This window comes from Bacillus sp. FJAT-27986, assembly GCF_001685035.1.
Taxonomy (GTDB): domain Bacteria; phylum Bacillota; class Bacilli; order Bacillales; family Pradoshiaceae; genus Pradoshia.
In genome coordinates, this window is the sequence record NZ_MAYV01000018.1 from 173,015 (window position 1) to 256,307 (window position 83,293).

Sequence of the window (83,293 nt, forward strand, 5' to 3'; positions counted from 1 at the left end):
ATAACTGGTCACAGACACCAAGTTACACACTAAAAAGATGAGGACTGGATATAATGTATACTACCTGTTTTACTAAAATAAAAAGCTGAACCATTTGTAGAACTATTCACAAAATGGCTCAGCTTTTTTTATTTTTTATTTTGTTGAATCTCTCTCTTCAATTCTGTACGGCAGAATTACAGAGGATTCATCTACCTCTTCTTTGTTCATAAGCTTTGTCAGCAAGCGCATGGAAACAGCACCAATATCATATAATGGCTGAACAACCGACGTTAGGCGAGGTCGCACCATTAAAGATAATCTCGTGCTATCCGAACTGATTACTTCAAGATCCTCCGGTATGGAGATACCTTTATCTTGTGCTGCATGAATGATACCAAGAGCTGCCTCATCTGAACATACAAAAATAGCTGTCGGTTTATTATCCAATTCCATTAGCTGGTTCAAGGCTTCGATTCCGTCATCATAGGATGCATCTGTTTCTACTAGATATTCTTCATTATAAGGAATATTAGCTGCCTCCAATGCTTTTCGGTATCCCGGCACCATTTTTTTCTCTATAATTGCATTTTGAAAAGATCCTGATACCATGGCAATATTCTTATGTCCACGATCAGCAAAAGATTTAATCGCATCCATCACTGCTTGTTCATAATCAATATTCACAGATGGAATTTGAGCAGAATCTTCAATTGTACCTGCCAATACAACAGGAACCGGTGATTTCTTGAATTCTTCAATATGCTCATCCGTAATATTTGAACTCATAAAGACAAGTCCATCGACTTGTTTGCCAAGCATCGTTTGGATTAGTCGGCTTTCTTTTTCTTCATTTGAATCCGAGTTACTTAAAATAATATTATATTTATACATGGTGGCAATATCTTCAATCCCTCTTGCTAATTCAGCATAGAAGATACTGGAGATATCTGGGATAATAACTCCGACTGTTGTTGTTTTCTTACTTGCTAATCCGCGTGCCACAGCATTCGGTCTGTAGCCAAGTCTTTCAATTACTTCATTTACTTTTTTACGTGTTGCCGGTTTAACGTTTGGATTACCATTGACAACACGTGATACAGTTGCCATGGAAACATTTGCTTCACGAGCTACATCATAAATTGTAATATTCATTTTTTACACCGCCCAAATTTCTCTATTCTAATCCTAATAGTATTCAATTAAGTACCATTTAGTATGTTATTATAATAATACTCTACCCTCTAAATTCGTGCAAATAAACACTTTATCTATTTTCTTACTATTGTATACATAACAAATCCAATTTTCACTAAGACTAACTCAGTACTTCTTTAAAATGATAGCATTTGAATAATAAATTATAAAAATTCCACTGAAAAATTCAGGGACTATTGATTCGTTAATCTATTGGAGAAAAATGAAAAAGAGTTGCCAAATAGCAACTCCATATTTATTAAATTCTGATACCTGTCTGCTTGGTAAATTGATTAATCTCGTTTACAAACGTATCAAATTGGTTTAGATCCATCTGTTGTGCGGAATCGGAAAGAGCAACTGCCGGATCCGGATGAACTTCAGCCATAACCCCATCAGCACCGATTGCCAATGCAGCTTTAGCAGTTGGAATTAGCAGATCTCTTCGGCCAGTCGAATGCGTAACATCCACCATTACCGGTAAATGCGTTTCCTTTTTCAGTATAGGTACAGCTGAAATATCCAATGTATTCCGTGTAGCTTTTTCATACGTACGAATTCCGCGTTCACATAATATGATATTTCCATTTCCCTGCGCCATTATATATTCAGCTGCGTTAATGAACTCTTCAATTGTCGCTGCCAGCCCTCTTTTTAGCAGAACGGGTTTATTGACCGCTCCCGCTGCTTTTAACAACTCAAAGTTCTGCATATTACGAGCACCAATCTGGATCACATCAATATACTTAACCGCAGTCTCAATATCCGCCGGGTTTACAATTTCGCTTATAACAGCCAAATCGAATTCATCAGCAACCCTTTTCAGGATTTTTAATCCTTCTTCACCCAACCCTTGGAAATCATAAGGGGATGTTCTCGGTTTATAAGCTCCGCCTCGAAGTAATTTATATCCTTTATCCTTAACAGCTTTTGCTACAGTCGCTACTTGTTCATAGGATTCTACCGCACATGGGCCAAACACAAAGGACGGTTGTCCATTTCCCACTTTCTCACCCTTCAAATCAATTATAGTATCATCAGGATGCTTTTTACGGGAAACAAGCAATGCTTTACGATGATCATCTTCCTGTAGTTCAAGGCTTGCTTTAAATATTTCCTTGAAAATATGTTCAATGGTTGATTTTTCAAATGGACCATCATTATTTTGGATAAGTGTATTAAGCATTTCTCTTTCTCTAACAGGATCAAAACGATACTGGCTTTGCTTACCTTTTAATTCACCGATTTGTTGTACAACTTTTCCTCGTTCGTTAATAAGCTTTAATAATTGCAAATTCAAATTATCCAGTTGTTCTCTTAATACATCCAGTTCCATATTACTCAATATCACTCATCCTCTCTGTTCTGCATTGCATGTTTTAGCCTGGGTTTCATATATTTTAAAAATTTCTAAATCATTTAGTAAAATATTTTACATTTCAGTATATAATTGAAACTATTATAACGGATTAATTCGGTATTGTCACTATTAAACCTTTATCAATAAACCGCTTTTAAGTGTTAAAGCATAAAAGGAGAGACGAATTCTTGACCAAAAAAATTTTTGCTCTCGATATTGGCACTCGCTCAGTTGTAGGAATCATATTAGAAATACGCCTCGATCAATATGTCGTTACAGACGTCATCATTAGAGAACATACTGAGCGTGCCATGCTGGATGGCCAGATTCATGATGTCGTAGCTGTTTCCAACGTTATACTCGATATTAAGCTTACACTTGAAAAAAAGCACGGTCCTCTTACTAAAGTATGTGTAGCAGCTGCAGGACGTGCTTTGCGTACAGAGATTGGGAGATCATCTATTCCCATATCCGGCAAGCCTCTCCTGTCTGCCGATGACCGCATTCATCTGGAATTAGCTGCTGTACAACAAGCACAGTTTCAGGTAGCTGAAAAAGAAGACATCCAAAGTAATTATCATTATTATTGTGTAGGCTATTCTGTTCTCCATTACTATCTTGATGGCCAGGAAATCGGAAATTTACTTGACCAAAAAGGGGATGAAGCAGAAGCAGAAATTATCGCTACTTTTCTGCCGCGAGTGGTCGTTGAATCACTGTTTGCTGCACTCAAAAGAGTAAATCTTGAGCTAGAAGCACTTACTCTTGAACCAATTGCTGCAATTCATGTCCTTATTCCACCCTCTATGAGAAGGCTCAACGTATGCCTTGTTGACATTGGAGCTGGTACTTCTGATATAGCGATTACAGATGAACGAACCGTTATTGCCTACGGAATGGTCCCTGTTGCTGGAGATGAGATAACAGAGGAAATCAGTGATCAGTATTTACTTGATTTCCCGAATGCGGAAGATACCAAGAGATCCATAAATGAACAGGAGTTTGTCAAAATCAGTGATATTCTTGGTTTCGAATCAGAGATCCCAAAAGAAGAAATGATTACAGCCATCTATCCCGCCATTGAAAAATTAGCAGATTCCATTAGCCGAGAAATTTTGCAACTGAATAATGCTAAGCCTCCGCAAGCCGTTATGCTTATTGGCGGAGGTAGCTTAACACCGCGCTTACCAGATATTTTGGCAAAGAAATTAAATCTGCCTGCCAATAGAGTTGCTATACGCGGAATAGACGCTATCAAAAATTTAGTGATTGAGTCAGATTACATTAAAGGGCCCGAACTCGTTACGCCCATTGGAATAGCCATTTCATCAGATGTTAATCCAATTCATTATGTTTCTGTTGAAGTAAATGGGACCCCAGTTCGTTTATTTGATCTTAAGCAACTGACTATAGGAGATGCCTTGCTTGCAGCAGGACTTCATTTAACAAAGCTATACGGTAAACCTGGAAATGCGAAGATTGTTAGTATTAACGGCAGAAATATTACCATACCAGGTACACACGGGGAGCCTCCGCAAATCAAAAGAAATAATGTGTCTTGCTCTCTTGATTCCCCATTAACCCCTGGAGATCAGCTATGGATAGATAAGGGAAAAGACGGTTCTGAAACATCTGTGATATTAAGAGAATTACTTGATGAACTGCCTATGAGGGAGATTTATATAAACGAAGAGAAATATGAAATTCCTTGTACCCTATTTATGAATGGTTTTCCTGCTGATGGCCACGAAGATATTCATGATGGTGATCGGATTGCTTTTAAAATGCCAGAGACTGTGCAGGATGCACTATTGTTCGCTGGCTTGAATTCTATACTGGACGAACTTGTCCCGTTTAATCTAGTTATCAATGGCCGGCTGGAAAGCTTCGTCTCGTTTTCAGGTGCCATATATGTTAACGGAAAAGGTGTATCTTTTAACCATCGGATAGCCGATCATGATCGCCTCACCTTAGTTCGTAGAAAAGCAATCACAGTCAAAGATTTAATAGGTGTCTATAAGGCTGAAGAGATTAATCAAATATCTGTTACGTTTAATGGTCAACCACTTACGTTGACAAATAACAGCTATACAGTCTATCGAGAAGATAAGTCCTTAAGTGATACAGATATCCTTTTTAACGGGGAGCAACTAAAAATAAACTTTAATAAAGAATCCGCTTTTATATTCCAGGATCTATTTCGGTACATAGAAATAGAACTTCCCAAGAATAATCCGGGCGGCTTTCACCTTATGCGGAATAAACAGGAAGTCACATTTTACAATGAAATCCAAGATGGTGATCAACTTGAAATTGTTTGGTTCAACTCACAGAATTATCCGACCAAAGTAAACCGGTAAGGAATTAAATTCCTTACCGGTTTCTATTTAGATATATTCTTTAAGTGCCTGTTCTAGATTTTGTGCTGTAATTCTTCCATGAGATGTATTCCACACAGCCTCACTATTTTTAAATAATATAGCTTGCGGTGACTCATGTTTAATTCCGGTTAAATCTCGAACATGCTCTGATAGTGGTTTGGCTTCCTGTACAGCTAGATAAGCTGTAGCTATAGCAGGATGCTCAGCGACAAACTGGGAATACTCATCAAAAGCTGCACCACTAATTGGACATGTAAGGCTATGCTTCAGAAGCAGAAAAACATCATGCTCTAAAAGTTGCTGTAATTCCTCTTCGTTAGTAATCTTTTTCATCCATATCCCCCCATTTGTGTTTATTCCAAACCACTTTTATTTTTTATTCGTTGTGTTTTTCGAATTGGTTGCTGAATTATTTTTATTTCCAGTTGAATTAGAAGAATTAGAACCTAAATCAACTTTTATTGTATTATTCGAGCTATTGGACGGTGTTTTACCTGAAGATGTATTTCCGCTGGCTGTAGAATTGAAACCAGTTTTTTCAGAAGCATACGTTTCTTCTTTAGCAGTATTTTTACTGTCTATGTTTTCTTCTCCAACATAAACGTCATCTGGGGAATCAACTACAACATTACTATCCATCTTCTTATCTGTTTGATTTTCCTTTGTATCAGATGATTGACTGTTGCTTTCTTCATTTGTCGTGCTTCCAAACTTTTTCTTAACCGCTTCTGTTAATGGTGCACCTTTTTCTCTTGCGACAGAAATCCATTCTGTTCCTTTTTCTTGAGCTGTTTGTTTTAGAGCAATTCCTTTTTCAGTGGCTGTTTGTTTTAAAGCAGATCCCTTTTCTGTAGCCGTTTGTTTTAAAGCAGAACCCTTTTCAATCAATGGAGTTCCTTTTTCCATTAAAACGCTGCCTTGTTCAGATAAATCATGACGAAGTTCTTTACCGGACTTAGGTGCTAAAAACAGTGCAGTAGCTGCTCCAACAAGCCCGCCTACTATTGCTCCTACTACAAAATCTTTTGTTGACATACCATTATCTTGATTAAAATTATCATTTTTATTATTCATTCTTAAACATCTCCTTTTTTATGGTTGATTAAGATTGAGAACGTTGATATCTGGTTTCTTGTGAAGGTAAAGTAACATCTCTGCCTGCTTCAGATTCGGTATAGATTGCTGTACTCTGTTCAGCTTTATGCTTTTTCCACTTATTCACAAGCTCAATGCATGCATTTCCCCATTGAACTACTTGGGTAATTTTTTCGTCATTTTGACTCGCTGCTAATTGAACTCGGTTTGTAATCTGGTCAATGGTTTGATTCACACGTTGAATCGATCCTCCCACACCTTTAACTGCATCAACAACCGTATTTAGATTCTCAGATTTATGCTGAATATCTTCAGCCAAAGCATTCGTCTTATGTAGCAGCAGTGTTGTCTCGGTTGTTATGCCTTGCATCTGAGTTTCTAGGCCTGTTAATGTGCTAGATACACTCTCCATTGTTGTTTGAAGGGATTTTAATGTTCTTGAAAGATAAATAACAAGAACCAGGAACGCTATGGCAATCAATGCCACGCTTAAATATAAGATAATTTCCATCGTCTTCACTCCATCTCTAAATTATAATTAGTTTTTACCCTTTATCTCCTTATTTAAACTATATAGGAATTTATTCTGATCCACAATGTTCCTTCCACCTTAATATTATTACTAAAGTAAGATACAATTAAATTAAAGTTTAGAGATGAAAGGAGATTTTTTTTATGAGGGATCCAAGAATTCAGCAATTAGCTCATAATCTAATTAACTATTCTGTAAAATTACAAAAAGGTGAAAAAGTACTTATAGAAAATTTCGGTATACAACCAGAATTGGTTAAAGCATTGGTAAGTGAAGCATATGAGGCAGGTGGATATCCATTCGTTTCAACAAAGGATCAAACCATTGAAAGACAGTTACTATTAGGTGCAACTGAAGAACACTATAGATTAATCGCCGAATTTGAATCACAGGTTATGAGTAAAATGGATGCATACATAGGTCTTCGTGCAGGCGATAATATTTCAGAACATTCTGATGTCCCTGCTAATAAAATGAAAATCTATGGACAGACCGTACAAAATAAAGTACATAGAGACATCCGCGTTCCAAAAACGAAATGGGTGGTCCTTCGTTACCCAACCAATTCAATGGCTCAGCTGGCAAAAATGAGTACAGAAGGATTTGAAGATTTTTATTTTAATGTATGTAATCTTGATTATGCCAAAATGTCTGAGGCGATGGACAGCCTAGTCGAGTTAATGAATCAAACGGACAAAGTACGCATTACAGGTCCAGGAACAGATTTACATTTTTCTATTAAAGGCATTCCTGCCATTAAATGTGCAGGGGAGCGTAATATCCCAGATGGTGAAGTGTATACCGCACCTGTACGTGATTCTGTAAATGGCACCATTACGTATAATACCCCATCTCCATATCAGGGATTTACATATGAAAATGTATGTCTAACATTCGAAAACGGAAAAATCGTTAAGGCAACAGCGAATGACACAGAAAGAATCAATAAGGTATTTGATAGTGATGAAGGCGCACGTTATATCGGCGAATTTGCGATAGGGGTTAATCCATATATAACCAATCCAATGCAGGATATTCTATTTGATGAAAAAATTGATGGAAGCTTTCACTTTACACCGGGTCAAAGCTATGATGAGGCGCCAAATGGTAATCACTCCAGCATTCATTGGGATTTGGTTAATATCCAACGTAAAGATTATGGAGGCGGCGAAATATATTTTGATGATCGACTAATTAGAAAAGACGGCAGATTCGTTCTCCCAGAATTAGAGAAATTAAATCCTGAAAATCTAAAATAAATAAAAAACCCTTCAAGAGTACTTACTGATTACTCTCGAAGGGTCTTTATGTGCATTTATTTCGTTATAAAGCTCTCATAGGCTGCTTGCACTTTTTGAATATCTCCAGCACCCATAAATAATAATACACCATTGTGATGATTTTTAAGGATAGACGGATCTTCCTCCTGAATAATTTGAGCACCGTCCACCTTATTACAAAGATCTTTAACTGTTAATTTCCCATTCAACTCTCTTGCTGATCCGAAAATTTCACATAAGTATACTTTATCTGCTTCTTTTAAGCTTTCAGCAAAATCATCCAAAAACTTCTGAGTTCTAGAGAAGGTATGCGGCTGAAATACAGCTACAATCTCCCGATCAGGATACTTTTGTCGAGCTGAATCAATTGTTGCCTTTATCTCTGTTGGATGATGGGCATAATCATCAATTAAGATTTGATGATCAAGTTGTTTTTCAGAGAAACGTCTCTTAACGCCAGTAAATGACATTAGGCGTTCCTTAATGATCTCCACATCAATATCCTCATATTGACAAAGTGCAATAACAGCTAGCGCATTTAAAACTGTATGGCGCCCAAACATTGGAATCGTAAATGTCTCATAATAATTATTTCTTACATGCACATCGAATGTAGTTCCAGCTTCTGAAGTGACAATATTTTTAGCCTGGAAATCATTTTCTTCGTTAAACCCATAAAATATGACCGGTACTTTCGCCTGGATTTTTTGTAGCTGCTCATCATCACCACAGGCAATAATTCCTTTATTTACTTGCAGTGCCATCTCTTGAAAGGCAGAGAACACATCATCAAGATTTGCAAAATAATCCGGATGGTCAAAATCAATATTGGTCATAATGGCATAATCCGGATCGTAGGATAAAAAGTGTCTTCGGTATTCGCAAGCTTCGAATACAAAGTATTTAGAATCTGCTTCTCCCTTACCCGTTCCATCTCCAATTAAAAATGACGTTGGCTCAGCTCCGCTGATTACATGAGACATTAAGCCGGTAGTCGATGTTTTTCCATGCGCGCCTGTAACAGCTATGCTCACGAACTTTTTAAGGAAATCTCCAAGAAATCGTGGATAGCGAATGACTGGCAAACCAAGTTCTAAAGCTTGAACAATCTCATCATGACTATCAGGAAAAGCATTTCCTGCAATGATTGTCATACCTGGTTTAATATTTTCTTTATTAAATGGCAATATTTTTATACCGGCATTTTCAAGTGCGATTTGGGTAAAAAATCTTTTTTCATAATCTGAACCCTGTACCTGATATCCCATATCATTTAGGATTTGGGCTAACGCGCTCATCCCGGATCCTTTTATACCTACGAAGTGATAAACTGTCATAGAATGAACCTCCAACATACGTCAATGCTGTAAAACAGTATATGACGGTCTCTTTTTTTTGCTAATTGCAATTTGCCTGCTATGCCTGTTTAGGCTTTACTAATTGAAACAATATAAGTATTTAAAACCAGTTAGATTACTATTATAACGAGCACATGCAATCAATATCTTCATTGCGTTAAAGATATAACTTGTATGATTATAAACCTATAAATCGATTTCGTACAATTTTTCTAACTGATTTTCTCATAAATATAGTATTACCTTTTCTGAGAAATACTCATAATTAAATTATTATACAAAAATTTTTCCTCTGTTCAAAAAGGGGATTGAGATTCATGTATAGCCTCTAAATCAGATTCAGATATAAGCACATCACGAGGTTTACTTCCTTTTGATTCTGATAAAATACCTTCTTTCTCCAGCATATCAATCAGCCTCGCTGCCCTGTTATAACCAATCCTAAAGCGCCTTTGCAGACTGGATATGGATGCTCCTCCCATCTCAACCGCAAATTCACACACTTCGTAATAGAGTTCATCCTTTTCTTCTATATGTTCACTTGTTTTTACCAATTCATTTGGCTCAAACATAAAGGACGGTTTAGCCTGAGCCATTACATGTTTTACGACATCCTCAATCTCATCATCAGTTACAAAAGTTCCCTGCAGGCGAACTGTTTTAGAAGTTCCATTTTCCAAAAACAGCATATCTCCCCGTCCAAGTAATTTTTCAGCTCCACTTTGGTCCAAAATCGTACGTGAATCTACCTGTGAAGAAACGGAAAAAGCAATTCTTGTAGGAATATTTGCTTTGATTAACCCGGTAATGACATCTACAGATGGTCTTTGTGTTGCCACCAGTAAATGAATCCCGCATGCTCTGGCTTTCTGCGCAATACGGCAGATCGCTTCCTCTACGTCAGCAGGAGACATCATCATTAAATCAGCCAGCTCATCAATCACGATAACTAAATAAGGCAGCTTATGCTCCATTTGCCCGGATGATAGTGCCTTTTCATTATATCTGACAATATCTCTCACTCCTGAATGGGCAAACAACTCATATCTCCGTTCCATCTCTTCTACTGCCCATTTCAGTGCAGCTGTTGCAGCTTTTACATCAGTAATAACCGGTGCTGCCAAATGCGGAATATTGTTATATGGCGCAAGTTCAACCATTTTCGGATCAATTAATAAGAGTCTGACATCAGATGGGTGTGATTTATATAATAAACTGATTAAAACAGAGTTAATAAATACACTTTTTCCAGAACCTGTAGAGCCTGCCACCAAACCATGCGGCATTTTCTTTAAATCTGTTACAATCGGGTTTCCTGAAATGTCCAACCCAACTGCCACTGAAAGCGGTGAGGTATTCTCAGCAAAAACTTTTTCCTCCAAAACCTCACGCAGATAAACAGGACGTGTATTTATATTGGGAATTTCAATTCCAATCATTCGTTTCCCGGGAATCGGTGCTTCTATACGAATATCTTTAGCAGCCAGGCTTAGTTTTAGATCATCATTTAAATTTGTGATTTTACTAACCTTAACACCAGGATCCGGCTGAACCTCAAATCTTGTTACAGAAGGTCCTTGAGAATACGTATGTACTCTAGCCTTAACATTGAATTGTTCAAGTGTATCATCTAGCAATGCTGCTTGTTCTGCAAGCCAATCAGCATCTTCTCTAATGTCCACTCGTGGCTTCAAAATTGAAATATCCGGATATTGATAGGAATCATTCAGTTTTTTTTTAGGTTGCTCCGAAGGCTTTTCCTCTTTGCCGGCAATCGTTTTTTGATTGCGATTTGCTGCAATATGATCTTTATCATTCTTAAGCATTAAAACGTTAAAAGGAATGTGTTTTCTGCGCTCCCTAATGCGCTTTTCTCTTTCTATTTTTCGTCTCTCTTCTTCATCCATAGCATCGCTTGTCACTGTTGCTTCCATTGGACTGTTCGGCTCTGATAAAGAGACTTCTCTATCTATATGGTTCTCCGTATCATCCAGTTGCGCGGATTTCTCCAAACCATTAGTTCGATCGATTGACTGCGTTTCGAACGAAGCTATAGATTCATTCGAAACTGGCTCATTCGTTTGAATGTCCTTGATTGAAAACTCATCCTCAGTTCCGTCAAGCAAAATGATATCCTGCCCATTTTTCTCATTGTGACTGATGTCTATATTTTTCTCATCATTTCCGCTTACCTGATGATTTTCTTCTATATTCATTACAGAATCATGGGTCTGCGTGATTAAATCATGAGCTTGCTGAATTTCATCTCTCTTGTATGGTTGGTCTTCCTCCATATCAGAATCAGCTTCCTCAATATCCTCATATACCTCACTGCCTGAAGGGGAATGGTAGTAATCTTCAACTGGTTCCTCCGGTTGTAATCCAAAGTTGTTCTCCAAATTTTCATCATCAGCTTGTTCGTCAAGATTCTGATGAATCATTGGAATCGACTGAAATTCCTCCTGCTCCATCTGTGAGCCAGAGTGCATGATCAGCGTATCTTCTTCCACGATTCCTTCTTCTTGAGTTATTTCATCTTCGTAATCAGCGTTCAAAATTGCTTCATTCATTTCCTCTATTATCTGATTCTCGCTGACTGGATTCCATGCTATTTCACTTGTGGCTGCAACCTCTGTATCTTCTGCTGAAACAGTATCCGGTAATAGCGGAGCAATCACACTCTCGATATCCTCCGTATGTCTATTTCCATCATTAGTCGAGACTTTTTGCTGTTCCTCTTTTATCTCTTCATCTGAATGCTTGAAATCGGGATTCAGCGGCAGCTCATTCTGTCTTTCCATTTCAAATGATGGTTCTTGATTGACACTCGGTGGATTCACTTTCTTTCCATGCATTAAAGCAAGAACGGAATCTAAGGTCGTTTCAGGTGGTAATTCGTATTCGACTGTTTTTTGATTTTTAGTGCCGGCCTGTCGATTTTGAAATCCATAAATAGGCGAAGGTATTTCTGTTCTTCTAAACGGCTTTTTATTCGGAACAACTTCGTTCTGTTTTGGTTCTGGCTTAGGTATTATTCTTTGATTAGACACTTTCAATTTAGGAACAGCAGCCGGGGATTTCTCAAATCTCCTCACGTGCACTTCCTTCTTCACACCCAACTCATTTTGCTTCTTTTTTTGTTCTTTTAATCTTATTAACTCTTCATCTGAGATTAATGGGAATTTGAAATTATCCTTTGGGTATCTATATTGAATTCTTGCTTCAATTTCAATTTGATTTTCTTTTTGTCTTTTTACTTGTTTAGGTTTTTTTTGAATGTTTTCATGGCTATTACGAGGTTCTACTTCTACTTCCTCTTCTACATCCTCATAGAACCAATCAATGATTTTTTTGAAAAAGCTCATAGCCTTCCTCACACTTTCTATGGTTGTTATAAATTAGTATTACAAGTATCTATTTTATCAAAAAATTTACTCATTTAAGACATATTCCTTGTAAATGGTATCAATTTCCTATTATATTATTGGTCTTCTACCGGTCGATTCTTTGCTAAAATAAAGATTGGCTCCAATTCTCCATTTTCATAAAGGAATGGCAGAGCGGTGACCGGAACATTTCCATTTGTAAAAAAGTGCATATTCATTTGTGCTAAAATGTCATAACCTGCATCATTTTGTATGTCTGCAATGATTAAGACATCCTGATGTGGAATGGCCACTGCCATTGTCCCTTTCATATCTTCCTTCCATGTTTTCATTTGTGAATCAATCAGGACTCTTGAAGCATCGTATCCATCGTTATGATTAATAAAATAAAAGTCATTTCCGCGTACACTGTCTTTTTTAGACTTAATCGGCAATGACCTGACATTAAACATAGCCATTGAACGTATGGAATCTTGATCCCAGCCTTCTTTCCTCATTAGCTCCTCATCAATCAACCTATACGTATTACCCAAATCAAGAGCATAATAAACTCTCGTTTCGGCTGTATGCTCATCTGTAATAAACGGTGTATTTTCACGGGACTCCATTGGGAAGGAAGTCGAACGGATAACAGGGTAAATTAATTTTTCATTTCCCTTCAAAGATTGTTCCGTACCCATTACTTTCGTTGATTCTTTTATATAATAAAGGACTTCATCAATCGCTTTTTGACCAGATTGCTCATACTTCGATACAAGCGGCGCCAATCCAATTGTTATTCCCTTGCCAGTTTCTTCATTTTCAATTCTTAATTCCTCTTTATCACGATTATAATTAAATTTTGAATTTGTATCAGCTAAGCTTTCCATAAGTAAAGATTTCATTTTAGTAGTCGTCATTTTCATAGGGATTCCTCCTTAACATTACTATAGCTTAATTAAACTCATGCTGCTAAATAAAGTGTAACTTTGTTGGTTGGGTTCCTTCATTCCAAAGAGCACCAACGGAGTCAATCGGGTTCATACGGGCGATTATCTCCACTTAATCGTTCTTTTTTCTGCTTTTTTTGAAGTAAGAACGGAATAAAAAAATCCCCCGAATAGGGGGGAGTATAATAGTTTATCATAATGAAGCAATGAAATCTTCAATTTGCTCTTGAGTCTTCCGGTCCTTATTTACATATCGGCCGAGCTCTTTTCCATCTTCAAATGCAATAAAGCTCGGTATTCCAAAGACATCCAGCTTTATGCACAGATCAAGAAATTGATCGCGGTCCACATAGATAAAGGTATACTCTTTATTTGCGGCCTCAATGTCACCTATAAATGGTTCGATGAATCTGCAATCCGGGCACCAATTTGCAGAAAATAAAAGCATCACTTTCCCATTTGACATCAATTCATTATAATGTTCCATACTTTCTAATTTTTTCATATCAAAATCATCCTCTCGAGTAGCCTCTTGTATGAGTTATCATACCCAAATCTACAGAGGATTGCTATTCTAACGTCACATTTTTAGTTTCCTTGCCAAGAATCAATACAGACAGCATCCCAATTATAATGGCAATGCTAAAAAGTAAGAAGATTTTATCAATAGATGTATGAGAAGCCAGTAAGTTTCCGACGGCAAGTGGGCCAAGGATACCTCCTATTCTCCCCACAGCTGCTGCCATTCCTGTGCCAGTCCCTCTTATAATAGTTGGATATTGTTCAGGTGAGTAGGCATAGAGCGCTCCCCAAGCTCCCAGGTTAAAAAAGGAAAGAAAACACCCTGAAATCATTAAGGCTTTTAATGTTTCTGCATTACCGAAGAAATAAGCACTTACAGCTGTTCCAAACAAATATGTAACCAATACAAATTTACGTCCAAATTTCTCTATAAACCAGGCAGCCGTGAAATACCCAGGCAATTGCGCCAAGGTCATCATAACAACATATTGGAAACTTTTTATGAGTGTAAAACCTTTCAAAATCATAACACTGGGAAGCCACAGAAACATCCCGTAATAGGAAAAGACAACACAGAACCACAGAATCCAGAGCATCAAAGTCTTTACCGCATAATCTTTAGTCCATAGTGTCTTAAGCGAATTTACGATTGAGATGGATTTCTTTTCCTTAACCATTTGAAACTTCTCAGAATCAGGTAGATGTATTCTTAAATAAATCGCATAAAAAGCAGGAAGTGCACTGATTAGTAAAGCAATTTGCCAGCCATAAGTTGGAATGACAAAGTATGAAATAAGCGCCGCAATCAGCCAGCCTGCAGCCCAAAAACTTTCAAGCAGCACTACGACTCTGCCTCTTCTCTCTGCAGGCACACTTTCCGACACCAACGTAGAAGCAACTGGCAATTCACCGCCAAGCCCCATTCCAATTAAAAATCTGAAAACCAGAAAAATAGATAAGCTTGTCGTCAAAGCAGAAAATCCGCTTCCTAAGGAAAATAATAATAGCGTAATAATTAATACATTTTTTCGGCCGATACGATCAGCCCAAATCCCAAACACTAAAGCACCTACTGCCATGCCGATAGAGTTCACACTTCCTATCCACCCCATTTGTTCTGAGGTTAAATTCCACTCCTTCTGCAGAGCCGCGATAATAAACGAAAGCATTCCAACATCCATAGCATCGAATAGCCAAGCGACCCCGGCAATCCCCAATAGTTTCCGTTCTTTTACCTTTCCCTTCCCCATTCATTGACCCTCCCCATCACAATCTCAATGAAAACTATTAAAATGAAATCTCTAATTTGTATATTAACTTCTGTCTTGACAGGTGTAAACAACTATTTAAATTATTTTCTAAAGAATAATACTCGTCTAAGTCTCTTTGATTCTACAAGGCTGTTATCTCATAGATTGTTCCTCCTGAATAAATAAGTTAATCACCATTCTGTGATATCGCCAGAATAAAGATAGCTTCTTAACTAAGGGCAGTGTTAATGTTTTATAAAGACATTTATTGTAGAAGGGGAATGTTATGAATAGAAAAATCCGTGTTTTTTTATTTGTTTTCTTCTGTTATTTATTGTGGCTATACTTCGCTATATATGAATCTTCAATTTATAACTGGTGGACAGTAAATGTGATAAAACACGCAACTGATGATACTGTTCAAATAGGTGTCTCATTAGTAAAGGTGTTTGTTGGTACGGTTATATTTACTCTTAGTGGATTTATATTCTATTTATTGTTGAGAAAGAGAAGTTAGTTCTTATTGACTAAGGGGGTTTTAGTTGAATATCCGAGATAGCAAAAACACTGCCTCTGTTTATGGCATTAGCAACAATCTTTACGAAAACATCCAATAGACATTCTCTAATAGGATAAACGGCTATTGAATACAAATAAGCTGGGAGAAAAATAGTTATAATTTATAAAGAAATCCCCTTTATCCTCACCACAAATATCTTCCATTCTGAAAAGGATATACACCGTTCATTGAAGAATTAATATGGAAGTAACTACAACATGCATAAAGATATAATCCTAACAGAATGGTTTTCACCCCATTATTCTGCTTTATTAGAAAGGCGGATTTATTTGTTAAACTCACTAAAATGTATTCAAGAAGTAAAGATAGGAAATACAAAGGTATTAAGAAATCATAAGTGGATACACTTTCTCTACCTTACAAAAGAACAACACGTAAATTTAGAGCAAGTAGAATCTTTAGAGAAATTGCCGCCAAATCCGGTTCTATCCTATGTAGAACGAACCCTTTGGTTATTGAACGAGATGAATCTTCCCATTAATGAAAGGTCAATTATTGAAGATGTCTTGATTTGGTCTGAGGTATCAAAAGGCGGGTTGAAGCACAAACGTAGAGAGTGGGAGAAAAAAGGATTCCAATTGGCCATTCATAATATTGGCTCAGCTCAAATTTATGCTGATGAACAAATGAACCTGCCGTTACACTCCCGCAATTTAGATAGAGAGGAACTTGTTTATCTTCTCATATTAACACATGGGTTAGCCGGTCAATTTATCAGAGGAGAAATCCATTATTCTCAATTCCGTCCCTTAATTTATTGGATTGAGGAACATAAAAACTTAGAATATAACATAGAAAGGATTCTCTATTCCCTAAATCAGTGTGTTATTCAAGCGGTTTCAGATCAGTTGTGGAACAACGTCCATAAGGAAGTAGAAGAAGTACTATCCTGGATAAACAAAGGTGAACAGGCAAAAGAGCTTCCCCTAAAAGAGCGGATGAGAAGATTAAGAAGATCTTCAATCCAGCGCGGGGAAAACTTCGATGATTTATACAATCAGTATTTTGAAAACAAACAATTAGAGAGATACATAGAGTTGTTCTTCAGTAAAATAGATATGTGGTATCTTGAATCTGCTTTACAAGAGTTTTCTTTAGAAGAGTTTTTGAAAATTTTCTTATTGATATTCCAGAAAATTAATCCCCTTACTATACAACAGGTTAGCTTTGAGTCTTTTATGAAGGATATTTACTATGATTACAAGGGGCAAAAAGTAATCAATCTATACAAAAAAAGAATTATCGAGACATTCCTGAATGAGTTTACAATTGATGATTTACTAAAAGGAAAGATGCCTGTAAACGAACACGTTCAAATTCAAATTGAACCCTCAGACTTACTAGGTCAAATTGTAGGGGTTTATTTTAGTTATTCAAGTGCCGGTCAGAAATTAATTGAATTTTGCCAGGAAGCCGAAAAGTCTCCGATCTATGAAAGAGCAATTATCTTACTTTATGACTTTTTTGGTTTCAGGAAAGATGCCTTTGATCGCTTGCAGAATGAAGAAAACTATTTAACCGATATGAATAATGGTCAAGATCATAAAAAGGTCATATCTGATTTTGCTGTAGGGAAGGTAATGCTGGACATTGGAGCCGGCGGCGGTGTGATGCTTGATATCCTATCTGAAAATCACCCAGAAGCAACTGTAATCGGAATTGATATCTCAATTAATGTAGTAGAGGAATTAAACAGGCGAAAATTCAGGGAAAATAAATCATGGCACGTAAAACAGGCAAACGCCTTGGAATTAAAAGACTATTATGAGCCAGGAAGCGTAGATACCATTGTGTTTTCTTCTATCTTACATGAAATGTATTCTTATATTCCGTACAAAGGCAGGAAATTCAATCGAGATGTAGTTATCCAAGCATTGAAAAGTTCTTTTGAAGTATTAAACAAAGGCGGAAGAATCATCATTCGTGACGGAATTATGACTGAGCCTATAGACCAATGGAGACTACTAGAATTTAAAGACCCAAAGGGCATGGACTTCTTTATGAGGTATGTTCATGACTTTAAGGGAAGGACTATCAGGTATGAAAGACTGGAGAGTCTTCTTATCAAACTGCCTGTTAATGATTTAATGGAATTCCTCTATACGTATACTTGGGGAGAAGAGGCTTATCCACATGAGGTACAAGAACAATTTGGGTATTTTACTCCAAGTGAATATGAAGAAGTTATTCATGTATCTTTAGGTAAAGAGGCAAAAATTATAAAGCTTCATCATTATTTACAAAACGGATACGAAGAATTTCTTTTACCTAAAGTAAAAATTATGAATGAAAAAAGAGAGATTGTACCGCTACCGGACAGCACCTGTTTAATTGTAATTGAGAAAACATAAGACAAGAAAAGAGGAGAAATTATCTCTCCTCTTTTTATATGGCTGCTTTCGTAAGGATTTATATGGAAACAACTGCCTCCAGAAAGGAAGTGGCTGTACATCCGTAACTTTTATCCAGGAGCAGCAATCATGCGAAAGCCCGCTGAGTTGTAGAATCACCTTCTTCAATCAAAAGGTGATTTGGCTTTTGACTCTTAGTAGCTATGAGAGATCATATAGTATATTCCCAGCTCTTAATAGCCCTTAGAAAGGATAAAAACAAGCAACTACCCTTATTTGACAAAATTCGGCAGTCCTCAACGTTTTTAGCAGTATTTTTTTATCACCTATGTTATCATACTAGTAAAATCATAGATAAAGGTGAGAAATTACATGAAAAATAGTATTATCTCCCTCGTCGGGTTTATTATTTCGAAGCTCTTCTCTTCCAAAATAAAGAAACATGAAGAAATTCAGCGTCTATCAGAAGATGAAAAATACTAAGACTCCTAAACTCTCCTCATCACGACTTCTTTACTGTTAAATGATACTCATACTGACCAACTAATAATTCAATAATGTGCTCAAACATACGATCTCTTGTTATACGGCCGTTTGAGAATACACCAACAGCTCCTTCTGACTTCCTGATATCCTGTTTCTTTGTATATTCATCCATAACCGGCCCAAGCTCTCTGCCCGAGTATAACTCCTCAGCAATACTTTCCGGTAATTTGATACGTGCACCGCCACTGACAAAGCTTTTGCCTTCTTTCGTGACTAGTGCTCCCCAATTGCATATAAACAATCCATAAGGCGTTTTCACCACTCCGCCTTCAAGACCCAGCCCAAATTCAGCCTGAACTTCCTTCATCGCATTTCTTGCTCTATTTAAAGCACCCTCAATTGTTTCTTCATCCGAGAATGGCTGTTCATTTACCTCAGATGATACATTAACCGGAACAAGCTCAGCTGATAACTCCCGGCCCGCTAATTCTCCAGCCTTAATTTTCGCCGGATTTTTAGTGCCCAAAGCAATTTTAACCATTAATCTGCATCCTTTCTTTAAAAAAGAAGACAGATAGATGCCTCTGCCTTCTCAACTCTTTTATTAACCGTTTTGTTTAATCGTTTCAACGGTTGTTTTATCACAGCTTCTAACTAATTTAACCAATAATTCTTTTGCTGCAGCATAGTCATCAATATGAATAATGGAGGCATGCGTATGGATATACCGTGAACATATACCAATTACGGCACTTGGTATACCGCGATTTGTAATATGTACTTTCCCTGCATCTGTCCCCCCATTTGGAGCAACAAAATATTGATATGGAATATGATTCGATTCCGCAGTATCCAAGATAAATTCTCTCATCCCTTTATGCATGACCATTGTACGGTCATATATTCTAAGTAATGGACCTTTTCCGAGATAACCGAATACAGATTTACTGCCTGACATATCATTTGCAGGACTTGCATCACATGCAAAGAAGATATCAGGATCAATCATCGTCGCCGCTGTACCCGCGCCTCTCGTACCGACTTCTTCCATAACAGTAGCACCGCTGTATAGGATATTAGGCAATGTCTCATTTTGAAGCTCTTCCAGTAGTTCAATCGCCAATCCGCAGCCATACCGATTGTCCCATGCTTTTGCCAGAATTTTTTTAGGATTGGCCATTTGAGTGAATTCACTATATGGGATGATTTGCTGACCTGGTTTCACTCCCATTGCAATTGCATCCTCTTTATCATCAGCACCAATATCAATCAGCATATTACCGATTTCCATAGGTTTGGACCTTTGGGCCTCACTCAGCAAATGTGGCGGAATCGAACTGACAACACCGATAATAGGGCCTGATTCAGTATATACCTGCACTCTTTGTGCCAGCAACACCTGACCCCACCAGCCTCCAAGCGTTTGAAAACGAAGTAACCCCTCAGGAGTAATAGAGGTTACCATAAAACCAACCTCATCCATATGTCCGGCAACCATAATTTTTGGTCCTTGGTCATTTCCGCGTTTCACACCAAAAATACTGCCAAGGCCGTCCTGAATGATTTCATCTGTGTATTTGGATAATTCCTTTTTCATAAACGAACGAACTTCATGTTCAAATCCAGGTGCTCCTGGAATCTCGGTAAGAGTCTTAAATAAATCTAGAGTAGATTGCTTCATATATGTATCCCCTTTACCATGTTATTTTCTATAATCTCTATTCTCATTCTACAGAATCATACTTCCAAATACCACATACATGGAGTTTGTTGGTTAAAAGATGGCACTATTTAAGCTTAAAATGTATAATGAACGGGAATAGATTAACCAAGCAAATGTTAAATAACAGCTATTACCCATTTGATTGGAGGAATATAAGTGAATTGGAAAACATTTATTTCAGGTGTTGCAGCAGGATTTGCAGCAGGTTATGTCGTTAAAGAATTAACAAATCAAAGCAATATTACTTCTCCTGAAAAGATTTTGTCCACTATTAAAAGTACACTTGGACAAGACGGAGAGACCATCAGAGGCTCATGGATTATGATGAAGCCTGAAAAGTATACAAAAAATGAATTGGATTATGATGTATACAAAGGTGGGCTTACAAAGCAAGAAGGCCTTGAATCTACGCAGTATGAATTTATAGCGGATGCAACAACAGGAACAATCATCGATTTTTACGAACAAGTACATTAATTAAAAATGGTAGAAGGAGGAAAATCACTTTTCCCCCTTCTATTTTTTTATTTCATTAGGCGTTTCAATAAGATAGTAGTAATTTTGAAGGAGAATTATATGTTTTCCCTATTTTATGCGCGAAATCAGGAATTATTGAGCGATTTCCCTTTTTTAAGAGCGAAAACAGTGATTATTGAGCGATTTCCCCTTTTTATGAGCGAAAGCAAGGTTTATTGAGCGATTTCCCCTATTTTATGCGCGAAAGCAGAATTTATCGAGCGAATTTCCCCTCTTATGAGCGAAAAAGATATTGATTGAGCGGGAATTTTAGATATTGGATGCCTCATAACCGCAGCATACCACCACATTAAACTAATAGCCCGTAAAAAAAAGCGCCGATAAGTCACCAACAAGTGACCTACCGGACAGCCTTTATTCTGGTCGATTTCGCTCAACTTTTTCGATTATTCCTTTTCCGTCTGCATCCCATTTGATGGCACGGTAAGCATAATCATGATAAAAAGTGAACCATGCTTTATTTTCAATTCCTTGTTTAATCCATTTCTCTTTTGCATGTATGGAATCCATCGGGTAATCATCATAAGCCAGCACCCATAGAGGATTCTGATGGGCATGCGTTGGCATAAGGTCTCCCATATGAATTAATTGTTGATTATTGTCCTCGAGCACGATAATGCTGTGACCGTCACTGTGGCCGCCTGTATGAATCATCCTCAGTCCTTCAGTGATTAATACTTCACCTTCAAATGTTTCGACCTGTGTAACAATTGGCTTCCAATTTTCTTCCCAGTAGGTATTACGGGAACGAATATTGGGATTCTGAAGTTCTTCCCATTCAATTTTCGAGGTATAAATCGTTGCCTCAGGAAATAGGCTGATCAATTCGCCTTCCTGATAACCAGTCAGCCCACAGGCATGATCAAAATGCATATGAGTCATCAGAATTGCATCGATATCCGAATAGGTCATTCCGAGCCTGCTCAAGGATTCCTCGAGCTTGGACTCTTCACTGACACCATAATTTCTAATTTGTTTTTCCGACAGCTTCCCTTTGCCGAGGCCAGCTTCGATTAAATAATTTTTATGATCTGTCTGTACTAAGATGGGGTCCGACCTTAACTCTATTTGGTTCAATTCATTAACAGGATAACGTTTTGACCATAATGGTTTCGGAACCACTCCAAACATGGCTCCACCATCCATATGAGTATCTCCGCCATTCAACCAGGTTAATGTAAACTTACCAAATTGCAAAGTTTCCATAATCTATAAGCCCCTTTTTATAAGTGTGTTGACAGATCAAAAAAACATAGGATTAAAAGGAGACTTCACAACGATAAATTGGATTGCCCTTTGCTGAAAATTTTTGTTCATATTCAGTCATAATATTGCCTTCCATATCACTGTTGTGTAAATCCAAGCTCACTTCATTTAATGTCATCCCATAATGCGAGAAGCTTACAAGTGAGTATTCAAATAATCCTCTGTTATCTGTCTTAAAATGAATTTCGCCATGCTCCGGCAAAATTCCTTTATATAGATCAAGGAATGTCTTATACGTCAATCTTCTCTTTTCATGACGTTTCTTAGGCCATGGATCAGAGAAATTCAGATAAACACGGGAAACTTCTCCCTCTGCAAAAATATTTGGAAGCTCTTCGGCATTCACATTCAGCAACTTCACATTTGGAAGATTAGATTCCAGCAATCGATCAAGTGCTGTAACAATCACACGCTCTGCCAATTCAATACCGATATAATTAATATCCGGATTTTGTGCAGCCATACCATTAATAAATTGTCCTTTACCAGTACCTACTTCTATATGAATCGGATTATTATTCCCAAACACTTCATTCCATGAACCCTTTTTAGTAGTCGGCTCCTGAATGCAATAATAAGGATTGGCCATTAGCTTATCCTTAGCCCATGGTTTATAACGTTGTCTCAAATTTGTGCACCTCCGCTAAAATACGTAAAAAAAGAGTAGCATAACATTTCATAAAATACCATGCTTATTAGTTAAAACATAATAAAAACCGGCATATGCCGGTTAAATATGAATAAATTTGGCTAAACTTTCACAACCTAAAATTGAATATGAAGAGAAGGGTTGTGGATAATTTGCCATTATCACAAAATCATCATTGGATGTTAGTAAAAGATATTTTAAATAATCATCAAGAAGATTGCTGCGGTTCACAATCAGAAGTTGAACAGCTTGAGAGAACTGTTAAATCCCTGATGGTTCAACCCGGTCTTGATGTAAATACAAAAGCTGTACTTGATGAGATTTACCAATACAGCCAAAGCGGTATACATGCCGCCAACCTAGAAAGTCATATAGAAGCACACCAGCAGCAACTCTCTGGCTGGGTTCGAGACATTGATCAATATTCCTGAGCAAATTTTAAATATTCGATATACCGGTTCATTTCATGCAACCGGTTTTTTCGTTTGTGCAAGACTATATTTTGTATAACCTGTGCAAGCACATGCCATTTCATCCTTAACTTAAGGTCTTCAGTGAGCTCTAATCCGTATTTGGATAGCCATTCCTTCCAATGCTCTTGTTTAACATAGGAATATAATAGCATACCGATATCCATAGCCGGATCTGCGATAATTGCACCGTCCCAATCAATCAAATATAGATCACCATTGTCAGAAATAAGGAGATTATTATGATTAATATCACCATGGCATACAACTTGCTGGTCACTGTTGACATCCTGTATATGTCTTTCCATAAATTCAATCGTATTTTGAATACTTGGATGATTTTCTAATTCCTTATCAAGGGAATTTTTTACGGACATTAGGATTTGTGTAGGTGTTTGGGCTGTCTTACCTAGGCGTCGAAGCATGTTTAATAAAGGTTTAGAAAGATGGATTTTCTGAAGCAATTCAGCAACCGCTTCTTCACTCATCTCAGTAGGATGTAATTCTCTACCATTCATCCATTCCTGAGCAGTAATCACGTCTCCATTTTCAAGCCTCTTGGTCCAGATCAGTTTTGGCACTATTCCTTCAGCGGAAAGCACAGCTAAAAAAGGAGACGAATTCCTTTTTAAAAATAGTCTTTGCTCATCATGCCTGGCAATAAACGCTTCACCTGTTGCTCCTCCGGCAGGGGTTATCTCCCACTCTTGCCCTAAATAATCCATGGTATTCACCTTCAATAATCTAATCTATTCTGGCATGGTTGTATGTAAAAATAAAAAAGACAGCCATTGACTGCTTTTTTCCAATAGCCATCTTATTAAATTTTAGTAGGTTAGGGACACATTCGTCAAGTGTTCCTGACTATTATTCCTGAACAAACACATATGTTCGCAAAGGTTCAAGGGTATAATCTCTTATGCTTTTCCTGATTATACGGTCTCCTTGTCCATCAGCACAACTATCACAAAGAATATCCCATTCAGTATCATTTGGCAGAGTGATTGCTGTTTCCTTTTCAGCATGGTGGAAGATTACTAAAATATTTTTCCAGCTTCCATATTCACCGACATTTTCATACATCAGGGCATGACAATTAACATGAATATCGACAATTTTCATATGTCTTTCTATTTCTTCACGTGTTCGAAAACGGAATGCACCATGGCTTTTTCGAATTTGTATCAAGCATTTTAAATAAGATATTGTTTCATCATGTTGCTCTCTTAGATCCCAATTAAGTTCATTTATCCAATCCGGTGAACAATAACTATTTTCGATTCCTTGTTTTGTTCTAAAAAATTCCTGTCCACTATGCAAAAATGGAATACCTTGTGAAAGCAAGACAATACTTGTAGCAAAACGATGACGGCGCTGCCTTAATTCATTTGACTCCAACCCATTAGCCACCTGAAGGCGATCCCATAATGTGTGATTATCATGACATTCCACAAAATTGACTGATTGTACCGATGTCAATGGATATTCGGTACCTGTATTGGTCACAAGCTCAAAGAAATCATGCGGCTCTACTCTTTTACCGGAAATATAGCCGATATCTTTTAAATCAAAATTACTTCCTTTAATCGTATCTCTAAAGCGATCATTAAAGAATCCAATACCCGTTAATTTATGAGCATTTGCAATCGTTGATTTTTGCTCAGCAGGGAGTGCTGTGTGTAAATCCCAGCCTTCTCCGATGAGAATGGCATCCGGTCTTATTTCTCTTACCACACGTTCTATTTCCTTCATCGTATCCAAGTCTAGTAAGCCCATTAAATCAAATCTAAATCCATCAACCTGAAAATACTCCAACCAATATTTAATGGAGGCTATAATGAATTTTCGGACCATAAATCGTTCTGATGCTACATCATTTCCACAGCCGCTGCCATTTGAAGGCATTCCGTTTGAATCATAGCGGAAATAATAGCCAGGTACGATTTTCTCAAAGTTAGACAATTCCTTTTGAAATACATGATTATAAACAACATCCAAAATAACGCCAAGTCCATTTTTATGAAGACTCTTAATCAATTCCTTTAATTCTTCTATTCGATTGAACGGCAGATGCGGATTTGTGCTGTAGACTCCTACTGGAGAATTAAAATGACGCGGATTATAACCCCAATTATACTCCTTACCAATGACTGTTTCATCAACCCCTGAGAAATCATTAACCGGCAAGAGTTCAATATGAGTAACTCCAAGTTCCTTTAAATAACTGATCCCGGTTGAATATCCTTTGTTTGTTTTCGTATTTTCTTCTGTAAACGCCAAGTATTTCCCCTTGGCATCCATGCCGCTGTTGTTATGATGAGAAAAGTCGCGTACATGTGTTTCATAGATAATTGCATCGACATGGCTGTCTAACGTGGGAATTTTATAGGAATGTCTTTCGATTTTTTCGGGATCTATAATAGCGCTGTATTGGCCATTTACAGAAACAGCCTTCGAATATGGGTCGGTTGCTTCTCTCCAAATATAATTGACACGAACCAAATAAGAATAAAAATAACCCTTTAAATCATTATGAATCGTTAATGACCATACTCCTCTTTCCCCCCGCTGCATCGCCACAGTTCCTTTTTCGGCCCCAAAATCATTGATTAGCTTAACCTTTACACTGGTAGCAGTTGGTGCCCATAGCTTAAACACTGTCTTTTCTTTTGTATAGACAGCGCCTAAATCATTTCCATCATAATGATAATGTTCATCAAATTCAGGAGTCCGGATTACTGCACCTGTCCGAAGTCCAAAGGCTATTCCTTTATCATCCTCTATTTGATACTCTTCACCGAGCGGTATTTCAAATGGAGCCGTACATATATATTTAATGTAATGCTCTATTCGAACGACCTCTTCAACCTTTAATACGCCAATTTTTTGACCTTCGAAATAAATCGTAAAGGTCGGGGTTTCGTTATCACGATAATTAAGTGGAATTAAGATGGTAATTTTGTTTAATGCGTCCAAAAAAGCTGAAAACCTATCTGAATACACAATACTCACTCTCCTAAAGCTGCAATATTTACTTTATGATGATGCATATTAACGACTACCTTATCATTGCCAATATAATCGCCATCTGCATGAATAAATGCTGGTTGCCCAGAAGAAAGTTTTATATTCTTCCCTTGTAATTCCTGTACTCCCCTTATTTTGAGATGGCCGCCCCAAACTACTGTGACGAACATAAGTATCAGTTTCCATTTGGAAATATTATGTACGATTATGATATGAAAAAGCCCGTCATCTGGTTTCGAGTTTGGTGAAATCTTTATTCCACCACCAAAATAGGGCTGATTGGATGTCGTAACAAGCCAAACATTTTTATAGTTGAGGTCCCGGCCATCTATAGAAAGAGAAACATCAATTGGTCTATATGTTAACCATTTAATAAAAAAGAAATATAAATAAACAAGCTTTCCAGCGCCTATTTTATTAAAGTAATATTTTGATTTCGACTCATTTACAGCTTTTGTAACTGCTGCATCCAATCCCATACCCAAACTGTTCATAAAATACCCTTGTTTGTCAGTTTTATAGGATCCTAGATCGATTGGTGTCATTTTTTCACTATTTAGACACAATTTTTTAAATGCTTTAGTCGGATTTTTATCAATCTGGTATCCTCTTGAAAAATCATTTCCGGATCCTGCAGGAATATAAGATATCCTGGCTTCTTTATATCCGACAGCACCATTAATGACTTCATGAATCGTCCCGTCTCCACCTACAGCAATAATTAACGAATCACTCTCCTTTTCCAAAATTTCTCTAGTGATTTTACAGGCATGTCCTTCATATTCTGTATACCTATATTGGTAATGGATATTTTCACGTTCTAGGTATTTTTTTACCTTTTTCCAAATTTTTAAGCTTCCCCTATTCTTCGCGGCAGGATTTATAATGAAATTGAACTTCTCCTTGCTCATTAAAGCTTCCCTATAAACCGCTCTCTCTATCAAGCTCCTCCAACTCCTCTTCCAAATCCATTCTAATAGTGTAGGCTGTACTGCAGTAGTCCAATAGAGCCTGACCTGACTTAAGCTGTTGGTTTTTTATAGGAGACTGATTATTACGTATGCCCTCAAACCATCTTGCATAAGAACGCTTGTCGATGATTATCTCTGTATGGATGGCATTTACATCATCGATATATCCATTACGACAAATGATTCCTTTCCTGATTGGCATATCAATCTCCTTGCTTTCTAAGATCCTCTTAATGATTCTTTCCATACGATTTATGGATATATACGGGTTTAACACTTTTTTGTCTGCCCGATTATGATGTTTTCTTGTCCAAAACCTTCCCCTGTCCGCCAAAAATACGGCATCCTCTTCTGCTTCAAGAAAAGTTAAGCACCATATTTCCGTAGGCGTCATAAGCAGAATATCCAATTCTACCGGTGCATTTTTAAACTGAAAGACAGGCTTGTAAAGAATTAAGCAGTTATCAGGAAAGCGTTGCAAAAAATAACGCAGTTTCTGGTCATATACATAATTGGCATTTACTACAGATTTTTCTCTTAAGGTTGAACTCGCCCATTTAAGCTGAAAATTAAAAATCCGATCTAAAAATTGCTGTTTTAAATCGCTCTCTATTCGTGGGGGGAATTTCAAAAACCGTCCCAATTCCTGTTCTCTGTTTGAAACAGTTTGCCCTTCATGAACGTGAAAAGGTTCGCTTTGTTCTCTTTTAGTAAATATCTTCTTAAACGTCTCCGAGAGAGTTCTCTTTTTAATGGGATCATCCTGATTTTGATATATCTCATTGTTTTCTCCGCCAATCAGCCAGTCATTGATATCTCCTTCTTCATAAGCCTGCTTTAGTTTAGTCCACTGCTGTTTTTTTAAGCGGACAAACTGAGAGGAATAATGATAAATATCCTGTTCATAACGGGATACATAATCCTGCAGTTTAATTAATTGTCCCATCCCGTTTCCCCTGCCCTTTTCTAGTCTCTTTAAAATCTATATGGTCATTTTAGATGTGCATAATCATGACCAATAAAGCCTTCATGTTTTAATCAATTCAACCTACCATTACGTTTATGAATATCTTACACCAATGGAAATTTAATGATCGGTTCATATTTAGGAATAGATTGGCTATTGGTTTGATATAGAACGAGATGCTGTACCTGAAATTCTGGTATAGATGGGAGAGAGTCTTCTAGTTGTCTTAGACTGTCTTTTTCCATTGCCTCCATACATCTTCTTGCTATCGTAGCATGCGGTGTAAACGGCTTTGTATCCAACTTAAAGCCGATACTTGTACAAGCATTCCATACGTTCTTCTGCACTTCATATAAGATCGGCTGTTTCCTCACATCTGCCCATAGAATTCTTGGCTGATTCACCATACCAAATGTACCCAATCCTTTAATCGTTAATGGAAATGAAACAAGTTGCTCTGCTCTTGACTTCAATAAATTCACAGCACCATCCAACATACTATGAGAGGCACTGCCAAGGAATGCTAAAGTAATATGATAATCGCTTGGATGAACCCAGCTTTTAAATGCATACATACGTTCTAATTCAGCAGCCCATTGGTGCAATGATTCTTTAATCTCCTTAGGTAATTCAATTGCAAAAAAATAATGATTCTGTCTATTCATCGGCCTATCTCCTTCATATTTTAACATAATGTCCATCCTTCTATTTTAACTATTTAGACGATTTTGAATAAAAATGTTTATTCAAAAAAGAGTTCAGGGTTAGTATTCCCTGAACTCTTTTCCATTTACTTTAATCTTCCGCATTCATTTTCAATTTTAGCAAGGAAGGCTTTCTGAAGCTTTCTTGTTGTAGTATATGGGGCTTTTCCAACCGCTTGTCCGTTGGTTTTTACAACGGGTATAATTTCTAATGTGGTACCAGACAGAAATACCTCATCAGCCGACATTAATTCCCCAGGTGTAAATGGTCTTTCTTCGTAAGGAATTGAAAGCTCCTCACAAAGCATTAAAACCAACTGCCTGGTAATCCCATTTAAAATTAGATTGTTTGCAGGATGAGTAATCAGAATACCATCCTTTATAATCGATACATTCGTATGACTGCCTTCTGTTATCATGCCATCTCTGTTTAAAATCGCTTCCTTACATCCCTGTTTAACCGCCTCTTCAAAGGCTAGGATATTACCGAGAAGGTTCAAGCTTTTAATATCGCAATTAAGCCACCGTTTATCTTCAATAATACAGACTTCAGCACCTGACTCCATCAGTACAACAGGACGTTCAGATTCTCTTGTATAAGCGATAAAGGTCGGTACCACCTCTTTACCTGGAAAAGCATGATTCCGCGGTGAAACCCCCCGTGTAAATTGCAGATAAACAGTACCGGTAGTCAGCTCATTTTTAAGAACCAATTCCTCAATAATCTCCTTAAGGCGTTTCGGACTGTAGGGTATCTCTATGCCGATCTTTTGTGCGCTTGCAAACAGACGCCTGCTATGCCCTTCCCACGCAAATAGCTTTCCATTATAAATCCGTATAACCTCGTAGATACCATCCCCAAATTGATACCCACGATCTTCTATATCGATGGCAATTGTTTCTCTTTTCGAAAGGACGCCATTGTGAACAATATAATCCATTTCCCCCAACTCCCCTTGTGATAGATTATCTTGTTAATTCATAGATAGCTTGTGCATACATAGCTGTTGCTTTTAATAAATCGTCAATCATGATGTATTCGTCTTTTTGATGAGCTACATCTTCCCTCCCCGGAAATAAAGGGCCAAAGGCAACCGCATTTTTCAGCGCACGCGCATACGTCCCGCCGCCAATTGCCAATAGCTCAGGTTCTTCCCCTGTGTGCTCGTGATAAATTTTTTGCAAAGTTTTAACCAATTGGCTATTTGCATCCACATGGTGAGGTCCCAAATGGGTTTTTATAGTCGCAGTAAATTGATGCTTATCAGCGATTTGCTCAATCGTTTTCCATCCATTCTCAAAATCATATGTCACAGGATAACGCATATTGAAGGCAATCTTACCTAATTCGCCATTTCTATATGTAATAATTCCATAATTAATGGTTAAATCACCGGTAATATCATCCGAATAAGCTACACCAAGTTTTCTTCCTCTGGATTCACTGCTCAAATACTGATGGATGAATTCAAAAAATGCACGGTCATCCCCACGTAAAGGCATGGTGAATAGAAAATCCGCCAGCTTAAGACCTGCATTAAGTCCAAGATCAGGCTCCATACCATGGACAGATATCCCTTCCATCGTTAAGATGACCTCATTATCTAACATGGAATATGTACCTTTTAAATTATGATCTTTCAAGTACATTGCAAATTTTTCTTTCCACTCTTTCGCCTCATCGAAATTAAGAGAAATAGTTGCTTTAGCTGCCTCTGGTACCATATTAAAACGCTGGCCCGCTTCAAAGCTTTTCACAACAAAGGATTCAGCCGGTATACTTTTTGATTTCATATCCATTGTGAAATCTGCTATCCCCTTTTCTGCATAGATAATTGGAAAATCAGCATCCGGCACGAACCCTACCGTTGGCATTTCTTCTTTTTCAAAATAATAATCCATACAGCGCCAGTCACTTTCTTCATCCGTACCCAAAATCAATCGAACTCTTTTATTTAAATCGATGCCCATTTCTTTAATGATCTTCATCGCATAATAGGCAGCCATCGTTGGTCCTTTATCGTCGATCGCGCCACGTGCAAATATTTTTCCATCCCGAATATCTGCTGAATAAGGGTCGCTGGTCCAGCCCTCTCCCTCAGGCACTACATCCAAATGTCCAAGTATACCGAGGAGCTCATCTCCGTTTCCCATTTCCAAATGAGCTCCATAGTTATCAACATTTTTAGTGGTAAAACCGTCTTTTTCTCCAAGCTGAAGCATAAAATCAAGCGCTTCCTTTATTCCAGGACCAAAAGGAATATCAGTAGTTGATGCAGATTCATCCAGTGTACTTTTAATTCGAAGTAATTTCTGGGTGTCGGCAATCAAATCATTTTTTCTCATTTCCACTTCTTTTTGCCAATTAAGATCCATAAAAGTGACCCTCATTTCTTTGTCATATCATTTATCGTTATTATATCGAATTTCAGCATGATTAGCATTTTTTGTTGAACCACATGACTGTGCCGTTCATATTTTATAGTGTAATAAATAAAATATATCGTATTGTTGTCATAGTGCCTGTATCGCAAAAATAGATATAGTTAAGTGAATTTTCACTTTATTTTATTGGAAAATATGGATTTAAAATTTAGAGAGGGGTATTATAGTACTAGAAGGACTTGTATTTTGAAGTCCTAAAAAAGGAGTGCTGTATAGGTGATAACTTAGTTAAGTGGGATGGTTAACAGCCTTTATACCTTGCAGGTTGGAATGTTGCCATTGGAAACTATCCATAAGGAGTGGTTTTTTGAAACCTTCAACAAACCGTATGCTTACCAGAATTAAGTCCATTTATATGTTCATCGTCCGCAACGGCACGGTAACAACCCAAGAATTAGTGGATGAATTTGGAATTACTCCACGCACCATTCAGAGGGACTTAAATGTGTTGGCTTATAACGAACTTGTTGTCAGCCCCAGTCGTGGAAAGTGGACCACCACTCAAAAGAAAGTTAAATTAACCTCGTAATGATTTAAACAGTTTTTCCTACAAAAAGAAGACCGCTTTTTAACGGTCTTCTTTTTCCGGAGTACGTGTATTCAATAGGTTGATCTCTTCTTCAGTCATTTCTCTGTACTCTCCTGTTTTCAAGCTCTCATCCAACTCAAGCTCGCCCATCTTAATTCTTTTCAAATACACTACTTTTTTTCCTACAGCTTCAAACATCCGTTTAACCTGATGATATTTTCCTTCTGTTATGATGACTTCTATTTCAGATCTTGGACCACTTGTAAGAATCCTTAATTTTCCCGGTTTCGTTACATATCCATCATCCAATGTAACTCCCTTAGCAAACTGTTCAATATCTTCCTCGGTTACAATCCCCTGAATAACTGCGTAATAGGTTTTAGGAACATGTTTTTTGGGAGCAAGCACCTCATGAGCAAGCTGCCCATCATTTGTAAGAACCAACAGCCCTTCAGTATCCCGATCCAGCCTTCCAACAGGGAATGGTTTTTTACTTGCATCTTCAGGTTCCAATAAATCAAGCACCGTTTTCAGCCTGTCATCTTCTGTGGCAGATATGTATCCGGCCGGTTTATTCATTAACAAATAAATGTATTCCTTATAGTTGACTTGCTCTCCATAAACGGTAATTACATCCTCATCCGGATTGACATGCTTTTTAGCATCGCTTATTTTTACATCATTACAAAGAACTGCCCCTGATTTAAGTAATTGTTTAACCTCTTTCCGGCTTCCATAACCGGAGTTAGCCAATAATTTATCAATTCTCATCCTAAAATCACCCATTTTCCTTTTTTGAATAGACTAATGCTGAATATAAATTGAAGGAGTGTTCTAAATTTATGGATTATCAACAACAACCCTCTAACGAACAAGATGATAGACAATTGCCACAGCCAGCCGGTTTTCCTGGACCAGGAGGCCTATTTCCTGGCTTAGGTGGAGTTAATGCCCGTATAGATCGGCTTGAAAACCGCTTTGAACGTCTGGAGCGCCAATTTGAACGCCTTGATCGACGTGTATCCCGCATTGAACGAGCACTTGGAATGCGATACTAATTATGAGAATGGCCTGCTTTAAATAATAAGCAGGCCTTAAAGTTAAACTTTCACATTTTAATTTGATTAATTCCCTCTCGTGAAACGGCTCAATTTTAGCTTGCGCAATAGTCCATCCGTTCGCTCTCCAAAAATGACATGTAATAGACCACTTTTAATGGATAAGAAAAAGTAGATTAGGACCCCGACTGGAACAGTAATCGCCACCCTGAAAACCGCATCCATCTGACCTTTTGAACCTATCCAGGAAGACAGGACCTGATCCAGACTCCATACAACCAAGGCCATAACCCCAGCAAATATGAGTGATAATAATCCCCTTCTCAGCACAGATTTTATTCGATAACCAGTAAAGTAATAAATTACATATAAATTAATAAGTGTACTGACCGTATATCCAATTGCAGTCGCATAAACTGCCCCATTCGTTTCAAACATTTTTATAAACGGAATATTAAGGCTCAGTTTTATTAATATCCCAGTCAATAAACTAAGGACTGTAAAACGCTGCTGGCTTATTCCCTGCATGATTGCAGCTGTAACAGAAAATAAAGCAAATAGAATAGCAACCGGTGCATAAACTTTCAATACTTCTGACCCTAAATCAAGAAATCCATAAAACGATCCATATACGCTCTCAGATAAAACACTGATTCCTACAACTGCCGGTATCAAAATAAACAGCAAAGTTTGGAACGTTTCTGTTAATTGTTGTTTGTATAGCTTCCAATTCTTTTCAACAAACGATTTCGTTACACTAGGAACAATGGACAACGAAAAGGCTGTAGCAAGTGTCATTGGAATAAGGACAAGCTTTTGAGTCGATACATTTAAAACACCAAAAGCCACATCTGTTGTTGCCTTTTCTCCAATTGATACCATCGCTCTGTTAAAAGTAACCGTATCAACTAACTGGAATAGAGGCATAGCCAAACCAACAAAAATAAATGGTATTGAGGAAACAATGATTTCTTTATAGATCTCTTTAAGAGATATATCTATTTCATTTTTACTTTCGCTCAAAAGTTTATCGAGATGACGTTTCCGCTTTTTCCAATACCATAAGAGAACAAGAAATCCGAAAACCGCTCCAATAAAGGCTGAAAATGTTGCCACACTCATAGCCTGTACGACATCTCCGCCCATTAAATTCAGGACAATATATGCACCGCCCAGCAGGAATATAATTCGTGCTATCTGCTCGATAACCTGGGAAACAGCTGTCGGCCCCATTGACTCATTTCCTTGAAAGAACCCACGCAATATACTTTGCGAAGGTACAAGGATCAGAGCAAAGCTAACAGCCCGTATAACCGATGTAACATCCTCAACGGAAAATTTTTGCGTATCCATCATGGCAGCCAATCCAGGGGCGCTAACATACATAATGAGAAAAGCCGAAATCCCCGTTAACATCATTATTTTTCGGCTTGATTCAAATAGCTTACGCCCAACTGCATATTCACCCATTGCATTATATTTGGCCACAAATTTGGCCACCGCGAGGGGAATCCCTCCCGTTGATATACTGATGAAAATCGTATAGGGGATATACGCAAAGCCGTATAACGCCATTCCTTCTTTGCCGACAATTTGATTAAAAGGAATAACATAAAACAATCCGAGTATTTTCGATAAAACCATACCAACTGTTAGAATAAAAGTGCCTCTAATAAGTTTCGATGACATGTAACAATCCCTTTCACTCTTTCCCTTAACCTGTAAGAAATATATTTTCATGAGTCTTTTTGTTTATTTGTTCACTATTCTGTAGTTTACTCTTTTCTATCCTTTTTGACAATTGAACTTCAATTTGTTTACGACTTTTGCCTTATTCATAAAATCACTTATAATAGAACATATTAGCATGTTTTAGAAAAGAGATGGAATAATGAAATACGATGTAATAATTATAGGCGGAGGCCCCTCCGGTTTAATGGCTGCCATAGCAGCTGCAGAAAACGGCGCTTCCACCTTATTAATAGATAAAGGATCCAAGCTTGGCCGAAAGCTGGCCATTTCAGGCGGAGGCCGATGCAATGTCACAAACCGTCTGCCGATTGATGAGATTATCAAGCATATTCCCGGTAATGGCAAGTTCCTGTACGGTGCATTCTCTGAATTTGATAATGAGGGAATTATTTCTTTCTTTAAGAAACTGGGAGTTGAATTAAAAGAGGAAGATCACGGAAGAATGTTTCCAGTTAATGACAAAGCTCAATCCGTTGTGGATGCAATGATGAATCGTTTGAAGCAATTGGGTACCGATATACGCACAAACTCACCTATAGCTGATGTTTTGTATGATTCAGGGAAAGTAATTGGCGTTCGGACACAAACAGGCGAAACGATCGAAGCTGACTCCGTTGTCATTGCTGTTGGCGGTAAATCCGTTCCTCACACCGGGTCAACCGGTGATGGCTATGCTTGGGCGGAAAAAGCTGGACATACTGTTACAGAGCTATTCCCAACTGAGGTTCCGCTCACGTCAGCTGAAAATTTTATCAAACAGAAAACATTACAGGGTCTTTCACTTCGCGATGTCGCAATCAGCGTAATGAATCCTAAAGGAAAACCATTAATTACCCATTGTATGGATATGATTTTCACACATTTTGGCCTATCAGGTCCAGGTGTCCTGCGATGCAGCCAATTTGTTGTAAAGGCCCTCAAAAAATGGAATCTTAAAGAGGTCGTTGTCCAAATTGACGCGCTCCCTGATTTAAATGAAGAACAGGTATTCCAACAGATTATTAAAATTATTAAATCGGATGACAAAAAAGCTGTCAAAAACAGCTTAAAAGGTTTAGTGCCTGAAAGATATTTATTATTTTTACTGGAGCGTAACCAGATTGACCCTTCTTCCCAGGGGGCAGTCATCGCCCATGAGAAATGGCGTTCTTTAAGCAAAGATATTAAAAAATTCCCTGTCCGTGTTAATGGAACACTTTCTTTAGAGAAAGCATTTGTGACTGGCGGAGGAGTATCGGTTAAAGAAGTTGAACCAAAAACAATGGCCAGTAAATTCATGAATGGCTTATATTTCTGCGGAGAAATTTTGGACATTCACGGATATACGGGCGGCTATAATATCACTTCAGCTTTGGTAACCGGCCGTTTAGCAGGATTAAATGCTGCAGCAAAGAATAATTTCCTGGCATAAGAAAGGATGGTATAAGTGCAGGATATAGCCCAAACGATAAAAAACAATAAGCTGTTTTCGCCGCTTATTTACATGTTGTTTTTCATCTATTTAGCCATCCTTTCCTATCTTTTGTTTTTTGGATACTACAGACAAGAAGACAGGATAGAATCTTATAATCTTGTTCCCTTTAAAACAATCAATATGTATATTACGTTTGCTGATTACTTCAAATTTAAAATATGGTTTTCGAATCTATTCGGTAATATTATCGCTTTTATGCCATTTGGATTTTTTCTGCCAATCGCCTTTAAAAAGCTGAGAAATTTACTGATTATCACATTTCTGTCCTTCTTGTTTTCTTTATTTGTGGAGACGATGCAGCTTACCTTCCATGTCGGTGGATTTGATGTAGATGATATTCTATTAAATACAATCGGAGGTTTCTTTGGCTACATGGTTTTCAAGCTCATGTATAAGCTTTTCAAAAAACCCGTAACCTAATAAGTTCAAACCTAAAAATAAGTGGAGAAACAAGTTTGTTTTCTCCACTTATTTTTACTATATTCAATTGTAATTTTAGCTGTAACGATTGAGTTAGCAAAAATTAAATTCATCAACCTATGGATTATTTCTTAGATGTTCCGCTTCATCTGGGAATAGACTTGTTCCTACGGGTAAATATGAACCAAGAATTAATTTTACCAAAAATGATAACTACTCATTTTTTATAGATAACCATTGCGCTAAAACAATAGATTTGGTCTTCCTCATCCTCTTCACCGAAAGCTGCTATATTATATTTTATATCTACAATGCTGTCCTCATCTATTTTTCCGAGAAAATGATTCATCCCTTTTTCCAGGTCTTTTTCATGTTCATAATCAAACATTTTTACTTGGATCACGGCAAAGACTCCTCCTGTTTTTATATATCTTTGCCAGACTTTTATATTTTTATACTATTCAGAATACCATTTCCCCTTGCCAATGCATCATACCGCCCTCCATTGAGGCTGTCTTATATCCCTTCTCCTGCAGAAAATAAGCCACATTTTCACTTCTTACTCCTGCATGACAGATTAGAATATACTCCTTTTCTTTATCAAGCTCATCAAGCCGATCGGGTATTTCTCCCATTCTCATATGAATAGCACCTGGTACCATGCCATTTATAACTTCATAATCCTCCCGTACATCAATGATGGATAATTCCTCTCCATTTTCAATTCTGATCTGCAGCTCTTCCGGTTGGATAATTTTTATTTCTTCCATCTCCATTTTCCCCCTTTAAAAAAAGCCGTCTTACGTTTTATTAAACGTAAGACGGCCACACTTGTTAGTTTGCAACGATATTTACTAATTTTCCTGGAACAGCAATAACCTTACGGATTGTTTTACCGTCAATTTGCTCTTGGACCTTTCCGTTCTCCATTACGATTTTTTCCATTTCTTCTTTCGTAATGCCGGCCGGTACCTGAAGTTTTGCTCTCATTTTACCGTTTATTTGAATAACAATTTCAATTTCATCATCAACCAATTTGGACTCATCATATGCAGGCCATGAAGTATAGGCAAGTGTTTCATTGTTGCCCAGTCTGCTCCAAAGTTCTTCACTGATATGAGGGCAAATAGGTGACAAGAGCTTCACGAATCCTTCCATATATTGAATTGGAAGGATTTCCGCTTTATACGCTTCATTAATAAACACCATCATTTGAGAAATAGCTGTATTAAAGTGAAGTGCTTCCAAATCTTCTGTTACCTTTTTAACCGTTTGATGATAGATTTTCTCAAGGTGAGTATCATTGGATTCAGTGATCTTATCATTTACTGTACCGTCATCGGTAATAAACAATCTCCAAACACGGTCAAGGAAACGTCTGGAACCATCAAGTCCGTTTGCAGACCAAGCAATGGATGCATCAAGCGGTCCCATGAACATTTCATAGAGACGAAGTGTATCCGCACCATGGCTTTCTACGATATCATCCGGATTTACTACATTTCCTTTGGATTTACTCATTTTTTCGTTATTTTCTCCAAGTATCATTCCTTGGTTAAATAGCTTTTGGAAAGGTTCCTTTGTAGGAACAACACCAATATCATACAAGAATTTGTACCAGAATCTTGCATAAAGCAAGTGAAGTACAGCATGTTCTGCTCCGCCAATATACGTATCTACTGGCATCCAATGCTTAAGCTTTTCAGGATCAGCAATCGCGTTTGGATTTTTCGGATCGATATAGCGCAGGAAGTACCAGCAGCTGCCCGCCCATTGAGGCATTGTGTTTGTCTCGCGTCTTCCTTTACGGCCGTTCTCATCTACTACATTTACCCACTCTTCAATGTTGGCAAGAGGAGATTCACCTGTACCTGATGGTTTAATTTCGGTTGTTTTCGGAAGCATAAGCGGGAGCTCAGATTCAGGTACAGCTGACATAGTACCATCTTCCCAATGAATAATTGGGATAGGCTCTCCCCAGTAACGCTGACGAGAGAAGTTCCAGTCACGCAAGCGATAGGTTACTTTCTTCTCACCAATTCCTTGTTCTTCAAGCCATTCGATCATTTTGCCAATTGCTTCTTCTTTATTCAAGCCATTCAAGAATTCAGAGTTTACATGTTCTCCTTCTCCTGCATAAGCTTCTTTTTCAATATTTCCGCCCGCTACAACCTCACGGATTGGCAAATCAAATTTCTTAGCGAATTCATAGTCACGTTCATCATGAGCCGGAACTGCCATAATTGCACCTGTACCATAGCTCATCAATACATAATCAGCAATCCAGATCGGAATCTCTTCCCCATTTGCCGGGTTGATTGCATATGCTCCTGTGAATACACCTGTTTTCTCTTTAGAAAGCTCTGTTCTCTCAAGATCGCTCTTAGATTGAATTTCCTTTTTATACGCTTCAACTGCTTCTTTTTGCTCTGCTGTTGTAATTTTATCCACAAGCGGATGCTCTGGTGACAGGACAGAATATGTTGCCCCGAACAAGGTGTCAGGACGTGTCGTGAATACCGTGTAGGATTCGTTCGTACCTTTAATCTTAAAAGTTACAGATGCTCCCTCAGAGCGTCCGATCCAGTTACGCTGCATATCCTTAATGCTTTCAGGCCAATCCAATTCATCCAAATCCTCAATCAAACGATCTGCATAAGCCGTAATTTTCAAAATCCATTGGCGCATAGGCTTACGGATAACCGGATGTCCGCCCCGCTCACTTTTCCCATCAATAACTTCTTCGTTAGCCAAAACTGTTCCGAGTGCCGGACACCAGTTAACCGGTATTTCAGCCATATAGGCAAGTCCTTTTTCATATAGCTTTAAGAAAATCCACTGCGTCCATTTATAGTACTCTGGGTCGGTTGTATTGATTTCCCTGTCCCAGTCATAGGAGAACCCAAGTGATTTAATCTGACGTGTGAATGTACCGATATTTTTAGCTGTAAACTCTTCCGGATCATTTCCTGTATCAAGAGCATATTGCTCGGCAGGCAATCCAAATGCATCCCAGCCAATTGGATGAAGGACATTATATCCCTGCATACGTTTCATGCGAGATAGAATATCTGTTGCTGTATATCCTTCAGGATGCCCTACATGAAGGCCGGCTCCTGATGGATAAGGAAACATATCCAAAGCGTAAAATTTACGCTTCCCTACATGATCAGTCGTTTTGAATGTTTTGTGTTCTTCCCAATAAGATTGCCATTTCTTTTCAATCTCTACATGATTGAAACTCATCCTAATTCCTCCTACATGGTTCAAAATTGCTGTGCTTAAAAGCTTAAAACAATAAAAAAAGCCACTCATCCCTAATAAGTAGGGACGAGAGGCTTGTTATTAACTTCCCGCGGTACCACCCTGATTGATGCAGTAAATATGCATCCGGCTCGACTCTTTAACGCAGATGTACGGCAAACCTTACTCTTAGTTCAGGCTTGCAACTCCAGGGTGAGTTCATAATGTGTCCTGTTGACTTGCAGCGACCGTCAACTCTCTAAAAAGAACAACAATTACTACTAATCCCTCTCAAAGTTATTCATATGATTCAAAAAATATATACATTCATTGTATGTAAATCCGCTAAAAAGTTCAAGTCAATTTAGACTGTTTTTTCAATCATTGACAAATATAGCATCGATTATACAGGTTTGATAAAAATTTATGTGTGATTGGCGAGGGAAACTGGGGGCTGGATTAATCTCAATTTTGGCCGGATTAATCCTTTATTTGGCTGGATTATGGGCATATCCGGCTCTATTCCTTTGTCGATTGGCTGGATTCCTCTCATTTTGCTGATCTACTCACTCATCTGGCTGAATTAGTCTTTCATCCGGCTGGATTCTCCGCCGCATTCATTATCCCCATAACTCACTTGTATACAAATAAACCAACAAGCACAGCCATATAGACTGTGCCTGCTGGTTTATTTGTATTGCTTTGGATGAACTGTTGCTTTAGTTTGTTGGCCTCCAGATGCTTCGTTCATCTTTTTAGCCTTCTTTATAATATCTTGATCTTCACCAGCCTCGATATCTTGATTATTAATGCCATTACGAGTCTTTTGTTCCGGATTATTATGTTTAGAACGTTTCCGCATAGTGAATACCCCCTTAGCGCCTGCGTACAACCATTGCATGCTGAATATCCTGAACCTGTATTTTCATACGGTTCAACATATCACGCTGTTGATCATTTGCACTGTGATCCATTGCTTCTAACTCATTAAATGAGTTTTCCAATCTGACCAATGCCTCGGTATATCCTGCTTCATTGTAGTGCTCCTGTTTTGCAGACTCCTTATATTGCTCTTCTGCGAATTCAATTGCATTAGTACATCGTTCCATACACTCACCCATGGATTTTCGTGTAGCCAAAGATACCCTCTCCTTTTTTCATTGGATTGGTTTACAAAAGCTCATCCATTATCCATTATGCCCCTTTGAAATTAAAAAGATTAGTGATTTTTAAAGCTGCTAATAATAGTCAATTGGAAAGTATACATCAGCGTGGTAAAATGGAGTTTATGTTCTTGAAATCTAAACAGGGGGTTTTTGTAATGAAACAGGTTAACCCTTTTCAATATGCAAGTGACGACAAACGTTATCATACATGGAATTATCATCTCCGCAATCAATTTGGTCACAAAGTATTTAAAGTAGCTCTTGATGGTGGATTTGATTGTCCGAATCGTGATGGCACGGTAGCTTTTGGTGGTTGTACATTTTGCAGTGCCGCTGGATCCGGCGATTTTGCCGGCAATCGTGCTGAAGATTTGCAAAAACAATTTGCCGATATAAAAGCAAAAATGCATCAAAAATGGAAGGACGGCAAGTATATGGCCTATTTCCAGGCTTATACAAATACCCATGCACCAGTCGAGGTGTTACGGGAAAAATTCGAAACCGTCATGAACGAGGAAGGTGTAGTCGGATTATCCATTGCCACTCGTCCAGACTGTCTGCCTGATGATGTTGTAGAATATTTAGCTGAATTAAATGAACGTACTTACCTGTGGGTTGAGCTTGGTCTGCAAACTGTTCACGAGAAAACAGCTAATATCATAAACCGTGCACATGATTATCCAACCTATGTAGAGGGCGTAAACAAACTTCGGAAACACGGTATACGCATTTGCAGCCATATTATTAATGGACTGCCGCTTGAAACTCCAGAAATGATGATGGAGACAGCTAAAGAAGTTGCTAAACTGGATGTACAGGGAATTAAAATTCACCTATTGCATCTCTTAAAGGGCACTCCAATGGTAAAACAATACGAAAAAGGAATGCTGGAATTCCTTTCGTTAGATGAATATGTCAATCTTGTCTGTGATCAGTTGGAGATTCTTCCGCCTGAAATGATTGTCCATCGTATTACCGGTGACGGTCCGATTGATTTGATGGTTGGACCAATGTGGAGCGTTAATAAATGGGAAGTATTAAATGCTATCGATGCTGAATTAAAGCGTCGCAATAGTTATCAAGGTAAATTTTATGTGCCAAGTAAGGATGCTGTCATAAATGAAGCTTGATCGTATCCTTCCCTTCGCAAGACTATTGCTTGAAAAAGCAGTTAAACCTGGTGATATAGCCATTGATTGTACGATGGGCAATGGGCATGACACCGTATTTTTAGCAAATTTAACTGGTCCGGATGGACATGTATACAGCTTCGACATTCAGGAATCTGCCTTGCAAAAAACGGAAGAGAGACTGATGACAAATGAGCTTCAGGAGCGGGTAACACTAATTCATGCAGGTCATGAGCGTTTACAGGAATTTATCCCAACTGGCAAATCTGTTACAGGCGCAATCTTTAATTTAGGCTATTTGCCTGGCGGCGATAAAGAAATTATTACAACCGCTCCTACTACGATTCAGGCTGTAACGTCATTACTCAAAATTATGGAGCCTGAAGGCATCATAGTTCTTGTCATCTATCACGGTCATCCCGGCGGAGACATTGAACGTGACGAATTAATCAAATTCGTTACAGAGCTTCCACAGGATACGGCCCATGTGCTGGAATACCGATTTATGAATCAAAAAAACAATCCGCCATTTATTATCGCTATCGAAAAACGTTAAAAAAGTGTGAGCTTATGGATCCTCACACTTTTTATATATAATCATTTAAAGTTCTCAGGGGTAAAAAAGATCTGCGGTGTTCCCGTAATAGGATGAGGGCGACTTACCAAATCTACCTCGTATACAGATGAAAGCAATGTTTCATCATAAAGTAAATCTATTCCACCCTCCGCCACCTTCCTTCCATCCTTAAGCAAAGCACATCTATCTGCATATAAAGCTGCCATGTTTAAATCATGGAGGATGGCGACAATCGTCAGCCCATTTTGAAGCTGGAGCCTCTTTAATAAATTTAACAATTCGATTGTATGCTTTACATCCAGATGATTTGTAGGTTCATCGAGAAACAGGAGCTTTGGCTGCTGGGCCAAAGCCTTTGCTAAAAGGACACGTTGCTTTTCCCCTCCGCTTAATGACGAAAAGTATGTATACTTAAATTTCAGCATGTTTGTCTGAGCAAGACACTCATCAACAATTGCGTAATCCTCACTACGGTAATGATTAAAAAATCCCTTCTCCTGATAAGGATACCTGCCTAATAGTACGATTTCTTCCACCGTAAAATCTATACCCACCATATGTTCCTGACTTAACACGGCAGCAATTTTAGCCAATTCTCCGGTTTTATAGGATGAGGTCCTTTTCCCATTAATGATTGAAGTCCCTTCTTTATATTCCATTTTTCCCAATATACTTTTAATCAATGTCGTCTTACCGCTTCCATTTGGACCAAGAAGAGCAAAAAATTCTCCGCTCTCAACCTTAATAGAAAAGTCCTGAAGCACTTGCTTATTTTTATGATAGCCTGCACTGAGGCTCTCTACGGTTAACATGTCAAATTCCTTCTTTTTATGCGTTCTTTAATCAGTAAGATTGTAAATACAGGTGCACCGATTAAGGCAGTAATGACACCGATTGGTAATTCCTGCGGGTTGATAATCGTACGTGCAATCAAGTCAGCCAATACGAGATATCCACCTCCAATAATCATGGATAATGGCAGTAAGTGGCGATGATCAGCACCAGCAAGAAGGCGAACAAGATGTGGAATAACCAGTCCAACAAAGCCAATAGCTCCTGATACGGCAACTGCTGCACCCGTTAATAGTCCAGCCCCGATAATAATGATTATTTTCTTTCGTTTCACATCGATACCATTATATTGAGCGGATTGATCTCCAAGAGCCATCCCATTTAGTTCACGATAATGATATAAAATTATGGAAGCTCCTATAATAAAAAAGGGAATCAATATACTGACGTGTCCCCAATTTTTCATAGCCACACTGCCCATCAGCCAGTTTAATACCTCCCTCATTTGATCTCCTGAGGATAGCGCAATGATAAGTGAGACCACAGCGCCAATGAATGAATTCATAATTATACCGGCTAAAATAATGGTCTCATTTGCATAGGTAACACTAGCTGCCTTTGTAATACCAAATACAATAAACAAGGTTATAAAACTAAACACGATTGCAACAAGCGGCAATGTGAACTGACCAAAAAGAGCAAATTCGATATTAAAGAATAGAACAATCACTGCCCCAACCGATGCACCGGAAGAAATTCCAATAGTATATGGATCAGCGAGTGGATTTTGCAAAAGCCCCTGAAAGGCAGCACCGGCAAGTGCCAGTGAGGCACCCACAAATAAAGCGATTAATACCCGGGGTAATCGTATATTCCAAATAATCATTTCTATATTTTTTGGACCGGTATAGAAGGATTCCTGGCCGGTCACGTTCTTCAAGAGAATCCCAAGAATATCTTTAAATGACATGTCCACGCTGCCTATAAACAGGCCGAGCAACGCAGCGAGCAGCAAAAACAGGATACTCCCAAAATAAATACCGGTTGTTCTATTTTTATTATTCATAACTTATACTTCAATTCCTCTTTACTCCTGGCGGCGAACCTCGGATTATTCATGCACTTTAAAACAAGATTATAAGCTACAACACATAAAAAATCCTTAGCTCAGGATGGTATTGAGCTAAGGATTCACTTTTTCACGCCTGTGAATACAATAAGCCTACTTTTCCCTCCGAAAAATAAGTACTAAAACTCTAAAAGCAGGTTTCCTGGCTTTTACTAAATCAGACTTGTGATTTAGTAAGTACAGTAGCGGGGGCTGCAACGGATTTGAACCGTTTTCCCTTTTACCCTCGTGTACCGAGGCACTTTTAAAGTGATTTATTAGATTTTATTCTTATTCTAATAGATTGATTGACTAATGGCAAATCCACTATTATTTCAACAGTTCTTTGGCAATTAATCTGAAGGAGTTTTCTTTAGCCTCGTATGAATGGGTGATTGTCACAAGCATAATTTCATCTGTAAAGAAGCGTTCACTCAGCTCTCTAATTTTTTCTCCAATCATTTTAGGAGAACCGATAATCATCTTGCTTCTGTTGTAATCAATCCGAGCTTTCTCAAACTGCGATAATGACATTTCATGAATTTCTTTTGGGTGAGGTGTTCCCTCTCTTATAATTCCCTGTGAAAGAAACAGCATCGATAAATCCAATGAACCAGCCAGATATTCTGCCTCTTCGTCCGATTCCGCACAAACTGTAAATACAGTAACCATACCTGATGGATTCTGTACTAACTCTGTAGGTCGAAATGCTTCATGGTAATGCTTCATATTTTCTTCAGCATATTCACTGTTAATAAACAAAGCAAAATTATAGGGTATACCCTTATGAGCTGCAAGAGCTGCGCTAGATGAACTAGATCCAAGCATCCACAATTCCGGCGGAGATGTAATGGTAGGTGTCGCCGATAACCCATATAGAGGATGCAATTCCGGTATTTGATCATAGAGATACCAGGATAACTCATCTACCTGGTCAGGAAAACGATGCAGTTCCTGTACTCTCCCCTCCTGCAACGCTCGCGTTGCTCTTGGCATCCCTCCAGGAGCCCTGCCGATTCCCAAATCTATTCTTCCTGGAGCTAAACCAGATAATACTCTGAAGTTTTCAGCTACTTTATAAGCACTGTAGTGAGGCAGCATAACACCGCCTGTTCCAACTCTTATTTTATCTGTTTGAGCAGCAATCCATGTTGCCAATATCTCAGGCGAAGATCCTGCCAAGCCTTGACTATCATGATGCTCGCTGACCCAAAATCTTGAGTATCCCCACTCCTCAGCCAATTTTGCCAGTTTGACCGTATTAGCAAGTGCCTGCTCTGAAGGCTCTCCAACAGAGCGCGGTGACTGGTCTAGAATACTTAATTTCACCATTCTGCTCCATCCCCTTAGTATTGAATGCTAGACTCGCCTATTCTTTTTCATTCTCTTAAACGCATGATACAGCTTACTATTCCAATAAAAGAAATACGCTGAACGGCCACCCAGGCTTAACATTTTTTTAGTATATTGCTTAACCGACAACTGGTCTTTCACCTTGGAATCGGCTAGATAAATACCCAATAATCCCTGGTTAATCATGCTGTGGAACTTGCTGTCCGGTATTTTTGTGACATCTAAATTGGCTTTTTCAACAAAATAACAAAGTCTATCAATCAGTTGCTCTTCCGTTTCGTAATAAAAACAGAAATTTAAATCGTCGCCTTGGCGATCCTCCTCCTGATCAATAAAATAGTCCAACATAATATGCAATCCTTGCACATAAGGAAAATAAGATTCATATATGTCTTTCCCCAAATGTTCAGTAAAATTATCACGCACTGCATATGAAACTAAACAAAAGATGCCCAGAGTAGATCCTGCACAAGCACTGAATTCATACCATGACAAACCTTCTGGAAGCTGCTGTTTATTTTCATTGAACCAGGTTTCTAATCTATGTACCCGTTCTTCCCACGTAACATGCTTATGTATTTGTAAATCACAATAAAAGGTGCAAAGCTTTTTCAAAAAAGGCTCGATATGTTGATAATGCACCATATTTGAAAGAACAGATTGACAGGTTTTTACTAACTCGACTAAATACCCGCCATCTTCCTGCTCCTCTCTGAGTTCATAATAATTTCTCGTCAGGGCCTCCGGATTAAGAGCATCCTTCATAGATTGATGCAATAGCGTAAAATCATTAGGATCAAGTGAGGTACTGCGGTCACATAGATTATCAAGATAATCACTGATTGTTTGATACGCAACAATAAATCGAATGACATCATCTTTTTTTTCACCTGCTGCGAGAGCTAATATAGAACCACCCTCGCAATGAAAAGTTTTGTGGGCAATACTGGATAAGGCCTGTGTACGCAGCTCTTCATTAGGGATTTTTTCTGCCTTTGCCTGCCAACTCGCGAGTTCCCGATGAACAACTGGAAATACATTTCTGTATACATTCTTTACTAAGCTGATATCACTAGTGGGTAATTTCATTTGTGTCCCATCTCCTAACCCCTTAAACGATATACCCTATATTGCGCAATCTCGCTTCAATAAAGCTCTTTGCATATAGAAATACATCTTCTCTCTCTGGCTCATTAAATATTTCATGATACAGCTTAGGCCATTCTTTATAATGCTTTTCGGATGCCGGAAAGTAGTTAAACCATTCTCTAACCATAGCCTTGTCCACTATTTTGTCGTCCCCTGCCTGCATAACAAGAACAGGAATATCCGGGAAATCCTCATCAAAATCAAAGGCATCCTTCATAGCTGAAATTAATTCACGATACCATCTGACTGATACACTTGTAATGTAGAGTGAATCGTTCAAATCAAATTCAATAACTTCTGGATTTCTCGTTGCCATTTCAACCGTTAATCCTGAAGGTTTTTTATATGTAGGATAAACAAGATTTAAAACCTTTGACATGGATTCAAGTAATTTTGGAGGATGAATTAATGTTCCAAAGCATGGTGAAGATAGGATAATACCCGCTAAATTATATTCTTTAAGTTGAAGCATGTTAATGATGATGAGTCCTCCCATGCTATGACCCAGCATGAATACAGGCAAACCAAATGTATAAGCCTCGTTCACCCATGAATCAACCTCATCAATATAATCCTCAAATGAATCAATATGCCCTCGATTTGCACGTGAAGTCATTCCCTGACCTGGCAAATCTCCAATAATTACGTGATACCCTTCTGATAGCCATCTTTCAATTAACCATTTATATCTGCCTGAATGCTCCATGGCGCCGTGAACAATCACGATTACACCATAGGCTTTCCCCTCAGCTTCCCACTTTTTCATAGATGAACTCCTCCTGTATGATGTTTAGCTTTATTTTATTTACACTGTACCGCTTTATATGTACACTTTTATTAACTATCTATTTTACAGTAGAAAACGGAGGTTTTGTAATGAAATTATATCAATATATAGATAAAATTCCTTCCATCGATCAAACTGCTTATTTAGCGGATCATGTAGTTATCAGTGGTGATGTCACAATCGGTGAAAATTCAAGTGTTTGGTTTAACACAGTCATTAGAGGTGATGTCGCTCCTGTGATTATCGGTAAAAATGTTAATATTCAAGATAACTCAGTCCTCCATCAAAGTCCCAACAACCCATTAGTACTGGAAGATAATGTAACAATAGGCCATCAAGTCATTCTCCATAGTTGCCATGTGAAGAAAAATGCTTTGATTGGGATGGGCTCCATTATTCTTGACGGAGCTGAAATAGGAGAAGGTGCCTTCATCGGTGCAGGCAGTTTAGTATCTCAAGGTAAAAAAATCCCACCAAACACACTCGCTTTCGGTAGACCTGCTAAAGTAATTCGTGAATTAACAGATGATGATCGTAAAGACATGGAAAGAATAAATAAGGAATACGCAGAAAAAGCACGCTATTATTCAAGTATACAACCTTTAAAAGAGAATAACTAATTATCATTCCTCATTAGGGTATACTCTTTATTGTATACCCATTCCCTTTATTATTTAGCTATAAATGATACACCTTTTTAAAATCAATTTCAGGAGTAGGATTATGAATACTTTCATTTTGATTTTCATGTTATTTAGTATCATTTCAATCATTTTGGTCCTATGGCGTCAATATCAGCCACTATCTATTTTGATTGTTATCTCTTTGATAGGCACTTTCCTGTATACAGGCTGGAAGGTCTATAACTCAAATTACTCCTTTGCTCATCAAATTAATAATATGATTGATAAGTCAGTAAGCTTAACAACTTCTATTACCAAAGATAATCGACCTGCAAAACCTCCTGCCAAAGATAAAGTACTTCTTGATGTGCCGATCGTTAAACAGCAGCCCGAGCTCCCAAGAGGATGTGAAGTAACCAGCCTGGCTATGCTTCTTCAATATTCCGGATTGGATGCTGATAAATTAAAACTTGCCCAGCAAATAAAAAAAAATCCAGCTAAAATAAAAAAAATAAATGGTGAAATCCATTACGGTGATCCTAATGATGGATTTATTGGAGATATGTATTCAACTAATAAACCTGGCCTCGGAGTGTATCATAAGCCTATAAAAAAACTTGCTGAGCATTATATGCCTGGCAAAATAATCGATTTTACCAATGGAGATTTCAACCAAATCAAAAAGTATCTCTCAACCAATCGGCCCGTCTGGGTTATCATAAATACAGCCTATGAAAAACTGGATCCATCCTATTTCCATACTTGGAAAACACCAAATGGGAAAATATCGATTACTTATAAGGAGCATTCTGTCGTAGTGACGGGATATGATCAGCATTATATTTATTTTAACGATCCCTTAACAGGAATTAAAAATAAAAAAGCACCCTCCGCTGATTTTGAAAAAGCGTGGGTGCAAATGGGAAAACAGGCTATAACCTATAAAGATTAATGGATTGGGTCACTTATCATATCCTTTTCAGCTAATGCCTGGAAAGGATATTTTTCTTCGACATAAACAGAGTACCATATCATAAATACCAATACAGTCCATAGTTTACGGCTATTATCCGCTTTACCTGTAACATGATTATTGAACAGATTCATAATGACTTGCTTATCCAGCAAATGATCTGTTTGGCTTTCTTTTATTATTGTAATCGCCCATTCATACATTTCATTTTTTAACCAATGACGGATAGGGACTGGAAAACCAAGTTTCTTACGATTTAATACATGGTCAGGAATGATTCCCTCTGCAGCTTTTCTAAGTATATATTTGGTCGTTCCATGAGCAGTTTTTAAATCAGTTGGAATTCCGGATGCCACCTCAAATACTTTTTTATCAAGGAATGGCACTCGAAGCTCAAGAGAATGTGCCATCGTCATCTTATCAGCTTTTACTAATATATCTCCGCGCAGCCATGTATGAATATCAATATACTGCATTCTGCTCACATCATCATATTCGGGTGTTTCTGCGTAGAACGGATGTGTTATCGTAGTATAATCCAGCTTTGATTTATATAATTTGAATAATTGCCCCTTCTCTTCCTCCATAAACATCTTGGCATTTCCAAGATAGCGTTCTTCAATCGGCGTACAGCCGCGCTCTATAAAACTTTTGCCTTTTACACCTTCAGGCATCATGGCAGCAATTCTTTTTAGCGCTCTTTTCATAAGTACAGGAATTTTATTAAACATGGCTAAGGATTGAGGCTCACGGTAAATATTGTATCCTCCGAATAATTCATCCGCTCCTTCACCTGACAGAACAACCGTTACATGCTTTTGCGCTTCCCTTGCCACGAAATATAAAGGAACACAAGCGGGGTCTGCCAACGGGTCATCCATATGCCACATAATTTTCGGCAGTTCCCTCATATATTCCTGCGGCGATATAATATAGCTGATATTCTCTACCCCAAGCTTGTCAGCTGTTTCTTTAGCTACATCAATTTCACTGAAACCATTCTGTTCAAATCCAACTGAGAATGTTTTAATTCCAGGATGAAATTCTTTAGCTATGGATGCGATGATTGTAGAATCAATTCCACCTGAAAGAAATGAACCAACGGGTACATCACTGCGCATATGCATGCTGATACTGTCATACATCACATCTTGAATTTCTTTAATCCAATCTGGTTCACTGCGCAGAATAGGTTTAAATTCTGCTTTCCAATATTGGCGGATTTCCATAGGTTCTCCAATTTTCTTTGTAAAGCAATGTCCAGGCAATAATTTTTTCACATACTTTGTCATCGTTGCTGGTTCTGGAGTAAATTGGAAGGTAAGATAATGCTGCAGAGACACATGATCCAATTCTTGTTTTTCTATAGCGTGTATAATACTTTTCTTTTCAGAAGCAAAATAGGTCTTATCCCCATCTTCCTTATAAAAAAATGGTTTAATCCCAAATGGATCACGGGCACCAAAAACAGATTTCTCCTGTTTATCCCAAATCACGAACCCAAACATCCCACGAAGCATTTCAACTGCCTTTTCCCCATATAGAACAAATGCCGCCAGGATTACTTCAGTATCTGAATTTGTAGAAAACGCCATGCCTTCCTTTTCCAGCACTACTTTCAATTCCAAGTAGTTGTATATTTCTCCGTTAAAAACAATCCAATAGCGTTCATTTTCATACGTTAAGGGCTGATGTCCACATTCAATATCAATGATGCTTAGTCTTCTGAAACCAAGCTGGATATGTTCATCTATATAATACCCCTCGTCATCTGGCCCTCTATGCGTAATCAAGTCATTCATACTTTTAATTAGTTCTGAATCCTGATTCGCTTGCTGGTGATCATGCATACATCCTACAAATCCACACATTATTATTCACTCACTACCTTTACTTTCGACTGTTTTTCTTTAAAAATATCAAAGGATTAGATTTTAGATATAAGCTAGGGTCCCGACAAAATATGATCCATTATACCCGATATCACAACTTCCTAATATTACCATATTTAGACAAAAAAAGAAAGAGGGGTTATCCCTCTTTCTAGAAATGTTTATGCTGTTTATCTTAGATGTTAGCTTCCGCACGCAGTACTTCCACTTTATCTGTTTTCTCCCAAGGAAGATCTAAATCATTGCGTCCAAAATGTCCGTAAGCTGCTGTTTGTTTATAGATCGGACGTCTTAAATCAAGCATTTTTATGATCCCTGCTGGGCGTAGATCAAAGTTAGCACGTACTAATTCAATTAATTTTTCCTCTTCAATTTTCCCTGTACCGAACGTATCAATAGAAATAGATACTGGTTGCGCTACACCAATCGCGTAAGCCAGCTGAACTTCCGCTTTATCTGCAAGACCTGCTGCTACAATATTTTTAGCTACGTATCTGGCTGCATAGGCAGCAGAACGGTCTACTTTTGTAGCGTCTTTACCAGAGAATGCTCCGCCACCGTGACGTGCGTATCCACCATACGTGTCTACAATGATTTTACGGCCAGTCAAGCCTGCATCCCCTTGTGGACCTCCAATAACAAAACGGCCCGTTGGGTTAATAAAATATTTAGTTTGTTCATCAATAAGGTGAGCAGGAACAACCGGTTTAATTACTTGTTCTTTTAAGTCTTTCTTAATTTGCTCCAGTGTTGTTTCCGCGTCATGCTGAGTAGAGATAACGATTGTATCAATTCTTACCGGATTTTTATTTTCATCATATTCCACTGTGACTTGTGTTTTTCCATCAGGGCGCAAGTATGGAAGAACTTCTTGTTTACGAACCTCAGCCAGCTTTCTAGATAATTGGTGAGCAAGAGAAATAGGAAGAGGCATTAATTCTTCTGTTTCGTTGCAGGCAAAACCGAACATAAGACCCTGATCTCCCGCCCCAATAGCTTCAATCTCTTCATCTGACATCGTGCCTTCTCTTGATTCCAAAGCTTGGTCTACACCTTGGGCGATATCTGCAGATTGTTCATCAATAGAGGTTAAGACAGCGCATGTTTCTGCATCGAAACCATATTTAGCACGTGTATAACCGATCCCTTTGATTGTGTCACGCACAATTTTTGGAATATCCACATAAGTAGAAGTAGTGATTTCTCCCGCTACTAAAACTAATCCAGTGGTAACAGATGTTTCGCAGGCTACCCTCGCATTTGGATCCTTTGCTAAAATTTCATCCAAAATGGAATCAGAAATCTGATCGCAAATTTTATCCGGATGACCTTCTGTTACAGATTCTGATGTAAACAAATGTCTCTTATTAGACATGTATATTTCCTCCTTCAGTTTCCCTGTTTATGGCTACTCATTATCTTTAATTATCTCCTGATTATACGAAAAAAGACCTTTCCCCTTTATAAAGAAAAGAGGAAAGGTCTGAGTCTCAGAAATCTGCCTTTCACTCTCATCGTTCAAGGCATTATAACCTTGCATCAAGTTAGCACCTTTGCGTGATTTCCATTATAAGGAATCAAACTGCAGGTTGCCCCGGCTTCATAGAGCTCGTCTCTCCACCGAGTCTTGATAAGAGTATCCATATCAAATGTATATATTATCTTATCCATCATTTTCTGTCAATAAATAAACAGGAATATATTGTTAAGATAAAACTTTAGCTTCATCCTTTTTCTAAAAGAAATACAGTCAGAACTTAAAATTCGCATTTCAATTATGATATTGATATAATTAATTTACGAATATTCAAATAAATATACTTTATTATTTATCCATCAATATTGACTAATATCCCTATTCTTTCACCAATGAAAACAATAATAATTATTCTTATATACTATATTAAACCATATTTTTGAAAATTAACACAATTAGTATGGATAAATCGATTAAATGTGTTATACTATTTTCCATATAATATGCTTACCAAAATTCTGGAAAAGGATGATACCTTATGAACAGTTTAGGAGTTTCCAATGAATTGAAACAATTACTTACTCATGATAATATTCACATTCAGCTTTCAGTGCCACAATTAGTTGAAAAAGTATTAACCAGAAAAGAGGGCATCCTCACATCTACTGGAGCGATTAAAGCCGAAACAGGTAAATATACCGGCAGATCTCCAAAGGATAAATATATTGTAGAGGAAGCTGCCACTAAAGATAAAATAGCCTGGGGAAGCGTCAATCAAGCAATATCTGAAGACGCATTCTCTAAATTATATGATAAAGTTATCGATTACCTCGAAAAACGAGATGAATTATTTGTATTTAATGGGTTTGCTGGGGCTGCAACAGACTACCGCCTTCCTATACAAGTAATCAATGAATATGCCTGGCACAATTTATTTGTACATCAGCTGTTTATCCGCCCCACTAAAGAAGAGCTTGAAAATCATTCTCCTGAGTTTACCATTATCTCAGCACCAGGTTTTAAAGCAAACCCTCTCGTGGACGGTACACAATCTGAGACGTTTATCATCATTTCTTTTGAGAAAAAAGTCGTCTTAATTGGAGGCACCGAGTATGCAGGTGAAATGAAAAAATCCATTTTCTCAATCATGAATTACCTGTTGCCTGAGAAAAATGTGTTCTCTATGCATTGTTCAGCAAATGTAGGTTTCGAGGGAGATGTAGCTCTTTTCTTTGGCCTATCCGGCACTGGAAAGACTACTTTATCAGCCGATCCAAATCGCCGCCTTATAGGTGATGACGAACATGGCTGGTCTCCTGATGGTGTATTTAATATTGAAGGCGGCTGTTACGCAAAATGCATCAATCTCACACAGGAAAAAGAGCCTCAAATTTTTAATGCCATACGCTTTGGTTCTGTACTAGAGAATGTGGTTGTAGATGAAGATACGAGAATTGCTGACTATGATAATGGAATGTTAACTGAAAATACCCGGGCAGCTTACCCTATCGAAGCCATGCAGAACATCGTCACACCTAGTATAGCGGGCCATCCCAATACAATCATCTTTTTAACTGCTGATGCTTTTGGTGTTCTGCCTCCAATCAGCAAGTTAACCAAAGAACAGGCAATGTATCATTTTCTAAGCGGTTATACGAGTAAATTGGCAGGAACTGAACTCGGAATCACTTCACCACAGGCTACGTTTTCTACCTGCTTCGGTTCACCATTCTTACCATTGCATCCAACTAAATATGCTGAGATGCTTGGCAAAAATATTGAGGAACATCAAGTTCAGGTATATCTGGTTAATACCGGTTGGACTGGAGGAGAGTATGGGACAGGTAGCCGCATGAAGCTTTCTTATACACGATTGATGATTCAAGCTGCATTGGAAGGAGAACTAGCCAATATCGAAACGGTACAAGACAGAATATTTGGCTTAGCGATTCCTTTACACGTACCTGGAGTACCTGATGAAGTTTTACAGCCGCAGAAAACGTGGAAAGATCCAGAAGCCTATTATGAAAAGGCGAATGAGCTTGCACATAAATTCAGAGAAAATTTCAAGGAATTTAAAAATATCAGTTCTGAAATTGAATCTAAAGGTGGACCAATTACCTTTTAAAGAACTAGCGGTGTCTTAGGAAGCCAAAAAGAAATGGCTTTCCTGAGGCACTATTTTATTTGTCTAAATTTAAAAACAAACCCACCGCCCAATGTAATTCTGGATGAAGGTTTGTTTTCTTTAGTTTCTATTCAATTTAGTTACTGGAATTTAAAGAAATCAACTCATATGTAATGGTTGTGCAGTTATTTTCCCATTCCACTTTTTTTATCCGTGCCGTTCCTCTCGATTCTCCATCCAGAGTTTTTCGGATATCAATCGGAATTTCAATTGGATATAGGCGGTATCCTTCTTTTTTTAGGACGAATAGATTTTCCTCAACCCTTTTTTCATTAGCCTTTGTCACTATAAGAGTATTCAATTCCATTGGCATACCCAATTCTCTCACTCCCCTGCTTCATTTATTTATTTCAATGGTATCATTTGAAGCGGCTTCTTTCATCCATTTCGTTAAATCCGTGACGATTTGCCGATTTATTCTAGGAGGTAGATAATGTGTATAGTCCTTAAGGTACCACACATCGACGCTCTTGCCGAGATCCTGCAGTCTGTTTCTTAATAGATTGGCATGTTCAACCGAAACGTTCTTATCCTTCTCGCCATGAATAATTAGAACATTACATGGTATTTTTTCAATTTCATACAAGGGTGTACGGGCTTTATATTCATCCGGCACCTTGTTTGGCGTACCTCCAATGACCCTTTTCAGCATTCTTCTTAAATCAATTCTCTCTATGTAGGTCAGAACCATATCGGAAACTCCCCCCCACGTGACAAGTGAAGCAGCGTCCTGGCAGTATATAGCTGTCCACAAGGCCATAATCCCGCCTCGAGAAAATCCAAAAATATGGACCTTTTTTGGATTAACCTTGGGATGTTGCTTTAAAAGTTCAAAACCTGCAATAGCATCCCAACGATCTTCTCCTGCAAAATCTTCCTCTCCTTCTCCACCCTGGTTGCCACGATAAAAGGGGGCAAAAACAACAAACCCCTGACTTGCGAATTGAATGATACGCCCTGGACGGACCTTCCCAACATTTTTAATGCCTCCGCGTAAATATAAAAATCCGTCCATTATTTCATCATTTTTTTTTGGCTCAGCTAATAGCCCCTTAACCCTTAACCCATTCGATAAATACGTGACAATATATAGATTTATATCCGGATGTGGCGATGGATATCGACTTCTATCTACGATACTACCTAGCGATGATTTTACTTCATCCATAATCCGGGCTCCTTTACAAAGTTCTATAGGCATTCACACAAATATATACCACACATACAATACGATTAACTACACTTTGGCATACATACTGCCTACTAAGGAGGAAATTCCCTTGAAATATTATCTTAAAACCAGCTTCTTCTGTATGCTGTCCATTCTGCTCATCTTTAGTTTATCGGCCTGTAAAGAAAATAAGTCGACTGAAGAATTGACAAAAGTCAAAGTAGCAGAAGTCACACGCTCTATTTTTTATGCACCTGAATATGTCGCCCTGGCCAAAGGATTTTTTAAGGACGAAGGGCTTGATGTAGACCTGCAGACTGCATGGGGCGGTGATAAGACAATGACTGCTCTACTATCAGGCGGAGCTGATATCGTGCTTGTTGGCTCAGAAACTTCTATTTATGTTCATGGACAAAATTCAAGAGATCCTGTTATTAATTTTGCCCAATTAACTCAAACAGATGGAACTTTTCTTGTATCCAGAGAAAAAATAGAGGAATTTAACTGGAACATGCTAAAGGGCAGTACATTTCTCGGACAGAGGAAAGGCGGTATGCCACAAATGGTTGGAGAGTTTGTACTGAAAAAACACAGCATTGATCCTCAAAAGGATTTGAAATTAATTCAAAATATTGATTTTGCCAATGTCGCCAATGCCTTTGCATCAGGAACAGGTGATTATGTACAGCTATTCGAACCTCAGGCAAGTGTTTTTGAAAAAGAAGGAAAAGGACATATTGTCGCTTCCTTTGGAAAAGAATCCGGCCATGTTCCATACACCACCTTCATGGCAAAGGAAAGCTATATGAAGGAAAATGAAGATATCGTTAAACGTTTTACAAAAGCGATTTATAAAGCACAAAAATGGGTTGAAGAAACAGATTCCGCTGAAGTAGCAAAAGCTATTCTCCCATATTTTGAAGATACAGACGTAGAGATTATTGAAATGGCCATTGACCGTTACAAGTCACAGGAGTCCTTTGCCTTAAATCCAATTCTTGATGAGGAAGAATGGTTAAATCTGCAGGATATCATGAAAGAAGCAGGAGAAATCGATTCCTATATCGATCATAAAACACTCGTAAATACAGAAATCGCTGAAGAAGTTTCAAAATAGGAGCTAAGGAGGCAGGGATTATGCCTTTATTGTCGATAGAGAATGTATCTCATCTCTATTTATCTAAATCGCAAACATCAATTGCTTTAGAGAATATATCAATGAGTATTGAGGAGGGAGAATTCATCTCCTTCCTTGGCCCAAGCGGCTGCGGTAAAACAACCCTTCTATCCATTATATCTGGCCTTTTTAAGCCAACCGAAGGAAGTGTTAAGCTATACGGGAAGGATGTCCTCATCCATCGCCAGGATATTGGTTATATGCTGCAGCAGGATTATTTATTTCCCTGGAAGACCATTAAAGAAAATATATTGATAGGATTAAAATTATTAAAGCAGCTCGACCAAAAGCACGAAGAACAAACCATATCACTATTAGAAGAAATCGGCCTGAAGGATGTATTGACTAAATTTCCAAGGGAGCTATCAGGAGGAATGCGCCAACGAGTTGCCCTAGTTAGAACTTTGGCCACTAACCCTACTCTGCTCCTCTTAGATGAACCTTTTTCTGCTTTAGATTTACAAACCAAACTAAAGCTTGAAGATATCGTATCAAGTACATTAAAATCGTTTAAAAAAACGGCTATTTTAGTTACTCACGATATAGGAGAAGCAGTAGCCATGAGTGATCGTGTCTTCCTCCTCTCTCCAAAACCAGGAAAAATTCACAAAGAATTTGATATTCCAAACGAGTTAAAAGGGCTATCCCCATTTAATGCAAGAAATCATCCAGCCTTTTCAGATGTGTTCCAGCTTATATGGAAGGAGATGGAGCAGCTTGACGGATAATAAACTTAAAATTAATACCCTTCACAAGAACTATATCCAACAATTAAAAACCAACCAGCATAAAGTATGGCTGTATCAGGGTGTTATCTTTGTTTTATTTTTTGCTCTTTGGGAAATAGCCAGCCATTTTTACTGGATAGATCCCCTCCTGTTCAGTTCACCTTCCAATGTCGTTGAAATGCTGATTGAAAAAATACAGGATGGCAGTTTGCTCAGCCATCTCGGACTTACCTTGTTCGAAACAGTCATCAGCTTTATTTTAGGCACTCTACTAGGGACACTGCTAGCTGTTGCCTTGTGGTGGTCTCCAATGCTTTCAAAGGTCCTGGATCCCTATTTAGTCATCTTCAATGCTATGCCTAAGGTAGCCCTTGGACCCATTATTATTGTGGCGATGGGCCCTGGATTAATATCCATTATCACCAATGGAATCATTATCTCAGTTATCGTTACGACTATAGTCGTCTACACGAGCTTCAAGGAAATCGATCCCAATTATATAAAGGTAATGGAAACGTTTAATGCTCGCCGCATGCACATCTTCAAGGAAGCTGTCTTGCCGTATTCCTTTCCAGTCATTATATCGACACTAAAGGTTAATGTTGGTTTAGCCTGGGTTGGTGTCATAGTTGGAGAATTTCTTGTTTCTTCACAAGGACTTGGCTATCTAATCATTTATGGATTCCAGGTATTTAATTTCACCCTTGTTTTAATGGCATTACTCGTTATAGCTGTATTTGCAACGATTATGTATAAAATGGTCGAGTTTGTTGAAGCTAAGTTAATCCGCGACCGCTTATCATAAAAATTTTAACCGGCTTATTTTATCCAGACATTTCAAAACAACCTGATCCTTCATAATGAAGCTATATTGGGTGCTCGTTTGAAAATCATGTGGCAGTTCTGACAGTAAAACGGGCCCTTCTGTTTCCAGATAATCTTCTTTCTTCGTAAGGGCAGTAAGCTCGGCATAAAATACTGCTTTAACAAAGGAACCCGCTGGGTCGAGTACTTTATACTCGCCAATTGGAATTAACTGCTTTGCTTCTCCCCCTGTTTCCTCATATACTTCACGTATGGCAGCCTGAACAGGGGTTTCATTGTTTTCCACCTTGCCTCCGGGAAATTCAAGCCCTCTTTTGGAATGGTTGGTAAGAACCCATTTCCCTTTATAGCGGCATATGACGAATACATGACGAGCTTCTTTTTCAAATTGACCTTGTTCATCATGAAAATAGACATTATTTCCATGGATATCCTTAAATATGTCCATCTATCTCTACACTTCTCTCTTAATTGTTTCTTTCAATTATAGCAAAACTGGCTCTTATATAATTTATAAGGAATAAATCAATTAGAAGCTTACTTTTACAACACACTTTCTTAAAAATATAACAAATATAGTCATGAAGGATGGAATCAATAATATTTTCAATATAAGTAGAGTACATTTATAAAGGTTGGGGTAAATAATTACTATATGAATCGTGATCTAAAAATTGAAAGGAGTTCTTAGCAGTGAATTTCATTGATGAACTATACCAATTGTATCGAGATAAACTAACTGGCGATGATGAAGATATTGATATTTTGGCTTTAGCCGTTTTAGAACAGCTTGATCGTAAGGATGTTATGCAATTAATTAATGAACTGGAAGATCGGGAGCTATATAATTTAATGGGGATATACATAATTGATAGCCTTAAAAAGCGATTTGCAAATGATGATGTACAGCCGCCTGTATCAAAATATTTGCACTAAGATAGGATTACATAGCGAAACCTTCTAAAAATAGGAGGTTTTTTTAGTTTTTTAAATAAATTCACAGAGACCCCGAAAAACGATATGGTAAGATATAGGTCATTTCTATGTAACAGCAATGATATAATAGAGGTCATAAAGACTGGGGGAAAGCATATGGGGATGACAGGAATATTTATAATAGGGGCAATTATTATAGTCCTAATAATAGGGGTTACTGCACTTGTCACAACAAAAGCATACGAATACAAGCACACTATTGATCCATTAGATCAAAATCCGCATTTGAGTGGTAAAGAAGAGGTTCGCACATCTGAACCACATGAATAAGCGCAAAAAAGAATCCCCAGATAAAAAGGGGATTCGACTTTGTTTATGCAAATACTTGTTTTAAATCTTCTTTGCTTTGTGTCAGCCAAAATCTCATCAACTTTTTTGCACCTTCAAGGTCATGAAGCTTGGCTTGACCGCATTGTTTTTCGTTAGCCGCAGGAATATCAGTTATCTCAACAGCTTCTTTCATGGTTTTATCAAGCACATCTATGATTTCTTCAACAGTTGGCTCACCGCTGACCACCAAATAAAATCCAGTTTGGCATCCCATGGGTGAAATATCAATGATATCAAAGTGAGAATAACCCTCAGAATATTTCCTGATATTAAACGCCAACAGATGCTCTAAAGTGTGAATCGCATCTGGCTTCATGGCCTGTTTATTTGGCTGGCAGAAACGAATATCAAATTTGTTAACAACTCCATCGCTTCCTACTTTATGAACACCACAATGACGAACATACGGGGCCTTAACAGCATTATGGTCCAAATCAAAACTTTCAACAGATGGCATTATAAAACCTCCTTTTAAACTTATTACTAATTTTACCTTTTCTCCATCAATATTTCATCTCTAAAGTTTGAAGTTTGCCCTTTCAGGCATTATGATATGGTTGTATCTAAACATTCTAATTAAGGAAGTTCATATTATGAAAAAAATATTACTAAAACTAGTCCGTTTTTATCAAGTGGCCATTTCACCTATGAAGCCGCCAAGTTGTAGATTTTATCCAACATGTTCTCAATATGGCCTTGAAGCAATTGAGCGTTTCGGACCAGTAAAGGGGACCTGGCTAACCATAAAACGAATCTCTAAATGCCATCCACTGCATGCCGGCGGGTTTGATCCTGTACCTGAAAAACAAGAAAAAAAAGACTCTTGATTTACAAGAAAAAGCCGTGTATCATACTAGATATGCAAATCGTAATCTTTTCGATTTATATTTTTGCTTAACAAATCGTAATGAATACGATTAACAGGAGGATACTACATTGAAAAAAATATCATTTATATTCGCACTCATACTTGGTGCATCTATTTTTCTTTCCGGATGCAACAGCGATAATAGCACGGCTGATACTAAAAATGAAAACCAGCTTTCTATTTATACAACTGTTTATCCATTACAGTATATGGCTGAGCAAATAGGTGGTGAACATGTAAATGTATCTTCTATCTATCCGGCAGGTGTAGATGAACATACATTTGAACCAACACAAAAGGATATTATCAATATCGCAGAGTCTGATTTATTTTATTACGTTGGATACAATTTAGAAGGCTTTGTAAATAACGTGACCAAAACATTGGGAAACGAAAATGTGGAAATGATAGCTATTGGTGAAAAAGTAAATCTTGATACTCATGGACATGAAGAGCACGAACATGAAGATCATGAGCACGAAGACGACGGCCATAATCATGGTACAGTCGATCCGCACTTATGGATAGATCCGCTATATGCAAAAGAAATGGCTGAACATATTAAAGACACACTGATTGAGAAAATGCCTGAACAAAAAAGTGCCTTCGAGGAAAATTACGAAACACTGGCTAAAAAGTTCGATGAGTTAAATACAGAATATACAAAGGTATTCAGCGAAGCACCTCATGATGAATTCCTTGTTTCTCATGCTGCGTTTGGATACTGGGAAGAACGTTATGATGTAGATCAAATAAGCGTCTCCGGTATATCTACATCCGAAGAGCCTACTCAAAAATCACTTGAGAAGTTAGTGGATACTGCCAAGGAACATCAACTTAAATATATTTTAGTTGAACAGAATATAAATAGTAAATTAACGGATATTATTAAAAAAGAGGCTAATTTGACTGCATTGCCTATTCATAATCTATCTATCCTGACTCAGGATGATATTGATTCAGAACGCGATTATTTTTCAATCGCGAAGGATAATTTAGACTCACTGCAAAAAGCTTTAAATGATTAATCACGTAAAAGCCCGAATTCTTTTAGATTCGGGCTTTTTTCTTCCTGTATTTACTTTACATATAAGAGGTGAAAAGAAGCATTCTAACAAAAGAAAGGAGAGATTTTTATGCCAAATGGTGTTAAATGCTCTGTGAATTCCTGCCACTTTTGGAAACAAGGGAATAAATGTGCAGCAGAAAAAATTCAAGTAAATATGTATTCAGAGGAACGTGCTTATAAAAGTGGCGATACTGGATGCAAAACCTTTCGCCCAGCTGACTTTTTATAAACGAAAGGCTGTCATAAATGGATATCAATCACATACTCCGAAATTTTAACGAGGATTTACAAAATTCCAATTCCTTAACATTTCCTATATGCGTGGACTCTTTTACGAATTATTGGAGTACCGAATTCGGATCCCTTGATGAATTACCGAAGGAAGTAGACCAGCTTATAGCTAAACGGGGATTGGAATTAGGTTTACTGGAAGAAGAAATAAATCAATAAAGAAAAGCGCCCTGTGACCCAGGCGCTTTTCCCTTAGTAACTTTTCTTTACTAATTCGACAACTTCTTTTTCTGCCACATTTGTTATTGCGGTTATAACTGATAATGGGAGTCCGCGACGCAACAAGATCTCAGCAATCAAGTATTGTTTTTTCGAACGAGCCATTTCTTCCCCGCCTTCTTATGTCTTTTTTTCCATTATACAGGATTTGATAGCCGAATTGAATAAGTCCAACACCCAATATTCAGAATTAACTAAAAAAATTAATTAACTCTCTTCTCACTATTTTGTTTGAAGCATTACGGGGTAACTCCTTACCCATCACTACTTTTTTAGGAATTTTATATCGCGCCAGCCTGGATTCACAAAATTCGATGATCTCTGTCTGTTGTAAATGGCTCGCTGGATGGGGGACTATTACGGCTGCTGGAACGGCTCCCCATTCATCATCGCTAAGACCAATGACTCCCGCTTCTTTTACGAAAGGATGCTCCATCAAAACGGATTCTATTTCAGCCGGATAAATGTTTTCTCCACCAGAAATAATTAAATCAGAGCGTCTATCAATGACAAACAAATACCCTTCCTCGTCGATATAACCGATATCACCTGTATAAAACCAGCCATCCTGGAAAGATTCCGGTGCCCTTCCATGAAGATACCCCGGAGTTACATTTGGGCCTTTTACTGCAATCTCTCCCGGTACACCAACTGCAGCAATCCTTCCATCCACAATAATTTTTATCTCACATGGCAATAATGGCTTACCGGCAGAGCCCAGTTTTCGCGTTGCATCTTCAGGAGCCAGCGTGACGATTTGAGAGCATGTTTCTGTCATACCATATGTTTGAAAGACAGGTGTGTTTTTATCCGTAGCCTTTTTCAACAACGCCATAGGTGCTGAGCCGCCCCCTAACAGCATACAGCGAAATTCCTCAGGGTATGTCCTTTCTCCTAAATCTTCAAGCATTCTTGTCAAAGTATTCGTCACAACCGAGCAAATCGTAATCTTCTCTTTCCAAATAGCTTCATTTGCTTGTACAGGGTCGAATCCTCTTTGCAAAACAGTCTCTATCCCATAAATGACTGATCTTAAAAGGATAGATAAACCACTTATATGGAATAGCGGCATAAAGCAAAGCCATTTATCATCATCGCGCAACCCTAAATTTAGAGCAGACCCAATCGCACTCCAATAATGGTTTCCCATCGTTTGCTGAACGGCCTTAGGCTTACCAGTCGTACCTGATGTGTACATAATAGTTGCCGTTTGATTAAACGATAAGTTCTTCTTTTCTTCAAATGACTTTGCCTTAGCCTTCTCTAATTGTTCCAGCCTTAGCACGGAAATATCCAGTAACATTTCGTTTTCTGATATGAGAAAATCAGCCTGAGCATCTTCTAATTGCCACTCTTTTTCCCGATCTGTTAAACGAGTATTCAATAGGACAATTTTGGCGCCAATCAGGAGAAGAGCATGTATCGTAAAGACCATCTCCGGCCGATTCTTCATGTTAATTCCAATTACATGACCTTCCGCAACACCCAACTCCGTCAATTTTTGAGCGTATAAATGGGCCATTTCATATAACTCTCTAAACGTCCACTTCTCTCCCTCAAATGAAAGAGCCGTACGCTCCGGAGTCACATACGCCCGTTGAATCAAAAACTGCGGAACAACCGTATCATGCATCAACATCTTTTCAACCTTCCCTCTGAACTCCTTCATGATCTCTCTGACCATCAAAGCGTTTTTAAGTACAAATACAAATTAACCTCTATCACTCTAACTGATACTTACATGTACATAAAAACAGCCTGACGGTAGGCGTCAAGCTGTTTTTCGTTCTCCATTAAGGGAATCGTGGGAATTGGTCAAAGTCTGGATTGCGCTTTTCTTTAAAAGCATCGCGGCCTTCTTTGGCTTCATCTGTTGTATAATAAAGCAATGTTGCATCGCCTGCCAACTGCTGAAGTCCAGCCAGTCCATCTGTATCCGCATTGAAAGCTGCTTTTAGGAAACGAAGGGCAGTTGGGCTCTTTTCAAGCATTTCCTCGCACCATTGCACCGTTTCTTTTTCAAGTTGCTCCAATGGAACTACTTTGTTTACCAAGCCCATATCAAGTGCTTCCTGCGCATCATATTGACGGCACAAGAACCAAATTTCTTTTGCTTTCTTATGGCCTACGATTCGAGCTAAATATCCTGCACCATAACCTGCATCAAAGCTTCCAACCTTAGGACCGGTTTGGCCAAAACGTGCATTTTCAGCAGCAATTGTTAAATCACATACAACATGCAGTACGTGACCTCCGCCAATAGCATAGCCTGCTACCATTGCCACAACAGGTTTTGGAATAACACGGATCAAGCGTTGAAGATCAAGAACATTCAGACGAGGAATTTCGTCTTCACCCACATATCCGCCATGACCGCGAACCTTTTGGTCACCGCCAGAACAGAATGCCATGTCACCTGCGCCTGTTAAAATAATAGCACCTATTTCTTTATCATCCCTGGCACGGGAAAAAGCATCAATCAATTCCATTACTGTTTTTGGACGAAATGCATTGCGTACCTCTGGACGGTTGATGGTAATTTTAGCAATACCGTTATATCTTTCATATAAAATATCTTCATATGTACGAATGGTTACCCAATCAAAAGCCATTTCTAATTCCTCCCTCTAATAAACTCACTTACTATTCTACCAAATATTTTGGGTTCTTCCACGTGTATTGCATGGCCAGTGTCATTTATTGTTTCAAATTGGCATCTATTAAGGCAATTCTGCATTTTTAAGGCCAATTGAACGAACTTTTTATCCAATGCTCCCGCGAGCAATAAAACGGGAAAATCCAACTCCTTTAATTCACTCCAAAATGAGGGCTGTGAGCCTGTACCCATTCCCATTAAACTATTTTGCAAGCCAATACTGGTATGGGATACTCTCTCCTGCCTAATTTCTGCTTTCTTGCCATTCGACAGTCTTTCTTGTGAAGCAAATAACGGAATCTTCTCCCAATCATCTACAAAACTATCTATCCCATATTCTCTGATACGTTCTGCCAATTGTGCATCACTATGTGCCCTCGACAGTCGTTCGTCTTCATGTTCCAGGCCTGGTGATGAGCTTTCTAAAATGAGAGTCCGAACAAATTCAGGATATAAAACAGCAAACCCCAATGCCAGTCTCCCTCCCATCGAATAACCAAGAATATGTGCACTTTGGATATTTAAAGCGATTAAAATGTCCTTAATATCTTTAGCAGCCTTTTGCATTTCATATCTATCAGGATCAATAGGCGCTTCTGTCAGACCATGCCCTAATAGATCCAGACTGATAAACTGAAAACAATGTTTGTAATCCTGAATAAATGTATTCCACGTATTCATGGAACCCGTAAATCCATGCAAAAGAAGTACAGGCTGTCCTACTCCTTGCAATTGCACGTGATACTTTACTCCATTAATGGATAACATGAGTTTATTCGCCATCATTCATCATTCTTATTTCCCGGGAAACATGCTGAACGACTTCCCTGTATCTTTTCACATCATAGGAACGACTTGTACAAACTTCAACAATACAGAAATCCGGATTGGCTACCCAGTCCTGAATGGAATCAGTCACTTCTTCCCAAGTTTCCGGATTTTTATAGTTTGCTCCATACAAAGCAGCTGTATGATTAAAGTGTAAGCCATGAGGCGTACCAAAAAGCTCTTCAAAATGTTTTTCTTCAGCAGACTGAGGCAGGTAAGAAAAGATTCCACCGCCATCATTATTCACAACCAAAACCAGAAGCTTTAATTGATACATTTTAGCTGCCAGGAAACCATTCATATCATGAAATAAGCTGAGGTCTCCAAGTGCCAGTACAGTTGGTATTTCAGAGGAAGCGCTGATTCCTGCAGCAGTTGAGATAAGGCCATCTATCCCGTTAGCTCCCCTGTTTGCCAATATCCTAATCTGCTTAGTTGTTTGAAAGAAAAATGAATCTACGTTTCGAATAGGCATGCTATTGCCAACTACTAAGTTAGCTTTTTCCGGAAGTAAACTTTCCAATAGAGAAAATAATTTACCTTCCTGCATCCCTGTTTCATCCTGTATAGTCAGCAGCCCTTCTTTCGCCACTTCATTCATTCCTTGCCAAAGAGAAAGCCAATCTCTTCTTTCTGTATTTGCATGTACAGTAAGATTTTCTCTAACCGAGTGACAGAAAGCGGCCTCATCACAATAAACCATATGGGTACTTACTCCCGCTGGCTCTCTCCAGCCGCTGCCCCCATCTACTACAATATGATTTGTCTGTTTACACTTTTTCACAAATTGCAATACTGGTTTAGAAACTGGCATTGCACCAAACCGAATAATTAAATCTGGTGTAATTTTCCCGTGTATTGCTTCTTCCTTCAGAAAAGTATCATAGGTTTCAATTACGTGCTGATTTCCACCTGCCCTTAATTGCGATAAAGGATCAGCAAGAATCGGATATCCCGTTGCTTCAGCGAAATTCAAAACAGCTTCCTTAAAATCAGGTTGGTCAATAGGACCGCAAATAATAATCCCTTTTTCGCTTTCCTTAATTAAACGAAGATATGTATTCAACTGAGAATCAGCCAGCTTACGGTGTCCATGTGCAATATCGATACACGCATTTGAATGGTCCGTTCTACGAATCCACTTTTCCATTTCGCTTAAGATTGGAATGAGTGGCTCTCGTAAAGGGAAATTAACATGAACAGGTCCGGCAGGCTCCAGAATTGTATTACTGATGGCTCTGCTTGCTACAGTGCGTGCATACTGGAGCATCATTTCTCCGGAATCAGGCAGAGACATTTCTACAAACCATTTCACATGCTTCCCATAAAGGTTTATTTGGTCGATGGCCTGTGGTGCTCCAACATCTCGTAATTCATGCGGACGGTCAGCAGTAAGAACAATTAATGGCACTCTTGAATAATAGGCCTCTACGATAGCAGGAAAGTAGTTTGCAGCCGCTGTACCTGATGTACATAACAAAGCGACAGGCTTTCTCTTTTCCTTAGCCATCCCAAGCGCAAAAAAGGCGGCCGATCTTTCATCGATATTAATATGAACATTCATATCCGGATGTTCAGCCATACAATAGGCGATTGGTGTAGATCTGGATCCCGGACTAATGACAACATCATTCACTTCCGCTCGGGCTAGTTCATCTACAAAGGATGCTATAAAAGCAGTTAGCTCTTCTTGGTGATTCATATATTCCTTCCCTCCAAAGCAGAAAGCATGGGTTTAAATTTCACTTTTGTCTCCATATATTCACTTTCGGGATTTGATTTTTCTACAATCCCACAGCCCGCATATAGAGATGCTTTATCCTTCTTTAATAAACCTGAGCGGATTCCTACAGAAAAGTCACCATTTCCGTATATATCCATCCACCCTATTGGAGCAGCATAAAATCCTCTATCCATACCTTCATATTTTTCTATTTTCTCCATAGCAATATTTCTTGGCGAACCTCCCAAAGCAGGTGTTGGATGAAGCAATTCCACAAAGTCCAAAACAGAAGTGCCGGGCAGACTCACACAATTTACCGGTGTATAAAGATGCTGTATATTTTTTAGCTTCATTAATACGGGAGCATCAGGAATATTAATCTCGATGCAATGCTCTTCCATCGCCTCTTTAATCATATTGACCACAAACTGATGCTCGGATCGATTTTTATCATCATTTAATAATTCATTTCCTAGGGCTGAATCAATTTCTTCATCTTCATTTCTTGGCGTTGACCCTGCCAAACATGCAGAAAATACAGCCGGCCCCTCTTTTTTAATCAGCCTTTCCGGAGAAGCACCTATAAAACAATCATCCCCTGATTCAAGCCCAAAAATAAAGCTTCCGTTTTGCTGAATCATTAAATTCTCAAGTACTTTATAAGATGGAACTTCATCTTCAAATTGCAAACTTAATTCACGGGCCAGGACGATTTTCTCCATCTGTCCGTTTCGGATATCCTCGACAGATTTTAGTATAGCCTGTTTCCACTCTTCCACAATATGTTCTTGCCGTTCTATGATAGCTGGCATTTCTTTTTGGCCAGAATCAGACATAGACAAAAAAGCATCTCTATCTTCGATAAATTGGCGTACCTCTTTATCTGACATATGAGGAGTCAAATATATAGAGGAAGTTAAGTATGAACCATGATTTGTTTCTGTAATTAAAAACTTAGGTATATAAAATAAATAACTGCCAAATTGGCTCCAATTGGAACCCGGCTCTGTATTTTTAGAGTTAAAGGAAAAACCGCCAAAGCATAAAGGTCCTGTGCCTTTTCCAGAGTTAACCCCATTCACAATGGCTGACTCCATTAGGGCAGTCCATTTATCCTTAATATCTTTAAAACGTTTTTCTCCATTAGTAAGAGATTGTAGCTTACGTGCTGTTCCAATCCCGGCTAAATACAATTCATTATCCGGATCTTTCCAGTAAAATCGCTCACCTTTATATAAACACTCACTTGATTGATAGATATCGATCGGTTTCTTATTGGTAACGGCCTCAACATGACTGAATAAGATTGGCATAGCAATCCTTTTTACTGTATGTAAGGCTTCAGTCAATTCCTGTTGAATATCTGTCATTTGCTTTATTGCCATTCAAATCCCTCCGTTGCTCCTATTTCCAATAAACCTATTTAAAGATACACCTGTAGAAATTAAGCTGTCAATTTTTGTAGTTTCTTAATTTTCATTTTAAAGCTTATATTCTCATCATCATTTGATAGCGATTCCATTCCGCTTGCTCCCTGTATGGTATCTTCTATCCACAAGAATGCAGTTTATTCCAATAAACAAACCATCATACTTATTTTCCCTATTAATACGGATCCTTACTATTATAATATCTTTTTCTTAAAGCCTGAACCATTATGACTTTCTAACAGGTCTACTATAGAGGATAAATGTATTGACACTTACTATAACATTTACCTACACTGATTTAGTATAGTAATAATAGTGGGAATGATATGAGTTGTAGAACTCTTAAAATATTATATTTTATACTAATAGTTTAACATATTGATTTACCACTATTCGCTAGTAACTTATAACGTAAAGGGGATTAACAAAATGCAAGATCACTCGCATACTCCTGCGAAGACAGGATTACCCAGAAAAAGTTGGCGGGTTTGGTGGAAATTAACCAGGCCACACACATTAACAGCTGGTTTTACACCTGTGTTGGTTGGAACAGCGCTGGCTCATGAACATATACCTTCGCTGAATATCGGGTTATTTGTGGCTATGATGGCTGCCGCACTGCTTATCCAAATTGCCACGAACCTATTTAATGAATATTATGATTTCAAAAAGGGACTCGATAATGAGGAATCCATTGGGATTGGTGGCGGAATCGTACATGAGGGTTTATCACCAAAGTCGATTCTTACATTAGCACTCGTTCTGTATGGTATATCAGCACTGATAGGTGTTTATATATGCGCAAATAGCAGCTGGTGGTTGGTACTCATCGGATTATTATCAATGTCAATGGGATACTTATATACTGGTGGACCGCTCCCAATAGCCTATACCCCATTTGGCGAGATTACATCCGGTTTCTTTATGGGCTGCCTAATTATCTTGATTTCTTATTTTATTCAAACTGGAAATGTGACATTAGATGCATGGCTCGTAACTGTCCCATTCTTTTTGACTGTGGGTGCTATTTTGTTATCAAATAATATTCGCGACAGAGTCGGGGATAAAAAGGGCGGCCGAAAAACATTGGCAATCCTCATTGGCAAGAAAAATGCCATTATCGTACTGGCAGCCATGTTTGCTCTCTCCTATGTATGGGCATTCGTACTAGTGTTCTCAGGTATTACTTCTCCTTGGACATTACTTGTGCTATTGAGCATTCCAAAAGCGGTACAAGCCGTGAAAGGATTTGTTGGCAATGATACTCCACCGGAAATGATGCCTGCCATGAAAGCAACAGGCCAAACGAACACTTTCTATGGTCTTTTATTTGCATTTGGTATGTATATTGGATTCTTCTTCTAAATCTTTTAATAAGCCTCTTAGTAGAGGCTTATTTTTTTCTGCTCTAATCTTGCTATTTCTCTTAAATGTTTTTCTACTGTGTGATGGGGTAAATGTAACAATACAAGTTACTTATTACAGTTAAGGAAGTGGTAGCATGCTAAGTAAAAATCAACTTCAAGCTATAACAGATAGATTAAAAGAACAAAAAGAAGAATTTCAAAGCAAATTAAATACAAAAAGAAACAGCCGACTCGACCTAAGTGAGCGTGAAGCATCCGGAGAACTATCATCCTATGATAATCATCCTGGCGATCTCGGTACAGAATTATTTGAGCGTGAAAAAGATGTGGCTCTGGAAATACATGAAGAAGAGCAATTGAATGAAATTGAAACAGCGTTGTCTGCAATAGAAGAAGGCACATACGGTGTATGTAAAGAGTGCGGAAAGGATATTCCATACGAAAGACTTGAGGCCATTCCATCCACTCTCTATTGTATCGAGCATTCAAAAAAACAGGAATTAAGCAATCACCGTCCAATTGAGGAAGATGTCATTCAGCCACCAAAGCCAGATTCCCTTCAAAGAACATATGATCATCGAATAGAAGACTACACAGACAGTTATCAAGAAGCCGCCCAATACGGAACCTCGGAAACTCCATCCGATATGGTTAGAGATGCAAAAGGATATGAAGATCTTTATCCAGATCAAACAGAGGATGAAGGTTTTGCAGATGAAGTTGAGTCATTCGTTGGTAATGGTCCAGACGGAGAACGTAAAGTATATCAAAGCGATGCAAAAACCGATTATGAAGAACGCCTGGAAGATGAAAACCTAGAGTCAAATTTAGGAGATATTCCTTACCGAAAAAGAGATAGTTATGTGGACAACAAGAACAAATAAGGCAGCCTATTGGCTGTCCTTTTTTCTTTGCTGCTATATATAACTATAACCTTTCAAGAAGTTCCAGTGAGCTGTTTTTCATTTGATAATTATCTAATTAATAGTTCATAACAGTTACATATGACAAAAAGTAGCTTCTACATATTCAAAACATTACACATGGTAAAAAGGCAACCTATATTCCTTTAATCAATGGAATATAGATTGCCTTTATCTATTTTACATAATTTATTTGTTTCTTTGATTTATAGGGTTTACGTTCCAGATGTCTGTTGCATATTCCTGAATTGTTCGGTCACTTGAGAAAAATCCTGAATTAGCAATATTTATTACACTTGATGAGTTCCATTTCTTTTTGTCTTGATAAGATGCCTCTACCTTTTCCTGTGTACTTGCATAGGAACCAAAATCCCTTAATACAAAATATTGATCATTTTCTAATAGCAGAGAATCATATATCATATCAAACATTCCAGATGTATTCGGGAAGAATCCATTAATTAATTGGTTTACAGCCTGATGAATTCTCCGATCAAGCATATAATATTCTGAGGAGTGATAACCTCCATGTGCGTTGTAATTCATAACTTCCTCTGACGATAATCCGAATGTAAAGATATGTTCTTCTCCGACTCTCTCAAAGATTTCTACATTAGCCCCATCCATTGTACCGATGGTCAAAGCACCATTCATCATAAATTTCATATTACCTGTTCCTGATGCTTCTTTACTTGCAGTCGAAATTTGTTCACTTAATTCAGCTGCAGGGAATATTTCTTCAGCCAGAGATACCCGATAATTTTCGAGAAATACGACCTTTATATAATCTTTTGTGTCCGGATCATTATTTACTTTATCCGCCACGGTGTTAATCAATTTAATAATTTTTTTGGCATAGTAGTATCCTGGGGATGCTTTAGCTCCAAATATAAAGGTACGCGGATATGGCTTGAAATTTGGCTCTTCCTTCATTCGATTGTATAAATACATAATGTGAAGAACATTTAGCAATTGGCGTTTATACGCGTGCAAACGTTTGACCTGGACATCAAAAATACTATCTGGATTAACGGTTATACCATTTTGTTCTTTAATCCGCTTAGCCAGCTTTTTCTTATTGTCTGCTTTCACTTTCATTAGCTCTTCTAAAAAGGAAGAATCCGTACTAAACCGCTCCAATTCCTTCATATATACCGGATCAATTTGCCATTTATCGCCGATTGCTTGCGAAATTAAACGGGAAAGTCCTGGATTGGATTTCAATAACCATCTGCGATGAGTAATACCATTGGTTTTATTATTAAACTTTTCAGGAAAAACCTGATAGAAATTGTTCATTTCTCTCTTCTTGAGAATCTCAGTATGCAGATGGGCTACTCCGTTTATACTATGGCTGCCTGCAATAGCCAGATGGGCCATTTTAACCTGATCATGAGCAATGATAGCCATATCCTCTATTCTTTGCCACTCACCCGGATACAGCTCCCATAATTGCTGACAGAACCGCTCGTTAATCTCATTCACAATCATAAAGATCCTTGGCAATAATGGTTGGAATAAACGAATTGACCATTTTTCCAATGCCTCAGAAAGCGTCGTATGATTCGTATAAGATATCGTTTTTGTGGTTACTTCCCATGCTTCTTCCCATGACATTTTTTCTTCATCCAATAAGATCCTCATTAATTCCGGGATGGCCAGAACAGGGTGAGTATCATTTATATGTATTGATACGTATTCATGCAATTTGCTCATAGGAATATTCTTTTTGCGGTATGTCTTTAATATGGTATGCAAACTGGCTGAGACAAGGAAATACTGTTGTTTTAAACGCAGAATTTTCCCGCTGTCTTCTGTATCATCCGGATAAAGAAATTCTGATACCAATTCTGTATCACGCTTGTAACGCATAATATCGCGATGATAAGGAGCCGGGGCAGGCTCAGCATTCCACAATCTGAGTGTATTCACCGTTTCATTCTGATAGCCAACAACCGGTATGTCATAAGGTACAGCCATTATTGGCTCTGTATCAATATGACGGAAACCTAAACGGCCATCAGAATCTGTATAGGATTGTACTTCTCCCCAAAAAGGTACCATTACTGCCTGATCGGCTTTTCGAACCTCCCATACATGTCCATTTTGAAGCCATTGCTCTGGATATTCAACTTGTACGCCATCAATGATTTTTTGCTCAAATAAACCATATTTATAGCGAATACCACATCCATGACCAGGCAATTCCAAAGAAGCAATGGAATCCATGAAACAAGCAGCTAATCGGCCTAACCCACCATTACCGAGCGCAGAATCCGGCTCAAGTGTTTCCAGCTCCGAAAAGCTAATCCCTAAATCCTCAAGCCCGTCTTCCACTACTTTTTGTATGCCAAGATTTAAGACATTACTCCCCATAATTCTACCGAGTAAAAATTCAATTGATAAATAGTAGACCTGCTTTGTCTTCGTTTCTCTATATAATTGATTGGTTTTAATCCAATTCTTACTTATATATTCACGAATCATAATTCCTAAAGTATGATATTGCTCCTGCGGAGTCGATTCTGAAAATGTTTTTCCATAAGACATTTCAAGCTTAGATATAAAGGCTTCCTTAAACAGTTCTTTATTATCAAACATCTAAATCAGATCCTCTCAGTCAAGTCTTTATACAAAACCTCATACTCTGCTGCTGAACGTGCCCAGCTATAGTCCTTCTTCATCGAGTTCTTAACAATCTTTTTCCACTCAGAAGGATTATGATAAAAAGATAATGCCCGACGTATTGTATAAAGCATGTCATGAGCATTAAAGTTAGTAAATGAAAAACCATTGCCCTCGCCAGTAAATTCATTATATGGCTGTACAGTATCTCGCAGACCCCCTGTTTCCCTAACAATCGGCAATGTACCATATCTCATTGCTATTAATTGGCTTAATCCGCAAGGTTCAAATTTAGAAGGCATAAGGAACAAATCAGCTCCAGCATATATTTGATGGGCTAAATCTTCATTAAAACCAATATGAACCCTTAATTTATCCTGATACCATTGGGACGTATAACCAAAGAAATGCTCGAATTGCGGATCGCCTGTACCCAGCATGATCATTTGGATATCTTCCTGCAAAATCTCATGGAATACAGCTCTAACCAGATCAAAGCCTTTCTGAGAGGTTAAACGCGATACAACGGCAATCAGCGGCTTGCTATCATCTACCGGTAAATTGAAATACTCCTGGAGATAACGTTTATTCGCTTTTTTGCCTTTCAGAGAATTGACTGAAAACTCGCTGGCAATCGCAGCATCTTTTTTTGGATTATATAAGTCATTGTCAATTCCATTTAAAATCCCATATAAATCTGAGTCTCTTGCCTGAAGCAATCCATTCAGACGCTCACCGTAATAGTCAGTTTTAATCTCCTCTTTATAAGTAGGGCTGACAGTAGTTATTGCATCTGCATAAACCAGTGCTGATTTCATAAAGTTGACGTTCCCGTCAAATTCCAACTGGTTAAAGTAGTCATCATGAATCCCCAGTACATCATCAAGAAAACTTTTTCCATAAATGCCTTGGAATTGCAAATTATGAATTGTAAATATATTTTTGATGTTTGCTAATTTCGTATTCTGGTGCTGAGTTTTCAATAAGAATGGAATCATTCCCGTATGCCAATCATGTGTATGAATAACATCCGGTAAAAATGGAATATGATAAAGTGCTTCAACAGCCGCTTTACAGAAATAAGCAAAACGTTCACCATCGTCAAATTGCTCATAAAGTTTTGGTCTATGGAAATAATATTCATTATCCATAAAGTAATAAATGACACCATCATATTCAGCTTCAAAAATACCGCAATACTGTCTTCTCCAGCTTAACTGAACTTCAAATTCAGCAATTTTTTTCGCTGAATTAAAAAAATGAGTAGGTATCGTCCCATACTTAGGAAGCAACACTCTTACCTCATGACCTAACTTTTTTAATTCTTTAGGAAGAGAGCCGGCTACGTCAGCCAGCCCTCCAGATTTAGCAAAGGGTACACATTCAGATACTACAAATAATACATTCACGAGTTCATCAACGCTCCTTGTTTTACACCTTTTTGAATAACAATTGGTTGGAATGGAGACCCAATCAGAACTGTTCCATCAGCAATTTCTACATCCTTATCGAGGATTACATAATCGAGTTTGCAATTCTTACCGATTTTTGTTTTTTGCATGATAATGGAATTTTTAATGGAAGTACCTTCATCAATATTAACGGCCCTAAAGATGATACTGTGCTCTACTTCACCTTTTATGATAGAGCCGTTGGCAACCATTGATTGGCTTACATGAGACTTCTCACTATACTTGGATGGCGGCTCATCCTTAACTTTTGTATAGATAGGACATTCCTTCATGAATAACTGACTCCAATTTTCTTCTTTAAGAAGATCTATACTTGATTGAAAATAGGCATTAATAGAATTGATATTCGCCAGATAACCTTCATACTGATAAACACAGATAGCGAAGTCGGAATAATGATCTTCCACAACATCCTTTAAACATTTGTACCCAGTTTGTTTCCGCTCGTCAATTAATTTAACAAGCAGTTCTTTTTTAAGGATGAACATTTCAAGTGATTCTTTATCTTTTTTGATTTCCGTAATATCACATTTGTTTTGTATATGATATTTAAGAACAGCATTAAAATCGATATTGCAAACGGTTTGACTGTTAGCAACAATCACATACTCCTGTTTACTTCTTTCAAGATAGGTCATATGATAAGCAAAGTGATCAAACGCATGAACCTCACCAGATACATCTTCTGTATGAGGCACCGGGAGGAAGAATAGTCCATCTCTTTTTCTATTCAAATCCCAGTTCTTACCTGTTCCCAAATGGTCCATTAACGATCTGAAATGTGCTTGTGGATAAACAGCTACATTAGATATTCCCGAATTAACCATGCTTGAAAGAATAAAATCTATTAAACGGAAACGACCAGCTATTGGTAATGCTGCAACATTCCGACTTTTTGTTAAAATATCCAGTGATTCAAAACTATTCGTGGCATCTATAATACCTAATAGTGATTTACTCATATTTTCAACGCCTTTCACTATATCAAGATAATTTTATAACATTTTCTTCTGTTAACAGTTCAGGATTAACCAATATAACATCTTCATCATCAATAGGTCTGATCACCTGGTTATCCGGTATAACAGCACCTGGAGGAATAATAGCCTTTTCAATATAGACATTCTTTCCGATAACTGCATCTGACATGATTACAGAATCTTTAACATGTGCGTCTTTGCCAATCTGTGCTCCATAGAAAACGACTGATTTTTCCACCTTACCTTCAACTATACATCCTTCGTTAATCAGTGATTCTTTAACCTCTGCTTTGTTAGATAGATATTGTGGTGGTCTGTTCGGATTAACTGAATAAATGCGCCATGAATAGTCATAAAGATTTAATTCACACTCTTCATCCAGTAAATCCATATTAGCTTCCCAATAACTTTTCAGTGTACCAACATCTTTCCAATATCCTTCAAATGGATAAGCATATACCTTTTTATCATCATTTAATAATAAAGGTATGATATCCTTACCAAAATCCCTTGTTGAATCTTCATTTTTAGCATCTTTTATCAAATAGTCTTTTAGAACTTTACGATTAAATATATAGATACCCATAGAGGCTAAATTATTTTTCGGATTTTTCGGTTTCTCTTCAAATTCCATTACAGAATAATCTTCTCTGGTGTTCATGATTCCAAATCTGCTTGCTTCATCCCAAGGAACAGGAATAACAGAGATAGTCGCATCTGCTCCTCTTTCCTCATGGAAGCTCAACATTTTATCATAATCCATTTTGTAAATGTGATCTCCTGAGAGAACAATCACATAATCCGGATCATATTGATCGATATAGTTTAAGTTTTGGTAAACCGCACTTGCTGTACCCGTATACCATCTCATTTCCTTTGAAGCAGAATAGGGAGGTAATACAGTTACTCCGCCATCTTTTAAATCGAGATCCCAGGCACTTCCGTTAGAAAGATAGGAATTAAGCAATAACGGCTGGTATTGCGTTAATACCCCTACCGTATCTATTCCAGAGTTCGTACAGTTACTTAATGTAAAATCTATAATTCTATATTTACCGCCAAATGGGACTGCCGGTTTTGCAACATCAGCTGTCAAAGCCTCAAGCCTTGTTCCTTGTCCTCCTGCCAGTAGCATTGCGACTATTTTTTTCTTTGCCATTTTTATTTAACTCCTTCCGTTTTTTAATGGGACGCAGTACAGTAATTCCAAATGGAGGTACCTTAATCTTTACGTGATATGGTCTCCCATGAAAAGAACCTTCTTCTGCGATGATTTTCTTTTTATTAACATGATCGCTTCCACCATATTGGACAGCATCACTATTTATGACCTCTTTGTACTCCTGTTTATCAGGTACTCCAACTTTATATTCTTCATAAGATATATTTTTGAAATTACACAGTACTATCAATGGATTTCCTTCTCGATCACGACGAATAAATGAGAATATGGACTGATCGGTGTTATGAACATCAATCCACTCAAATCCTTCAGGATAATCATCTAACTCATATAACGGCTTTGACCGTTTGTAAAACTTTAGTAAGTCTGCAAAGAAATGATTTAATGTTTGATGAGAATCATAATTTAGTAGATGCCAATCAACCTGTTCTTTATCCTTCCATTCTGAGAACATCCCCAGCTCTCCACCCATAAATAATAATTTTTTCCCCGGGTGGGTTGTCATAAATCCCATGAGTAATTTCAACTGAGAAAATTTTTCTTCGTAGCTTCCTGGCATTTTATCAAGAAGAGATTTTTTACCGTGGACCACTTCATCATGTGACAAAGGTAAAATAAACCGTTCCGTATAAGCATACATTAAGGAGAATGTTACTTTATTATGAAGATCCTTTCGAGAACACGGATCTGATTCCATGTACTCTAAAATATCGTTCATCCAACCCATATTCCACTTATATGTAAATCCTAAACCTCCCTCACTAGCTGGCTTAGTTACGTTAGGCCAATCAGTTGAGTCTTCAGCCATCATAAGAACTGTAGGATCGGATTCTTTTACAACTTGGTTAAGTTTCTGTAAAAAATCTATAGCATGTGGATTAACGTCACCACTATATGTATTGGGCCAATAAATGATATTTGCGACAGCATCCACTCTAAATCCATCTATGTGAAAATACTTCATCCAATATCTTGCGTTGGATATTAAAAAACTATGAACTTCTGGTTTGCCCAAGTCAAAATTTGCTGTTCCCCATACTGGATTCTCTCTGTGTTTGAGATCAGAGTATTCATAAACAGGTGATCCATCAAACATAAATAAACCATGAGCATCTTTACAATAGTGACCAGGTACCCAATCAAGCAATACACCTATGTTATGCTGATGACATTGATCGATAAAATATTTCAAGTCTTCAGGCCTGCCATATCGGCTTGTTGGTGAATAATAACCTGTACTCTGATAGCCCCATGATCCGTCGAACGGATGTTCAGTTAGTGGCATTAGCTCAATATGTGTAAAGCCCTGTTCAACTACATAGGGGATGAGTTCATCAGCCAGGTCACGGTATGTATAAAATTCCTCAATCTTGCATTCATCGCTCGGTATAGACACTTGGCCTTCCTGGATATGTTTTCTCCATGTTCCTGCATGAATTTCATAAATAAACATGGGGTTCTCATCTTGTTGTTTCTTTGTTTTTTTCTTAAGCCAAGACGCATCATTCCATTTATATGAATCATCTATAGGATATACGACAGATGCCGTATGAGGCCTTATTTCTGAATAGAAGGCATACGGATCACTCTTTAGAGCTATGGCTCCAGATGCTGCTTCAATTTCATATTTGTATATATGTCCGTCCAGGTTTTTATCTACCAGAAGCGTCCAAATACCCTGTTCAGAAACTCTTTTTAATTCATAACCGTTACCATTCCAATTATTAAAAGAACCCACCAAGCGTATCTGACGGGCGTTTGGTGCATATACTGTAAACCTTGTATGTATATCATCATTTACCTTTATCAAATGGGAACCGAACAGTTTATATGCATCATAAAGAGAGCCTTCATGAAACAAATGGACCTGATAGTCTGTTGGGATAGCATTAGGCATATTATCACCCTTTCTCGAATTTTCTCAATATACTAATTAAACTACTTATTCTGTAACTAAATCAAATGCAAAAATTGTTAATTTAGCTCTAAAAAGCTTTTTTTCACTACTTTTTGGAATTAGTAAGATAAATTAACAGGTATCAGTATAATATATCCAAAATATAGTATATAGAAACTTAAATACTATTATTTTTATGTTAAATATTTCATTATATTGAGAAAAATATCAATGAAGTGGTCTACCACTCAAAAACGAGTTAATTAATTAAAATGTTTACTTAATAAAGTTGTGTAAGAAAATATTAAATTATTTGTTTATTATAGTATTTATCTATAGTAAACAAAATATTCTCATAATTCAAGACCAAAAAGGGAACTTAGATACTTTGGCATATAATATATCTTTCAACATAGAACTTTAGGAAATACAATCGAGGAAAGGATGATTGTGTTGAGTTAATTCTTCTGAGGGCTTCTTTATAATCGATTGAGGATTTAAGAATTAGTATATTCTCTATAAGAGAACATTATCCGTGAAATTTTTTAAATACAAACCTTTACAATTACTTTCCATTGTCTCACGGATCTACTGATTAAAGCAAGACTTAAATAAATGATACCCTCTCAGAAAACTATAAGAAGATGTCTATGCGAGCTTCAATTGCTTATTTATGTTGATATATGGATCATATGAAGGTTTATCGTGAGGCATATTTAATAGCAGAATTTAATACTTAATTTAGGTGGAGTGGAGGTTCGAACAGTAAAATTAGTATAGGGCAAAATGAGAAGGGCTTATAGCAATATTTTCCCAATTCCCAAATGGGGAAACAATTCAAGAATTGACTCACACATCTATTCAAATTACAGGTAGAAGTAGATTTTCAATTTGGTTGATATAATCCTTACTAAAGAAATCATAAAATTTTACTTGGTATTCCTCTTAAAAGTACTTGATGATCAGTTCGGCTTTATTCTCGTTCTATTTTAGAATTTAACCGTTATTAGAATTTTACCTTTGCCTTCTTATAAGGCGTTTAGGAGACAATGTATTGACGGACTGAGCTCTTTTGGCAGTTATGTTTTAATTATTAAGATTTCATTTATTAAAATAATATATAAAAAAACCATGTACATCATGTACATGGTTTTTATGACCCCTACGGGATTCGAACCCGTGTTACCGCCGTGAAAGGGCGGTGTCTTAACCGCTTGACCAAGGGGCCAAATGGCGGAGAAGGAGGGATTTGAACCCTCGCGCCGGTTACCCGACCTACACCCTTAGCAGGGGCGCCTCTTCAGCCTCTTGAGTACTTCCCCAAATATGGCTCCGCAGGTAGGATTCGAACCTACGACCGCTCGGTTAACAGCCGAGTGCTCTACCACTGAGCTACTACGGAATAATGGTATATGGGCCTAAATGGACTCGAACCATCGACCTCACGCTTATCAGGCGTGCGCTCTAACCAGCTGAGCTATAGGCCCGAAGTAAAATTTGGAGCGGGTGAAGGGAATCGAACCCTCATCATCAGCTTGGAAGGCTGAGGTTTTACCACTAAACTACACCCGCACTCTATGGGGCGGCTGATGGGAATCGAACCCACGAATGTCGGAACCACAATCCGATGCGTTAACCACTTCGCCACAACCGCCGTGCATTGTCTTTTTAAAGTTATGGTGGCTCAGGACGGAATCGAACCGCCGACACAAGGATTTTCAGTCCTTTGCTCTACCGACTGAGCTACTGAGCCGTTTTGTATCTTTGTATTTCTCTGATGCTGCTCAATGTCTTACTGATGAGCTAACATTTTATAAATGGCGGTCCGGACGGGACTCGAACCCGCGACCTCCTGCGTGACAGGCAGGCATTCTAACCAACTGAACTACCGGACCATTTATTGCGGGGACAGGATTTGAACCTGCGACCTTCGGGTTATGAGCCCGACGAGCTACCAGACTGCTCCACCCCGCGACAATAATAATTTGTTTCCATATACTACAAGGTATTTAAGGTATATATGGCGGAGGAAGAGGGATTCGAACCCCCGCGCGGTTTAACCCGCCTCCCGGTTTTCAAGACCGGTCCCTTCAGCCAGACTTGGGTATTCCTCCATATATAGTGGTGGACCTTGTAGGACTCGAACCTACGACCGGACGGTTATGAGCCGTCTGCTCTAACCAGCTGAGCTAAAGGTCCTATTTGGTAGCGGCGGAGGGGATCGAACCCCCGACCTTACGGGTATGAACCGTACGCTCTAGCCAGCTGAGCTACACCGCCAAATATTGAATCCTATTAAAGTTTATAATGGTGGAGCCTAGCGGGATCGAACCGCTGACCTCCTGCGTGCAAAGCAGGCGCTCTCCCAGCTGAGCTAAGGCCCCATAAGTTTTAGATGGTCGGGAAGACAGGATTCGAACCTGCGACCCCTTGGTCCCAAACCAAGTGCTCTACCAAGCTGAGCTACTTCCCGCAAAAAGATGGCGCGCCCGAGAGGAGTCGAACCCCTAACCTTTTGATCCGTAGTCAAACGCTCTATCCAATTGAGCTACGGGCGCATTTTTTTGCAAAAAACTAGTGCCGAGGGCCGGTCTCGAACCGGCACGGTAGTCACCTACCGCAGGATTTTAAGTCCTGTGCGTCTGCCAATTCCGCCACCCCGGCATATAACTTGGCATTGGAGCGGAAGACGGGATTCGAACCCGCGACCCCCACCTTGGCAAGGTGGTGTTCTACCACTGAACTACTTCCGCATATAAGTGCGGGTGAAGGGACTTGAACCCCCACGCCGTAAGGCGCCAGATCCTAAGTCTGGTGCGTCTGCCAATTCCGCCACACCCGCATTTTGTAAATGGTGAGCCATGAAGGACTCGAACCTTCGACCCTCTGATTAAAAGTCAGATGCTCTACCGACTGAGCTAATGGCTCGTACTGATGGTGCCGGCAAGAGGACTTGAACCCCCAACCTACTGATTACAAGTCAGTTGCTCTACCAATTGAGCTACACCGGCTTAATAGATTTAAATGCTTTTCTAAAACACTTAATTATTATAACTTATGTTTTTTATAATTTCACCAAGTATTTTTTGGTAATTTTTAATTTTATAATGGTGGAGGATGACGGGATCGAACCGCCGACCCTCTGCTTGTAAGGCAGATGCTCTCCCAGCTGAGCTAATCCTCCATTTTATTGCCTGGCGACGTCCTACTCTCACAGGGACTCGCGTCCCAACTACCATCGGCGCTGAAGAGCTTAACTTCCGTGTTCGGAATGGGAACGGGTGTGGCCTCTTCGCCATCGTCACCAGACGATTTTGTCAGCGACATTTATTATTATATCGTATTTCTGACATTTTTCAAGAGAAATTTTAAAGAATTTTTATCTTTTTTTCATTCTCT

At 38.2% G+C, this 83,293-nt stretch carries 75 protein-coding genes, 21 tRNA genes, 1 rRNA gene, 2 riboswitches and 1 other annotated feature; of the genes, 25 read left to right on the forward strand and 72 right to left on the reverse strand.

What is annotated here, in order from left to right; translation table 11 throughout:
- Positions 1 to 135: 135 nt before the first annotated feature.
- A complete protein-coding gene (gene ccpA / locus A8L44_RS16575) occupies positions 136 to 1,134 on the reverse strand; it encodes a catabolite control protein A (protein WP_066109047.1) in 999 nt (332 codons plus the stop codon).
- 301 nt (positions 1,135 to 1,435) lie between these two features.
- Positions 1,436 to 2,521 (reverse strand): bifunctional 3-deoxy-7-phosphoheptulonate synthase/chorismate mutase, encoded by a 1,086-nt coding sequence (locus A8L44_RS16580; protein WP_066109050.1) that lies wholly within the window; start codon positions 2,519 to 2,521, stop codon positions 1,436 to 1,438.
- Between the two features lie 203 nt (positions 2,522 to 2,724).
- Here A8L44_RS16580 and A8L44_RS16585 point away from each other — a divergent pair, with 203 nt between their 5' ends.
- Positions 2,725 to 4,896, forward strand: a complete 2,172-nt coding sequence (locus A8L44_RS16585; RefSeq protein WP_077248183.1) for a cell division protein FtsA — start codon at positions 2,725 to 2,727, stop codon at positions 4,894 to 4,896.
- Between the two features lie 27 nt (positions 4,897 to 4,923).
- Here A8L44_RS16585 and ytxJ read toward each other — a convergent pair whose 3' ends face one another.
- The 3 genes from ytxJ to A8L44_RS16600 are packed head-to-tail and all read right to left on the reverse strand — an operon-like array spanning position 4,924 to position 6,523.
- Positions 4,924 to 5,250, reverse strand: a complete 327-nt coding sequence (gene ytxJ / locus A8L44_RS16590; protein WP_066109056.1) for a bacillithiol system redox-active protein YtxJ — start codon at positions 5,248 to 5,250, stop codon at positions 4,924 to 4,926.
- Positions 5,251 to 5,286: 36 nt separating this feature from the next.
- Entirely contained in the window at positions 5,287 to 5,991 is a 705-nt protein-coding gene (locus A8L44_RS16595) for a YtxH domain-containing protein (protein WP_066109059.1), read from the reverse strand.
- A gap of 28 nt (positions 5,992 to 6,019) precedes the next feature.
- On the reverse strand, positions 6,020 to 6,523 hold the full coding sequence (locus A8L44_RS16600) for a DUF948 domain-containing protein (protein ID WP_066109062.1): 504 nt from the start codon (positions 6,521 to 6,523) through the stop codon (positions 6,020 to 6,022).
- 164 nt (positions 6,524 to 6,687) lie between these two features.
- Here A8L44_RS16600 and A8L44_RS16605 point away from each other — a divergent pair, with 164 nt between their 5' ends.
- Complete coding sequence (locus tag A8L44_RS16605) at positions 6,688 to 7,803, forward strand: aminopeptidase (protein ID WP_066109065.1); 1,116 nt, start codon at positions 6,688 to 6,690, stop codon at positions 7,801 to 7,803.
- Between the two features lie 56 nt (positions 7,804 to 7,859).
- Here A8L44_RS16605 and murC read toward each other — a convergent pair whose 3' ends face one another.
- From murC to A8L44_RS16630, 5 genes are all read right to left on the reverse strand, one after another.
- Positions 7,860 to 9,161, reverse strand: coding sequence for a UDP-N-acetylmuramate--L-alanine ligase (gene murC / locus A8L44_RS16610; protein WP_066109068.1), 1,302 nt, complete (start codon positions 9,159 to 9,161; stop codon positions 7,860 to 7,862).
- Between the two features lie 317 nt (positions 9,162 to 9,478).
- Positions 9,479 to 12,547, reverse strand: coding sequence for a DNA translocase FtsK (locus tag A8L44_RS16615; RefSeq protein WP_066109070.1), 3,069 nt, complete (start codon positions 12,545 to 12,547; stop codon positions 9,479 to 9,481).
- Between the two features lie 116 nt (positions 12,548 to 12,663).
- On the reverse strand, positions 12,664 to 13,473 hold the full coding sequence (locus tag A8L44_RS16620; RefSeq protein WP_066109073.1) for a DUF1444 domain-containing protein: 810 nt from the start codon (positions 13,471 to 13,473) through the stop codon (positions 12,664 to 12,666).
- Positions 13,474 to 13,690: 217 nt separating this feature from the next.
- Positions 13,691 to 14,002, reverse strand: coding sequence for a thioredoxin family protein (locus tag A8L44_RS16625; protein WP_066109075.1), 312 nt, complete (start codon positions 14,000 to 14,002; stop codon positions 13,691 to 13,693).
- Positions 14,003 to 14,066: 64 nt separating this feature from the next.
- Entirely contained in the window at positions 14,067 to 15,269 is a 1,203-nt protein-coding gene (locus A8L44_RS16630) for an MFS transporter (protein WP_066109078.1), read from the reverse strand.
- Between the two features lie 849 nt (positions 15,270 to 16,118).
- Between A8L44_RS16630 and A8L44_RS16640 the strand changes: the two genes are divergently transcribed.
- Positions 16,119 to 18,200, forward strand: coding sequence for a class I SAM-dependent methyltransferase (locus A8L44_RS16640; protein ID WP_066109261.1), 2,082 nt, complete (start codon positions 16,119 to 16,121; stop codon positions 18,198 to 18,200).
- Between the two features lie 502 nt (positions 18,201 to 18,702).
- On the opposite strand, the gene A8L44_RS16645 is transcribed toward A8L44_RS16640, so the two are convergent.
- Positions 18,703 to 19,227 carry a DUF84 family protein gene (locus A8L44_RS16645; protein ID WP_066109087.1) on the reverse strand — a complete coding sequence of 175 codons (525 nt, stop codon included), beginning with the start codon at positions 19,225 to 19,227 and terminating at the stop codon, positions 18,703 to 18,705.
- A 63-nt stretch (positions 19,228 to 19,290) separates the two neighbouring features.
- The gene (locus tag A8L44_RS16650) at positions 19,291 to 20,367 is read right to left on the reverse strand and encodes a M42 family metallopeptidase (RefSeq protein WP_066109090.1); all 1,077 of its coding nucleotides are present in this window, start codon (positions 20,365 to 20,367) and stop codon (positions 19,291 to 19,293) included.
- Positions 20,368 to 20,565: 198 nt separating this feature from the next.
- On the opposite strand from A8L44_RS16650, the gene A8L44_RS16655 reads away from it, so the two are divergent.
- Positions 20,566 to 20,886 (forward strand): peptidase M4, encoded by a 321-nt coding sequence (locus tag A8L44_RS16655; RefSeq protein WP_066109093.1) that lies wholly within the window; start codon positions 20,566 to 20,568, stop codon positions 20,884 to 20,886.
- A gap of 414 nt (positions 20,887 to 21,300) precedes the next feature.
- Here A8L44_RS16655 and A8L44_RS16660 read toward each other — a convergent pair whose 3' ends face one another.
- Together A8L44_RS16660 and trmB are read right to left on the reverse strand one after the other, a co-directional pair.
- Entirely contained in the window at positions 21,301 to 22,152 is an 852-nt protein-coding gene (locus A8L44_RS16660) for a YtnP family quorum-quenching lactonase (RefSeq protein WP_066109096.1), read from the reverse strand.
- A gap of 52 nt (positions 22,153 to 22,204) precedes the next feature.
- On the reverse strand, positions 22,205 to 22,840 hold the full coding sequence (gene trmB / locus A8L44_RS16665; protein ID WP_066109099.1) for a tRNA (guanosine(46)-N7)-methyltransferase TrmB: 636 nt from the start codon (positions 22,838 to 22,840) through the stop codon (positions 22,205 to 22,207).
- Positions 22,841 to 22,989: 149 nt separating this feature from the next.
- On the opposite strand from trmB, the gene A8L44_RS16670 reads away from it, so the two are divergent.
- Positions 22,990 to 23,292 (forward strand): YtzH-like family protein, encoded by a 303-nt coding sequence (locus A8L44_RS16670; RefSeq protein ID WP_077248185.1) that lies wholly within the window; start codon positions 22,990 to 22,992, stop codon positions 23,290 to 23,292.
- Here A8L44_RS16670 and A8L44_RS16675 read toward each other — a convergent pair.
- The 7 genes from A8L44_RS16675 to pepV form a co-directional block, all read right to left on the reverse strand.
- Positions 23,280 to 24,056, reverse strand: a complete 777-nt coding sequence (locus A8L44_RS16675) for a phosphotransferase family protein (RefSeq protein WP_066109102.1) — start codon at positions 24,054 to 24,056, stop codon at positions 23,280 to 23,282. The two genes, A8L44_RS16670 and A8L44_RS16675, sit on opposite strands and share 13 nt — an antisense overlap.
- Positions 24,057 to 24,198: 142 nt before the next feature.
- Entirely contained in the window at positions 24,199 to 26,334 is a 2,136-nt protein-coding gene (gene pulA, locus A8L44_RS16680) for a type I pullulanase (protein ID WP_175354318.1), read from the reverse strand.
- Between the two features lie 5 nt (positions 26,335 to 26,339).
- Complete coding sequence (locus tag A8L44_RS16685; protein WP_077248186.1) at positions 26,340 to 27,302, reverse strand: diacylglycerol/lipid kinase family protein; 963 nt, start codon at positions 27,300 to 27,302, stop codon at positions 26,340 to 26,342.
- Positions 27,280 to 28,275 carry an NERD domain-containing protein gene (locus tag A8L44_RS16690; protein ID WP_066109106.1) on the reverse strand — a complete coding sequence of 332 codons (996 nt, stop codon included), beginning with the start codon at positions 28,273 to 28,275 and terminating at the stop codon, positions 27,280 to 27,282. The genes A8L44_RS16685 and A8L44_RS16690 overlap by 23 nt, the downstream gene beginning before the upstream one ends.
- Positions 28,276 to 28,400: 125 nt before the next feature.
- Positions 28,401 to 28,961, reverse strand: a complete 561-nt coding sequence (gene thpR, locus A8L44_RS16695; protein WP_066109270.1) for an RNA 2',3'-cyclic phosphodiesterase — start codon at positions 28,959 to 28,961, stop codon at positions 28,401 to 28,403.
- 125 nt (positions 28,962 to 29,086) lie between these two features.
- A complete protein-coding gene (dat, locus tag A8L44_RS16700; protein WP_066109109.1) occupies positions 29,087 to 29,941 on the reverse strand; it encodes a D-amino-acid transaminase in 855 nt (284 codons plus the stop codon).
- Positions 29,942 to 29,966: 25 nt separating this feature from the next.
- Entirely contained in the window at positions 29,967 to 31,376 is a 1,410-nt protein-coding gene (gene pepV / locus A8L44_RS16705) for a dipeptidase PepV (RefSeq protein WP_066109114.1), read from the reverse strand.
- A gap of 376 nt (positions 31,377 to 31,752) precedes the next feature.
- Here pepV and A8L44_RS16710 point away from each other — a divergent pair, with 376 nt between their 5' ends.
- On the forward strand, positions 31,753 to 31,974 hold the full coding sequence (locus tag A8L44_RS16710) for a DeoR family transcriptional regulator (protein WP_049669825.1): 222 nt from the start codon (positions 31,753 to 31,755) through the stop codon (positions 31,972 to 31,974).
- Positions 31,975 to 32,013: 39 nt separating this feature from the next.
- Here the strand turns inward: A8L44_RS16710 and A8L44_RS16715 are convergent, their stop codons facing one another.
- Positions 32,014 to 32,745: a pseudouridine synthase gene (locus tag A8L44_RS16715; protein ID WP_066109117.1), complete on the reverse strand. Its 732-nt coding sequence runs from the start codon at positions 32,743 to 32,745 to the stop codon at positions 32,014 to 32,016.
- A 71-nt stretch (positions 32,746 to 32,816) separates the two neighbouring features.
- Here A8L44_RS16715 and A8L44_RS16720 point away from each other — a divergent pair, with 71 nt between their 5' ends.
- Complete coding sequence (locus A8L44_RS16720) at positions 32,817 to 33,032, forward strand: hypothetical protein (RefSeq protein WP_066109121.1); 216 nt, start codon at positions 32,817 to 32,819, stop codon at positions 33,030 to 33,032.
- Between the two features lie 66 nt (positions 33,033 to 33,098).
- Here A8L44_RS16720 and A8L44_RS16725 read toward each other — a convergent pair whose 3' ends face one another.
- Positions 33,099 to 34,721, reverse strand: a complete 1,623-nt coding sequence (locus A8L44_RS16725; protein ID WP_066109124.1) for a putative polysaccharide biosynthesis protein — start codon at positions 34,719 to 34,721, stop codon at positions 33,099 to 33,101.
- Between the two features lie 202 nt (positions 34,722 to 34,923).
- Here A8L44_RS16725 and A8L44_RS16730 point away from each other — a divergent pair, with 202 nt between their 5' ends.
- Together A8L44_RS16730 and A8L44_RS16735 are read left to right on the forward strand one after the other, a co-directional pair.
- Positions 34,924 to 36,195, forward strand: a complete 1,272-nt coding sequence (locus A8L44_RS16730) for an NAD(P)/FAD-dependent oxidoreductase (protein ID WP_066109128.1) — start codon at positions 34,924 to 34,926, stop codon at positions 36,193 to 36,195.
- A gap of 15 nt (positions 36,196 to 36,210) precedes the next feature.
- On the forward strand, positions 36,211 to 36,678 hold the full coding sequence (locus tag A8L44_RS16735; RefSeq protein ID WP_225983619.1) for a VanZ family protein: 468 nt from the start codon (positions 36,211 to 36,213) through the stop codon (positions 36,676 to 36,678).
- A gap of 217 nt (positions 36,679 to 36,895) precedes the next feature.
- On the opposite strand, the gene A8L44_RS16740 is transcribed toward A8L44_RS16735, so the two are convergent.
- The 5 genes from A8L44_RS16740 to A8L44_RS16760 all read right to left on the reverse strand — a co-directional run bounded on the left by A8L44_RS16740 (position 36,896) and on the right by A8L44_RS16760 (position 41,060).
- Complete coding sequence (locus A8L44_RS16740) at positions 36,896 to 37,081, reverse strand: sporulation protein Cse60 (protein ID WP_066109131.1); 186 nt, start codon at positions 37,079 to 37,081, stop codon at positions 36,896 to 36,898.
- A 58-nt stretch (positions 37,082 to 37,139) separates the two neighbouring features.
- Entirely contained in the window at positions 37,140 to 37,448 is a 309-nt protein-coding gene (locus A8L44_RS16745; RefSeq protein ID WP_066109134.1) for a rhodanese-like domain-containing protein, read from the reverse strand.
- Between the two features lie 64 nt (positions 37,449 to 37,512).
- A complete protein-coding gene (gene leuS, locus A8L44_RS16750; protein WP_066109137.1) occupies positions 37,513 to 39,924 on the reverse strand; it encodes a leucine--tRNA ligase in 2,412 nt (803 codons plus the stop codon).
- A 77-nt stretch (positions 39,925 to 40,001) separates the two neighbouring features.
- Positions 40,002 to 40,225: a binding site (T-box leader), on the reverse strand.
- Positions 40,226 to 40,609: 384 nt separating this feature from the next.
- Positions 40,610 to 40,783 (reverse strand): glycogen biosynthesis protein GlgD, encoded by a 174-nt coding sequence (locus A8L44_RS16755; RefSeq protein WP_066109140.1) that lies wholly within the window; start codon positions 40,781 to 40,783, stop codon positions 40,610 to 40,612.
- 13 nt (positions 40,784 to 40,796) lie between these two features.
- Positions 40,797 to 41,060, reverse strand: coding sequence for a YtzC family protein (locus A8L44_RS16760; RefSeq protein WP_066109143.1), 264 nt, complete (start codon positions 41,058 to 41,060; stop codon positions 40,797 to 40,799).
- 182 nt (positions 41,061 to 41,242) lie between these two features.
- Here A8L44_RS16760 and A8L44_RS16765 point away from each other — a divergent pair, with 182 nt between their 5' ends.
- Positions 41,243 to 42,217 carry a TIGR01212 family radical SAM protein gene (locus tag A8L44_RS16765; RefSeq protein WP_066109146.1) on the forward strand — a complete coding sequence of 325 codons (975 nt, stop codon included), beginning with the start codon at positions 41,243 to 41,245 and terminating at the stop codon, positions 42,215 to 42,217.
- Complete coding sequence (locus A8L44_RS16770) at positions 42,207 to 42,773, forward strand: class I SAM-dependent methyltransferase (RefSeq protein ID WP_066109149.1); 567 nt, start codon at positions 42,207 to 42,209, stop codon at positions 42,771 to 42,773. Before A8L44_RS16765 ends, A8L44_RS16770 begins: the two co-directional genes overlap by 11 nt.
- Before the next feature lie 41 nt (positions 42,774 to 42,814).
- Here A8L44_RS16770 and A8L44_RS16775 read toward each other — a convergent pair whose 3' ends face one another.
- The 5 genes from A8L44_RS16775 to A8L44_RS16795 all read right to left on the reverse strand — a co-directional run bounded on the left by A8L44_RS16775 (position 42,815) and on the right by A8L44_RS16795 (position 47,962).
- A complete protein-coding gene (locus A8L44_RS16775; RefSeq protein WP_066109152.1) occupies positions 42,815 to 43,606 on the reverse strand; it encodes an ABC transporter ATP-binding protein in 792 nt (263 codons plus the stop codon).
- Positions 43,600 to 44,652: a FecCD family ABC transporter permease gene (locus tag A8L44_RS16780; RefSeq protein WP_066109155.1), complete on the reverse strand. Its 1,053-nt coding sequence runs from the start codon at positions 44,650 to 44,652 to the stop codon at positions 43,600 to 43,602. Before A8L44_RS16780 ends, A8L44_RS16775 begins: the two co-directional genes overlap by 7 nt.
- A gap of 178 nt (positions 44,653 to 44,830) precedes the next feature.
- Positions 44,831 to 44,976: riboswitch (cobalamin riboswitch) on the reverse strand.
- Positions 44,977 to 45,024: 48 nt separating this feature from the next.
- Positions 45,025 to 46,026: an LLM class flavin-dependent oxidoreductase gene (locus A8L44_RS16785; RefSeq protein WP_066109159.1), complete on the reverse strand. Its 1,002-nt coding sequence runs from the start codon at positions 46,024 to 46,026 to the stop codon at positions 45,025 to 45,027.
- 27 nt (positions 46,027 to 46,053) lie between these two features.
- Positions 46,054 to 47,136 (reverse strand): tetraprenyl-beta-curcumene synthase family protein, encoded by a 1,083-nt coding sequence (locus A8L44_RS16790; protein ID WP_066109162.1) that lies wholly within the window; start codon positions 47,134 to 47,136, stop codon positions 46,054 to 46,056.
- Positions 47,137 to 47,158: 22 nt separating this feature from the next.
- Positions 47,159 to 47,962, reverse strand: a complete 804-nt coding sequence (locus A8L44_RS16795) for an alpha/beta hydrolase (RefSeq protein WP_066109165.1) — start codon at positions 47,960 to 47,962, stop codon at positions 47,159 to 47,161.
- A gap of 110 nt (positions 47,963 to 48,072) precedes the next feature.
- Here A8L44_RS16795 and A8L44_RS16800 point away from each other — a divergent pair, with 110 nt between their 5' ends.
- Both A8L44_RS16800 and A8L44_RS16805 read left to right on the forward strand, forming a co-directional pair.
- Entirely contained in the window at positions 48,073 to 48,603 is a 531-nt protein-coding gene (locus A8L44_RS16800; protein WP_066109168.1) for a gamma carbonic anhydrase, read from the forward strand.
- A 103-nt stretch (positions 48,604 to 48,706) separates the two neighbouring features.
- On the forward strand, positions 48,707 to 49,558 hold the full coding sequence (locus A8L44_RS16805) for a C39 family peptidase (protein WP_077248188.1): 852 nt from the start codon (positions 48,707 to 48,709) through the stop codon (positions 49,556 to 49,558).
- Here the strand turns inward: A8L44_RS16805 and asnB are convergent.
- Together asnB and metK are read right to left on the reverse strand one after the other, a co-directional pair.
- A complete protein-coding gene (gene asnB, locus A8L44_RS16810; RefSeq protein ID WP_066109174.1) occupies positions 49,555 to 51,450 on the reverse strand; it encodes an asparagine synthase (glutamine-hydrolyzing) in 1,896 nt (631 codons plus the stop codon). The two genes, A8L44_RS16805 and asnB, sit on opposite strands and share 4 nt — an antisense overlap.
- Positions 51,451 to 51,646: 196 nt before the next feature.
- Positions 51,647 to 52,846 (reverse strand): methionine adenosyltransferase, encoded by a 1,200-nt coding sequence (metK, locus tag A8L44_RS16815; RefSeq protein ID WP_066109177.1) that lies wholly within the window; start codon positions 52,844 to 52,846, stop codon positions 51,647 to 51,649.
- A 133-nt stretch (positions 52,847 to 52,979) separates the two neighbouring features.
- Positions 52,980 to 53,108: riboswitch (SAM riboswitch) on the reverse strand.
- Between the two features lie 378 nt (positions 53,109 to 53,486).
- Here metK and pckA point away from each other — a divergent pair.
- Positions 53,487 to 55,076 (forward strand): phosphoenolpyruvate carboxykinase (ATP), encoded by a 1,590-nt coding sequence (pckA, locus tag A8L44_RS16820; RefSeq protein WP_066109180.1) that lies wholly within the window; start codon positions 53,487 to 53,489, stop codon positions 55,074 to 55,076.
- 136 nt (positions 55,077 to 55,212) lie between these two features.
- On the opposite strand, the gene A8L44_RS16825 is transcribed toward pckA, so the two are convergent.
- Entirely contained in the window at positions 55,213 to 55,455 is a 243-nt protein-coding gene (locus tag A8L44_RS16825; RefSeq protein ID WP_066109181.1) for a DUF2584 domain-containing protein, read from the reverse strand.
- An 18-nt stretch (positions 55,456 to 55,473) separates the two neighbouring features.
- Entirely contained in the window at positions 55,474 to 56,304 is an 831-nt protein-coding gene (locus tag A8L44_RS16830; protein ID WP_066109183.1) for an alpha/beta hydrolase family protein, read from the reverse strand.
- Positions 56,305 to 56,416: 112 nt separating this feature from the next.
- On the opposite strand from A8L44_RS16830, the gene A8L44_RS16835 reads away from it, so the two are divergent.
- Genes A8L44_RS16835 through A8L44_RS16845 form a run of 3 tightly spaced genes read left to right on the forward strand, consistent with a single transcriptional unit; the run spans position 56,417 to position 59,017 of the window.
- Entirely contained in the window at positions 56,417 to 57,424 is a 1,008-nt protein-coding gene (locus A8L44_RS16835; RefSeq protein ID WP_373925505.1) for an ABC transporter substrate-binding protein, read from the forward strand.
- Positions 57,425 to 57,444: 20 nt separating this feature from the next.
- Positions 57,445 to 58,212: an ABC transporter ATP-binding protein gene (locus A8L44_RS16840; protein ID WP_066109186.1), complete on the forward strand. Its 768-nt coding sequence runs from the start codon at positions 57,445 to 57,447 to the stop codon at positions 58,210 to 58,212.
- Positions 58,202 to 59,017, forward strand: coding sequence for an ABC transporter permease (locus A8L44_RS16845; protein ID WP_066109189.1), 816 nt, complete (start codon positions 58,202 to 58,204; stop codon positions 59,015 to 59,017). The genes A8L44_RS16840 and A8L44_RS16845 overlap by 11 nt, the downstream gene beginning before the upstream one ends.
- On the opposite strand, the gene ytkD is transcribed toward A8L44_RS16845, so the two are convergent.
- A complete protein-coding gene (ytkD, locus tag A8L44_RS16850; RefSeq protein ID WP_066109192.1) occupies positions 59,012 to 59,485 on the reverse strand; it encodes an RNA deprotection pyrophosphohydrolase in 474 nt (157 codons plus the stop codon). The two genes, A8L44_RS16845 and ytkD, sit on opposite strands and share 6 nt — an antisense overlap.
- 245 nt (positions 59,486 to 59,730) lie before the next feature.
- Here ytkD and A8L44_RS16855 point away from each other — a divergent pair, with 245 nt between their 5' ends.
- On the forward strand, positions 59,731 to 59,973 hold the full coding sequence (locus A8L44_RS16855) for a DUF6154 family protein (RefSeq protein ID WP_066109196.1): 243 nt from the start codon (positions 59,731 to 59,733) through the stop codon (positions 59,971 to 59,973).
- Positions 59,974 to 60,129: 156 nt separating this feature from the next.
- Positions 60,130 to 60,303 (forward strand): YtzI protein, encoded by a 174-nt coding sequence (gene ytzI, locus A8L44_RS18770; protein ID WP_139063879.1) that lies wholly within the window; start codon positions 60,130 to 60,132, stop codon positions 60,301 to 60,303.
- A 43-nt stretch (positions 60,304 to 60,346) separates the two neighbouring features.
- Here the strand turns inward: ytzI and A8L44_RS16860 are convergent, their stop codons facing one another.
- Positions 60,347 to 60,820: an S-ribosylhomocysteine lyase gene (locus A8L44_RS16860; protein ID WP_066109199.1), complete on the reverse strand. Its 474-nt coding sequence runs from the start codon at positions 60,818 to 60,820 to the stop codon at positions 60,347 to 60,349.
- 136 nt (positions 60,821 to 60,956) lie between these two features.
- On the opposite strand from A8L44_RS16860, the gene yidD reads away from it, so the two are divergent.
- From yidD to A8L44_RS16875, 4 genes are all read left to right on the forward strand, one after another.
- A complete protein-coding gene (gene yidD / locus A8L44_RS16865) occupies positions 60,957 to 61,190 on the forward strand; it encodes a membrane protein insertion efficiency factor YidD (protein ID WP_066109201.1) in 234 nt (77 codons plus the stop codon).
- Positions 61,191 to 61,299: 109 nt separating this feature from the next.
- Positions 61,300 to 62,259, forward strand: a complete 960-nt coding sequence (locus A8L44_RS16870; protein WP_066109202.1) for a metal ABC transporter solute-binding protein, Zn/Mn family — start codon at positions 61,300 to 61,302, stop codon at positions 62,257 to 62,259.
- 108 nt (positions 62,260 to 62,367) lie between these two features.
- Positions 62,368 to 62,529, forward strand: coding sequence for a DUF1540 domain-containing protein (locus A8L44_RS18630; RefSeq protein ID WP_077248189.1), 162 nt, complete (start codon positions 62,368 to 62,370; stop codon positions 62,527 to 62,529).
- A 17-nt stretch (positions 62,530 to 62,546) separates the two neighbouring features.
- Positions 62,547 to 62,750 (forward strand): hypothetical protein, encoded by a 204-nt coding sequence (locus A8L44_RS16875; RefSeq protein ID WP_066109205.1) that lies wholly within the window; start codon positions 62,547 to 62,549, stop codon positions 62,748 to 62,750.
- A 33-nt stretch (positions 62,751 to 62,783) separates the two neighbouring features.
- On the opposite strand, the gene A8L44_RS19410 is transcribed toward A8L44_RS16875, so the two are convergent.
- The 6 genes from A8L44_RS19410 to A8L44_RS16900 form a co-directional block, all read right to left on the reverse strand.
- On the reverse strand, positions 62,784 to 62,915 hold the full coding sequence (locus A8L44_RS19410) for a hypothetical protein (protein WP_257469186.1): 132 nt from the start codon (positions 62,913 to 62,915) through the stop codon (positions 62,784 to 62,786).
- Between the two features lie 85 nt (positions 62,916 to 63,000).
- Complete coding sequence (locus A8L44_RS16880) at positions 63,001 to 64,443, reverse strand: o-succinylbenzoate--CoA ligase (protein WP_066109274.1); 1,443 nt, start codon at positions 64,441 to 64,443, stop codon at positions 63,001 to 63,003.
- Positions 64,444 to 64,603: 160 nt separating this feature from the next.
- Complete coding sequence (gene menB, locus A8L44_RS16885) at positions 64,604 to 65,422, reverse strand: 1,4-dihydroxy-2-naphthoyl-CoA synthase (protein WP_066109208.1); 819 nt, start codon at positions 65,420 to 65,422, stop codon at positions 64,604 to 64,606.
- 2 nt (positions 65,423 to 65,424) lie between these two features.
- Positions 65,425 to 66,249, reverse strand: coding sequence for a 2-succinyl-6-hydroxy-2,4-cyclohexadiene-1-carboxylate synthase (gene menH / locus A8L44_RS16890; protein WP_066109213.1), 825 nt, complete (start codon positions 66,247 to 66,249; stop codon positions 65,425 to 65,427).
- Entirely contained in the window at positions 66,239 to 67,996 is a 1,758-nt protein-coding gene (gene menD / locus A8L44_RS16895) for a 2-succinyl-5-enolpyruvyl-6-hydroxy-3-cyclohexene-1-carboxylic-acid synthase (protein WP_066109215.1), read from the reverse strand. Before menD ends, menH begins: the two co-directional genes overlap by 11 nt.
- Complete coding sequence (locus tag A8L44_RS16900) at positions 67,993 to 69,402, reverse strand: isochorismate synthase (protein ID WP_066109218.1); 1,410 nt, start codon at positions 69,400 to 69,402, stop codon at positions 67,993 to 67,995. Before A8L44_RS16900 ends, menD begins: the two co-directional genes overlap by 4 nt.
- A 474-nt stretch (positions 69,403 to 69,876) precedes the next feature.
- Here A8L44_RS16900 and A8L44_RS16905 point away from each other — a divergent pair, with 474 nt between their 5' ends.
- Both A8L44_RS16905 and A8L44_RS16910 read left to right on the forward strand, forming a co-directional pair.
- A complete protein-coding gene (locus tag A8L44_RS16905) occupies positions 69,877 to 70,812 on the forward strand; it encodes a 1,4-dihydroxy-2-naphthoate polyprenyltransferase (RefSeq protein WP_066109220.1) in 936 nt (311 codons plus the stop codon).
- Positions 70,813 to 70,948: 136 nt separating this feature from the next.
- Positions 70,949 to 71,698, forward strand: a complete 750-nt coding sequence (locus A8L44_RS16910; protein ID WP_066109223.1) for a TraR/DksA C4-type zinc finger protein — start codon at positions 70,949 to 70,951, stop codon at positions 71,696 to 71,698.
- A 228-nt stretch (positions 71,699 to 71,926) separates the two neighbouring features.
- On the opposite strand, the gene A8L44_RS16915 is transcribed toward A8L44_RS16910, so the two are convergent.
- The 27 genes from A8L44_RS16915 to rrf form a co-directional block, all read right to left on the reverse strand.
- Complete coding sequence (locus tag A8L44_RS16915) at positions 71,927 to 74,338, reverse strand: glycogen/starch/alpha-glucan phosphorylase (RefSeq protein WP_066109224.1); 2,412 nt, start codon at positions 74,336 to 74,338, stop codon at positions 71,927 to 71,929.
- A 5-nt stretch (positions 74,339 to 74,343) separates the two neighbouring features.
- Positions 74,344 to 75,771 (reverse strand): glycogen synthase GlgA, encoded by a 1,428-nt coding sequence (gene glgA, locus A8L44_RS16920; protein WP_066109225.1) that lies wholly within the window; start codon positions 75,769 to 75,771, stop codon positions 74,344 to 74,346.
- Complete coding sequence (locus tag A8L44_RS16925) at positions 75,768 to 76,796, reverse strand: sugar phosphate nucleotidyltransferase (protein WP_066109229.1); 1,029 nt, start codon at positions 76,794 to 76,796, stop codon at positions 75,768 to 75,770. The genes glgA and A8L44_RS16925 overlap by 4 nt, the downstream gene beginning before the upstream one ends.
- 22 nt (positions 76,797 to 76,818) lie before the next feature.
- The gene (locus tag A8L44_RS16930) at positions 76,819 to 77,973 is read right to left on the reverse strand and encodes a glucose-1-phosphate adenylyltransferase (RefSeq protein WP_066109232.1); all 1,155 of its coding nucleotides are present in this window, start codon (positions 77,971 to 77,973) and stop codon (positions 76,819 to 76,821) included.
- A complete protein-coding gene (gene glgB / locus A8L44_RS16935; RefSeq protein WP_066109235.1) occupies positions 77,915 to 79,894 on the reverse strand; it encodes a 1,4-alpha-glucan branching protein GlgB in 1,980 nt (659 codons plus the stop codon). The genes A8L44_RS16930 and glgB overlap by 59 nt, the downstream gene beginning before the upstream one ends.
- A 1,156-nt stretch (positions 79,895 to 81,050) precedes the next feature.
- A tRNA-Glu gene (locus tag A8L44_RS16940) sits at positions 81,051 to 81,122 on the reverse strand.
- A 3-nt stretch (positions 81,123 to 81,125) separates the two neighbouring features.
- Positions 81,126 to 81,216: transfer RNA gene (locus A8L44_RS16945), tRNA-Ser, on the reverse strand.
- 5 nt (positions 81,217 to 81,221) lie between these two features.
- Positions 81,222 to 81,296, reverse strand: a tRNA-Asn gene (locus A8L44_RS16950).
- A gap of 11 nt (positions 81,297 to 81,307) precedes the next feature.
- Positions 81,308 to 81,381, reverse strand: a tRNA-Ile gene (locus A8L44_RS16955).
- 11 nt (positions 81,382 to 81,392) lie between these two features.
- A tRNA-Gly gene (locus tag A8L44_RS16960) sits at positions 81,393 to 81,466 on the reverse strand.
- A gap of 6 nt (positions 81,467 to 81,472) precedes the next feature.
- Positions 81,473 to 81,548: transfer RNA gene (locus A8L44_RS16965), tRNA-His, on the reverse strand.
- Positions 81,549 to 81,571: 23 nt separating this feature from the next.
- Positions 81,572 to 81,647, reverse strand: a tRNA-Phe gene (locus tag A8L44_RS16970).
- Positions 81,648 to 81,712: 65 nt separating this feature from the next.
- Positions 81,713 to 81,789 (reverse strand) — tRNA-Asp (locus A8L44_RS16975).
- A gap of 5 nt (positions 81,790 to 81,794) precedes the next feature.
- Positions 81,795 to 81,868: transfer RNA gene (locus tag A8L44_RS16980), tRNA-Met, on the reverse strand.
- A 47-nt stretch (positions 81,869 to 81,915) separates the two neighbouring features.
- Positions 81,916 to 82,008: transfer RNA gene (locus A8L44_RS16985), tRNA-Ser, on the reverse strand.
- Between the two features lie 8 nt (positions 82,009 to 82,016).
- A tRNA-Ile gene (locus A8L44_RS16990) sits at positions 82,017 to 82,093 on the reverse strand.
- A gap of 4 nt (positions 82,094 to 82,097) precedes the next feature.
- Positions 82,098 to 82,174, reverse strand: a tRNA-Met gene (locus tag A8L44_RS16995).
- A gap of 28 nt (positions 82,175 to 82,202) precedes the next feature.
- Positions 82,203 to 82,278: transfer RNA gene (locus A8L44_RS17000), tRNA-Ala, on the reverse strand.
- A gap of 12 nt (positions 82,279 to 82,290) precedes the next feature.
- A tRNA-Pro gene (locus A8L44_RS17005) sits at positions 82,291 to 82,367 on the reverse strand.
- A gap of 8 nt (positions 82,368 to 82,375) precedes the next feature.
- Positions 82,376 to 82,452 (reverse strand) — tRNA-Arg (locus tag A8L44_RS17010).
- Between the two features lie 20 nt (positions 82,453 to 82,472).
- A tRNA-Leu gene (locus tag A8L44_RS17015) sits at positions 82,473 to 82,558 on the reverse strand.
- A 14-nt stretch (positions 82,559 to 82,572) separates the two neighbouring features.
- Positions 82,573 to 82,647: transfer RNA gene (locus A8L44_RS17020), tRNA-Gly, on the reverse strand.
- A 7-nt stretch (positions 82,648 to 82,654) separates the two neighbouring features.
- Positions 82,655 to 82,736 (reverse strand) — tRNA-Leu (locus tag A8L44_RS17025).
- Positions 82,737 to 82,746: 10 nt separating this feature from the next.
- A tRNA-Lys gene (locus A8L44_RS17030) sits at positions 82,747 to 82,822 on the reverse strand.
- Between the two features lie 7 nt (positions 82,823 to 82,829).
- Positions 82,830 to 82,905: transfer RNA gene (locus A8L44_RS17035), tRNA-Thr, on the reverse strand.
- Between the two features lie 97 nt (positions 82,906 to 83,002).
- Positions 83,003 to 83,078: transfer RNA gene (locus A8L44_RS17040), tRNA-Val, on the reverse strand.
- 8 nt (positions 83,079 to 83,086) lie between these two features.
- A 5S ribosomal RNA gene (gene rrf, locus A8L44_RS17045) occupies positions 83,087 to 83,203 on the reverse strand.
- Between the last annotated feature and the right edge of the window lie 90 nt (positions 83,204 to 83,293).

Excerpts from the sequence above, each read along its gene's own strand:
- A8L44_RS16790 (WP_066109162.1), bottom strand. The coding sequence starts at position 47,136 with ATGAAATTACCCACTAGTGATATCAGCTTAGTAAAGAATGTATACAGA.
- A8L44_RS16785 (WP_066109159.1), bottom strand. The coding sequence starts at position 46,026 with ATGGTGAAATTAAGTATTCTAGACCAGTCACCGCGCTCTGTTGGAGAG.
- A8L44_RS16880 (WP_066109274.1), bottom strand. The coding sequence starts at position 64,443 with ATGCATGATACGGTTGTTCCGCAGTTTTTGATTCAACGGGCGTATGTG.
- A8L44_RS16915 (WP_066109224.1), bottom strand. The coding sequence starts at position 74,338 with ATGTTTGATAATAAAGAACTGTTTAAGGAAGCCTTTATATCTAAGCTT.
- A8L44_RS16875 (WP_066109205.1), top strand. The coding sequence starts at position 62,547 with ATGGATATCAATCACATACTCCGAAATTTTAACGAGGATTTACAAAAT.
- A8L44_RS16905 (WP_066109220.1), top strand. The coding sequence starts at position 69,877 with ATGCAAGATCACTCGCATACTCCTGCGAAGACAGGATTACCCAGAAAA.
- A8L44_RS16620 (WP_066109073.1), bottom strand. The coding sequence starts at position 13,473 with ATGAAAATGACGACTACTAAAATGAAATCTTTACTTATGGAAAGCTTA.
- A8L44_RS16925 (WP_066109229.1), bottom strand. The coding sequence starts at position 76,796 with ATGAGTAAATCACTATTAGGTATTATAGATGCCACGAATAGTTTTGAA.
- A8L44_RS16650 (WP_066109090.1), bottom strand. The coding sequence starts at position 20,367 with ATGAAGCAATCTACTCTAGATTTATTTAAGACTCTTACCGAGATTCCA.
- menB (WP_066109208.1), bottom strand. The coding sequence starts at position 65,422 with ATGGCTTTTGATTGGGTAACCATTCGTACATATGAAGATATTTTATAT.
- A8L44_RS16910 (WP_066109223.1), top strand. The coding sequence starts at position 70,949 with ATGCTAAGTAAAAATCAACTTCAAGCTATAACAGATAGATTAAAAGAA.
- menH (WP_066109213.1), bottom strand. The coding sequence starts at position 66,249 with ATGGCGAATAAACTCATGTTATCCATTAATGGAGTAAAGTATCACGTG.
- yidD (WP_066109201.1), top strand. The coding sequence starts at position 60,957 with ATGAAAAAAATATTACTAAAACTAGTCCGTTTTTATCAAGTGGCCATT.
- A8L44_RS16745 (WP_066109134.1), bottom strand. The coding sequence starts at position 37,448 with ATGGAAGAAATAAAAATTATCCAACCGGAAGAGCTGCAGATCAGAATT.
- murC (WP_066109068.1), bottom strand. The coding sequence starts at position 9,161 with ATGACAGTTTATCACTTCGTAGGTATAAAAGGATCCGGGATGAGCGCG.
- A8L44_RS16630 (WP_066109078.1), bottom strand. The coding sequence starts at position 15,269 with ATGGGGAAGGGAAAGGTAAAAGAACGGAAACTATTGGGGATTGCCGGG.
- menD (WP_066109215.1), bottom strand. The coding sequence starts at position 67,996 with ATGAATCACCAAGAAGAGCTAACTGCTTTTATAGCATCCTTTGTAGAT.
- A8L44_RS16605 (WP_066109065.1), top strand. The coding sequence starts at position 6,688 with ATGAGGGATCCAAGAATTCAGCAATTAGCTCATAATCTAATTAACTAT.
- A8L44_RS16720 (WP_066109121.1), top strand. The coding sequence starts at position 32,817 with ATGGATTATCAACAACAACCCTCTAACGAACAAGATGATAGACAATTG.
- ytkD (WP_066109192.1), bottom strand. The coding sequence starts at position 59,485 with ATGGACATATTTAAGGATATCCATGGAAATAATGTCTATTTTCATGAT.
- A8L44_RS16725 (WP_066109124.1), bottom strand. The coding sequence starts at position 34,721 with ATGTCATCGAAACTTATTAGAGGCACTTTTATTCTAACAGTTGGTATG.
- dat (WP_066109109.1), bottom strand. The coding sequence starts at position 29,941 with ATGGATTATATTGTTCACAATGGCGTCCTTTCGAAAAGAGAAACAATT.
- leuS (WP_066109137.1), bottom strand. The coding sequence starts at position 39,924 with ATGAGTTTCAATCATGTAGAGATTGAAAAGAAATGGCAATCTTATTGG.
- A8L44_RS16670 (WP_077248185.1), top strand. The coding sequence starts at position 22,990 with ATGAAGAGAAGGGTTGTGGATAATTTGCCATTATCACAAAATCATCAT.
- A8L44_RS16730 (WP_066109128.1), top strand. The coding sequence starts at position 34,924 with ATGAAATACGATGTAATAATTATAGGCGGAGGCCCCTCCGGTTTAATG.
- A8L44_RS16595 (WP_066109059.1), bottom strand. The coding sequence starts at position 5,991 with ATGAATAATAAAAATGATAATTTTAATCAAGATAATGGTATGTCAACA.
- A8L44_RS19410 (WP_257469186.1), bottom strand. The coding sequence starts at position 62,915 with ATGGCTCGTTCGAAAAAACAATACTTGATTGCTGAGATCTTGTTGCGT.
- A8L44_RS16805 (WP_077248188.1), top strand. The coding sequence starts at position 48,707 with ATGAATACTTTCATTTTGATTTTCATGTTATTTAGTATCATTTCAATC.
- A8L44_RS16755 (WP_066109140.1), bottom strand. The coding sequence starts at position 40,783 with ATGCGGAAACGTTCTAAACATAATAATCCGGAACAAAAGACTCGTAAT.
- A8L44_RS16830 (WP_066109183.1), bottom strand. The coding sequence starts at position 56,304 with ATGGATGAAGTAAAATCATCGCTAGGTAGTATCGTAGATAGAAGTCGA.
- A8L44_RS16840 (WP_066109186.1), top strand. The coding sequence starts at position 57,445 with ATGCCTTTATTGTCGATAGAGAATGTATCTCATCTCTATTTATCTAAA.
- A8L44_RS16600 (WP_066109062.1), bottom strand. The coding sequence starts at position 6,523 with ATGGAAATTATCTTATATTTAAGCGTGGCATTGATTGCCATAGCGTTC.
- A8L44_RS16770 (WP_066109149.1), top strand. The coding sequence starts at position 42,207 with ATGAAGCTTGATCGTATCCTTCCCTTCGCAAGACTATTGCTTGAAAAA.
- pckA (WP_066109180.1), top strand. The coding sequence starts at position 53,487 with ATGAACAGTTTAGGAGTTTCCAATGAATTGAAACAATTACTTACTCAT.
- A8L44_RS16675 (WP_066109102.1), bottom strand. The coding sequence starts at position 24,056 with ATGGATTATTTAGGGCAAGAGTGGGAGATAACCCCTGCCGGAGGAGCA.
- A8L44_RS16800 (WP_066109168.1), top strand. The coding sequence starts at position 48,073 with ATGAAATTATATCAATATATAGATAAAATTCCTTCCATCGATCAAACT.
- thpR (WP_066109270.1), bottom strand. The coding sequence starts at position 28,961 with ATGAATAGACAGAATCATTATTTTTTTGCAATTGAATTACCTAAGGAG.
- A8L44_RS16775 (WP_066109152.1), bottom strand. The coding sequence starts at position 43,606 with ATGTTAACCGTAGAGAGCCTCAGTGCAGGCTATCATAAAAATAAGCAA.
- A8L44_RS16900 (WP_066109218.1), bottom strand. The coding sequence starts at position 69,402 with ATGGCAATAAAGCAAATGACAGATATTCAACAGGAATTGACTGAAGCC.
- asnB (WP_066109174.1), bottom strand. The coding sequence starts at position 51,450 with ATGTGTGGATTTGTAGGATGTATGCATGATCACCAGCAAGCGAATCAG.
- A8L44_RS16765 (WP_066109146.1), top strand. The coding sequence starts at position 41,243 with ATGAAACAGGTTAACCCTTTTCAATATGCAAGTGACGACAAACGTTAT.
- glgB (WP_066109235.1), bottom strand. The coding sequence starts at position 79,894 with ATGCCTAATGCTATCCCAACAGACTATCAGGTCCATTTGTTTCATGAA.
- A8L44_RS16715 (WP_066109117.1), bottom strand. The coding sequence starts at position 32,745 with ATGAGAATTGATAAATTATTGGCTAACTCCGGTTATGGAAGCCGGAAA.
- A8L44_RS16625 (WP_066109075.1), bottom strand. The coding sequence starts at position 14,002 with ATGAAAAAATTAGAAAGTATGGAACATTATAATGAATTGATGTCAAAT.
- A8L44_RS16660 (WP_066109096.1), bottom strand. The coding sequence starts at position 22,152 with ATGGAAACTTTGCAATTTGGTAAGTTTACATTAACCTGGTTGAATGGC.
- A8L44_RS16930 (WP_066109232.1), bottom strand. The coding sequence starts at position 77,973 with ATGGCAAAGAAAAAAATAGTCGCAATGCTACTGGCAGGAGGACAAGGA.
- A8L44_RS16795 (WP_066109165.1), bottom strand. The coding sequence starts at position 47,962 with ATGAAAAAGTGGGAAGCTGAGGGGAAAGCCTATGGTGTAATCGTGATT.
- ccpA (WP_066109047.1), bottom strand. The coding sequence starts at position 1,134 with ATGAATATTACAATTTATGATGTAGCTCGTGAAGCAAATGTTTCCATG.
- ytxJ (WP_066109056.1), bottom strand. The coding sequence starts at position 5,250 with ATGAAAAAGATTACTAACGAAGAGGAATTACAGCAACTTTTAGAGCAT.
- A8L44_RS18630 (WP_077248189.1), top strand. The coding sequence starts at position 62,368 with ATGCCAAATGGTGTTAAATGCTCTGTGAATTCCTGCCACTTTTGGAAA.
- A8L44_RS16690 (WP_066109106.1), bottom strand. The coding sequence starts at position 28,275 with ATGGGACAATTAATTAAACTGCAGGATTATGTATCCCGTTATGAACAG.
- metK (WP_066109177.1), bottom strand. The coding sequence starts at position 52,846 with ATGTCTAATAAGAGACATTTGTTTACATCAGAATCTGTAACAGAAGGT.
- A8L44_RS16780 (WP_066109155.1), bottom strand. The coding sequence starts at position 44,652 with ATGAATAATAAAAATAGAACAACCGGTATTTATTTTGGGAGTATCCTG.
- pepV (WP_066109114.1), bottom strand. The coding sequence starts at position 31,376 with ATGGATCTTAATTGGCAAAAAGAAGTGGAAATGAGAAAAAATGATTTG.
- ytzI (WP_139063879.1), top strand. The coding sequence starts at position 60,130 with ATGGGGATGACAGGAATATTTATAATAGGGGCAATTATTATAGTCCTA.
- A8L44_RS16615 (WP_066109070.1), bottom strand. The coding sequence starts at position 12,547 with ATGAGCTTTTTCAAAAAAATCATTGATTGGTTCTATGAGGATGTAGAA.
- A8L44_RS16860 (WP_066109199.1), bottom strand. The coding sequence starts at position 60,820 with ATGCCATCTGTTGAAAGTTTTGATTTGGACCATAATGCTGTTAAGGCC.
- A8L44_RS16645 (WP_066109087.1), bottom strand. The coding sequence starts at position 19,227 with ATGGTTAAAATTGCTTTGGGCACTAAAAATCCGGCGAAAATTAAGGCT.